This is a genomic window from Streptomyces sp. Rer75 (assembly GCF_013414305.1).
GTDB lineage: Bacteria > Actinomycetota > Actinomycetes > Streptomycetales > Streptomycetaceae > Streptomyces > Streptomyces himastatinicus.
In genome coordinates, this window is sequence record NZ_CP058693.1 from 5,291,815 (window position 1) to 5,402,160 (window position 110,346).

Below are 110,346 nucleotides of genomic sequence, written 5' to 3' on the forward strand. Positions count from 1 at the left end.
ATCCGCCCCGTCGCGCGCAGATACCCACCGAAGGCGGCGGCCGCGGCGCCGGTGGCCGCGTCCTCCACGACCCCGCCGACCGGGAACGGATCACGGGCGTCGAAGTCGAGCCGGTCCGGGTCCGGGCGGTGCACCAGATGGACGGTGGTCCAGCCGTGCCGCCGCATCAGCTCCTCCAGCGCGCCGACGTCGTACGCGAGGTCGGCGAGGCGGGCGCGGGTGGCGGCGGCGAGGACGAGGTGGTCGTTGCCCGCGAACGCGACGTGCGGGGCGAGGGCCGGATCGAGGTCGTCCGGGGACCAGCGCAGCGCCGCCAGCGCGGGTGCGACCTCCGTGTCCGCGTCGGCGGGCCGCGACCGGGTGGGCACGGAGGTGAGCGTGGCGCTCGGCACCCCGCCGTCCGTGCTCGTCGTCACCCGGACTTCGCCCGCCGCCGTGTCGAAGATCAGCTCGCCGGGGCCGTCCCGTTCGGCAAGGGCGACGGCGGTGGCGACGGTCGCGTGGCCGCAGAAGGCGACCTCGGCGCGCGGGCTGAAGAATCGCATCCGGTAGCGGCGCCGGGTCTCGTCGTGCGCAGTGTCGGATGCGGTGAGGAACGCGGTCTCGGAGTACCCGACCCGGGCGGCCAGCGCCGTCATGGTGGCGTCGTCGAGCGTCCCGGCGTCGAGGACCACACCGGCGGGGTTGCCGCCTTCAGGGTCGGTGGTGAAGGCGGAGTAGCGCAGCACTTCGGTCATGCCGTCCACGCTTCCACCGGGGCGGCCATCGCGTCCAACGATTCCTTTCGCTGGCCTCCATCGAAAAACCCGATAGCCTGCCGGTGATGGACACCAGACTCCTGCGGACGTTCGCGGCCCTGGCGAGGACCGGGAGCTTCACCGCCACCGCCGCCGAGCTGCACCTCGCCCAGTCCACGGTCACCGTCCAGGTCCGCACCCTGGAACGGGAGCTGGGCACCCGCCTGTTCGACCGGATGTCCACCGGCGCCGTCCCCACCAGCGCCGGGCGGCGGCTGCTCACCGAGGCCGAGGACGTCCTCGACGCCGAGGCCCGGCTGCGCGCGGCTGCCGCGGGCGTCGCCGGGACCCACGGGACCCCGGAGGGTCAGGTCGCCCTCGGCGCGGGCGAGTCCCTGTGCGCCTCCCGGCTGCCCCGCGTGATCGCCTCCCTGGCCCGCAGCCACCCTGGCATCGAACTCAACCTCCACCCGGCGGGCAGCGCCGCCGCCATCGAGGGGCTGCGCGCGGGCCGCCTCGACCTCGCGCTCCTCCTGGAGCAGCAGGTCGACCACGCCGACCTCAGCGCCCGCCTCCTCGCCCGCGAGCCCCTCGTCTACCTCTCCGCCCCGGACCATCCGTTCGCGGGCCGCACCGTGGGCTGGGCCGAGCTGGCACGGCAGAACTTTTTCGTCCACGAGGAGGGCTGCACGTACAGCGACCACCTGGTGCGCACCCTCCGCACCGTCCCCGGCCCACCGCCCCGGCTCACCCGCTTCGGCAGCATCGAGGCCGCCCGCTCCTGCGTCGCCGCCGGTCTCGGCCTCACCCTGCTCCCGCGGGCCACGGTCGAACGCCAGCTGGCCGAGGGCGCCCTGGCCGAGGTCCACGGCCCCGAGATCCCCCCGGTCCCGGTCCAGCTGACCCGGGCCCGCCGCCGCTGGACCAGCCCGGCCGCCCAGGCGGTCGCCACCGAACTGGCCCGCCTCATCCCGCCGGGCGACTGACGCCGCTCAGAGCAGCCGCACGCCGTCGTGGGCGCGGACGGCGGGCGGGGCGGCGGTGTCGAGCGCGTCCAGGATGCGCGCCGCGTACGCCTCGGACGCCAGGTCGGGCACCTCCGCGCGGGTCGCCCAGCGCCAGGCCCGGGTGCGGGGGCCGGTGGCGGGCGTACCGTCGAGGGACCGGCAGCGGAAGACGAGGGACACGGCTAGGCCGTTCATGTCCTTGTAGACGCCGGTGAGGGCCGCCGGAAGCGCGATCTTGACGCCGGTCTCCTCCAGCAGCTCGCTCCGCAGGGCGTCGGGGATCGTCTCGTCCGGGTCCAGCGGCCCGCCCGGCGGCTCCCACGTGCTGCTGTCCCGGCGCTTGATCAGCAGCGCCCGGTCCCGCTCGTCGACGATGACACCGGCGACGTTCACTGTGTGCGGGCGGTCCACGGTCACGTTCCTCGGCCCTCTCGACTGGCTGCGCGGCCCTCACGGTAGCCCAAGTCCCTTGGGGACAGCCCGGGGCCCCGAAGGACGGTCGGTGGGGTCTTCTACTCTGTCGGCAGCCCGTCAAGGACGGTACGGCGGGCCATCACCACACATAGCGAACAACGGGGGACACATGCGGACACGCATGAGGGTGGCAGGTGCGATCGCCGGAGCGCTGCTCGTCACCGGGTGCGGCGGCGGCAGCGACACCGAGGGCGGCGGAACGGCGGACGCGGCGAAGAAGCCGGACGAGAAGCCGAGCGCGTCCGCGCCGTCGGTGCCGATCGAGACGGGCGCGAAGAAGGCCGCCTGGACGGACCGGGATCAGACGCGGCAGCTGAAGGTGGCGCCCAAGCGGCTGGTCCAGGGCAAGCAGACGGACCTCAAGCGGGTCCGGCTCGACAGCGACGTCGACGGGATGGTGCCCTTCTACCTCACCGTCTCCTACACCAACACCGGCAAGGAGACGCTGACCCGGCCCGACCCGGAGAACAACTTCACGATCACCCTCGCCGACGGAACCCCCGGCCGTCCGATCACCCTGATGAACCTGAACCCGCTGGCCACCGAGTCGGGCGTGCCCAAGGAGTGCGACAAGGCGGGCCCCGCGAGCCTGCCCCCGGGGCGTACGGGCGAGGCGTGCCAGATCGTCATGCTGCCCAAGGACCGCACGCCCGCGATCGTCTCCTACACCGACGAGGCGAGCGGTGCCCTGATGTGGAAGATCGGCGACGGCGAGGGCTACGCGGGCACCAACGGCCTGATGACGGTCGGTCAGTCCGCCGACGCCATGTGGCAGGACGACAACCGCGACGTTCCCATGACCGTCACCCTGACCGGCATGCGCAAGGGCGACATCGGCGACCTCAGCCGCTTCCAACTGAGCGCCGCCCAGAAGAAGATGACCCCGTACTACGTCACCCTCCGCTACCGGAACACCGGCACCCACGTACTGCTGCCCACCATGCAGGACGGCGTGGGTGTCAGCACCGCGGGCGGACAGCAGATCCAGCCGATGACGTTCATGGACTTCTCCACCCCGGGCAACGGCGTCGGAACCTGCCGCAGCGCCGTGGCGCACACCCGGCTGAAGCCGAAGTCCTCGCTCACCATGTGCTCCGTCCACATGATGCCCGAGGGCGACCAGCCGGTGGCGGTCACCTTCAAGGGCGAGGGCAGGGGCGCCCACCAGTTCGGCTGGCGCGTGCCCTAAGCGTGCCGCCAGCGTGCCGCAAGAGCGCCGTGAGGGTGCCGTGAGGCGACGTGCCCCGCTACTTTCCCGCGGTGTCCTCGAAGTAGGCGTCCAGGACCTCGTCCAGCTGCGCCGTCCACTCCTTGAGGGCTCCGCGGGCCGGGGCGTCCACGTCGGCGGCGTACCAGCGGTGGGCGGTGGTGTAGACGGTGACGCTGAAGCGGCGGCCGAAGCGGGGGGTGTCGATCTCCACCGCGCCGATCTCGTCCCAGGAGAACTCGGCGTTCTCGCCGTCCAGCTGGAAGGCGACACCGGAGTGCCCGGCGGTGATCGATCCGCGGCGGTCGGAGACCTCGAAGACCGGCCCGTCCTCGGGCTCGGCGTCGTCCTCGGCCGCGTCCTCGGTCTTGTCGGCGTCCTCGGCCTGCTCGTCCGGCTCTTCGGCCTCGGCTTCCGCCTCCTCCGCGTCCGCGTCCGCTTCCGGGGCGTCGTCCACCGGCTGGTCGGCGGCCTCCTCCGGGGCCTCTTCCGGGGCTTCCGTGGCCGTCTTCGCCTCCGCGGTCACCTCCTCGGTTTCGTCCGGGCGCGGGGGCGTCAGGCCGGGGATGTGCCCCGGATCGGTCCCGGCGGCGGGTACGGGCGGGATGATCGGACCTATGCGCTGCTCCACGCCCGGCAGTATGTCGGATGAAGCTGTGCCCGCGACACCCACTCCCCGAGTGTTCCGCCGCGCGTCACGATCAGGCGACGTCGATGCCGTACTCCCGCACCAGCGCCTCCAGCCCGCCCGGGTAGCCCTTGCCGCCGATCACGAAGTCCCAGTCGCCGCCTGCGCGGCGCCGGAAGGAGCCGAGGACCAGGGCGGTTTCGCCGCGGCGGCCGTCGGAGACCTCCAGCTCGCCGAGTTCGGTGCCCGTGGCGTCCAGGAGCCGTATCCGGGCGTCGGTGAAACCGGACAGGTCCGCCCCGGGGTCGACCTCGGGGTCGACGGCCGCGGCGAGGACGAGACGGTCGGCCTCGGGCGGCAGGGCGTCGAACGCGACGCGGACCGCCGCCCGGTCGGGGGCGGTGGCGGGCAGGGCGCGGACCGTGCCGTCGGGGGTGCGGGGGTTGTTGAAGAAGACGAAGTGGTCGTCGCTCAGCACCCGGTCGCCGTCGCAGACGAGGGCGCAGACGTCGAGGGCGACCTCGCCCGTCCAGGACATGCCCAGCACGTTGTGCCCGTCCGGCGGCCCATCGGCAGAGGCGGAACCGGAGCCGGGACCGGCAGTGGCGGCGCCGTCGCCCAGCCGCCCCCGCAGCCCGTGCCGGTGCAGCAGGTCGACCAGCTCCGTCCCGGACACCAGCTCCAGCGGCTTCCCGTGGGCGAACGTGTGCGAGCCGGGCCCGAACCGCGAGGTGGTGACCAGGACGCCCTTGTTCGCGCCGCTGTCCTGGACCGTGCCGTACAGATCGCGCACGGCCGTCGGCGGCACCGTGCCGCGGTAGCGCTTGACCTGCACCACGATCCTGCCGCCCCGGATCGGGGTGGGGTCCATCGCCTCCACGTCCACCCCGCCGTCGTTCGAGCGCCGGGTCGTCACCGCCCGCATCCCCATGGCCCGGAAGAGGTCCGCGACCAGCGACTCGAAGGCGATCGGATCCATCGCGTGCAGATCCGGCTCGTCGCCCCCGCCCTGGGTGAGGACGCCGGAGCCGACGTCGTCCGGCGTCCGCCCGGGCGTCACGGCGGCGCGCTGGTCGGGGCGCGTGGAGAGCCGGCCGCGTACGCCGTCGACCAGGCAGTCCACCGCGCTCACCTGCTCCAGCCGCAGTTCGGCGAAGGCGGTACGCGTCACCGTGACGGTCGCCAGGACGATCCGGGCCCGGTGGCCGGTCGCCGGATCGAGGTCGTCCACGAACCCGTTCAGCGCGACCGATTCGAGCGCTCCGGACCCGTCCGCCGCGAACAGGTCGCGCAGCGCCAGCAGTACGCACTGCGCGAGCACGTCCCGGTACAGCGCCCGGCGCTGCGTGGCGGGGCGCGCCGTCTCCCGGTCCTCGTCGGAACCGGCCACGTACCGCACCGACTTGACCTCCGGGACGATGTCGTAGCGCGGCAGCTCCAAGTCCAGGACGAGCTGGCGCGCGGCCGGGTCGTACGCGGCGGACACCTCGCGGGGGAGGCCGTCCGGCCACACCGGGGAGGAGTACGTGGAGTGGTAGAGCGCCGCCGTGAAGTACTCCACGACCGCGTCGGGTTCACCGGCCCGCACCTCGGCGACCAGGTCCGCCACGCCCTCGTTGTGCCGCCGTATCTCCGCGAGCTGTTGCGCGGCCCACCGCTCGTACTGCCGGTGGTAGGCGTCCAGCCGCCGCACCCGCTCGGCCTCGGCGGCCTGCGCGGCCCGCCAGTCCCGCTCGTACCGCTCCCGCGCCTCCTCCCGCTCCCGCCGCCCGGACCCGAAGCCCCAGCCGCCCTGCGGCTGGTAGTGCCGCTGGTCCGGCATCGGTACGGGGTGGGCGAGCGCGCCCGGGTCGAACGGCTCGACCTGCTCGGGCCGGGCGAGCCCGGCCGGGCCGAACGCCGCCGCCCTGCACCCGTCCACCAGCAGCGACCCCAGCGCCTCGACCCGCGCCTCCAGCTCCTCCGTACGCCGCCGCGCGTCCGCCTCGCGCTGCCGCCGGTACGCCGCCTGCCGCTCCCGCTGATCGCGCGCCCGCGCCCGCTCGGCGGCCCGCGCCCGCCGCTCCTCGTCCCGCTCCCGCTGCGCCCGCGCCCGTTCCTGCGCCTCGCGCTGCCGCTGCGCCTCGGCCCACAGGTTGATCAGGCCGCTGGAACGACCGGAGCGACGGCTCATGCGGTACCCACTCCCCCCGGACCCCTCGGCCCCACACCTCGCACACCGGTCCCCAACCAGCGGTGACGCCCCGATTCTAGTGGCCGCCCCTGTCTCCGCCCCCGTCGCGGTTGCCGACAGACAGGTACACAACCGCTGGGCATGCTGTTGCCAGTCTGGAAAGTGTGTCCCAGCCGCCTCCGAGCCCCGTCGGCCGAAAGCTGGAAGCCCCGGGCGGACAGCCCGGGGCTTCCGGCGTACGCCGGTCAGGCGGTCAGCAGGTCGGCGGCCTTCTCACCGATCATGATCGACGGGGCGTTGGTGTTGCCCGACGAGATCGACGGCATGATCGAGGCGTCCGCGACCCGCAGCCCCGCCACGCCGTACACCCGCAGCTCCGGGTCGACGACGGCGAGGGAGTCCTGCCCCATCTTGCAGGTGCCCACCTGGTGGTGGTACGTGCCGACCGCGCGCCGCACGAACTCCCGAAGGTCCTCCCGGGTACGGGCCTCCGGGCCCGGGGCGGCCTCGGCCTTGCGCCAGTCGTCGAAGGCGGCGTGGGCGCCGATCTCGCGGCAGATCTCGACCGCGTCGACCATGGCCTCCATGTCGTACCGCTCGGCCAGGATGTTCGGGTCCAGCAGCGGCGCCGCCTCGGGGTCGGCCGAGGCCAGCCGCAGGGTGCCGCGCGACAGCGGGCGGACGATCCCGGCGGCCAGGGTGTAGCCGTGCTCCGGCATCTCGTACGACTCGGCCGGATAGACCAGGTGCAGGAAGAGCGGCTGGAGGTCGGGCCCCGGGCGGCGCGGGTCGGTGCTCGCGAACAGCTGGCTCTCCAGCAGGTTCGCCGTACCGGGCGGCAGCGGGCGCGTCGCCTCGTACACATTGCTGACCAGCGGGTGGTCGTGCAGGTTCTCGCCGACCCCGGGCAGGTCCACGGCCACCTCGACGCCCACCTCGCGCAGATGCGCGGCCGGGCCGATCCCGGAGAGCAGCAGCAGCGCGGCCGAGCCGATCACCCCGCCGCTCAGCACCACCTCGGAGGCGGCACGGGCCTGGTGGAGGGCGCCGTCCGCCGCGTACTCCACCCCGGTCGCGCGGCCGTCCTCCAGCAGCACCCGGTGCACCCGGGCCCCGGTGGTGACGGTCAGTCGCGGATGGTCCAGGACGGGCGCCATGAAGCTCTGCCAGGCGCTCATGCGCCGCCCGTCGAGGGTGGTGGTGTGGTTGAACCCGACCCCGGTCATCCGCTCACCGTTGAAGTCCTCGGTCAGCGGATGCCCCAGCGCCACCGCGGCGTCGACGAACGCGGCCGCCGTGGGGTGCGGTTCGGCGATCCGGCTGACCGGCAGCGGCCCGTCGCCGCCGTGCCACTCGCTCGCCCCGTCCATGTGGTTCTCGGACCGCTTGAACAGCGGGAGCACACTGTCCCAGTCCCACCCGGTACAGCCCTGGTAGGCCCACGCGTCATAGTCGCTGCGGTGCCCGCGTACGTAGATCATCCCGTTCAGCGAGCTGCTGCCGCCCAGCACCTTGCCCCGCGGCCAGTACAGCCGCCGGTCGTTGGCGTGCCGCTGCGGCTCCGTCATGGCCGCCCAGTCCAGCTCGGACTGGAGCAGCATCGGCCACCCCTGCGGGCTGTGCACCCGCTCGTCATCATCGGCCGGTCCCGCCTCGATGACATGGACCGAATGCCCCCGGTCCAGCAACCGCCGGGCGACCACGCTCCCGGAAGACCCCGCCCCGACGATCACGTAGTCGTGCTCGGCACCTGGCGTCAACGCCATGGTGGCATGCCCCCTCAGGTTTCTGTCGTTTCATCAAAACCCTAGGTGACCAGGGAGTTTGATGGGAAACTCCGTGCGGAAGGTGATCCCACCCCATGACGAACGATGACAGCACCCGATACGCCGCGGACACCGTGGCAGCCCAGTGGCGGCTCTTCCTCGACGGGGCCGAGGGCATGGTCGACCCGGCCATGGCCCGCGCGGCCCACGCGCAACCGCGGCTGCGGGAGCTGTTCCCGGGAGTCAGCCACGGCACCATGTTCTTCAGCCGCTGCACCGGCCTCCCGGCCGTCCACGTCGGGGGTCAGGTCTCTCCCACGGGAGATGGCCGCTTCCGGGTCAGGGGACCCCTCGGTGGGGCAACCCTCGGCGTGGCCGACACCCCCGAGGAGGCGTTCGAGCTGATCGCCGCGAACCTCCCCGAGGGCTGCGGTCCGGCGATCATCGGGACGGCCGACGACCTGTGAGACGCAGAGGCCCGGCAGGATGGGGGCAGCCATCCTGCCGGGCCGGTCCGTCGGCGCGGGCGTGCGTCAGCCGCACTTACGGCCGCTGTTGATGCACTTCACGGCCTGCTTCATCAGCGAGTTGGACATCACGTTGATGAAGTCCCCGTGGTCCGTGACCGGCTTGTGCAGCTGCTCGGGGAAGCTGTCCACCGCGAAGACCGACTTCGGCGCGATCTTGTAGGTGATGCGCTGGGTCAGGGCCGGGATGGCCTTGAAGCCCTTGCCGCACGCGCCGTTGGCACCGGCGAAGGCCACGTGGGTGCGGTGGTTGGCGCTGTCGGTGTTGCGGCCGTCCCAGCAGCTCTGGAACTTGAACGTGCGCACCACGTTGCTGCCCTTGGGGCACAGCGGGTACTTGTCCTTGAGCTGGCGGTTCTCGAATCCGGTGCAGCTCCAGGAGGCGTTGGCGTTGGCCGTGCCGTTGGTGAAGGCCTTGGCGTCACCGGTGATGATGCGCAGGAACTTCGGCATCGCCGTGACCTTGCCGACCGCGCTGCCGCGGAAGGTGAGCTGGACGGAGGTGGGCTGGAGGATGGTGCCGATGTTGCCTTCGGTGCCGCCGCCCGGGGCGCCCGCGTCCTTCTCGTTCTTGCCGTCGCGCAGGCGCAGCACGGGCCAGTAGTGGGTGGAGCGGTCGCCGTTGGTGCAGGAGGTGGTCGCGGTGGCGAGGATCTGGTCGGTGGCGAAGGCGTCGTTCTTCTGGTTGCCCACGTAGTCGTGCATGTGGTGGGCGCCGTTGCTCACGCCGGGGGCGACGATGACGTTGTCGGAGTTGAACTTCTTGTTCTCGTTGCGTCCGCAGCGCGAGGAGAAGGTGCCCTTGGAGGCGCCTGCCTGCTTGCGGGGGTTCTTGACGTTGGGCTGCACCTTCCGGATGTCGACGAAGTCGGCCTTCTGGGGGCCCGCGGCCTGGGCTCCGCCGGCCGCCGCCGGAGCGGCCGCCGGCGCGGCGTTCACCTCGTCCTGCTTGACCGTGCAGGACGCCATCGAGCCCAGCCCGGACGCCTGCTGCGAGCCCTGCCCCATGCGGGTGGCGATGCGGTTCAGCGCGCTGCGGCGCTGGGACGACAGCGGCTCCAGGACGCGCGTGCGCACCCACTCCTGGTCGGCGGCCTTGGTGCCCTGCGCGGAGAGCTGCTTGTAGGCGTCGGCGACCTGGGTGTCCAGCTTCGCCAGTTCCTTGTCCACGGAGGGCCGCGCCTTCTGCGGCACGTTCGACAGCCGGGTGGCGACGTCGGGGCACTGGATGGTCATCGAGGATTGTCGGGCGGCCTCGGTCCGGTTGGGGGACTGCCGGGCGGCCGAGGCGTTGTTGTCGGTCATCAGCAGCGCGCCGCCGCCGACCGCCAGGGCCGCGACGCCGACGACGGACACGACGAGCACGCGTGACCGCTTGTGTCTCTTCTTGTATCTCACCACTACGCCCCTCATTGGTAGTTGTCATACCGCGATACGAAAACCGGGGCGGTTCCGCTCATCGGCGGCCGTAGCGGATGAAGGTATGGCGGGAAGCGACCCCTCGGTGATCCCCTCGGCGATCCCCCGGCGGCCCCGCGGCGCCCCTCGAAACCGTAGATGAAAATGAAAACCAATAGCGTGTACGCTGTGGGCCATGGCCCGGAACGAACTACGCCCGATCATCAAGCTCAGGTCCACCGCCGGCACCGGCTACACCTACGTGACCCGCAAGAACCGCCGAAACGACCCCAACCGGATGGTCCTGCGCAAGTACGACCCGGTCGTGGGCCGCCACGTCGACTTCCGAGAGGAGCGCTGACCGCCATGAAGCCCGGCATCCACCCCGCGTACGAGCCGGTCGTCTTCCGCGACCGCGCCGCCGGTTTCGCCTTCCTGACCCGTTCCACGGCCACCAGCGACAACACCGTCGAGTGGGAGGACGGCCGCACCTACCCGGTCATCGACGTCGAGGTCTCCTCGGCGAGCCACCCCTTCTACACCGGCACCCAGCGGATCATGGACACCGCGGGCCGCGTGGAGCGCTTCGAGCGGCGCTACGGACCGGGGCGGGGCGCCCGGTGAGCGGGGAGGACGAGCCCCGGCTGGCCGTCGCGGTCGTGGCCGGACTGCACGCCGATGCCCGCCGCGCCGCCGTCGAGGAGATCCTGCGCACGGTGCCCGGCGCCGTCGCATTGCACCACGACCTGTCGGCCGCGACCGACCGCGCCGTGCACCGCACCGTACGGGACGCCACCGGCCTGCTCGACAGCGGCGACGCGACCCTGGTGAACGACTGCGCGTGCTGCGCCCTGCGCGAGGACCTGGTCCCCGAGCTGCTGCGGCTGGCCGCGGGCGGCGGCCACCGGCTGGCCGTGGTCGAGCTGTGGGATTCCGTCGAACCGCAGGCCATGGCCGCGGTCATCGCCGCCGAGGGCGCGCCCCTGGCGCTGACCGGGGTGGCCACCGCGGTCGACCCGGCGCTGATCGTGCCGTACCTCGCCAACGGCGACGACCTGGCCGACGCCGGGCTCGCCGCCGCCCCGACCGACCAGCGCACCGTGGCGGACACCTTCGCCCGGCAGCTGGAGTACCCCACGGTCGTCGCCGTCGCCGAGAACGCCCTGCACGAGAACGCCCCGCACGAGGAGCCCGCCGACGACGCCGACTACGCCCTGCTCACCCAGCTCACCCCCGGCGCCCGGCAGGTGCGGCTCGGCGACGGCGGCGTCGTCGGGGCCGCCCTGCTGCGCGGCTTCGACATCGAGGCGGCGGCCGCCCGTCAGCACCCGGCATGCGCCCTGCTGCCCCAGGACGCCGACGAACACGGCGTGTCCACCCTCGTCTGGCGGCGCGAACGCCCCTTCCACCCCGGCCGTCTCTACGCCGCGCTGGAGGATCTGACGTGCGCCGCGGCCCGCAGCCGGGGCCGCTTCTGGCTGGCCGACCGGCCCGACTCCCTCCTCTCGTGGGACGCCGCGGGCGGCGCGCTCTGCGTGGAGTCCGCCGGGCCCTGGCTGGCCGCCCTCCCGGACGCCGCCTGGGAGATGGTCCCCGCCGAACGCCGCGTCGCGGCCTCCCTGGACTGGCACCCGGAACACGGCGACCGCTGCCAGCACCTCACCTTCACGTCCCCGGGTCTCGACCGCGACGGCCTGCTGGCCCTGCTCGACTCCTGCCTGCTCACCGACGACGAGTACGCGGCGGGCCCGGACGGCTGGAAGAACCTGCCGCACGCCTTCGACGACCTCCTTGACCCGGTCGCCTGAAGCCCCTGAATCCGTACGGAAAGGACCGACTCCCCATGCCCTCCCGCCGCACCTCCGGGCGCCCCGACCCCCGGCGCCGCCGCGCCAACCCGCTGGACGCCGCGGGCATCACCTACGTCGACTACAAGGACACCGACCTGCTGCGGAAGTTCATCTCCGACCGCGGCAAGATCCGCAGCCGCCGGGTGACCCATGTGACGCGACAGCAGCAACGGCAGATCGCCCGCGCCATCAAAAACGCCCGCGAAATGGCCCTCATCCCCTACGGCTCCCGCTGAGCGGACCCCCCGTCGGGGACCTTCGGCCGGTCCGGGCGTACGGAGAACACCGTGTCCCCGGCCATCGCCACGATCGCGTCCTTGACGAGCAGCACGGACGGTGGCCGCCCCTGCGCCGTGTCCCCGGGGTCGCTCAGCGCGGAGGTGCGCCACTCTTCCGCCCCGGTCCTGCTGTCCAGCGCCAGCAGACGGCCGAAGCGGTTGGCGAAGTAGAGCCTGCCGTGCCGCTTCGACTCCACGGGCGCGGAGAGGCTCTCCGTCTCCGTCTCCCGCTGCCACAGCTGCTTGCCGCTGCGCGCCGACACCGCGGTGACGGTCCCGTTGGTCCGGACGGCGTAGACGACCCCGTTCAGGAGGGTGGCCGAGCCGCGCAGGGGGTGCCGCAGCGGGATCCGCCGGGTGTCGCCGGTGCGCGGATCCACCCGGATCAGGGCGTTGTACGGGCGCTCGTACCCGGCCTCGTACACCTCCTTCGCGGTCTGCGGCGCGAGGAAGAGGGGCGCGCCGTCGACGGAGCCGAGGTGCAGCGCCTTCCGGGGGAGGGTCGCGAGGGTGCGCTGCGCGCCGTCGGAGGGGTCCAGCCGCAGCAGGGTGTACGGGCCCTCGGCGCTCAGTCCGGACGACGTGAGGGGTGAGCACAGGACGTACGGGGCGCCGGACGGGACCGGCGTCGCCGGTTCGCAGAACTGCCCCTCCTTCGCGGGCGACTGCCACAGCTGCCGCCCCGACGTCCCGTAGGCGACGAGCTGACGGCTGTCGGCCGACAGCGTCAGCAGCCCGCCGCGGAACAGGCGCGCCGACGCCGACCCGCTGATCGTGCGTGACCACCGCGGCTTCCTGGTGCCGGTGTCCAGGGCCACCACCCGGCGGTCCTCGTTCTCGGGCTCGGAGTAGGTGTAGACGGTTTCGTCCCGCACCCCTATGGGGCGCGCGTCCTGCGGCCTGGTGCCGCTGCGCCACCGGACCTTGCCGGTGGCGGCGTCGACCTTGGCGACGGTGAAGCCCTTGCCGCCGCAGTACAGGTCGGCGGCGCGGTCCGGTACGCACGCGGCGTCCTGGTACACGAGCGGGGGCAGCGGGCCTTCGTACCGCAGCGTCGTCCGCCACGGGCGCCAGCCCTCGGGCAGGGACACCTGGCCCGCGTCGGCGGTGGCGGACGCGGCGGGGCGGTACGGCGGCGGCTCGTCGCCCAGGCTGTAGGCCACGCTCGCGACCAGCCCGCCGACGGCCAGGGCACCGACGCCGATGAGGATCAGCCGCCTCCGGCGCCTCCGACCGGCCCCTTCCGCCCGCGGAGGCGGGAACTCCGCACGCGTGGGGGCATCCTCCGGGGGAGCCGCGGCGGCGAAGTCCGGCAGCGCGTCGAGCATCCGGTGCACCTCGTCCAGGCCCGGCCGCGCGGCCGCGTCCTTGTCCAGGCACCGCTTGGCGAGCTTGCGGAGGGGGTCCGGCACGCCGTCCAGCGTCGGCGGCTCGTACATCACCTGGTACCCCGACAGATACGGGCTCTCCGCGTCGAACGGCCCGATGCCGATGGCCGCGTACACCACCAGCGCCCCCAGCGAGAACACGTCCGAGGCCGCGGTGACCTCCCGCGGATTGCGCAGCTGCTCCGGCGACATGAAGCGCGGCGTGCCGAGCACCCGCCCGGCGGTGAGGGTGAGCGTCTGGTTGTCGGCGGCCCGCGAGATGCCGAAGTCGATGACGCGCGGCCCGTCCTCGGCCATCAGGATGTTGGCCGGTTTCAGATCCCGGTGCACCACCCCGGCCCGGTGGATGTCCCGCAGCGCCTCGACGAGCCCCAGCCCCAGCGTCCGCAACTCCCGCCCGCCCAGCGGCCCGTCGTCCCGCACCACATCGGCGAGGGTGCGCCCCGGCACGTACTGCGTGGCCATCCACGGACGCTCGGCCTCCGGATCGGCGTCCACCACCGGAGCGGTGAACGCCCCGCTGACCTTGCGCGCCGCCGTGATCTCCTGCCGGAACCGGGTCCGGAACTCCTCGTCCTGCGCGTACTGCGCGTGCACGAGCTTGACCGCGACCTGCCGCCCCGAGGCCGACCGTCCCAGGTAGACGACTCCCATACCGCCCGATCCGAGCCGGTCGAGCAGGGCGTAGCCGCCTATGGACGTCGGATCATCGGTGCTGAGCGGCATCGCCGATCCCCTTTCCCTACCCCAACCGCCGTACCAGCCCCCTAGGTTAGGCCGCCCGCCCCCCCAACCCCGGCGCACACGTCCCCGCGCGCGCCACCGCGCCGCACGCTGTACGGCGACTATCAGGGCTCGATCGCCGCCGCGCAGGAAGCGGACCAGGACACGCCTTAAGATGATCATGCTCAGGACGCGTGTAGCGGCCATGCATCGGCGGGCCGTTGAACGGAACGCCCGTGTCAGCGCCTCCGCCGACCAGAGGTCCGACACCGGCACGGGCGCCCCCGTCGGCAGCGGTAAGTAGGCGCACCTGCGCAACGAGCGAGCCCCGGGCCTCTGGCCTGGGGCTTGTCGCTCGGCGTGCGCCCGCGCCCCGGGCGTCCGACCCTGGACGAAGGGGGGCGCGGACCGCCGGACTGGAAGGGGCGCATCGCCATGAGGACACCCCCGATCGTTTCACCGCAGGAGTGGGAGGACGCGCGCCAGGAGCTGCTGGTGGAGGAGAAGCAGCTGACCCACGCCCATGACGCCCTGGCCGCCAAGCGCCGCCGCATGCCGTGGGTGGCGGTGGAGAAGGAGTACGCGTTCGAAGGCCCCGAGGGCAAGGTCGGTCTGCTCGACCTGTTCAAGGGCCGCCGTCAGCTGATCGTCTACCGCGCCTTCTACGAACCCGGCGTCTTCGGCTGGCCCGACCACGCCTGCCGCGGCTGCTCCATGGTGGCCGACCACGTCGGCGACCTCACCCATCTGAACGTCCGCGACACCACCCTGGTCTTCGCCTCGCGCGCGCCGCAGCAGAACATCGGGGCCCTGAAGGCGCACATGGGCTGGACGATGCCCTGGTACACGATCACCGACGACTTCGACGCCGACTTCGACGTGGACGAGTGGCACGGCACGAACGCCTTCATCCGCGACGGCGACCGCGTGTTCCGCACCTACCTCATCAATGCCCGCGGCGACGAGGCGCTCGGCAGCACCTGGAGCTACCTCGACATGACCGCCCTCGGACGGCAGGAAACCTGGGAGGACTCCCCCGAGGGCTACCCCCAGACCCCGCCGTACGAATGGTGGAACTGGCACGACTCCTACGGCGAGACCGAAACGGCCCCGGAATGGCTCGCCCAAACCCGCCGCGGCCCCCGCCACCAGCCCGGCTGACGGCTCAGCCGCGCTGGTCGGGAAGGGAGAGAAGGTCGTCCACCATGTGCGGAGCGGCGATATCGTGTCCCCGCCCAAAACTCTTGAACGTCGCGGTCCTGTTGCCCTTGCCGGCCTTGTAGGCGTAGGAAACCTCCATCTGCCGGCACTGCGGGCAGAAGAGGTCGGCCACAAAAGGTGAGAGCGGGACGGGCCCTTCCGGGCCATGGACGTAGAACATGTCGATGCCGACGGGGTGCTCCCACGTGAACGTCCGGCGCTCGAAGTCCGGGTGGTCGCCCGTCGCGTCTTTCGCGACGACCTCGAAATTCCGTGACCTCGGGTGGTAGACGCACGAGACCGTGAACAGCCATGGAGTGGCCTTCAGGAACTGCGCCTTGGCCAGGGCGCGTTCGAGGTGACGCATGCCCTCGGCCACGCGCAGGGCGGACTCGGGCTGGCTCTTGGGCTTGTTGCCGTGGGCGGACCGATTGCGTTCTTCCCGCAAGGCGTTGAGGTGGGTGACGATTCCCGGGTCGTCGGGCCCGTCCCCGAGGGCGTGGTGGAGCCCGGCGACCAGATCGGGTTGGGCGGCCGCGAGGGGCTGGAGTCCCTTGAGCCATGTCGTCCACGTGCCGAACATGGCGCCCTTTCCGAAATAGGCCCTGCGGAGCACGGACAGGTTGTGCTGCCCCGCCTCCGGCAGGTGTTCCTGGCCGCCGGACCGGTTTTCCAGCCGCCCCTGGAGCAGCGCTGCCGCGGTGACGCTGATGGTGATGGCGAGGATCTCGGCGGCATCGAGTAACGCCTCGTACCTGTCCTTGTCCGTGGGGGCCTGGTGCAGCGCGCGGAGGGCGCGGGCAATGGGGTGGGGGAAGGTGTTCCGCGCGTCGGTCGGCACCTCGGAGGGAAGCGTGGAGTGGTCGACGCGGTGCGTGGCCGAGGGGGACGGTGGCGGCGTGGTGGTCGCTCGTAACGCCGGTCCCACGGGCACCGCATGGAGCGGGGGCGCCGGGGGAGCCTCCTGCCGGGGCGGCTGGGGGCGCTTGCGCCACCGCCAGCGTCTGACGAGCAGGCGGATCCAGGCGGGCACGACGCCGCAGAGGATGACCATGGCGATGATGGCGAGCAGCGTGTCCAACCACAGGGGCAGCTTGCTCGGTTCGGCAGGCGGCGAGGCCGGGATGGAGAACCCGGCGATCAGGCCCCAGGCCACGGTGTTCCAGAACGCCCCATCACGGTAGAGGGGTGCGTCGTACAGCCTGAGAACAGCGTTCCGTCGCTTGGGGAGAGGCGGCGGAGGGGCCAACGAGGACGCTGCGTTACCGTGCATGAGCACATGGTGCCTCGCTGCGTCGCCTGATGACTACGGTTGCATGGGATTCTTCTGTGAATCGCCCTCTTCGTCCTGACGTCGAAGTCGGCGGCGATGCCCGCCAGGCCCGGGGCGTCTCCCTGGCCGACCGCCATCGATGACCCTGTACCGTCACCGGACGGCTGGTTGTGAGCGGCGTGCTGGAGGGAGATGGCGTGAGGGACCAGGGCGAGGACGACCCGCATCCGCGCTTCCGTCGGCGGGGACAAGGCGAGCTGGAGGCGCAGGTGCTGGCCGTGCTCCAGCAGGCGAACGGCCCGGTGACGGCCGCCTGGGTGCAGGAGCGGCTCGACGGCGATCTCGCCTACACCACGGTGATGACGATCCTTTCCCGGCTCCAGGCGAAGCAGGCCGTGACCCGGGAGCGGGTGGGCCGGTCGTTCGTATGGCAGGCCGAGTCGGACGGGGCGGGCCTCGCGGCGCTGCGGATGCGCCGGGTCCTGGACGGTCAGGACGACCGGGAGGGGGTTCTGGCCAGCTTCGTGACGGGGCTGACGGCCGACGACGAGCGGCTGCTCCGTGACCTGTTGAGCGAAGCGGAGGGAGACTGAGCGCGTTGGGTGTGTTCGTCTTTCTGCCCCTCGTCCTGCCGTTGACGGCGCTGCCGATCACGCGCCTGGCCGAGCACTACCTCCATCCGCACAGCGCCACCCGGCTGTTGTCGCTGGTGGGAGGCGTGCTCGCGGTGTCCTCCACGCTGTGCCTGGCGTTGCTGGTGGTCGTCGGCACGGCCCAACTGCCGGGCAATCCGCTGCCGGACGGCTGGTCGGACCCCGAGGTGCGGGCGGCGGTGCCGTGCGACGAGGTGGCCGGGAAGGCGGCCATCGTCGCGCTCGTGCCCGTGGCCCTCGGGTGCGCCGGTACGGTCCGGCGGCACCGCCGGGCGCGGCGGCGCGCCCAGGAGGCGGTTGCCGGGCTGGCCGACGAGCCGGTCACGACGCTCCCCGACGACGCGGCGTACGCGTACGCCCTGCCCGCCGCGTCCGGCAAGCCGGGCCGGATCGTCGTCTCCACCGCGATGCTCGCCTGCCTGAACGCCGCCGAACGGCGCGCCTTGATCGCCCATGAGCACGCCCATCTCGCCGGACGGCACCACCGCTATCTGCTGGCCGCCCAGTTGGCGGCGCGGGCGAACCCCCTGCTGCGCCCGCTGCGCGGAGCCGTCGCCTACTGCGCCGAGCGGTGGGCGGACGAGGAGGCGGCCGGTGCGGTCGCGGACCGGAAGGTGGTGGCCAGGGCGGTCGGCAAGGCCGCGTTGGTCTCCCGTGGCACCCCCGCCCCGACGCTGGCCGGGTTCGCCGCGCCCGGACCCGTCCCGCGGCGCGTGGCCGCGCTGCTGGCCCCGGGGCCGTCCGCCCGGCACTGGCCGCCCGCCTCCACGGCCGCGGGCGTCGCCGTCTGGGTCGCCGCCGGGGGAACCACCGCGTCCGCGCTGTCCTCGGCGAACGCGGCGATCGCCCTCTTCCGGGTCCTCCAGGCCGCGACCCCGCTGTGACGGGTCCCGGGGGCGCGGCGCGCCCCCGGGACGGGCAGCACGCCGCCGACGGACCGGCCGCCTACAGATCGAATTCGGCCGGGTCCAGCTCCAGGGCGAAGCACGCTTCGCGGACCACGGCCCGCTCGGTCGCGTCGAAGTCGCCGTCGGCGCCGCCGATGACGATGCCGATCTGGATGACGGCGCGCGCCTCTGCGGGCTTCTTCTTCGCCTTGGCCACCTCCTGGAGGACGCTGACCTTGCCGAAGTCGAAGTCCATGGTCAGCTTGTCGAGGGAGGCGTCGAAACGCGACCGCAGGTCGCCCGCGGGGAAGTTCTGGAGCACCTCGTTGGTGGCGATCAGCTGGGCGACGCGCTGCCGCTCGGACGGGTCGATCGAGCCGTCCGCCGCCGCCACCAGGGCGCACATCGCCATGGAGGCGTCGCGGAACGCGCCGCTCTTGAGGTCGTTCTTCTTGGCGAGCAGCTGGCTCTGCATCGTCTGAGCGGAATCCTTGATGCGGTCCCACAGGGCCATGACCAACTCCGTACGTCGTCACTTACTTCTACAGCACTGTAGAAGTTAGCAGAGTGGTCGAGGCCCGGTGGGCCGATGGGGCTCAGTCCTCCTCGTCCTCGAAGGCGTCGCCGATCTCGTCCACGACCTCCGCCGCGACCATGCCGCCGACGACGCCGACCGCCACGCCCGCCGCGACACCGCCGACGATGGCCCCGGTGCCGGGCCCGGAGCGGTGGTGGCCGCCCTCGTGTCCGTGTCCGTCCCCGTATGGGTGAGCGCCGCGACGGTCGACGAGCTGCCGCACCCAGCCGTCGACCTCCGCGTTCCAGTCGCGGTGTTCGGCGCCCTCGTGGCCGACGGTGAAGAGGGCGAGGGCATCATGCCCGTGGGACAGGAACCCGCCGCGCTTGTCGGCCTCCAGGACGACGTCCAGGCCGCCGGGGTTCGCGAGGAAGGTCACCTCCAACTCGTGGAGGGCGTGGGCGTACTGCGGCGCGGGAGTCAGCTCGATCTCCTGGTAGAACGGCAGCCGCTGCCCCGTTCCGCCGATGTGACCCAGTTCCAGATCCGCGGACGTGAAGCCGAAGCCGAGCTGTCCCAGTGCCTCCAGAACGGCCTCCTGGGCGGGCAGCGGACCCACCGTCAGCTGGTCCAGATCGCCCTTGTCCTTCGCGCCCGCCACCTCCAGCCCGGTGCGGACCCCGAGGACGACGCCCAACGGCTGCCCGTGCAGCTCGGTGACGGGCGTCTCCCACGGAAGGTGGATGGTGAACGGCAGACTGCGGTGCTCGCCCTCGGTGAGCCGGAACCCACCGCCGACCGTGAAGTGGTCGAAGACGACGACCCCTTCGCGCTCCTCGTCGCCGTGCTCGGCCTCGACCCGCGCGACGAGGTCCAGGGTGAGGGACTCGATCTCGAAGTCCGCCTTGCCGCCCTGGAGATGAACCTGCCCGCTCAGCGGCCCGCCGGGGCGTACGGGACCGGCGTCCAGCACGGTGTCCACGGTGGGGCCGCCGACGCCGAGTGAGCCGAGTAGTCGTTTGAACACCATGGTGGCGTCCACTCCTTATGCTTGTATCTACATGCGTGTAGAAGCATAGGGGGTGGCCGCGCCCCGCCGTCCGCGCACCGCGTCACCCCGCCGGAGGAAGTCCGAAAAGACCTCCCCCGCGGGTCACCGGGAGCGTTCGGTCAGGGCTGGGTGCGCTGTTGCTCCGTGCCCCTCGTGTCCGCGTGCCCGGCGGTCGGGGGCGCGGTCAGGTCGAGCAGGAGCATCGCGTCGTGGTCGGGGGTGCCGGGTTCGGCGGTGTAGACGCCGAGGCGCTGGCCGGGGGTGCCTTCGAGCTGCATGCTCTGGCCGCTGAGGGTGAGCATGCCGACCTGGGGGTGGTGGAAGGTCTTCTGGATGCGCTTGCGGCCGACGACGTCGTAGCGCTCCCACAGTTGGGCGAAGTCGGGGCTCTTGAGCAGGAGTTCGCCCACGAGCTGGGTGAGGTCCGGGGCGTCGGGGGCGGTACCGGCCAGGGCGCGCAACCGGGCGACGCAGCCGCGGACCTGCTCCGCCCAGTCGGGGAAGAGGGTGCGGGCGGTGGGGTGGAGGAAGAGGTAGCGGGCGAGGTTGCGCTGTTTGACGGGCCAGTCGGCGATGCCCGCGTACAGGGCGAGGCCGCCGGGGTTCCAGGCGAGCAGGTCCATGCTGCGGCTGATGACGTACGCGGGGCTCGGCCGCAGCGTCTCCAGGACGCGCTTCAGGTGCGGGCGCACGGTCCGGCTGGGCGGGGGCGGCGGCTCGGGGGCGTACCGGGCCGCCCGGGCGGCGAGGTCGCGCAGGTGCTGGTGCTCGGCGTCGTCGAGGCGCAGGGCGCGGGCGAGGGCGTCGAGCACGGAGGGGCTGGGGCGGGTCTCCTTGCCGCGCTCCAGGCGGACGTAGTAGTCGATGCTCATCCCGGCGAGCGTGGCCAGCTCCTCGCGGCGCAGGCCGGGCGTGCGGCGCAGGCCGGTGCCCACCGTGAGGCCGACCTGGTCGGGGCGGGTCTGGGTGCGGCGGGCGCGCAGGAACTGGCCCAGCTCCATGCCACCGCCGCCACCGCCGCTGCCGCCGCTGGTGCTCTGCTCGGATGCCATGACGTCAGTGTCACACCGCGCCGACCTGCGTGGCGGGCGCGTGGGGGGCCCTGTCGTTACCCCCGAGCACCGCTCCCCGGTACGGCCCGGCCTGCCACCGGAGCCGGATCGGCGGGAGGCTCGATCTCCGTCAGCACCATGTCAGCCCCCGGCTTGCCCGCGTACCCGCGTACCCGCGCACCCGTTCCCCCGTGCAGGAGATCGTTCCGTGCCCACGCCCGTCCCGTCCACCCCACCGCAGGCCATCGCCGCCGTCCCTGCCGGCCCGCCGCCGCGGAGCCGGTCCGGCGGGCGCCCGGCCATGGCCGCCGTCCTGCTCGGCTTCTTCACGATCATGGTCGACGCCATGATCGTGAACGTCGCCCTGCCCTCGATCGGGCGCGGATTCGGCAGCGCGATGACCGGGCTGCAATGGGTGGTCGACGGGTACACCCTCACCTTCGCCGCGTTCCTGCTGTCCGCGGGCGCGATCAGCGACCGGGTCGGGGCCCGGCAGGCGTTCGCGGGCGGTCTCGCCCTGTTCGTCGCGGCGTCCCTGGTGTGCGGGCTGGCGCCGGGGCTGGGCGTTCTGGTGGCGGCACGGCTGGTGCAGGGCGTCGGGGCCGCGATGGTCCTGCCGTCGTCGCTCGCCCTGCTGAGGGAGACCTTTCCGGACCCGGCCGAGCGGGCGCGGGCCATCGGCCTGTGGGGCGTGAGCGGCGCGGTCGGCGCGGCCGCCGGTCCCGTGGCCGGTGGGCTGCTCACGGTGCTCGACTGGCGGATGGTCTTCTTCGTCAACCTGCCCGTCGGCGCGGCGGCCCTGCTGCTCCTCCGGTACGCCCACCCCTCCCCGCGGCAGGCGGTGCCGTTCGACCTGGCCGGTCAGGTCGCCGCGATCGCCGCCATGGGCGGGCTGACGTACGCGGCCATCGAGGCCGGGGCCGTCGGGTTCGGCGCCCCGCGGGTCCTGGCCGCCCTCGCCGTGGCGGTCGTGTCGTCCGTCGTCTACGTCGTCGCGCAGGCCCGCGGGCGGCACCCGATGACGCCGCTGCCCCTGCTGCGCTCCCGCGTCATGTCCCTCGCGGTCGCCATCGGGTTCGCGCTGAACGTCGGCTTCTACGGCATGATCTTCCTGCTCGGGCTGTATCTCCAGCAGGTGCACGGGCTGAGCGCGCTCGCCACCGGTGTCGCGTTCCTGCCGATGAGCGTGCTCACGTCCTTCGTGGGCCCCGTCGCCGCCCGGCTGGCGACGCGCTTCGGCGCACGCATGCCGGTGATCACCGGCCAGCTGCTGATCGCCACGGGCCTGGCCGCGATGGTGACCCTGCCCGCCGCGGCGCCGGTCTGGCTGACGGTGCTGCTGATGGTGCCCGTCGGCGCCGGTGGCGCGATGGCGATCACCCCGCTGACGGCCCTGCTGCTGGAGACCGTGCCCGCCGAACGCGCCGGGGTCGCCAGCGGTGTACTGAACGCCGCCCGGCAGCTCGGCGGCGCCCTGGCCGTCGCCGCCTTCGGCGCGCTGGTGGCCGACCGGGCCCGGTTCGTCACCGGGCTGCACACCGGTCTCCTGATCGCCGCCGCGGTCGTGGCCGTGAGCATCGTGGCCACCTGGCTGCTCGAACCCGCCCGGCGCGACGCCCGCTGACGAGGGCCCGGACAGCCGCGGCGCTCGCCTCAGCAGGCGTCGTCGAGAACGCCCGCGATCTGGTCGAGTACGTCACGCGGGGGAGTGAACGGCACCCGCAGACAGCGGCTGAGCGTGCCGTCGGCCGCGAAGCGCGGGCCCGCTATGAGCGCGACCCCGTTCCTGCCCGCTCGTTCGACCACGGTGTCGGCGAGGGCGGTACGCAGGCGCAGCCACAGGACGAGTCCCCCGGGCGGGAGCGTGAACTGCCAACGGCCGTCACCGGCCAGCAGGTTGCCCAGGTGGTCGCGCTGCTGCCGCAGCTCGCGCCGACGCCGTCCGAGTACCGGTTCCAGGTCGGCGAGCAATTCGACGGCGACGAGCTGCTGCACCGGGGGCGCGGACAGCGGCCCGGCCAGGGGGTGGTTCTGGAGTTCCCGGATGAGCGAGGCACGGGCCCGGATCCAGCCGATGCGCAGCCCGCCCCAGACGGACTTGCTGGTCGAGCCGATCAGAATCGCGCCGGGAATGCGGGGCATCGGGTCCGGCTCGTCGCGCAGATCGAGGTCGCGCAGGGTCTCGTCCACCACGAGGGTCACCTGGTGCCGGGCGGCGAGCTGGGCCACGCTGGGCACGGCGCGGCGAGGTGGCCGCGCGCGGTGGCGAAGGCGTCCCGCAGCTGGTCCAGGTCCCAGCCGCCGGTGGTGACGCGGCAGCCCACCAGCCTCGCTCCGGCATGGCGCAGCACCTGAAGCGCGTCGACGTACGTGGGGGCCTCCACCACCGCCGTACGCGGCCCGAAATGCGCCGCGAGCAGGGTCAGCGCGGCGCGCGCCCCGCTGGTGACGAGGATCTGCTCGGGCAGGGTCGCGACGCCTTCGCGGCTGTACCGCGCGGCGATCGCCGCGCGCAGTTCCGGGATGCCCGGGCCGGGTTCGCCGTGCTCGGCCAGCAGGGGACCCGCCCGCTCGGTGGCCCGCCGGGTCGCCTCCAGGTACAGCTCCTGCGGCGCGGCGGGGACGGCCCGGCGCAGGTCGACCAGGGACCCGGCCTCGCCGGTCGCCGAGAGGGGAGCGATCCGTTCCGCGGCGGCCGGGGGAAGGTGCACCGTACTGGCGCTGCCGTGCCGGGTGCGGACCCATCCGGCGGCGCGCAGCCGGTCCAGGGCGGCGGTCACCGTGCCACGGCTCACTCCGAGGGCGGCGGCGAGGCGGCGTTCGGCGGGCAGCTCGCTCCCGGCGCGTATCCGGCCGTCGAGCAGCGCTTCCCGTAAGGCACTGGCCAGCGCCGTGCTGAGGGGCGCCTGGGTGTTCCGCCAGGGGCCCAGGGCCCGCGCCAGGTGGTCGTCGCTCATGCGCACTGGTCCAGTTTTCCATGATTGGACCAGGCGGCCGGACCGGCGTGCTGCCTACGGTCGTGGCCACCGACACGAACGGAGACCTGCCATGCACCCACGACTCGCCGCCGACCGCGACGGGCTGCCGCTCCTGCTGGAGTCCGTCCGGCAGCACGCCGCCGAGGTGCTCGGGCAGGTCGCCGAGCGGGACGTCGTCCCCGCGGCGCCGGTTCCGGAGCCGGATCCCCTGTCCGAGGAGGGGGTGGGGGCGCGGGCGGCGCTGGAGGAGTTCATCGCCTGCTGGGAGCCGGTGCTGTCGGCGAGCGCCGGGCCCCGCTATCTCGGATTCGTCACCGGCGGGACGACACCGGCCGCGCTGGCGGGCGACTGGATGACCGCGACCTGGGACCTGAACGCCTTCTCGTCCCTGGACGGCGCGGGACAGAGCCTGGAGCGCGAGACGATCGCCTGGCTGCGGAGCCTGTTCGGCCTGTCCGACCAGCACCACGGAACCTTCGTCAGCGGCGCCACCATGTCCAACACCGTCGGCCTCGCCATCGCTCGCGAATGGCTCGGCGAGCAGCTGGGCATCTCACCCGCGGAGCACGGGGCGGCCGAACTCGGCGCGGTACAGGTGCTGTCGGGATCAGCGCATTCGAGCGTGCCCAAGGCGCTGTCGATGCTCGGCCTGGGACGCCGGGCCCTCCTCCCCGTGCCGACCCTGCCGGGACGAGAGGCCGTCGACGTGTCCGCCCTGGAACAGGCGCTGCATGAGGCCGAGCCCGACGGTCCGTGCGTCGTGGTCGCGAACGCCGGCACCGTCAACACCGCCGACTTCGACGACCTGCGCGCCCTCGCCGCGCTGCGCGAGCACTACGCCTTCTGGCTGCACGTGGACGCCGCCTTCGGCGCCTTCGCCGCGCTCTCACCCGACCACGCGCACCTGGTCGACGGCCTCGACCTGGCCGACTCGATCTGCGTCGACCTGCACAAGTGGCTGAACGTCCCCTACGACAGCGCCGTGCAGTTCACCCGGCGGCCCGACCTGCAAACGGCCGTCTTCCAGAACGCGGCCGCCTACCTGGGCCCGTTCGGCGACACCCCCGACCTGGCCCACCTCACCCCGGAGAACTCCCACCGCCTGCGGGCCCTCGCCGCCTGGTTCACCCTGCGGGCCTACGGGCGGGACGGCCACCGCGAGATCACCGAGCGGTGCGTCCGCTGCGCACGCGCCCTGGGCACCGCCATCGACAGCACGCCCGGCCTGCGGCTGCTGGCACCGGTCCGGCTGAACGTCGTCTGCTTCACCCTCGCCGACAACCCCACCGCCGACCGGCTCACCGCCCTCACGGAGCAACTCGCCGACGAGGTCTTCCTCACCCCCACCGTCCTCGACGGCGTCCCGGCCCTGCGCGCCGCCTTCAGCAACTGGCGGACCACCGAAGCCGATACGCGCCGCGTCGCCGCGTCGCTGCACGCGGCGATGGCCACGCTGTCGGCACGAAATTGACCCAGCTTTTCGGTGCCGGAATGACCCGGGTGCCAGGTCATTCCGGACCGTAGAGTCCTCGTCATGACGAAGGAGAAGCCCACCGGCTCCACGACCACCACGCCTCTCCAAGCGGTGCTCACCCGCCGCGCGGACGCCGAGACCTGTGCCGACCCGAGCAGTGTGATGACGCTGCTGGGCGAGTCGAACGGCACCCCCGGCGGCTTCACGAGCTACCGGTCCACCTTCGCCGAGGGAGCCGCGGGCGCACCGGCCCACTTCCACACCAAGGCGTCGGAGCTGTTCTTCGTGATCAGCGGGTCCCTGCGCGTGCTGGTGGGCGAGGAGGTCACCACCCTCGACGAGGGCGACTTCCTGGCGGTGCCGCCCCGCACGCCGCACGCCTTCGCCGCGGCGCCCGGCGCCGAGGCGGACGTCCTGTTCGTGTTCACCCCGGGCATGGGACGGTTCGACTACCTGCGTCTGCTCGGCCGGGTCATGCGGGGGGAGGCCGACCCGAAGGAGATCGCCGAGTCCGCGGACCGTTTCGACAACCACTATGTCGACAGCCCCGTCTGGCGTGCCGCCCTCGAAGGCTCCGCCTAGTCCGCTTACCTCACCGTGTTACTCCACCGAGTTACTCCACCGTGTTGACGGGCCCGACGAAGGTCCCCGGGCGGGTGGCGCCCGACTGGTCCAGCAGCGCGCCGCCGTACGGCCACTCCAGCGAGATGTTCCGCTCCTCGTTCGGCGGGGTGATCACGACCTGGTCGGGCGCGAACTTCTGGTCGTCGTCACGGGTCGAGGCCAGGAACGTGATGTCGAAGCCCACCTTCCCGCCCGCGCCGAGCCGGACGGTCTTCGGCTTGTCGTTGTTGCGCCGCAGGTCCCACGCGTCACCATTGGCGGTCTGGAGCTGGACCCCGGGGAAGCCTGTCATGGTGCAGTCGGACGAGCCGGTGTTCGTCAGCACCACCCGGGCGGTCTGCTGCCCCTCGTAGTCCATGTCCGGCCCGCCCTCGAAGTTCGACCACGCGGCCTCCAGTTGGCCGGCCGTGCAGCGGCTCTTCGACGAGGAGCCGCCGGAGGCGCTGCCCGCCTTGGCGTCGACGTCCTCGCCGGAGCCGCCGCCCGTTGCGCCCTTCTTGGCTGCCGAGGACGAGCTTCCCTTGGCGTCGTTGCCGGACTCACCGCCTCCGCAGGCGGTGAGCGAGAACGCGGCAGCGGCGACCAGCGAGGCCGCGACGACGGTACGGGTGCGGCGAAGAGCGGTCGGGCGTGACATGGAATCCCCCAAGGGTGGTCGCAGTACGGTGCGCTGTGCGTGGCGCGTTCCGCGTGGTGCGTTCCGCGTCCTGGGAACGACTCTGTTCGCCACCGCTGTTGATCGGCTAACTCACGGCTAACAAGCCGCTGACGCGTGGGGCGGGGGTTACGGGTGGTACTTCTCCCCGACACCGCCCTGGCCCTGCGAGGCGGCTGCCTCGCGCAGACGGGCGAAGTGGCGGTGCACGCCCTCCACCGCGGTAGCGGCGTTCACGCCCCACGCCGTCATCCCGGCGCGGAGTCCGGAGCGCGCAGCGGGCGCTGTTTGACCTTGACACGGTGACAAGGGCTTCACTGCTCGCCAAGGAGGTGGTCTCGATGACGACCACGAGGCAGGACACGGACGCGCTACGAGCGGTCCAGGGGCTGGAGGACGCCCGTTCGTCCGTGCGGCTGCGGGCCGCTCTGGCGGTCGGCACGACTCCTGACCCGCGCTTCGTCGACAAGCTCATCGAGCGATGCGCGATCGAGCCCGAGTTCTTCGTCCGCGACATGCTGACCTGGGCGCTCACCCGCCACCCGGTGTCCATGACGCTTCCCGGGCTGGTACGCGAACTCCGCTCGGAACGTGCCCAGGCACGGAGCCAGGCGCTGCACACGCTGTCCAAGATCGGGGACCGGCAGGCATGGGCGGCGATCACAGGGGCGCTGTTGTCCGACGCCGACGACGAGGTGGCGCGGAGCGCCTGGCGGGCCGCGGTCGTGCTCGTACCGGAAGACGAGGAGCCCGCGTTGGCCGCGGCGTTGGCGAGGCAGCTCGGGCGCGGTGGGCGCGAGACGCAGCTGAGTCTCAGCCGGGCACTGGTCGCGCTGGGGGAAGTGATCGTGCCTGCTCTGCACGCTGCGACGACGGCCCCCGACCCACGCGTGCGCACGCACGCACTCGCCACCCAACGGCTGCTGCGCGAGCCGGACACCGGATTCGAGTTCGCGATCGAGGAGGTGAAACGCGTCGTGGCCCTCGGCGGGTCCGGCCAGGAGGGATGATGGGACGTGTTGATCGGCGAGGTGGCGCGACGGTCCGGGGTCAGCGCCCGCATGCTCCGGCACTACGAGTCGCTCGGTCTGGTGCGGCCGTCGGGCCGTACGGGCTCCGGCTACCGGGAGTACTCCGGCGAGGACATCCGGCGGATCTTCCACATCGAGAGCCTGCGGTCGCTGGGCCTGTCGCTGCGCGAGATCGGGCGCGCGCTCGACGATCCCCACTTCACGCCCTCGGAGCTCGTCGGCGACCTCATCCGTCAGACACGCGAACGCATCGCGGCCGAGACCGAGCTGCTCACGCGGCTGCGCCGGATCGACGCCGCGGACCCCACCGGCTGGAATGACGTCCTCCAGGTCGTCGCGCTCCTCCAGGCACTGGGGTCCAAGAGCGCCGACGCGCGCCAGCGCGCGGCCCTCTCCTCGGCCGACGAGGTTCCGGTACCGGTGGAGGCCCTGGTCGAGGCGGTACTGAGCGAGACGGAGCCCAACGTCGCCGGAGCCCTCCGATGGGCGCTGGCCCGATCGGGCGACGGCGGCCCGGCACTGCTGGCAGAGGGCCTGGGCTCACCGCTCGCCGCGGTGCGGGAACGTGCCGTGCAATCCCTCGCCGAGCTGCCCGGCGGCGAGGCCACCACGCACCTGCGGCACGCTCTCGCGCACCCCGACGCCGTGGTCCGCGGGCATGTGGCCCTGGCGCTCGGGACCCGCGGAGTGGTCGACGCAATCCCGACCCTCATCGACATGATCGTGGACGGAAGGAACGACACCGACGCAGCCGATGCCCTGAGCGTGCTGGCGACCGACACCGCGACGGCGGATCAGATCGCGGCCAAGCTCGTCGACCGCCTCGCCCACGACACCACCGAAGCGCCCGCCCGCGGACGACTGACCCAGTCGCTGGCCGCCCTCCCAGGCACGACGGCGTCACGTGCCCTCGTGGAGCTGTCACACGACGAGGACCGCGCCGTCGCGCTGACGGCGGCGTACCTCCTTCGGCTACGCGATGCCCGGTGACGAACCCTTGACGGCCTCCGCGATCCGCAGGGCGGCCTGGGCGGGCGTGAGGTGCGTGGTGTCGACGACCTCGGCCTCGGCGTGTAGCCACGTGCGGGCCGCCTCGGCGTAGGGCTCAAGGTATTTCAGACGGAATGGGGAGGGGCCGAGAACAGTGTCCCCCTCGATGCGCCCGCGGAGGGTGTCCTGGTCAGCGTGGAGGACGAAGTGCCTCATCGGAATGGCATGGTGGGCGAGCCCGGCGCTGATCTCGCGCCAGTACTGCTCGACCAGGACAGTCATGGGCATCACCAGAGTGCCGCCGGTGTAGTCGAGTACGTGGCGGGCGGTCTCGACCACGAGCGGCCGCCACGGCGGCCAGTGCTGGAAGTTGTCCGTCCCCGGCAGCCCCGGCGTGATGTCCATGAGTGTCTCGCCGACCTTCTCGGCGTCGAACACCCGTGAATCCGGGATCAGCTGCTGCACGAGTGCACTGGTCGTCGTCTTACCTGCACCGTGGGTGCCGTTCAGCCATACGATCACGGGCCCAACGCTAGCGCTGTACGGGCCGCCGCTGGGCTGAGAACGGCCCCTCCGCGCTCATGCATCAGGCCGCCGACCCGCCGGTGTCCGGCGGGTCGGCGGCGCCCGGCTGTGGTCAGGAGCAGGGCTTGTAGAACTGGGTCCAGCCGTCGCTGGGCATGGCCGGAGGCTCGGCCGTGGTCCCGAACTCGCCGTACTTCTCCTTGAGCGCGTAGTCGAAGTCCCCCGGGCCGCTGTCCGGCTGCGACAGGCGCACATCCCGATCCAGTTGCCCGTCACCGGAGTTGTTGAGGATCGCGAGGTACGGAGCTCAGGTTCGGCGACAGTCAGGGTCAAGGCGACAGCCGCGATCGGCGCGGCGATCAGACGCGTCATCAGTGGAGTAGTACCCCCGGCGACGTTTCGCTCGGTGTGGTTTTCACCTTGCCCGTGGTGGCTGCCGTTCCATTAACGCGCCACTAACGAAGCGCTGGCGCGATCACAACCGGCCTACCGGCCTGGTCACGACACGTCAGCATCGGCCACCTGGACGTGCTGGCGCGTCACGCGGTAGCGGAGGTAGACGACTTTCGAGGTGAAGGTGCGGGTCTCGACGAGTTCGAGATCCACCCGGCGCTCGTGCTGGGGGAAGAACGGAATGCCACCGCCGACCAGCACCGGGTAGACCATGACCTGATACTCGTCGATCAGACCCAACGCGGCCGCCTCGGCGGCGAGCGTCGCGCCGCCGATCGCGATGTCGCCCTCCCCCGGCTCGGCTCGCAACCGCTCGATCTCCTCCGCCAGGCCGCCGGAGGCCAGGCGGGCATTGCCCTGCACCGCCGACAGCGTGGTGGAGAACACCACCTTGGGGAGCGGCTTCCAGAGCGCCGTCCACTCACGATCTGAGTCGTCGAGTGCTGGATCCTGGTCGGCGGTCTCCCAGTACAGCATCGTCTCGTAGAGCCGTCGTCCCAACAGGTGGACGCCGACCTGTTGAATCTCGTCGATCCAGAAGCGAAAGACCTCCTCGTCGGGCGCCGTCCAGTTGAAGTCGCCATCCGGCCCGACGATGTAGCCGTCGAGTGAGGTGCTCATCGAATAGGTCACGTTGCGCATCGGACGTCCTCCTCGGTACCGGGTTCGACAGTACGACCGCCGGACGCCGCAGAACTCATCGCGAGTCGCGGGATCCCCTGGGCCGAGGCGGTTCCTTCCGGGCCAGGCCGCCACGGGCGAACATCCTGCTCATACCTCTACCGTGACGAGCCGGTCGGCGGTGCCCCCGCACCACTCGACCAGGAAGAGGGTCGCGTCGTCGGTGGTGACCCCGCCCCGTTCTCGCATCAGGGCGTGGGACAGGCCGCGCACCATCTCTTGTACGCCTTCGCCCTCGCACCCCGCGCGGTCCACGAAATCGAGCAGGCGCTCCTCGCCGAACTGCTCTTCGCCGGCGCGGTGCTCCTCGACGAGACCGTCGGTGAAGAAGAGGATCCGGTCGCCGCGGGACAGCGCCTGCTCGCTGACCTGAGGGATGGCGCCGCCGAAGCCGACGGGCAGGGTGCCCGGGCTCTCCAGCGGCTGGATGACGCGGTGGTCGCGGATCAGCAGCGGCGCCGGGTGACCGGCGTTGACCCATTGCAGGTGGCCGGTTCCGATATCCAGGCGCATCATCTGTGCCGTGACGAAGTGGTCGGGCCCGAACTGCTCGTCGATGGCCTTGTCCATGAACATGTACAGCTCAGCGAGCCCGACATCGGCGCGTCTGGCGTGCCGGTAGGCGCCGACGGCAACGGTCGCCAGCACGGCGGCGTCCAGCCCGTGGCCCATGGCATCGATGACGGCCATGTGCAGGATGTTGTCGTTCAGGGCGTAGTCGAAGCTGTCACCTGCGACGTCGTAGGCAGGCTCGAGGATTCCGGCCACCGCGACCTGCGGTGTGATCATGGTCAGCGGAGGCAGCAGTGACCATTGGATCTCCGCGGCCAGGCTCATCGGCTCACGGCGCCGGGCCTGGAAGAACTGATCGGTATAGCTGTTCTTGGTGACCAGCATGTCGGCGACCAGGCCGGCGAGGCGCCGCAGCAACCGACGGTCGTCGTCATCGATGCTGCTCAAGGTGACGGCCAGCACCCCCACCTCGTCGCTGCCGTCCAGCAGCGGCAGGAACACCCGTACGCCATCGGCCTGCGGCTGTTCCACCGTCTCCGCGCTCAGAAAAGCCCGGCCGGCCTGGGAATCGTCGATCCGCTCGGCTTCCCCGACCACGAGTCTCATGCCCGGCAGGGGAGCCAGTATCAGCTGGTCGTAGTCCTGAAGGAGGATCGAGACGTCACGCCCGCCGATCCTGCCCACTTCCTCCGCGACCAGCGGGGCGATCAGCTGGGGCGGCATCTCGTGCGCCCGGTCCAGCAGCACACCCAGCAGCCGCTCACCGAACCCCTCTGACCGATCCACCGTGACTTTACGGAAGCCCTCTTCACCTTCTGTCATGGCGACCTCGTTTTCGCCACAACGGCTCCGGCGCAGAAACACCGGAGCCGCCCTTTCGGGTCGGTTGCACGTGAGAGTGAACCGGCCCATTCACCATCCTATGCCGGGCGCACCTTTCCGGCATGAGGAACATTTCGGTCCCATTGACGGGCATCCTTCAGACTTCGTCCGTCTGCGTGGCCTCCTGCCTGGAGGACCGACTTGCTACCAGCCAGGACCGCGCCGGCTCTGCCGTGTGCGTGGTGTCCACGGTGAGATGGAGGCGGGTTCCGCCGTCCGCACCGGCGGGGTAGCTCCGCTGTTCGGCGCCGGCGAAGCAACGACGGAGTACCTCCGCGACCTGACGGGCGACCTCGGGGGACGCGGCGACGATACGCACCTCGGCGCGCCCTGCCGGGGGTGATTCCGGTGGCTGCATGGTGACCCCGTTCATCAGGAAGACGTGCCGCTGGGCGGGGGGACTCGCTTCGCGCCCACCGGCCCCGGTCAGGAGAAGGCCATCCGTCGTCCGCGGCCCGTCGCGGTGTTCGGGGTGAGGAGGGGGCGACGGGTGATCAGCCGGGCTTGCCGGCTGTCGGCTCTTCCGGCTCCGTCGGCCGACTCCCGGCAGGGCATCGCTGTAGTGGAATGCTGCGATCCGCTCGTTGTGCTGGCCGTTGAGCAGGTGGATCAGCAGCACTCCGAGCATGATCATGGCGGCGATCACGGACACGGTGATGACGGTCTCCACTTCCTCACCTCCCTTGGAGCTCAGGAGTCCGGTGGAGCTCAGGAGGCCGGTCGGGTGCGGCCTCCGGCCGCCACTGAGGCAGCCCGCCATCGGTCTCCCACTCCGCCTCCCGGCTGAGATCCTCCCGGGCGTTACGGGTGGCGGTCTCGCTCGCCATCAGACTGCTGGCGGTGAGGAGGCTGCCGACGGTGGCTGCGGCGGCCATCAGCCGGGCGGCGGCCGCCGCACCCGTCTCCGGCGGGATCACCAGAAGGTCCCAGCGGCCTGCGGTGTAGGACAGCAGAATCAACTTGTGCGGGTCCTGCTCATCGGTGAACCAGCCCACCTTCACCATGTGCCCGGTCGCCGGCACCTTGCGCGGGATCACGGGCCAGTGGGCCGGGTTCACGGACACGCGAGTGATCCGGCCCCAGCGTGCGTCCAGCACGTCCGTCAGGGTCGGCAGCTCACGGAGGAGATCGCGGGAGCGGGGCCACCACGCACCGTCCAGCGCACCTGGAACCGGGCTGGCCGGCGTCAGAGACAAGCGGGTCGGCGGCGAGGGTACGCGCTCATTGGTGGTCGTACGGTCGATGGTCACGGTCATGACGCGGACCCGTCCCCGGGCGCGTCTTTCAACGTCCCGGTGCTATTGCTCGCCGAGAACGACACCCGCGTGGAAGCCGGTGTGCGAAATGCTCCCGGTGTTTTCACTGTACTCCGGAGCGTGGCCCCGCCGAGCCCAGGTGTGATCAGTCTCCGCAGGGCGCGGCTGAGCCGGTGAGTGGGCTCCCGGAGTACGGTGAAACCGGCGGTCCACCGAACCCCGTAGGGGGTGAGCAGACCATGTCCGACGCCGACACCCCGGGTGAAGCGAATCTTCTGCCGGACGCGATCCACCATGCTGTGAAACCTGGAACAGCCCTGCTGCGGTTGGCGACGACGCATACCCGTGAGGGCATCCTCGACGGTGCGTGGTGGCCGCGTTCCCGCGACATCGGTGCCGAGCTTCCCGCCCTGGTCACCGCGCTGACCGAGCACCTCGGGCCCGTCACGCGCGTCGGCCTGGACGCCGACGCCTGGGAAGAACTGCCGACACGGCTGGTCATCGACGACCGCATCGTGCACATCGACTCGTTCCCTGTGGGCGACGACACCATCCTCATCACCCGGAACGATCAAGATCTCTTCTCCCTGCTGGTGATCCCGCCACACGCGACGCCCGACGCGGCACGCGCGGCGATGGCCCGGGCCGTTCGCGCCGACAACATCACGCAGGCCAAGCAGATCCTCTTCGACACCGGCACCGGCCGATCCCGTCCGATCGCCGAGGAAGACCCGCACCCAGGCCCGGAACGCCGCGGCACGTCCTGATGCCTCATCCGACGGACCCGGCGTCAGTTGGACGGACCGATGGATAGAATCGACTTTCATGTCGAACGCTGATGAACTGCTCGTGGACATCGCCGCCATGGTGGAGTCCGAGCAGAGCACTCAGATGTCCCTGACCGTGGTCACCGGCGGCGCTGTCATCACCGGACGGTTGGCTCCGGAAGCCGTGTGGAGGCGGCGTGTGTCGGAGATCCTGAGGGACTCGGACCACCTCGGTCCGTTCTCGGGCGTCTTCACCACGGACGAGACGCACGACGGGCCTGACCGCGGTGAGCCGCCCACACATCTGCACTTTCACGTCGCCCGCATCCTTCAGGGCAGCATGGGGATCCCCGAGACCGGCGGGATGTACCGCGTCGCGATCAAGGACGTCAGCGGCTGGACCGTTGGCGACTTCAGCTATTCCGACCAATGAGTCATCGTTGCCGCACCCAGGGCCCGCCCGGGAGGTGCGGTCCGCCGACCGGACGCTGAACGCGATGAGGGCTCGGCCGGCGCGCGCCGGCCGAGCCCTCACAGCTGTCCTGGTCCTGGCTTTCGCCCGTCCCGTCGGACACCTCCTAGGGGGAGCCGAGCTGGGTCCACGCTTGCTGCAACGGCGTGGGGGCGTCCGCGGGTGAGGTCGTGGGGACGGCACGGCAGGTGAAGCCGAGACGGGTCATGGCCCGGGTGACTTCGCCGGCGCTGAAGTCGCGACGGTCCTGCCCGGTGATGACTTCGCCCACCTGCTTCACGGGGTACGTACGGCGGCCGATGAGCACGGACTCGCCCGTGACGGGCTCGGGCGTGACGTCCTTCATCGACGCCAACACCCCGCTCTTGGTCAGGTCGAACGGGTAACGGGCGATGACGCAGCGCATGATGCCTCGCAGGGAGCTCGCAGGGAGAGGGAGAAGGATCCGCCCTGGGGCGGGCGGTGGATCAGCGTGCGAGGGTGAGAACCCCCATGGCGTGGTTGTCGCGGGCCCGGCGGGACTTTGCGGACACCCCCTAGGCCGCCGCGTCGAGGGCGGACCGGCGCTGAGCCGCGCGGCGCGCCGCCTGGCCGGGCCGACGGCCCTTGGCGTTACGGCTGCGCCGACCGCGAGGGGCGGCGGCGCCGTGCTTGGAGCGCTCGACCACCGGTGCCGTGATGACGACCGGCACGCCCGACGGAGCTTGCGCGCCGGTGATGCGACTCAGTTCGGCCTCACCCGAGCGGACCTGGGTGGTCCGAGGGCGAATCCTGGCGTCCGACACGAGACGGACCATGTCGCGGCGCTGGCCGGGCGTCACCAGGGTGACGACGAGACCGGACTCGCCGGCGCGGGCCGTGCGGCCTCCCCGATGCAGGTAGTCCTTGTGGTCACCGGGCGGGTCCACGTTGACCACCAGGTCGAGGTTGTCGACATGGATCCCGCGGGCCGCGACATTGGTCGCCACCAGGACCGTCACATGCCCCGTCTTGAACTGGGCCAGGGTCCGGGTGCGCTGCGGCTGCGACTTTCCGCCGTGCAGTGCGGCGGCCCGCACCCCGCTGTTCAGCAGGTGGCTGGTGAGCTGGTCGACGGCATGCTTGGTGTCCAGGAACATGATCACCCGGCCCTCACGCGCCGCGATCTCGGTGGTCACCCGATGCTTGTCCGCGCCGTGCACGTGGAGCACGTGGTGCTCCATCCCGGTGACCGCGGCCGCGGACGGATCAACGGAGTGGACCACCGGGTCCGTCAGGTACCGGCGGACCAGAAGGTCGACATTGCGGTCCAGGGTCGCCGAGAACAGCATCCGCTGCCCCTCGGGAAGCACCTGCTCCAGCAGCCCTGTGACCTGCGGCATGAAGCCCATGTCGGTCATCTGGTCAGCCTCGTCCAGGACGGTGATGCCGACCTGGTCCAGGCGGCAGTCCCCCCGCTCGATGAGGTCCTTCAGCCGGCCCGGCGTCGCGACGACGACCTCCGCCCCACCACGCAGCGCACCGGCCTGCTTGCCAATCGCCATCCCGCCAACCACCGTGGCCAGCCGCACATGCACGGAGCGGGCGTACGGAGTGAGCGCATCGGTGACCTGTTGCGCCAGCTCCCGGGTGGGCACCAGCACCAGGGCCAGCGGCTGCCGGGGCTCGGCTCGCCGACCGGCCGTACGGGCCAGCAGCGCCAGGCCGAAGGCGAGGGTCTTGCCGGATCCGGTGCGCCCACGGCCGAGTACGTCACGACCCGCGAGGGAGTTCGGCAGGGTCGCCGCCTGGATCGGGAACGGCACGGTCACGCCTTCGGCCGCGAGCGCCCCCAGCAGAGGGCGAGGCATGTCGAGATCGGCGAACGCCTCGACGGCGGGCAGCGCGGGGCTGACCGTCACCGGCAGGGCGAACTCCCCCTGCGGCGCGGCAGGGCGCCGCCCGTCACCACGCGAAGCGTTCGGTTTGCCGGAGCGCTTGGAAACGCCGGACCCCGAGCGGCTGCCGCTCTTCCCGGAGCCGCGACCGCCGGTACGGGTAGGGGCGAAACGGGCGTTCGGACGTGTGCGGTTCATGCAGAACCTTCCTCGAAGCGGCACGCATCAAGGAATTCCCGCGGCGCTGAGCAGCGCAGAGAATCGCAAGAACGGGCCAAACAAAAGTGAAACAGAATCCAACCGGCCGTAAAACGGCTGTCCGATCCAGGTCGGAGCGGCTGGGGTGCGGAGTGTGGGAACCGCTGACGGATCTTCGTCCAGAGCCTTTAACGGAGCGTCCCCAGAACGGTGGAGGCGCGAACTGCCCCCTGCAACGCCACGAGTTGGGGCCCGCACCCAAGGTGCGGGCCCCCATCTGTGAAGTGCACGCGTCAGCGTCAGGCGGGAACGATGTTCTCGGCCATCGGGCCCTTCTGGCCCTGCGCGACGTCGAAGCTCACCTTCTGGCCTTCCTGTAGTTCGCGGAAACCTTGGGCGGCGATGTTCGAGTAGTGGGCGAAGACGTCAGCGCCGCCACCGTCCTGCTCGATGAAGCCGAAACCCTTTTCCGCGTTGAACCACTTCACGGTGCCAGTAGCCATGTGCCAGTCTCCTTCGGGGCAGTGCCAGGCATCCGCAGTGTGCGGACGCCGCGTCGCCGCGATGATGGCTCCGCCCGGAAATGACCGGAAATGCAAACGAACGTGGGAACCACAATTGCAACCGGTGTCACCGTAGCACGGTGCGGTCGACTGCGCATGATAAATTACCTTGCTTCGCCTCTTGCCAGGCAAATCTTCACCGCTCGTTGGGTCGATTTCTCACGTGGCGGCCACAGATATTGACCTTTCCCGAACGACGTGGGCGAAGCAGCGGCAGGCTCCGGCCTGTTCAGGACGTGCTGACCGGGGAGGACGAGGGGGCGCCGGTTCCGGACTCGCCGACGCGGGTGGTGCGGCCGCCGCGGTGCAGGTAGTCCTTGTGGTCGGTTGGTCGGTCGGCCGGGTCGACGTTGACGACGAGGTCGAGGTCGTCGACGTGGATGCCCCGGGCCGCGACGTTGGTGGCCGCCAGTGGTCGTCGCGTGCTTGTCGGCCCCGTGAACGTGAGAGAACGCGGCCGATATGCGGGTGCGGGGGCCTCTGCCCCGGCGTGAATAACGCAACGAGCTGGGGCCACACGCAGGTGCGTGCCCCAGCTCGTTGTGTGCGTCAGCGTCAGGCGGGAACGATGTTCTCCGCCTGCGGGCCCTTCTGGCCCTGCGTGACGTCGAAGCTCACCTTCTGGCCTTCGAGCAGCTCGCGGAAGCCGGCGGCGTTGATGTTCGAGTAGTGGGCGAAGACGTCAGCGCCGCCACCGTCCTGCTCGATGAAGCCGAAACCCTTTTCCGCGTTGAACCACTTCACGGTGCCAGTAGCCAAAATACATCTCCTTCGGGGCGGTACCCGGAACCCACACTGCGCAGGAACCGGAGCTGCCGCGATGATCACCCGTCCGGAAACACCGAATGCACAAGACTCCCCCAGGGGTGTCCTGGAAGGAGCAGGTGAAGTTTTGGGGAACCACAACTGCAACTGACGCAACCGTAACACGGGCAATCCGGAGAGTGCGACACTTTTCCGCTTCGGATCCGCCGAGGCAAAACTTCTCATCGCGCATTGCCCATGTTTCTGTAGCGGCGAAACGACATTTTTATGTGCGGGCGGCTGCCGAAATTCCCCAGCGGCGCCACCGCCGGGGCGCTGACCAGCCAAGGGCCGTCCCTGGGCCACGGGGACGATCGGGCCCAGGGGACACGACTGCCGGGTCAGAGCGGCTTCGGTCGCCCGAAGAGCAGGTCGTAGCCCGGGGGCAGTTGGAGCAGGATCTGGTTCATCAGAGCATCGTCGATGGTGTCGGCCACTACGCTGAGGACCGCGCTGACATCCCAGGTCGCGGTCTGCTCGGTGGCTCCCTCGATCCATGCCGCGGTCGCCCTGATGAATCGCTCGGGCGAGAGAGGCTCGGCAGCCTGGAGCGGGTTGAGCAGCACCAGCGCGAAGGTCTCGGGAAGGCGGGCCGCTACCTCGGCCCGCACCTGCCCGACGAGATGGGCGCCCAGCAGAGCGAGCACGACACGCGAGACCCGCTCCGATTCCCCCTGGGAGGGGTATTCGCCGCGTTCCTGGACGGCGGACAGGAACGCCTCCCACTGCATGCGCATCGTTCCTCCCGATCGAGGTCGCGCTCACGCCGACGTCGCAGGACGCCTCGATGCGTTCGGTATCCAGCGTATCGCCGAGCAAGAGCTGCCGGCTGAAAGTTCCGGACGGCGCCCGGAAACCACGACTTCGGTGTTCTCATCGCTGCTGGGTAGCCGTTCGGCCTTGACGGTCACCACGTTGCGTCACGGCCGCGGGCCACCAAAGTTGACAAGCTCCCCGCGTCGCCCTGTGCGCAACCATGGAGCGTTGCGGTGTGCGGTGACCGGGGAGCGGTGATCAACAGTCACGGGCTGCGCGCGCACAGGGATTGCGTGGCAGGAACCGTCAGGCGTCGGCTTTCGGGCCCGAGGAAGCCTCCGGATTGCGCAGCTGTTCGTTGATGCGCTTGGCCTCTTCGAGCTGGTCTTCAAGGATGATGATGCGACAGGCAGCCTCCACCGAGGTTCCCTGGTCGACCAGTTCGCGGGCCCGGGCGGCGAGCCGCAGTTGGTAGCGGGAGTAGCGGCGGTGTCCGCCCTCCGAGCGGAGCGGCACGATTAGTCCTGCCTCGCCGATGGCTCGCAGGAAGGCGGGCGTGGTGCCGAGCATTTCGGCGGCCCTGCCCATGGTGTAGGCGGGGTAATCGTCGTCGTCGAGATTGCTCGACAGGGTGGAGGGATTGTCTGCGGCCACTGGCACCTCTCGGGAAACGCGTCGAGGGGCCTTGGCACCGTACGGCACCAAGGCCCCGAGGGGATCAACACCATCTACCGGCTATGTGTGCCGGCTTCTTCTTTCCGCTCCACCGTCTGGGAGGACGGGTACGGGGATCGCAGCTGCGTGACCGGGGACCACCTTCCAATCCGGGGTCTGCGGTACCCGGGCGGATCCTTCCTGCCCGGGCGATCCTGATGGCGCTTCTCTCCTCCTTCTCTACTGATCTGTCGTGCACTGCTCGATCTTGCAGAACTACATGCGACCCCTGGGGTCGCCTGGCCCGGCAGTCAGCGGTGGAGCCCTCACTGTCCGGCCACACCACTCGACTGCCGTTCCACAAACGTGCTTGACCTGCGTACGAGGCAGTTCGTCATCTGCCTCGCCCTTCTGATCTCTGCGAGTACGAGTAGGACTCTACCCCCAGCACGCCCCCATGTCTACTTTCGCGATCACAGATTTTCTCCAGGATGGGATCCGTGGTCCTTCTTCCTGCGCATGACGGAAGTCTGCACCAACCTCACCCGCCACCTCGGCCCAGAGGACCGGGCGGAGGAAGGGGCGACGCGGCCGGAACGCGACGCCCGCGGACCCGCCGCGGCGACGGGTGCATGACCGGCCCCACCCCTTCCCCGCAGCCTGCTGAGCCCCACTCCCGCGGCACTGCTACCGAGCTTCGAGCTCCGGAGCCCACCGGCTGCGGATCGCCCCGGCAGCACCTGGCCCGCCCCTCTGGTCTCCTGCATCACATCGCGTTCAGCCCCGGGTCACTGACCATCGCACTGAGTGGTGGAGCGAATGGGTTTGGGTATGTCTACACGGCTTATTATTCGTTGTCCGTGTCGTATGTGGAATCGGCGCGAGTGGCCCGGTCTCGGATGATTTTGAGTACTTCCGCTGACTCTGCTCGAACAGTTTCGTCAAGATCGTGCTCTTGTACGTACTCAACAAGTGGTTCGATCTCTGGCCATTTAATGGTGGACGCAACCAGCATTGCGACCCGCCGCACAATTGGGTGAGGGTCATGGGCGGACCAGCGTAGGAGAGCGAATAGTTTAGCGTCGTACGGCCCCTGGCATTGAATGCTGAGCGCCCGTACGGCATTGGTCAGTGCATCGAAGTCGCGAGTGCCATCGAACAGATCAACTGTGGAATCCGTGGTGTGGAACTCCATTGAGTCGCGCAGCAGGCCCTCGGTGTTCTGTCGGGTGGGCCCTGTGATGGCGATGTAGCGCACCTGGAGTAGCTGGTCTTCGATCCAGTGGATCGCAGAGCTCTGGTCGACCGAAAGCCAAATGATCTCAAACGGTGTGCCTTCTGGTGAGTCCTTTCCGTCTTCCTCGATGGTGTGCAGGGTCCAACCCAGGCGGTCGGCAAGCTGCTTCATCTCTTCTCTGCCGAAGGGCGACTTTGGCATAAGGTGGACCGGAAGCCGCTTCGCAGTCGCACGCATCTGTGGGGCGGGGCCGGGTGGCTCCCAAGGCGGCCGAGCGGTTCGAGTGCGGTGAGGCACGCGATAAGCGCCACGGAGTTTCCGGTCAGTGTCTGGGCTCCGTATCCAGTCGTGATCGTGGAGTGGGGCGGCTGTCGTGACGCACGGCAGCCACCCCGCCTCATCCGGCCGTGACCGGGGAAGGGCCGGCGCGGCCCGTCCGGCCGCGGCCGTACTCCGCGAGTGCGTTGAAGGCGGCCTTGGGTTCCCACGGCAGGCCGGGATAGGTGGTACCTGTGCGGCCGTCGGCGAGGACCTTGACGATGCCGAAGGACGCCTTGTCGAAGTCGTGGTCGTCGCTGTCTTCGTCATGCGGCAGGTCGTAGCGGGCGAAGGTGTAGACGAAGGCCGCGTCGATCCCGGAGTGTTCGAAGAGGCCGAGGAGTTCGCGAACGTAGTCGGCCTGTTCCTGCTCGTCGCGGGCGACCGGGTGGTTGAACCGTGCGGGGCGGGCCCCCTCGTCCCAGTCGATGACCGCGTCGCCACGGCTCGCGACGGCGGCGGCTCCGCGGTAGGGGGCGCATCCGAACTCGGTGACTGCCGCCGGCTTGCCGTGCGCGGTCAGGGCCCGCAGCCCGTCGGCGAGTTTGTGGGCGTTCTGCGCGTCGCGGTAGCCGGCGTCCGTGGTGACGATGTCGAACGGCGTCCAGTCGATGCCCTCGAACGGCAGCGACGCATAGCCGATCCGGCCGGTGAACCGCGCCCGCACGGCGGCTGTCGCCTCGGCGAGAAAGGCATTTATCCGGGCCGGCACGGTGGGCAGCGCGGCACGCAGTTGCTGGGGGTCGGAGAGGACGGCGGCCCTCTCGGTGAAGGTGTCGCCGGGCAGGAAGCCCGGGGTGAAGAGGGAGATCTCCGATCCGGTGAGGAAGACCACTTCGGCGCCCTCGCGCCGCAGCTTCTCCGCGCGCCCGGCGCTGTCGGCGAGGAAGTCCAGGAGCTCGTCCTGGGTGAGGTTGTTGGTGAACGGGCAGTACCAGACCTCGAGTCCGACCTCGGCCGCGAGACGGGCGGCTGTTTCCAGCCGGTCGCGGTGGCCACCGGTGATCCGGACCGCGTCGCATCGCAGCTCGTTGTGGATGATCTCCATTTCGCGGCGGATGGTGACCGGGTCGAAGGGCTCGCGGGTAGTGGTCCCCGCGCTGGTGAAGCCGGTGTCGAAGTTGATGCCGAAGACACGCACGGCGATCCTCTCTGCCGAGAAATTTAAGGTACGGAGCGTACCTTAAATCGTGATGGGCGCGGCTCGACAGAGCGTGGGACCAGTACGTTCCGTACCGTAGAAGCCAAGGTGTGTGACGAGAGGGGACGAGCAGTGCCGGAGTCCACGGACACGGGGCGCGAGGCCGGGGCGCCGCGGCGGCGTGGCGCCGTGTTGGAGGAGGCGATCCTGCGGGCGGCGGCTGAAATGCTGCGGGAGTCCGGCGTCCCGGGTCTGACCATGGACGCGGTGGCCCGGCGGGCGGGCACGAACAAGAACGCGATCTACCGCCGCTGGCCGAACCGCGTCGCGCTCGGCGTCGCCGCGTACCGCCGACTGGCCGCCGCCGAGGCCACGGTGCCGGACACCGGCTCGTTGCGGGAGGACGCGCTGGAACTCCTGCGGCGTGCGAACAGCACCTGGTCGTCGCCGTACGGAGAGATCCTGCGCGGTCTCATCGCGGCAGCGGGCGGCACGCAGGAGCTGGTCGCCGAGTTGCGCGACCCGGTGGCCGGCGGCGACGCACACCAGGCGGCATGGCTGACGGTGCTCGGCCGGGCGGTGGCCCGCGGCGAAGCCGCACCCGAGGCACTGCATCCCCGGGTCGCGTCCGCCCCCACGGCACTGCTGCGCAACGAGTACATGACGCGGGGCGCCCCGGCCGTGCCGGACGCCACCCTCACCGAGATCGTCGACGAGGTCTTCCTCCCGCTGGTCCACGGCCGGAGCCCAGGTGGCAGCCGGGATCGATGCCCGCGTCGCAGCCGACCGCAAGACGGCCGGTGAGAAACGCGACGATGAGACATCTGGCACGGATCTGGCGCGAGACGCTTAGAGGTGTCTAGGCAACACAGAAGCCCCGGGCCGCTGGCCTGGGGCTTTGTGCTGGAGCGGGAGAGTCGAACTCGCGCTCTGAGCTTGGGAATCACGGGGCTGCCGGTGCTGCATTGCCCGCTGACCTGGGGAAACGGGTGCTGGCGGCAAGCTTTCTCACCTGCCGCAGCACCGCCATTAACCGCTGTTCCCCGTCCTATCTGGTGCGCATCTGGTGCGGTGCGCACTTCGTTCCAAGCTGCGGGCGGGCCTCTGACCTACTGCTTTAGACAGGGGTGGGGAGAACTGCACGCGCCCATGTGCCAGCTGTCGTCTTCGCTTGTGAGTGTGGCGCGGCTGGAGGGGCCGGTGATCATCGAATGAGTCCGATTACCGCAGCTAAGGCACTCACAACGGCTGCTGCGGCGCAGACGAGGGCCGCAATGACTGTCAGCCGCCGGTGTAATGCCTCCTCTGGGCTGTTTGGGTGTGGGTGGGCAGCCTGTGCGGGCTGTGCGTTTTCGACGAGTGGCCCACTCGGTTGCCTGTCGAGTGGCCCACTCGGTTGCCTATCGAGTGGCCCACTCGGTTGCCTTTCGAGTGGCCCACTCTGTACTCTGAATTCAGGGTACGGGCTGGTGCCTTGACCCGTTGCCGATGGCTCGGCGGGATGTGATGTCACGATCTTTCCCAAAAGTCAGGCCGCGGGCGCTGGTTGCGCAGCGCTACGCGGCGTTTTACTGCCCTCGCGATGGTTGAAGGGCACGCGTGCTCGCCCGTTGGTGCAGTGTTTGCACTCGTGGCACCTCTGAAGTTAACAGTCGCGGTCAGTCGTGGCGAATGGTCGAAATGATTCCGGATTTTCAGTTTTAGGTACGTACGCAACTAATTTTCAGACACGGCTGTCTAGCTGCGAAAATGCGTGTTGAGTATTGCTCGTTCCCTGGCCATATCCGCCGAAGAGCGTGAGGATTGAGCGTTCCAGGCCGTCCTTGATTTCGCCTATATCGGGTTATATCGGTCACCATTTCTTGACCTACTTGGCTGAAAATCAACCAGATGCTGATCTTTGATGCAGTTGGAGCGCGTACCCCGCGCGGTGCCAAGTCGGCGGAGCGGGTTTGGGCGGTGTCCTGCCCGGTTTGGGGTCGGGCATGGTCAGGGGGCCGTACGCTCGTTGGCAACTCGGGCAGGCTTTGGACCTGCCCGGAATTAGCACGAGTGGCCCCCTGGCCTTGCCCGACGCGGGACCCGGACCGGGGAGGTGCCTAAAGCCGTGGAGCCGACCCCCAGCCACGATGTACCTCTTCTCCTCGGCCCAAGGTGCTTGCTGCTGGCGCGCGGCCGGGCGGACCGGGCTGGAGCGGGGCGAAGACAGGAGCGGCGGCCCGCGCCGCCGGGCCGCGCGCGCCGCGCTTGCGCGGCGCCTTGAACCAGTAGAGAAGGTTGTAACTCACTGCTGGCGCTTGGCGCGTTCGTGCTCGGCGTTGGTGATGATGGCCTCGGCTCCGTCGATCTGGTGGCGGAGCTTGTTGAGTACGTCGGTGCGGGCCGAGTGGATGAGGTGGTCCGTGGTCGGCGTGGTGCCCGTGGGGATTCCGGTGGGGGTCCAGAACGACCTGTGGCTCCACTCGCGGACTATGTCCTGACAGGTGCGGATCACCCAGTTCATGGCCACGGTGATTTCGTCGCGGTGGAGTTGGTCCAGGTACCTGTCGTTGTCGGGCTGGGGTGTCATTCGGCGTGCCCTGCGGTGGGCGTCGACTTCACGGTGAACCAGACCGTTTTGCCGACCGTGTGCTCGATATCGCCCCAGGCATCCGCGAGTTCGGTTACGAGGAGCAGGCTGCGGCCACGTTTGCTGTCGAGGTGCGGGGCTTGGGAGACCGGGCGGCCGGAGCCGGAGTCGCGTACCTCGATGCGGACCTCCTCCTCGGTGGCCTCGACGCGTACCCGGAACAGCCGGCCGGGTGGCACGCCGTGGAGGAGTGCGTTGGTCGCGAGTTCCGATACGCAGAGCTCGATCTCGTCTAAGCGGTCGACGTAGCCCCACTCGGAGAGTGTTCGGGTCACGAACTGTCGGCTTGCCTGGATGGATGGCTTGCGCCGCGTGAACAATTGCTGGCCCGTCAGGTGCACGGCCGGTCACCGCCTCAGAGCGTGCTGTGAGATTGAGGTCACCTTATTGCTATTCACGAAAGGTGGCAAGGTAGTCTCGCGGGTGGTGGCCATGGGGTCGCTTACTGTGTAAAGCGGCAAGGTTGGCGAGTCCGATCAAGCTTTGAGGAGGGGTTCGGTGCCTGGCGACGCGTGGGTCAGTACCTCGATGCCTTATCTGCGGCCGACTACCGGAGGGCAGGGGGACGTGTGGGGGCAGGAGACCGCGGCGCGAGGGCGCCGGGGCACGCAGCGGATCGTGGGGGCGGGGGAGGTTCCCGCTCCGGAAGCGGTGGCCCGCCTGCTGGGGCTTGCGGAGGGGGAACGGGTCGTCGTGCGGCGGCGAATCATGTACCTGGACGACGAGCCGTGCGAGCTGACCGACTCCTACTACCCGGCCCACATCGCGGCCGGGACAGCGCTCGCGGGCACCGCGAAGATCCGTGGCGGGGCGGTGGCGTTGCTCGCCGAGCTGGGGTACCAGGGGCGGCGGGTGCAGGAGGACGTGACGGCCCTGATGCCGGATGAGGAAGAGCGGGAGCTGTTGCGGACCGGTCCTGATGAACCGGTCTTGCGGCTGGAGCGAATGGTTCTCGATGGGGACGAGCGGGCCATCCAGGTCGACCTGATCACCATGCCCGCCCACCGGCAGCGTCTGCGCTACGAACTCACGATGGGATGACCGTGCCCAAGGCCGAACAGGATGCCGTCGACCGGCGGTCGCTGCATGAGCGGATCGCCGCCGATCTACGGGACGAGATCATGTCGGGCGATCTTCGCCCTGGCACGAATCTGCCGTCGACCGCGCAGCTCAAGGAGCGGTTCTCGGCGTCGAACGCGACCGTGCAGAAGGCGCTTCAGCTGCTGAAGGACGAGGGCTTGGCGGTCGGCCGCGCCGGAGCGGCCGTAACCGTGCGCGAGCATCGGCAGCGCACCATGCGCCCCGCCTCGTACATGGCCCCGGCCGCGCCCGGTCAGCCGTATCGGTGGATCAGCGAGGCCGCCAGTCATCAGACGCGCGGGAGCAGCCGCCTCCTCGACGTGGCCGAGGTCCGGCCGCCCGCCGATGTCGCCGAGGCGCTGCGCCTCCCGGAGGACGGGACGGCGCTGCTGCGCACGCAGGTGCTGCTCATGGATGACGAACCGGTGGAACTGGTGAAGTCCTACTACCCGTTGGACCTGGCGCGCGGGACGGCGATGATGGATCGCCGCAAGATCAAGGGCGGCACCCCGGCCCTCCTCGCGGAGCTGGGCTACCCGCCCCGCCTCAGCGTGGACAAGGTCTCCGCACGCGTGCCCACTCAGGAGCAGTACACGGTGCTCGGGCTGCCGGGGAATCTGCCGGTGCTGCGGACGTTGCGCGTGGTGTACAGCGACGACGAACGTCCCATCGAGGCCACGGTGATGGCCAAGGCCGGTCACCTTTGCGAGTTGCAGTACGAGTTCACCCCCTCCTGACTGCGGCCACGAAGGACCTGCTGAGCGAAGAAGTCAACGATGTCGCCGGCTACATGACACTGGACCGCCCGGATGCCTGGGCCAACTTCAGCCCCACCAGCCTCGAGCCGCACACCACCAGCGCGGCCGTCGCCCTGGTCGCCGACATGGCCGCCCGTGACCGCCGTCGAACCCTGCCCGAGCAGCACCACGTCAGCCGAAAACTGAGGAGTCCCCGCGTGAGTGAGCGGAAGAAGCCTTTCCTGTACGTCATCGTCTGTGCGGCCGGGATCGCCGATGACGTCGGCAAGCTGATCGACGCGGCGCAGGAGCGAGGCTGGGGCGTGGGCGTGATCGCCACTCCGCAGGGCCTCGGCTTCATCGACGCCCAGGCCGTCGAGGCCCAGACCGGCTATCCGATCCGCTCCGCCTGGCGCTCCCCCGGCGACCCACGGCCCCTCCCTCCTGCTGACGCCATCGCCGTCGCCCCGGCAACGTTCAACACGATCAACAAGTGGGCCGCTGGGATCGCGGACACCCTGGCCGTGGGCGTCCTGTGCGAGGCGTACGGCATGGGAATCCCCACCGCTGCCCTGCCCTACCTCAACGCCGCCCAGGCCGCACATCCCGCCTACCGGCAGAGCCTGGACCGGCTGCGCGAGATGGGGGTGCTCATCGCCGACTACGAACCGCACCAGCCGAAGGCAGGCGGGGGCCGCGACCGGTTCCGGTGGGAACAAGCGGTGGAGCTTCTCACACCCCGGGTGCGGTGAGCGTTCCCGTGAGGAGGAGCACCGCACGTTCTGGTGCGCATCCGGTGCACGAGGCGTAGGGCAGTCTGGGCAACAAAGAAGCCCCGGGCCGCTGGCCTGGGGCTTTGTGGTGGAGCGGGTGACGAGAATCGAACTCGCGCTCTGAGCTTGGGAATCACCGGGCCATCGCGGTTGAATTTCCCGCTGACCTGCGTAAACGATACCCGTAAGGGATCTTGGGCAAGAGCTCCTGATGTCCACTGTTGACCGTGGTCTACCGCTCGTTCTGGCACGCATCTGGCACGCCTCCTCGCGCGGTGACTACCGCATCGCAGTTCGGTCACGGCTAGCTCGCCCCGAGACAGGGTGGGTCTGGCTGCCTGATGAGCGTCGGTCCAGGTACACCGGCTGCCGCCAACATCCATCCACGTCAGTTGGTGAACGGCGACTTCGGCGGTGAGATTGCCATACTTTGGAGCGGGTCGCTATCCTCTTGCGGGCGATCGAGCGACCTTTTTCTAGTGGGGGATGGAAGTTGCGAGTAATCCTTTCGCATCCATATGCTGGGGCTCTTCATTGGTGGATGCAAAGCGCGCGTGAGTCACCGGATTCAACTAGTCCATCCCACCCGTATTACAGGCACCTCTATGGGAAAGTCTTTGATCATCTGGATGTAGCCCTGGCTTGCACCGTAATTTTCGATGAGCTGATTATTGCGGCGGCGGATGCACTGTATCCGGATTCTAGTCATTCGGGCGACTATAGCAAGATCACTATTCCTGCGTTGGGTATCCTTGCGGACTGGGATCCCGTGCACGCGAGTCATGATTCTGTAGGGGATATCGCAGGAGACCTTGTGGAGGATCCTGTCTTGTCTCGTATCCTCAGGACAGTTCCCCGCCAACATCGGGAGCAAGTAGTTCGTGATGTGGTCGTCGACTTGTTGCTTATGCGTGAGTACGACGCGCCAGTAATTTCTTCCCGCGGTCGCCGGGCGATGCTTGCGCGACTCATCGAGCTTGATGCTTTGCCTGGAATAGGGGTCGCACGTAGCACGTCGGCCGTCGAGGTCGAGTCTCAGGATGCGATCGATGCAGTGGACGATTTGGCAAGTTATGTGACAGTTACAGGGTTGACATTTAAGAGCCCGGATGTTGGTGCACTTTCTGGCATCAAGGAAAATCGTCTCGTGCGGAACTATGCGGGCGAATTTCAGAAGGTCTTGGCCCTTGGAGGGGAAGGTGGTCGCTCGTCAAGTCTATTTGAGTCCATTAAGCGAGCGTGGAAGAGTCGAGAATTGCAGGGGCGTATCGCTAGTGGATTTTCCGCCACTAGTCGAGGGCTTTCTCTTCTTGGTCTCGTGCCGGTAGTGGGCACCTTTACTGAGGTTGCCTCTTTGGGGGCCGATGCTGCGGCGTTTGCCGGTGAGCGTCGTGAGCAAAAAAATGCATGGTATGAAATTGGTCCGCAAATCCTTCGCCTTGAGTCCTTGGCCGCAATGCAGCGTCATATTGATCAGAACAGTCAGTAGCGGAGCTGGTCATGCGGCTGTGCGGTCGGTGGAGCGGAATTGGGCTGGAGCTGCTTTGGGGTGAGTGATCATGGTGCCGTGAGCTTCCGGCGCGTCGGGCAGTCAGTGGGCCTGCCTTACCCCTTCCAGCGTCCGGCGCACCATGGCAGCCACAGCTGTGTACGCCTTGGTCTTGAGAGCGCTACCCGAGCACCAGAGCCGGGACAACCTCAATTTCTGCTCTGAAAAAGCCAGTTCACAACATCGCTCGAAGGTCCGCAGGACATCATGCGCGGCATGAAGACGGAGATGAAGCGGCAGTTGACCTGGGGGAGCGGCGCGTTCGGCGTGGTGTTCTTCGTCGCGGCTCTCATTTGGGGACCGTGGATCTTCGAGGGCGATCACGTCCGGGACAGCGGTCTCGCTCCTTCGGCAGGGATCATCATCACGGGGTTCCGGACCATGCTCGTCGCCACGGCGGCTGGCGGGATCGCCGGGCTCGGACTGTACTACACGCATCGTAACCACCGGCATGCCGAGAAATTGTACGAGCACAGCCAGGAGCAGTTCGCGCACCTGCGCGAGAAGGACCGTGAGCAGGCGGAGCTGGCTCGTGAGGGGCAGGTCACCGAGAGATACGTAGAGGCGATCAAGTTGTTGGGGTCGGAGGACATGACCGAGCGGCTCGGTGGCATCTACTCGCTGGAGCGGATCATGCGGGACTCCGAGAAGGACCACGATGCCGTGGTCAAAGTCCTCGCTGCCTTCGTTCGCCGTCGCGCTCCGCTACCTTCGGACGAGGATGCGGAAGAGGCCGGGGCGGCCTCGTGCCCTGCCGATGACGTTCAGGCGGTCATAACCGTTCTGGGGAATCGGCCCGTGCGTAGCGAAGAATTCAGGATCAACTTGGCGTCGACGGATCTTCGCGGCGCGAATCTCGACGGCTGTCACTTCAAGCGCGCTATTTTCAACGGTTCCAGATTGGACGGGATTCACGCGATTCGTGTGGATCTAGAAAACGTGTGGATTCAGGGGGCGAGTCTTTGTGATGCCTACCTGCTTGAAGGGAATCTGGACGATGCGTCTGGCTATCACACGCTGTTCGCAGGGGCGAACCTGCTTCAATCCACTCTGCGTGGAGCCACGCTCCTGCACTCCCAGTTCACCGACGCAGGCTTGACGTGGGCAAATATGGATGGCGCAAACTTCAGTTACTCGGAGATGTGGCGCGTCAATCTGTATCGCAGTACTTCCAGTGCTGCCGATTTCATGGGAGTCGACCTGTGGGAGGCCGATCTCAATGAGGCGGACTTGCGAGGCTCGCAGCTCTGGTTCGCTCGTAATTTGACGTCAGGGCAGCTGGAGCACGCGCTCATCGACGATTCCACCCAATTGCCTGAAGGGCTGAATGAAGCCGCTTGGGTGCAGGAGATGCTGTATGTCCAGGGCTCGCCTGAGAGGTAATGTGAGAGTGCCGAGTAGGAGGTGCATCGGAAGTTTGGAATATCACCGCTCGGCACTTGCCAGACGGTGTGACGCGTGATCTTGTGCGGTCCACGCATGCGTCGGCATGGCCGCACCCCTCATCGGCTGCCGCCGACTCACCAAGTGAAACCACGTCCTAATGGTCAACTTCACCTGACCTGGGGTGAGGATCGCGGCGCCATGGTGACCGACGTTTCCCATGATTCCTCGTTCGCTCTGGCCCACGAGTGGCAAGACGTTCGCCGATGCTGCACCACTCGCCTCAGCCCACCACTCTCCCCAGCTGCCATCCCGTCTGCCGTCGACCCACACACCGTGGAGCGGGCGTGGTTCCTGGCGTCCAGGTGGAGCGCGCCACTGTACGAACGACCTGGACGCCAGGGGCCGCGTCTGCTCGGCTCTGCCTGGGTCGACGGCAGACGGGATGGCAGCTCCCGCGCACGCCACCAACAACTGGCATTCGCGTACGGCGCCCCGTCCATCCCGGAGTCTGAGCGCCCCCGCCGGAGGCATCAATCGCTAAGGTCAAGCGGCTGATTGCTGTGTGCGCGGCGCGGACACCGGCCGGGCTGGAGCGGGCGGAGACATGAGCGCAGGCCCGGCCGGGGGTCGGGCCGCGCGCGGTGAGCGGAGCGAGCCGCCTTGAACCCGTAAAGAAGGTTGTAACTCACTGGCGGCGCTTGGCGCGTTCGTGCTCGGCGTTGCTGATGATGGCCTCGGCTCCGTCGAGTTGGCGGCGGAGCCTGTTAAGCACGTCGGTGCGGGCCGAGTTGATGAGGTGGTCCGTGGTCGGAGTCGTGCCGGTTGAGGTGCCCGTAGGGACCCAGAAGGTCTTGTGGCAGTGGTCGCGGATGATCTCCTGACAGGTGCGGATGACCCAATTCATCGTCACGGTGATCTCATCGCGGTGGAGCTGGTCCAGGTCCCAGCCGTCGTTGCGCTCCGGGCGGGATGTCATCGGTCCGCCTTCTGGTGGGCTACAAGCTGGGCGGTAACGGTGCGGCCGTGCTGGTTGCCGGTGATGTCCACACGGCAGGCCAGTGCCATGACGATGCTTAATCCGCGGCCGTGGGTGTCGTACGGGTCGGCCTCGGTGGGGTGGGGTTCGGGGCTTCCGCCCGAATCGCTGACGGCGATCGCGACGGTCTGCGGTGACAGGGTCAGCGTGAGGTGGAACGTGCCGAAGTCGGCGCCGCTGGCGGTGTGGTTGAGGGCGTTGCTCCCCAGCTCGCCCACGATCAGCTCGGCGTCGTCTACGCAGGGGTGTCCGCTGAGGATGTCGCGGGTCCAGCGGCGGGCGCGAGTGACCTCTTCTCGGAAACCTGGGCACATCAGCCCCCAGACTCGCGGACTGCTCGTATACTCGTCCATACAAGTTCCTTCGTGCTGGTAGGGGCTATGGACCGTGGGTTAGTGCTAGACGAGTCGCACGCCGTCGTGGGCGCGGACGGCCGGCGGGCTGGCGTTGTCGATGGCGTCCAGGACGCGGATCGCGTACGCCTCGTCGGCAAGCTCGGTGATCTCGTCGCGGGTGACCCAGCGCAGGGCGCGGGTTTCCGCTCCGGTGGTCGGGGTGCCGTCGATCGCCTCGCAGCGGAAGACCATGGAGACGATCAGGCCGGTCATGTTCTTGTAGACGCCGGTGAGGGTCGCGGGAAGTGCGATCTTGATGCCGGTCTCTTCGAGGACTTCCCGTTGCAGGGCGTCGGGGATGGTTTCCTCGCGTTCGAGCACGCCGCCGGGCGGTTCCCACTTACCGTTGTCCCGTCGCTTGATCAGCAACGCACGCCCAGCGTCGTCAACGATGACTCCGGCGACGCTCACGGAGTGCGGGCGCTCAGCGCTCACGTTCCACGCACCTCTCGGCTGGCTAGGCTTTCCACCGTAGCAACACCGCTTAGCCGCTCGTCTAGATACCTAAAGGAGTATGTGCATATGCCTTCCCTGACCTCTGTTCTGGGTGTATTGGACCCCACGAGCGACCGGGCGGTGTTCCGGCAGATCGCCGACGCGCTGCGGGAAGCGATCGACAAAGGACGGTTCAGGGAGGGCGACAAGCTGCCCTCGGAGACTGAGCTGGTGGAGCACTTCGCGGTGTCCCGGATGACCGTGCGCAACTCGTTGTCGCTGCTCCAGCAAGAGGGGCTGGTGGTCTCCGAGCATGGCAAGGGGGTCTTCGTCCGACCGCGACCTCCCGTGCGACGGCTGGCCTCGGACCGGTTCGCCCGGCGCCATCGGGAGCAAGGGAAGGCGGCCTTCACCGTGGAGGCCGAAGCCGCGGGAAGCCGTCCGGAGGTCGACGGCCTGGAGGTGAAGGAAGAACGGCCTTCGCCGGACATCTCGGCCCGGCTCGGTTCGCCTCGCAAGGTGCTGGCACGTCGGCGCCGGTATCTGCTGGATGGGCGACCGGTGGAGTTCGCCACCTCATACCTGCCGCTGGACCTCGCGCGGAACACCCCGATCGCCCAGCCCAACCCCGGCCCCGGCGGCATCTACGCTCGGCTGGAAGAGCTTGGGCACCGCCTGGACCACTTCGATGAGGAGATCCGTGCCCGGATGCCCTCGCCCGCCGAGGTGCGCACGCTCCAGCTCGCCTCTGGCGTCCCGGTGATCTCGCTGATCCGTACCGCCTTCGACTCCGAGGGGCGCGCGGTCGAGGTCTGCGACACCGTGATGGCCGCTGACGCCTACGTCCTCGCTTACCAGCTGCCCGCCACCTGACAGGCGGCGGCCGGATGGTGCGCTGTGCGGCCGTGGCGGGCCGCTTCTCTCAACTCGTATGCACGCAGACGCATACTCGTATAGACGAGTGGCTGAGTGGTGTGGCATGGTGGTGATCGTTCCCGGCGCGTTCGGGTTCGACCACTGGTACTCATCTAGACAACTAGGTGGGCAATGTTGCGAGAGAAGGAGAAGTAATTGCGTTCCATCCGTGTCGAGACCTCCGGTGCCACGGTGCTGCTGACTGAGGCGCCGGAGCCCAAGGTCAGGGACCGGCAGACTGGCGAGATCGCCAAGGACGCCCAGAGCGGCGAGACCCTGATGCGGCTCGGCGTCGTCTACATCGACGGCGGGGAGTCCTCCCTGCTCCAGGTCACCGTGCCGGAAAGCGGTGTGACGGAAGGGCTGGCGCTCGGGTCGCCGGTCACGCTGTTCGGGCTGATCGCCCGGCCGTGGGAGACCGTGTTCAACGGGCAGCAGCGGCACGGCATCGCCTTCCGGGCCGACGCCATCGCTCCGGCCGCCATGCCGGTTGGTGCGGAGGCCTGAGCCTGATGAACGACGCGATGACGTTGATGGAGGTGGGTGGTCCGGTCGCCGGAATGGTCGGCGGGGCCGCCTACCTCCGGGCACGGCACCCGGCCGCATACTGGTCCACGCTCGGCATGCCCGTCTCCACGGTGAAGCTGCTGGGGTCGTACGGGTCGGTGATGGATGCGTGCGGGCTGACTGTTCCGCCGTCCCGGCTGCGGACCTGGACGACACAGGCGCTCACCCATCGGGAGGTGCGGCCGGTGCCTCCTCGCCGGGGGCTCATACGGCCGACTTCGACCGGGCTGCGGGTCCGGTTGCGGCTGGCATCGGGGCAGGAACCTGCCGACGTGGCGGCCTCGGCTGAACGGCTGCGGCATGCCTGGGGCGTTCACGGCGTGTACGTGGACGTGGTCAAGCCGGGGGTGGTCGAGCTGCGGCTGATCGGCTTCGACGTGCTGCGGAAGGTACGGATGCCCCGCAGGATGGCGGGCGACTTCCTCAAGGTGCCGGTGGCGCTGCGGGAGGACGCGATGCCGTTCGTACGGGACTACCGGACCGTTCCGCATCAGCTCACCCTGGGCGCCACGCTGTCGGGAAAGTCCATGTTCCTGCGGCACCTGATATCCGGACTGGCCCGGCAACCTGTCGCGCTGGTCGGGGTCGACTGCAAGCGGGGTGTGGAGCTGGCGCCGTTCGCCCCGCGACTGTCGGCGCTGGCCACCGACCCTGTGCAAGCGGCTGAGCTGCTGCCCGTGCTGATTGAACTGATGGAGGACCGATACGACCTGATCAAGAAGCGGCAGGGCATCGCGCCCAGCACGCCGGATGAAGAGATCACCTCTGACATCTGGGGCCTGCCGGACGAGGAACGGCCCGTGCCGGTGGTGCTGCTCGTGGACGAGGTCGCCGAACTGTTCCTCGTCGCCACACGGAAGGATGAGGAGCGGCGGGACGAGATGGTTACCCAGCTCATCCGGCTCGCCCAACTCGGCCGCGCGGCAGGCATCTACCTGGAGGTGTGCGGGCAGCGGTTCGGTGCCGAGCTGGGCAAGGGCGCGACGATGCTTCGGGCTCAGCTCACCGGGCGGGTCTGCCACCGCGTGAACGATGAAGCCTCCGCCAAGATGGCGCTGGGCGACATCGCCCCCGAAGCGGTCGGCGCCGCCTGCGCCATCGCTCCCGAACGGCCCGGCCTGGCCGTGGCCGGTGACTCCTCGGGCGGCTGGTCCCGTATCCGTCCGCCGTTTCTGTCGCTGGGTGATGCTGCGGCTGTCTGCCGCGAACAGGCTCACCTGGTCCCGGTGTTGCCCACGCTTGAGCCTTTCCGGCCGGACGTGCCGGCCGTTCCGGTGAGCGCTTCGACGTCGCTCCTCAAACCGTCGCCGGTTACCGAGTAATCCGTCTCCGATCATCGGTCGGCGCGACCGCATCGCGCCATGTCCCTACCCCCGCCATGCCTGAAAGGAGGTCTGTCATGCACGACGAGATGTGGCAGGCGATTCGCCAGATCGAGACCGCCGTACGAGCTGGCGACTACGCAACCGCCCTGGCCGACGCGCACCGCCTCTACCGGGGCGCCCGTACCGAAGCTGAGCGCGCCGAACTGCTGGCCGTACTCGGCCCACGTGCCATCCCACCGAGGAACGACACCCGTGAGGGGGCGTAGACATGCGTGCCTACCTGGGCCGCGTTGACGCGGTGCTGGTGCAAGCGGTTATCGCTGCTGCGCTGTCCTTCGCCCACCTGCATGATCTGGCCTCGGCGGCCGGACAGGACGGGTGGAAGGCGTGGGCCTACCCGGTCTCGGTGGACCTGCTGCTTGTGGCGGCCTGGCGGCGGCTGCGGTCGGGCTCGTCCAAGGCGGCGGGCTGGTGCTGGTTCGTGGTCGCCCTGGCCGCGTCGCTCGGGGCGAACGTCGCCACCGCCGGGCTGCTCGACCTGACCGACGTACCGGCCTGGCTGCGCATCCTCGTCGCCGGATGGCCAGCCGTCGCCTTCCTCGGCGGAACGCTCCTCGCCCACACCGCACCAGCGGCCGAAACCGGGTCGGCTCCGGCCGAACCGGAAACCGCCGAGCCACCCGCCGAACCGGAGCCCGAGCAGCCGAAGCCTTCCGCGCAGCACGTCCCGGCCGCGCTCGTCACCCACGCGCGCAAGCTCGCGGACGAACACCACACCCGTACCGGCTCACCCATGGACACCGACACCCTGCGCGCCCGCCTCGGCGTCCCCGCGCCGCTGGCCGACGCCATCGCCACCCACCTCAAGTGATCAAGGAGACGACACCTGTGCGCCCCTCCACCCTGCACGCCCTCCAGCGCGCTGCCGAACTCAACAGTCAGGGACGGTTCATCGAAGCAGTGAGCATCGCCGAACCGGTCATCCTCGCCGCCGACTCTGAGGAATGCGCGGAGATCAGGCGTTGGCTGGCCGACCACCGCGACGACTTCACCGACCGAGAGGAGAACGGCTGATGCCCGCGCCTCGCCGCTTCCGCAGCGTCATCCGCATCGGCCCGGTCCGCGTCGGCACCGCCAACGACCACCGGGGACGTGAGAAGCACACCGCCGTGTGCACCGCTCCCCGCTGCGACTTCTCCGCCGACTACGACACCCGCGCCGCCGCCGAGCTGGCCGCCCGTACCCACCGTTGCCCCGTCCGCTGAAAGGAGATCGCCCATGACCATCAGTCTGCCCCTGGTCTTCGTCCTCGGCGTCATCGCCTGGTTCGCGATCAAGTTCCTGGGCGTCCGCATGTGGGTCGCCGTCGTCATCGCGCTGTTCGGCTTCTGGCTCGCCCACACCGGCCTCGCGCCCTTCGTGGAGTCCGGTACGCGCTCCGGCGTCGACACAGTCAACCCCGAACACGACTAGACGAGTAGGCAAGAGGAGATCGCCGTGTTCCGACCGAAGTACCCCGAAGCCCCCACCCCGACGACCGTCCACACCCCCGCTCCGGCGGTCCAGCACAGCCAGGCTCCGGCCTGCTCCTGCCAGCACGCCCCTGCGGCTGCGCCTGCTCAACAGACGTCGTGGCTCGGGCCCAGTGCCCGGACGGTCGGTGCCGTGCTCGCGGTCGGCGTCGTCGTGACCGCGCTCCTGGCCGCCGTCGTCGTCACGGCCATATCCGTCGCCGTGGCCGCCGTCGTCATGCGCTCGCTGCTCACCGGCCAGCGCCACCACTGACCCACAACGCACACGACTGCCGGGGCGGCCTCGATACCGCCAAGCATCCGCCGCCCCGGCAGCCCGACCCCTCGAAAGAGGTGACACCCATCATCACCCGCACCACCCCGCCGCCGTTGCCCCAACTCGGCAACCTGGCGGCGCTCGGCACCATGCCCGCACTGCTCCGTCAGCTCTCCGGCCTCGGCGGCTGCACCACCCCCATCCGCCTCGACGGCCACCGCACCGAACACCACGTCAACCGCGACACCGGCGAGATCGGCCGCGTCCTCCGACACCTGGACTCCAACGAACTGCCCGCCGGGCAACTCCTGGTCCGCTGCAACAACCGCCGCACCACCCGCTGTGCGGCCTGTGCCGAGACCTACCGCCGCGACACCTTCCACCTGATCACCGCCGGACTGCGAGGCGGCAAAGGCACCCCGGAGACGGTCACCGCCCACCCGCGCGTCTTCGCCACCTTCACCGCACCCAGCTTCGGCCCCGTCCACAACCGGCCTACCGGCCCCGCTGGCACGGTCCGTCGGTGCCGCTGCGGCGTCCGCCACGACCAGGAGGACGACGCCCTTGGCACGCCGCTCGCCCCGCACAGGTACGACTACGAATCCGCGGTGCTCTGGAACGCCCACGCGGGCATGCTCTGGCGGCGCTTCTCGATCTACCTGCGGCGAGAGGTCGCCAAGCGGGCCGGACTCAGCCAACGAGCACTCCGCAACCATGCTCGACTTTCCTTCGCCAAGGTCGCCGAGTACCAGAAGCGTGGCGCCGTCCACTTCCATGCCGTCATCCGCATCGATGGTCCCGGCGGTGGTGACACCCCACCTCCGGCCTGGGCCACGGTCGAGCTGCTGACCGACGCCATCCAGGCGGCTACGCCCAAGGCGCAGGTTGCCGGGCCGGTCGTTGACGGGCGAGCCCACGCGTTCGCCTTCGGTGACGAACTCGACGTGCGGCCTATCCGGGGCGCCGACTTCAACGGCCAGCAGGAGCTGACCGACCGGGCCGTGGCCGCGTACATCGCCAAGTACGCGACGAAGGGTGCTGAGACGGCGACTGGCGCCCTGGACCGGCCGATACGGCTGATCGCTGAGGTCGCCCACCTCGACATCACCGACCACGCTCGGCGGTTGATCCGCACCGCCTGGGCCCTCGGCGCGCGGAAGGACCTGGAACACCTCCGGCTCCGTCCCTGGGCTCACATGCTCGGCTTCCGGGGCCACTTCTCCACCAAGTCCCGCCGCTACTCCACCACCCTCGGCGCACTACGCGACGCCCGCGCCGCCTGGCGACGTGCCCAAGCTGCGGCCGCCGAGACGGAGCAGGACGAGACCACGCTCGTCCTCGCTCACTGGGTCTACGCCGGTACCGGCCTCACCCCCGCCGAGGAATGGCTGACCGCCACCATCACCCCCGCTCCCGGAACAGAAGGAGAACCGACCCATGCGTGACCGGTACCTCAGCGTCGCCCAGGTGGCCGAGCTGCTGGGCACCACAGATCGCTTCCCCCGGCGGCTGATCGCCGAGCGGCGCATCAAGTACGTGAAGGTGGGCCGCCACGTCCGCATCCCGGAGAGCGTCATTCAGGAGTACATCGACGCCAACACCGTGCGGCCGGTGCAGTCTCGGCGCCGTCACCTCCGGCGGGCCGCCTGATGGCCAACAACAAGGGGAAGCGGCGTCGCTTCGGAGCCGTTCGCAAGCTGCCCTCCGGGCGCTTTCAGGCTCGCTATCCCGGGCCGGACGGGGTGATGCGTCCGGCCTCGGTGACCTTCGAGACGGCGGGCGACGCAGACGACTGGTTGGCGGAGAAGCAGACCGAAGTACGCCGGGGTGACTGGCAGGACCCAGATGCGGGGGCCGTCAACTTCGAGGAGTACGCCTTGCGGTGGGTGAAGGAGCGCGGCTTGTCGCCCACAACCGACGAGCTGTACCGGCGCCTTCTGCGGCTGCACATCCTCCCCGGCTTCGGCGGGTGGGACCTGGACGAGATCACCCCTCCGCGCATACGCACCTGGCGCGCTGAGCGGCTGGAGACCGTGGGGGAAACCACCGTTGCAAAGTCGTACCGGCTGGTGAAAGCCATCCTGGAAACGGCCGTTGAGGACGAGCTGATCCGCCGGAACCCCTGCCGGATTCGTGGAGCAGGGAAGGAGTCGGCGGGTGAGCGTCCCATAGCAACGGTGGAGCAGGTGGATGCGCTCGCCGACGCCATGGGGCCTCGCTGGCGGCTGATGGTCTACATCGCCGCGTACGGTCCCGCTCGCCCGGAGGAACAAGCGGAGATGCGCCGGCCGGACGTGGACCTTGAGACGGTCGGTGTGTGGGTACGGCGTGCGGCTCCTGAGCTGACGACCGGCCGGCGGGTTGTCGGCGATACGAAGTCGGAGGCGGGCAAGCGGTTCATAGTGCTGCCCGGCTTCATGCGGAAGGACCTGGAGCGGCACGTGAAGTGGTTCGCCGAGAAGGAGCCGAACGGGCTGCTCTTTGTCGGTGAGAAGGGGGCGCCGTTTCGCCGGTCCTCCTTTGGGAGGAAGTGGCGGAAGGCTCGGGCCAAGGTCGGGCTTCCGGATGACTTCCGCTTCTACGACCTTCGTCACACCGGGCACACCCTCTCGACCCAGTCCGGGGCGACGCTCAAGGACACCATGGTGCGCGCCGGGCAGTCGTCCGAACGGGCCGCTCTCATCTACCAGCACTCGACCCTGGAGCGGCAAAAGGAGGTGGCCGCCGGGATCGATGCCCGCGTGGCTGCCGACCGGAAGGCGGCCAAGACGGCCGGTGAGAAGAGCCACGATCAAGCATCTGGCACGGATCTGGCACGAGACGCTTAGAGAGGTCTAGACAACAAACAAGGCCCGGGTCTGTGACCTGGGCCTTTGCTATGGAGCGGGTGACGAGAATCGAACTCGCGCTCTGAGCTTGGGAAGCTCATGTTCTACCATTAAACTACACCCGCGAGGAGGCCCCGATATCTCGGTGCCGCATCGTCGCTCACTGTACCCCATGGCTGACCCCCGGCGCATTCGCTGTGGGGTTTTCGTGCTTTTCGGGGGTGATGTCAGGTGGGTGGAGTGGCGGAAGGTGCTGTAGGGGTGGGGGAGTTGGGGCGTACCGTGGGGGGCGGAGTGCCGCGTGGAGCGGTGTGCGGTTGATCCCCTAATGTGGCTTTTGTCGTCCGCGTCGTCCACGTTTATGGGGAAGGGACTCAATGGAGCGCACCGTCGTCCGTTGTGCCGAAGGGCATGTGTTCAGCACCGCCTCGTTCCCGATGCGGCACCTCACGGTGGACCGCATCGGGCCCGGGCGGCTGCTGCGGTGTCCGCGTTGCGCCAGGCTCCGGCATGCGGTGCCGGTGGGGCGCGAGGAGCGGTAGGAGCCGCAGGGGCAGCGGGTAGTTGCGGTAGTCGAACGAAGATCGTGGGCGCGGGCCCGGTCCCCGGTGGGGCCGGGCCCGCGTCATGGGGTGGGGCCCTCACGCGCGGTGGGACCGGGCCCGCGCCATGGGGTGGGGGTGGTTTGCGTATCCTCGTTCCGTGCTTCTCTCAGACAAGGACATCCGGACGGAGATCGACGCCGGACGGGTGCGGATCGATCCGTATGACCCGGCGATGGTGCAGCCGTCGAGCATCGACGTCAGGTTGGACCGGTTCTTCCGGGTCTTCGAGAACCATCGCTATCCGCATATCGATCCGGCGGTGGAGCAGCCGGATCTGACGCGGCTGGTGGAGCCGGAGGGGGATGAGGCGTTCATCCTGCACCCGGGGGAGTTCGTGCTCGCCTCGACGTACGAGGTGGTCTCGCTGCCCGTGGACATCGCCTCGCGGCTCGAGGGGAAGTCGAGCCTGGGTCGGCTGGGGCTGCTGACGCACTCGACGGCCGGGTTCATCGACCCGGGGTTCTCTGGCCATGTGACGCTCGAGCTGTCGAACGTGGCGACGCTGCCGATAAAGCTGTGGCCGGGGATGAAGATCGGGCAGCTGTGCATGTTCCGGCTGACCTCGCCCGCCGAGCATCCGTACGGCTCGGTGAAGTACGGCTCCCGCTACCAGGGGCAGCGTGGGCCTACGCCTTCCCGTTCGTTCCAGAACTTCCATCGGACGAAGGTGTGACCGCCGGTGATGAGTGAGGGGCGGGAGAATCTTTCGTACGAGCGCTTCGGCACGGCCGTCCGCGAGCTGGCGCAGGCCATCGCGGACGACGGGTACGAGCCGGACATCGTGCTGTCCATAGCCCGCGGCGGGGTCTTCGTCGCCGGCGGGCTGGCGTACGCGCTGGACTGCAAGAACATCCACCTGGTGAACGTCGAGTTCTACACGGGGGTGGGCACCACCCTCGACATGCCGGTGATGCTCGCGCCGGTGCCCAACGCGATCGACTTCTCCGACAAGAAGGTGCTGATCGCGGACGATGTCGCGGACACCGGCAAGACGCTGAAGCTGGTCCGCGACTTCTGCCTCGGGACCGTTGCCGAGGTGCGCAGCGCCGTGATCTACGAGAAGTCGCAGTCGCTCGTGAAGTGCGAGTACGTGTGGAAGCGCACCGAGCAGTGGATCAACTTCCCCTGGAGTGTCGAGCCGCCCGTCGTGCGGCGTGACGAGCAGGTGCTCGACGCGTAACGCAAGAGACGCGTAACGCAAGAGGGGATAGCGAAGGGGCCCGGGTGGGCCCCTTGCTTACAGGGTTCCCAGCTTCACCAGCGACAGCAGCGCGATCAGCTGGATCGCCGACGCCCCCAGCGCCTTCTGCCAGGGCAGGTCGTGCGACTTGCTCACCATGGACGTGAACAGCGCGCCCGCCGCCAGCCAGGTCGCCCAGCCCAGCACCTGCACCAGGGGGCTGTCGCCGCCCAGGAAGATCGCGAACAGCAGCCGCGGCGCGTCGGTGATCGACATGATCAGCATGGAGAGGCCGATCGTCGGTCCCCAGGTGCCGTCGCCGCCCAGCTGGCGGGCGAGGGTGTGGGTGACCGCGCCGAGCACCAGGGCGCTGATCACGACGGCGACGCCCGCGCTGAGGATCCACGGGATGCTGTTGGCCATCGGGGCGTTCAGGATGTCCTTACGGGCGTCGTCGAAGCCGAAGACCGCCAGCAGGCCGTAGACGAAGGTCACGATGAGGGCCGGGACCCACACCGTGTAGTCGCGCATCTGCCAGAAGGTGCCCGCCGGGCGCAGCACGATGCCGCTCAGCAACTGCTTCCAGTGCAGCCGGGGGCCGGCGGGCGGGGCGGTGGAGGAGCCGGCGCGGTAGGTGCTGCCGTCGTCGTACGAACCGGGGCCCTGGCCGTACGGGTCGTACGCGTCGGGCGCCTCGCCCACGCTGAACGCCTGCGTATGGCCGGCGTTGTTGTCCGCGTACGCCCCAGGGCCGCCGGGGCCCGGTCTGTACGCGCCGCCCTGGCCACCGCCTTGACCGCCCTGACCGCCCTGGCCGCCGCCGCCCGGGCCGTAGCCCTGGTCCGGGCCCGGTCCGCCGCCGGGGCCGTAGTACGGGTCCTGGCTGCCGAAGTACTCCGGCTCTCCCTGTGTAGCGGGCTGCTGCCACTGCGGCTGCGTCCGGCCGTACGGGTCCGGCGACCCGTGCGGCGGCTGCTGCGGTCGCTGCTGCTGCCCTTGTTGCGCGGAGTGGGAGTCCCGTCCGCGTCCGATCCTGAATCCAGCCACCATTCGAACGTACCCGGTCGCGGAGGGTGGGGTGCCGGAGCTGGGGGACAGGCCCGGCATTGCTGCCGAGCTGTGACATCCCTTAGGGGGACCCTGGGGGGTTATCCCCCGTACAGACCTCCGGTCGGTGCTAACGGCCCGCCGCGAAGGGCCTGCTGGAGAAGGTGATCTTGTCGGAGGTGCCGTTCGTGATCCACCACCGCTCGGGCCGTTCGCCGTACAGGGAGAAGGCGATGCCCGGGCCCCAGGCGAGCACGATCTCGTCCTTGCCGTCGTGATCGAAGTCCGCCGCGCCGTAGAGCCGGGCGGCGCGCTCGTCCTCGCGTACGGCCTTGCCGTCCACCCGGGGCGGGACGGTGCGGGCGAGGGTGTGGCGGGCGGTGGCGAGACGCCCGGGGCGCGGGGTCAGCAGCCGGGCACCGCCGGAGCCGAGCGGGACGGCCAGCTCGTCGGCGCCGTCGCCGTCGGTGTCGGCGGCCATCATCATCCCCGACATGCCCGGCACCGGGAGGGAGGGGGAGGAGCGGACGTAGCGGCCCGTGGCGGTCCCGTAGTAGACGCTCACCGTGCGGCCGATGTCCGGCTTCTCCGTCGCGTCGCCGCCCTCGTCGGCGCGGGTGCCGCTGGCGCCGACGGCGACGTCCCGGCGGGCGTCCCCGTTGAAGTCGCCGAAGGTGATCGAGTTGCCCTTGCGCAGCGTGCGCCCGGTGTGGCGCAGCCCCTGCGGGCCCGCGGTCAGGAGGGTGGAGCCGGACTGGGCGGCGGCGCTGAGCCCGTGCACGACCAGGTCGGTGGGGCGGTCGCCGCGGATCCGGTCGGCGACGAGGTCGCCGATCTCGGCGTGCCCGCCGCGGAACGGGCTGCGGTACGGCACGGTCGTGGCGGGCCGGCCCGCGCGGCTGAACGGCCCGTAGAGGACGAGGAACGAGCGGCGGTTCGCGCGGACCACCGCCAGGTCGTGGTGGCCGTCGCCGTTGAAGTCGCCGACGGTGGGGCGCTGGGGGTCGACGGAGTCGGTGGGGCCGGTGAGCTGGACGCGGGCGGCGGAGCGGGCGTGCGGCGGGCCGCCCGCGCTGCCCCAGGCGATGTACGGGGCGGTCCGGACCGTGGCGTGGGTGCGCTTGGCCTCGGCGGCGCCCAGCCGCTCGCCGCCGGTGGTGGTCACGTCGGCGTAGCCGTCGCCGTCGAGGTCGGCGGTGGCCACCTCGGTCGCGCCCGCGACGGCGACGTCGTCGGCGGGCAGGCCCAGGTCGGCCCGCCGGAGGACGGTGCGGGCGGCGGGGTGGAGGCCGTCGTGCGAGCCGTGGACGAACGCGATCCGGCTGGGCAGGCCCCGCTTGCGGGGCGGGACCGGAAGCTGGAGGTCCGGGTAGCGGTCGCCGTTGACGTCGTCGGGCAGTTTGCTGCCCTTGCCGCGCGGGACGGGGGTGGTCGCGGTGGACCCGGCCCCTCGGGCGGCGCCTCCGCCGGACGCGGCCCCGGCGGAGGCCGCCGACGCGTGGGACCCGCGCGCGTCCCGTGGCCCGTCGCCGGAGCCACCCGCGCCGCATCCGGTGAGCAGCGCGAGCACACCGGCCCAGACCCCGAAGGTCGTGAGGGCTGCGCGGCCGAGGGGTCGTGTGGGGGTGCGGGGAGGCGCGGGCGTCATCGGTCACCCCTAACCCATGCGGCACGGTCGCGGCAACCCGCACGGCGCGGCCGCGGCACGGGGGCCCGGCGGTCCGGGAGTCCGAGGGGTTCCGGAGGTTCTGGGAGTGATCAGTCGGCTTGACTGTAAAGATGACCTTTGGAGCACAAGGGCCGTCCAGGACATTTACCTACCCATGGGTGGGGCATGATCCTGTGGGGATCCACAGGGATCCACAACCTTGTTGTGAGAAGGGATACTTCACGGCCAGGATCGGTACATGTTCGAAGCGGGCGAGCGGGGGCAGCCATGTGCGAATCGCACGATGCATCAGTGACGGGTGAGGCACCGAGACCCATGGAGGGTGCGAGCGGGGTGTAGGCGCGATGTCGGACGGGAGTGGCCGGCCGGCAGCGGCGAATGCCGCTCGCCCGCCACAGCACGAGGGTGCTAGAAATAACGACGTGGCCGGACTTTTCGGTCGATCACGGGTCCCCTTGGCCCGGACCGTGACCGACTGGCGGAATCAGCGCGGCCATCAGGGCCCCCGCCATCAGCGGAATGCCCGCGAGCGAAACGGGCACGACCCCACGGTGCACGAGACCGAGGGGCACCGGACGGATCAGGCGCAGCAGGCGCACCCCCCGCCCGAGCGGTACGAGGGGCACGGCCTCCGGGGCCGCCGGGGCGGGCGGTTACGCCGCCGCCCGCCGCGCGGTGTGCGTACGGTCGCGGGCCAGGTCTTCGTTCTCCAGGTGGGCGTCGTGCTGCTGCTCGTCGTCGCCGCCGTGGTGGCGCTCGTCCTCCAGTCCCGGTACGACAGCGAGCGCGAGGCCCGCAACCGCTCGATGGCCGTCGCCGAGAGCTTCGCGAACGCCCCGGGCATGGCCGCCGCGCTGCGCAGCGCCGACCCGACCGCCGCGCTCCAGCCGCTCGCCGAGCGGGCCCGCAAGGGCTCCGGCGTCGACTTCGTCGTGGCCATGTCGCCGCACGGGATCCGCTACACCCACCCCAATGTGAACCGGATCGGGAAGCACTTCATGGGCAGCATCGACGCCGCCGTGAAGGGCCGGACGGTCACCGAGACCTTCACCGGCACGCTCGGCCTGTCCGTGCGGTCCGTGGTGCCCGTCTTCGACGACCGGGGGAGCGGCCGGGGGGACGGCCACGGGAAGGTCGTGGGCCTGGTCTCGGCCGGGATCACGATCAAGAAGGTGAGCGGCGCGGCCAACCACCAGCTGCCGCTGCTGTTCTTCGCCGCCGCGGCCGCGCTCGCGCTGGCCACGGTGGGGACGGCGCTGGTCACCGGGCGGCTGCGGCGACAGACCCACGGCCTGGATCCGGCCGAGATGACGCGCATGTACGAGCACCATGACGCGGTGCTGCACGCCGTGCGCGAGGGCGTGCTGATCGTCAGCGGCGACGGCCGCCTGGTGCTGGCCAACGACGAGGCGCGCCGCCTCTTCGCCCTGCCCCCGGACGCGGAGGGCCGTCTCGTCGCCGAGCTGGGCTTCGACCCGCACACGGCCGAGCTGCTGGTCTCCGGGCGCCCGGCCACCGACGAGGTGCACACGGCCGGGGAGCGGCTGCTGTCGGTCAGCCACCGCCCCACTGATCGCAACGGCGGCCCGCCCGGCAGCGTCGCGACGCTGCGCGACACCACCGAGCTGCGCGCGCTGACCGGCAAGGTCGACCTGGCGCGCAACCGCCTGAAGCTGCTGTACGACGCGGGCGTGTCCATCGGCACCACGCTGGACGTGGTGCGCACCGCGCAGGAGCTGGCGGAGTACGCGGTGGCCCGCTTCGCCGACTACGTCTCCGTCGACCTCGCGGACTCGGTCCTGCGCGGCGAGGAGCCGCAGGAGGGCGCCGCCGGTACGGCGGGCGGCGGGGGGAGCGCGGACGGCCGCCCCACGCCCCTGCGGCGTACGGCGCTCAGCGGCATCCGCGACGACGTGCCGCTCTACCCGCTCGGCAAGCTGATCCGGTTCACCCCGAACGCGCCCCAGGCCCGCGGGTTCCGCACCGGCATCGTCACGGTCGTTCCGGTGCTGAGCGACCACGGGGGCTGGCAGGAGCAGGATCCCGACCAGGCCCAGAAGATCGTCGACTGTGGCATCCACTCGATGATCACGGTCCCGCTGCGGGCCCGGGGCGTGGTGCTGGGCGTGGCCAGCTTCATGCGCGCGGAGAAGCCCGAGCCGTTCGAGGAGGACGACGTCTCGCTCGCCGAGGAGCTGGTCACCCGGGCCGCCGTCAGCATCGACAACGCCCGGCGCTACACCCGCGAGCACACCATGGCGGTGACGTTGCAGCGCAGCCTGCTGCCGCGGGTGCTGCCCGAGCAGAACGCGCTGGACGTGGCGTACCGCTATCTGCCCGCCGAATCGGGCGTCGGCGGCGATTGGTTCGACGTCATCCCGCTGCCGGGCGCGCGGGTGGCCCTCGTGGTGGGCGACGTGGTCGGCCACGGGCTGCACGCGGCGGCGACGATGGGGCGGCTGCGGACCGCGGTGCACAACTTCTCCACCCTCGATCTGCCACCGGACGAGATCCTGTCCCATCTGGACGATCTGATCGCCCGCATCGACCAGGACGAGGGCCACAGCGCCGTGGCGGACGGCGACGGCGGCGGTGAGGTGATCATCGGGGCCACCTGTCTGTACGCGATCTACGACCCGGTGACGCGGCGCTGCACCATGGCCCGGGCCGGTCATCCGCCGCCCGCGGTGGTGGGCCCGGACGGCACGGTGGAGCTCCTGAACGACCTGCCCGTGGGCCCGCCGCTGGGCCTGGGCGGGCTGCCGTTCGAGACGGCCGAGCTGGAGCTGCCCGAGGGCAGCCATCTGGTGCTGTACACGGACGGGCTGATCGAGAAGCGCGACCGGGACATCGAGACGGGCATGGAGATGCTGGGCGACGCCCTGTCCCACCCCGGGCGCACCCCGGAGGAGACCTGTACGGCGGTGCTGGGCGCGCTGCTGCCCGAGCGCCCCAGCGATGACGTCGCGCTGATCGTCGCCCGTACGAGGGTGCTGGAGCCGGGGCGGATCGCCGACTGGGAGGTGCCGTCCGAACCGGCCCAGGTCTCCGAGATGCGGGCGGCGGTGGCGGGCAAGCTCGCGGAGTGGGAGCTGGGGGACGTGGCGTTCACGACCGAGCTGATCCTCAGCGAGCTGATCACCAACGCGATCCGCTACGCCACCGGCCCGATCCGGGTGCGGCTGCTGTGCGACCGCAGCCTGATCTGCGAGGTGTCCGACACCAGCAGCACGTCACCGCATCTGCGGTACGCGGCGACGACGGACGAGGGCGGCCGCGGGCTGTTCCTGGTCTCGCAGTTCGCCGACCGGTGGGGCACCCGGTACACGGCGGAGGGCAAGGTCATCTGGACGGAGCAGACGCTGCCGCTGCCGAAGAACGGCAAGCCGAGGGCGTAAGCGGTACGACGCGAGGCCCGCCTGCGCGGTGCGCGGGCGGGCCTCGTCATGGTCGACGCGAGGGCGTCACTTCACCGGCGCGGGCTCCGGGGCCTCGGCCGACTCGCCGTCGCCCTCCGGCTCGGCGGGGGTCTTCACCGAGTCGAGCAGCAGCTGCGCCACGTCCACGACCTGGAGCGACTCGTCCACCTTGCCATCGTTCTTCTTGCCGTTGACCGAGTCCGTCAGCATGACCAGGCAGAACGGGCAGGCGGTGGAGACGATGTCCGGGTTCAGCGACAGGGCCTCGTCCACGCGCTCGTTGTTGATGCGCTTGCCGATCCGCTCCTCCATCCACATGCGGGCGCCGCCCGCGCCGCAGCAGAAGCCGCGCTCCTTGTGGCGGTGCATCTCCTCGTTCCGCAGGCCCGGCACCTTGGCGATGATCTCGCGCGGCGGGGTGTAGACCTTGTTGTGGCGGCCCAGGTAGCAGGGGTCGTGATAGGTGATCAGACCCTCGACCGGGGTGACCGGGATCAGCTTGCCCTCGTCGATGAGGTGCTGGAGCAGCTGGGTGTGGTGGATGACCTCGAAGTGGCCGCCCAGCTGCGGGTATTCGTTCGCGATGGTGTTGAAGCAGTGGGGGCAGGTCGCGACGATCTTCTTCTTCGCCTTCTCGACCACGACGCCCTCGTCGGCATCTTCGCCGAAGGCCATGTTGAGCATCTCGACGTTCTGCTGACCGAGCTGCTGGAAGAGGAACTCGTTGCCCAGGCGGCGGGCCGAGTCACCGGTGCACGCCTCGTCGCCACCCATGATCGCGAACTTGACGCCCGCGATGTGCAGCAGCTCCGCGAAGGCCTTGGTGGTCTTCTTGGCACGGTCCTCCAGGGCGCCGGCGCAGCCGACCCAGTACAGGTAGTCGACCTCGGTCAGGTCCTCGATGTCCTTGCCGACGACCGGGACCTCGAACCCTGCGTCCGCTGCAAGCTCCTTCGTCCATGCCAGGCGCTGCTTCTTGGCCAGCCCCCAGGGGTTGCCCTTCTTCTCCAGGTTCTTGAGCATCGTCCCGGCCTCGCTCGGGAAGGACGACTCGATCATGACCTGGTAGCGGCGCATGTCGACGATGTGGTCGACGTGCTCGATGTCGACGGGGCACTGCTCGACGCAGGCGCCGCAGGTGGTGCAGGACCACAGGACGTCCGGGTCGATGACGCCATTCTCTTCCAGCGTGCCGATCAGCGGGCGTTCGGCCTCCGCGAGCGCGCTCGCGGGCACGTCCTTGAGCTGCTCCTCGGTGGCCTTCTCCTCGCCCTCGGCATCCTTGCCGCCGCCCGCGAGGAGGTACGGGGCCTTGGCGTGCGCGTGGTCGCGCAGCGACATGATCAGCAGCTTCGGCGAGAGCGGCTTGCCGGTGTTCCAGGCGGGGCACTGCGACTGGCAGCGGCCGCATTCGGTGCAGGTGGAGAAGTCGAGGATGCCCTTCCAGGAGAAGTGCTCGATCTGCGAGACGCCGAACTGGGCGTCCTCGTCCGGGTCCTCGAAGTCGATGGGCTCGCCTTCGGAGGTCATCGGCTGGAGCGCGCCGAGCGCCACGTCGCCGTCGGCCTCGCGCTTGAACCAGATGTTCGGGAAGGCCAGGAAGCGGTGCCAGGCCACGCCCATGTCGGTCTTGAGGGAGACCACGATCATCCAGATGAAGGACGTCGCGATCTTGATCATGGCGACGAGGTAGGTGAGGTTCTGGATGGTGCCGAGGCTCAGCCCCTTGAGGGCGGCGATCAGCGGGTACGAGGCGAAGAAGCCGATCTCGTAGTGGTCGACGCCGTGCTGGACGCCCTCCAGGGCCCGCAGCGTCATGATCGACATGCCGACGATGAGGATGACGGCCTCGACGAAGTACGCCTGGCCGGTGTTGGAGCCCGCGAAGCGGGACTTGCGGCCCGCCCCGGTGGGCCGGTTCAGCTGCCGGATGACGATCAGGGTGAGGATGCCGAGCGTCGTCAGCAGGCCCAGGGCCTCGGTGAAGATCTCCCACGGCAGCCAGTCGCCGATCACCGGCAGCAGCCAGTCGGCCTGGAAGAGCTGGCCGATGGCGTTGACGATCGTCAGCAGCAGGGAGAAGAAGCCCACGGCCACGAACCAGTGCGCCACCCCGACGATGCCCCAGCGGTTCATCCGGGTGTGGCCGAGGAACTCCTTGACCACCGTGACCGTGCGCCCTGTGGGGTCATCCGTACGGGTGCCTGCGGGGACGGGCTGGCCGAGTCGCACGAAGCGGTAGATCTGCAGGATGGCACGGCCGAACAGGGCGACGCCGACCGCGATGAGGACCAGCGACACGATGATCGCGGCGAGTTGCATAAGGGCTCCTCGAACCTGCGAGAGCGGAATTACTAAGCAGTAACTTATTTTGTCCTACCGAGATTACCCGGCCGGGCGCACACCCATGTAGTCGACCGGCCGGTGATCTGCGTCGCTCGCCGGCCCCCGCCCGCTGACCTCCTGAAATGCTCTCTTGATCATAAGACTCATATAAAAGTTGAGCGGTGAGGACTCATGTCTGTTGACAGCGAAAAGCGGATCATGCACGCTTGAGCCTGTTCCACTCAATGCTGTAGCTGGAGGATCCCGAAATGGCACGTGCGGTCGGCATCGACCTGGGTACGACGAACTCCGTCGTCAGTGTTCTCGAAGGCGGTGAGCCCACCGTCATCACCAACGCCGAGGGCGCCAGGACCACGCCTTCCGTCGTCGCCTTCGCGAAGAACGGCGAGGTCCTGGTCGGCGAGGTGGCCAAGCGCCAGGCGGTGACCAACGTCGACAGGACCATCCGGTCGGTCAAGCGCCACATGGGCACCGACTGGAAGGTCAACCTCGACGGCAAGGACTTCAACCCGCAGCAGATGAGCGCCTTCATCCTGCAGAAGCTGAAGCGGGATGCCGAGGCGTACCTGGGCGAGAAGGTGGCGGACGCGGTCATCACCGTCCCGGCGTACTTCAACGACGCCGAGCGCCAGGCGACCAAGGAAGCCGGTGAGATCGCGGGCCTCAACGTCCTGCGTATCGTCAACGAGCCTACTGCCGCCGCGCTCGCCTACGGGCTGGAGAAGGACGACCAGACCATCCTGGTCTTCGACCTCGGTGGCGGCACCTTCGACGTCTCGCTGCTGGAGATCGGCGACGGCGTGGTGGAGGTCAAGGCCACCAACGGTGACAACCACCTCGGTGGTGACGACTGGGACCAGCGCGTCGTCGACTACCTGGTGAAGCAGTTCAACAACGCCAACGGCGTGGACCTGTCCAAGGACAAGATGGCCCTCCAGCGCCTCCGCGAGGCCGCTGAGAAGGCGAAGATCGAGCTGTCCAGCTCGACCGAGACCACCATCAACCTCCCCTACATCACGGCCTCCGCCGAGGGCCCGCTGCACCTGGACGAGAAGCTCAGCCGCTCGCAGTTCCAGCAGCTGACCTCGGACCTGCTGGAGCGCTGCAAGACCCCGTTCCACAACGTCATCAAGGACGCGGGCATCTCGCTGTCCGAGATCGACCACGTGGTCCTGGTCGGCGGCTCGACCCGGATGCCCGCCGTCGCCGAGCTGGTCAAGGAGCTGACCGGCGGCAAGGACGCCAACAAGGGCGTCAACCCGGACGAGGTCGTCGCCATCGGCGCGTCCCTCCAGGCCGGTGTCCTCAAGGGTGAGGTCAAGGACGTCCTGCTGCTGGACGTCACCCCGCTGTCCCTCGGCATCGAGACCAAGGGCGGCATCATGACCAAGCTGATCGAGCGCAACACGACCATTCCGACCAAGCGCTCGGAGATCTTCACCACGGCCGAGGACAACCAGCCGTCCGTGCAGATCCAGGTCTACCAGGGCGAGCGCGAGATCGCCGCGTACAACAAGAAGCTCGGGATGTTCGAGCTGACCGGCCTGCCGCCGGCCCCGCGCGGGGTACCGCAGATCGAGGTCACCTTCGACATCGACGCGAACGGCATCATGCACGTCGCGGCGAAGGACCTGGGCACCGGCAAGGAGCAGAAGATGACCGTCACCGGCGGCTCCGCGCTGCCGAAGGACGACATCGACCGCATGATGCGCGAGGCCGAGCAGTACGCGGAGGAGGACCACAAGCGCCGCGAGGCCGCCGAGACCCGCAACCAGGCCGAGCAGCTCGTCTACCAGACCGAGAAGTTCCTCAAGGACAACGAGGACAAGGTCCCGGGCGAGGTCAAGACCGAGGTCGAGGAAGCGGTCACCGACCTCAAGGAGAAGCTCAAGGGCGAGGACACCGCCGAGATCCGCACCGCGACCGAGAAGGTCGCCGCGGTGAGCCAGAAGCTCGGCCAGGCCATGTACGCCAACACCGGCGCCGAGGGCGCGGGCGAGGCCGGTGCCGCCGGTGAGGCCGGTGCCGAGGGCGCCCAGGCCAAGGCCGACGACGACGTGGTGGACGCCGAGATCGTCGACGACGAGAAGGCCGACAAGGGCCAGGGTGGTGCCGCGTGACGGAGGAGACCCCGGGCTTCGAGGAGCAGCCCGACGTCCCCTCCGAAGCCGCGCAGACCCCCGACGACGCGGCGAAGGGCGCCGGGTCCGCCGACAAGGCGGGCCCGGGCGCCCCGGCCGGGGACCTCGAGCAGGTAGCCATTCAGGCGCAGCTGGACCAGGTGCGGACCGCTCTCAACGAGCGGACGGCCGACCTCCAGCGACTTCAGGCCGAGTACCAGAACTACCGACGCCGGGTCGAGCGGGACCGGGTGCAGGTCAAGGAGGTCGCGGTCGCGAACCTCCTGTCCGAGCTGCTGCCCGTGCTCGACGACATCGGCCGGGCGCGTGAGCACGGCGAACTCGTCGGCGGCTTCAAGTCCGTCGCCGAATCGCTGGAGACGGTGGCGGCGAAGCTGGGCCTCCAGCAGTTCGGCAAGGAGGGCGAGCCCTTCGACCCGCTGGTGCACGAGGCGCTCATGCACTCGTACGCGCCGGACGTCACCGAGACGACGTGCGTGCAGATTCTCCAGCCGGGGTATCGAATCGGCGAACGAACGATCCGCCCGGCGCGGGTCGCGGTCGCCGAGCCCCAGCCGGGTGCCTCGCCCAAGGGCCCGGGCGAAGGCGACGGCACGGCGCCGGACGAGGAGAGCGGTGGCCCGGAAGAGGGCTGACGCGACGGTGACTGCGGTAACAGCGGGAACAGCAGGAATATCAGGAGAGGAGGGACGTCGGGGATGAGCACCAAGGACTTCGTCGAGAAGGACTACTACAAGGTTCTCGGCGTCCCCAAGGACGCGACCGAGGCGGAGATCAAGAAGGCGTACCGGAAGCTCGCCCGCGAGTACCACCCGGACGCCAACAAGGGCGACGCCAAGGCCGAGGAGCGCTTCAAGGAGATCTCCGAGGCGAACGACATCCTCGGCGACCCCAAGCGGCGCAAGGAGTACGACGAGGCCCGCTCCCTGTTCGGCAACGGGGGCTTCCGCCCCGGGCCGGGCGGGGCGGGCTCCACCGGAAGCTTCAACTTCGACCTGGGCGACCTCTTCGGGGGCGCCCAGGGCGGCCCCGGTGGCGCGGGCGGCTTCGGCGGCGGGCTCGGCGACGTGTTCGGCGGTCTCTTCAACCGCGGCGGGCCCACCCGGACCCAGCCGCGGCGCGGCCAGGACGTCGAGTCCGAGGTGACGCTCAGCTTCACCGAGGCCGTCGAAGGGGCCACCGTTCCGCTGCGGATGTCCAGCCAGGCCCCGTGCAAGACGTGCTCCGGCACCGGCGACAAGAACGGCACCCCGCGGGTCTGCCCGACCTGCGTCGGCACCGGACAGGTCAGCCGCGGCGGCGGGGGCGGCTTCTCACTCACCGACCCGTGCGTGGAGTGCCGGGGCCGCGGCCTGATCGCGCAGGACCCGTGCGAGACCTGCAAGGGCAGCGGACGGGCCCGTTCCGCCCGCACCATGCAGGTCCGCATCCCCGCGGGCGTCAGCGACGGCCAGCGGATCCGGCTGCGCGGCAAGGGCGCCCCGGGCGAGACCGGCGGTCCGGCCGGTGACCTCTACGTCATCGTCCACGTGGACCCGCACCCGGTCTTCGGCCGCCGCGGCGACAACCTGACCGTCACCGTCCCCGTCACCCTTCCGGAGGCGGCACTCGGCGGCGAGATCAAGGTCCCGACGCTGGGCGGTCCGCCGGTCACCCTGAAGCTGCCGGCCGGCACGCCCAACGGCCGGACGATGCGCGCCCGCGGCAAGGGCGCGGTGCGCAAGGACGGCACCCGCGGCGACCTGCTGGTCACCGTGGAGGTCACGGTGCCGAAGGACCTCAGCGACTCGGCACGCGAGGCGCTGGAGTCCTACCGGGAGGCGACCGCGGGCGAGGACCCGCGGGCGGAGCTGTTCCAGGCCGCGAAGGGAGCATGACCCAATGGAGACGCACGGCCGAGGGGGCCTCGGAGGCAGGGGACCCGGCCGGTCCCGCAATCCGTACGAGCTGACCGACGAATCGCCGGTGTACGTCATCTCGGTCGCCGCTCAGCTCTCCGGCCTGCATCCGCAGACCTTGCGTCAGTACGACCGTCTCGGCCTGGTCTCCCCGGACCGTACGCCCGGCCGCGGCCGGCGCTACTCCGCGCGCGACATCGAGCTGCTGCGCCAGGTGCAGCAGCTGTCGCAGGACGAGGGCATCAACCTCGCCGGGATCAAGCGCATCATCGAGCTGGAGAACCAGGTCACCGCGCTCCAGGCGCGCGTCGCCGAGCTCCAGTCGGCCGTCGAGGGCGCGGCCGCCGCGATGCAGCAGCGCGAGGCCCAGGTCCATGCCTCGTACCGCCGCGACCTGGTCCGCTACCAGGACGTCCAGCAGGGCAGCGCGCTGGTCGTCTGGCGTCCCAAGCCCAAGCGCAGGGACTGACGTCCGGCGTCTCCACGCACCCGAGCGATCCGAGCGACAGGCCCGGCGACCCTTCCGGTCGCCGGGCCTCGTTCGTGTGGCGGGCGCACCATGGAGGTGTGGGAGGAGGTACACGCCATGATGGAGATCAAGACGCTGGACAAGCCGGATGAGCGGCGGGACTTCCCCGGTGGCCATCTGGAGACCCTGCACCTGACGGGGCTCGACTTCGCCGTCGGTACCTTCGAGCCCGGCTGGCGCTGGCGGGACTCGGTCCGGCCGCTGGCCGGGACCGAGAGCTGCCAGGTCCGCCACACCGGGGTCGTGGTGAAGGGGCGGATGCGGCTGCGCATGGACGACGGCGCCGAGGCCGAGGTGGGGCCCGGCGATGTGTTCGTGGTGCCGCCCGGCCACGACGCGTGGGTGGTCGGCGACGAGCAGGTGGTGGTGTACGACACCGGCGGTGAGATGGCCGAGACCTATGCGCGGACGGAGCGGGCCGAAGCCTGATCCAACGGAGCCCGAGCCCTGTCCGCGGGGTTTCGTCCGGTGGGTGCCGGTTACGCGTAGCAGCCCGGATCCGTCGGCAGGGATGAGATGAGCACCGGCTCCACACCACCGCACAAGGGCGGCCGCCCGGTCAGGGGCGGCGGCAGCGAACGCACCGACCGCATGCTGCGGACACTGCTCCGCCGCCGCAAGAAGTCACTCGCTTACGAGGACGTCACCGTCGTCGACCGGCCGCGGCTGCGGCGCGCGGTGACGGCGACCGCGGTCGGCAACACCATGGAGTGGTTCGACTTCGGCGTCTACGCGTACGTCGCGGTCACCCTCGGCAAGGTCTTCTTTCCGTCCAGTTCCCCGGCCGCGCAGGTGGTGTCGACGTTCGCCACCTTCGCGGTCGCCTTTCTGGTGCGGCCGCTCGGCGGGCTGGTCTTCGGGCCGCTGGGGGACCGCATCGGGCGGCGCCGGGTGCTGTCCACCACCATGATCATGATGGCGGTCAGCACCTTCGCGGTGGGGCTGCTGCCCGGCTACGGCTCGATCGGCTTCGCCGCGCCGCTGTTGCTGCTGGTGTGCCGGGTGGTGCAGGGCTTCTCGACCGGTGGTGAGTACGCGGGGGCGACCACGTACATCGCGGAGTTCGCGCCCGACCGGAGGCGCGGCTTCCTGGGCAGCTGGCTCGACTTCGGCACCTTCGTCGGCTATTCGCTGGGCTCCGGGCTGGTCACGGTGCTCACCGCCGTGCTCGGGGACGACGGCATGGTGGAGTGGGGCTGGCGGATTCCGTTCCTGGTCGCCGGGCCGCTCGGGGTGATCGGGCTGTACATGCGGCTGCGGCTGGAGGAGAGCCCGGCGTTCCAGCAGGAGGCCGAGCGGGCGGCCGAGGCGGCGAAGGCGGAGGCGGCGGGCGCCGGCTCGGCGCCGGTGGAGGAGGCGCGGCAGTCCGGCAAGGGGCGGCTGAAGGAGATCTTCACCCGGCACTGGCAGGCCGTGCTGATCTGCATGGGTCTGGTGCTGCTGTACAACGTCACCAACTACATGGTGACGTCCTACCTGCCGACGTACATGACCTCCACGCTCGGCGAGAACGCCACCACCGCCCAGCTGCTGGTGCTCGCCACCATGATGGTCGTGGCGCTGACGATCACCGTGGTCGGGCGGTCCTCCGACCGCTGGGGGCGGCGGCCGATGTTCATGGCCGGGAGCGGGGCCATGATCGTGCTGGCGATCCCGGCGTTCCTGCTGATCCAGGCGGGCGGCATCCTGCTGCCCGCGATCGGCTGCCTGGTGCTGGGGCTGCTGCTGGTCACGTTCGCGGGCACGAGCGCCGCGACGCTGCCGGCGCTGTTCCCGACCCGGCTGCGCTACGGCGCGCTGTCGATCTCGTTCAACCTCTCCGTGTCGCTGTTCGGCGGGACGACGCCGCTGATCGCGTCGTCGCTGGTCGAGTCGACGGGCGATCCGCTGGTGCCCGCGTACTACCTGATGGCGGCCGGTGTGGTGGGCCTGGTCTCGGCCCTGTTCCTGTACGAGACGGCCGGGAAGCCGCTGCGCGGCTCGGGCCCGATGGTGGAGACCGAGGAGGAGGCCCGTACCGCGGTGGCGGAGAGCCGTACCGAGGCCGGGCGCAGGGCGCGCGACATCTGGATCAGGGTGCGTCACCCCTGGGGGCACCACCAGCAGTGAGCCCCGGGCTCCTCGGGCGGCGGCTCCTCAGCCGCGGCCCATCGCACGGGTGATCATGATCTCGATCAGGACGCGGTGCGGGTTGGGGCGGGGCCGGCGCTCGTAGCGTTCGGCGTAGCGGCGTTCGGCGTCGGCGATCAGCTCGGGTTCGGTGCGTACCCGCGCGGTCCCCTCCAGCGTGGCCCACCGCTTGCCCGCCATCTGGCAGACGGCGACCCGCGCGCCGCCTTCGCCCGCCGCCCGGACGTGGGCGACCTTGCGGCTGTGGCCGCTCGCGATGACGCGGGCGAGCCCGGCGTCGGGGTCGTAGGTGACGCCGACGGGGACGACGTGCGGGGTGCCGTCGGGGCGGAGGGTGGTGAGGGTGCACACGTGGCGTTCGCGCCAGAAGGCGAGGTACGCGGGGTCCGGGTTGCGAGGATCGAGGGCCATGGACGGGAACCTATGGCCAGAACGCTGGCGGCGACACAGTTGAGTGGAATAGACTCAACTTTACGCATGTTGTGCAGGGCAGGATTGTGGGCCGCCGCGCGCGATGAGGAGGAGCACAGGACGTGGACGCCGAGCTGACCAACAAGAGCCGGGCGGCGCTGAGCGCAGCCAACGACCGGGCGGTGTCCGCCGGGCACGCCGATCTGACCCCGGCCCATCTGCTGCTCGCCCTGCTCCAGGGGCAGGACAACGAGAATGTGATGGATCTGCTGGTCGCCGTCGACACCGACGCGGCCTTCGTGCGGAACGGGGCCGAGCGGCTGCTCGCCGCCCTGCCCAGCGTGCAGGGCTCCACCGTGGCCCCGCCGCAGGCCAGCCGCGATCTGCAAGCCGTCCTCGTGGACGCCGCGCAGCGCGCCAAGGACCTCGGCGACGATTACATCTCCACCGAGCACCTTCTGATCGGCATCGCCGCCAAGGGCGGTCAGGCCGGGGAGCTGCTCGACCAGCAGGGGGCGAGCGCCAAGGCGCTGCTCGCCGCGTTCGAGAAGGCCAGGGGTGGACAGCGGGTGACGACTCCCGATCCGGAGGGCACGTACAAGGCGCTGGAGAAGTTCGGCACCGACTTCACCGCCGCCGCGCGCGACGGCAAGCTCGACCCGGTCATCGGCCGGGACCAGGAGATCCGGCGCGTGGTGCAGGTGCTCTCGCGGCGTACGAAGAACAACCCGGTGCTGATCGGCGACCCGGGCGTCGGCAAGACCGCCGTGGTGGAGGGGCTCGCCCAGCGCATCGTCAAGGGCGATGTGCCGGAGAGCCTGCGCGACAAGCGGCTGGTCGCGCTCGACCTCGGCGCGATGGTCGCGGGCGCGAAGTACCGGGGCGAGTTCGAGGAGCGGCTGAAGACCGTCCTCGCCGAGATCAAGTCCAGCGACGGCCAGATCATCACCTTCATCGACGAGCTGCACACCGTGGTCGGCGCGGGCGCCGGAGGCGACTCGTCCATGGACGCGGGCAACATGCTCAAGCCGATGCTGGCCCGCGGCGAGCTGCGCATGGTCGGCGCCACCACGCTGGACGAGTACCGCGAGCGGATCGAGAAGGACGCCGCGCTGGAGCGCCGCTTCCAGCAGGTGCTGGTCGCCGAGCCGACCGTCGAGGACACCGTGGCGATCCTGCGCGGGCTCAAGGGCCGGTACGAGGCGCACCACAAGGTGCAGATCGCGGACGGCGCGCTGGTGGCCGCCGCGACCCTCTCCGACCGGTACATCACCTCCCGCTTCCTCCCCGACAAGGCCATCGACCTGGTGGACGAGGCCGCCTCCCGGCTCCGCATGGAGATCGACTCCTCCCCGGTCGAGATCGATGAGCTCCAGCGCTCCGTCGACCGGATGAAGATGGAGGAGATGGCGCTCGCCAAGGAGACCGACGAGGCCAGCAAGCTGCGGCTGGAGAAGCTGCGCCGCGACCTCGCCGACAAGGAGGAGGAGCTGCGGGGCCTGACGGCCCGCTGGGAGAAGGAGAAGCAGGGCCTCAACCGGGTCGGTGAGCTGAAGGAGAAGCTGGACGAGCTGCGCGGCCAGGCCGAGCGCGCCCAGCGCGACGGCGACTTCGGCACCGCCTCCAAGCTGCTGTACGGGGAGATCCCGGCCCTGGAGCGGGAGCTGGCCGAGGCCTCGGAGGCCGAGGAGGAGGTGCAGCGGGAGGACCGCGGCACCATGGTCAAGGAGGAGGTCGGCCCGGACGACGTGGCCGATGTGGTCGCCTCCTGGACCGGCATCCCGGCCGGACGGCTGCTGGAGGGCGAGACCCAGAAGCTGCTGCGCATGGAGGACGAGCTGGGGAAGCGGCTGATCGGCCAGACCGAGGCCGTACGGGCCGTCTCCGACGCCGTGCGCAGGACCCGGGCCGGGATCGCCGACCCGGACCGGCCGACCGGATCGTTCCTCTTCCTCGGCCCCACCGGCGTCGGCAAGACCGAGCTGGCCAAGGCGCTCGCCGACTTCCTCTTCGACGACGAGCGGGCCATGGTCCGCATCGACATGAGCGAGTACGGCGAGAAGCACAGCGTCGCCCGGCTGGTCGGCGCGCCGCCCGGCTACGTCGGCTACGAGGAGGGCGGCCAGCTCACCGAGGCGGTGCGCCGCCGCCCGTACAGCGTGGTGCTGCTGGACGAGGTGGAGAAGGCCCACCCGGAGGTGTTCGACATCCTGCTCCAGGTGCTGGACGACGGACGGCTCACCGACGGCCAGGGGCGGACGGTGGACTTCCGCAACACCATCCTGGTCCTCACCTCCAACCTGGGCAGCCAGTACCTGATGGACCCGCTGCTCGGCGAGGAGGAGAAGAAGCAGAGCGTGCTGGAGACGGTGCGCAGCTCCTTCAAGCCGGAGTTCCTGAACCGGCTGGACGACCTGGTGGTCTTCTCCGCGCTCAGCCAGGACGAGCTGGCCCGCATCGCCGAGCTCCAGATCGCCGCGCTCGCCCGGCGCCTCGCCGAGCGGCGGCTGAGCCTGGAGGTCACCCCGGAGGCGCTGGCCTGGCTCGCCGAGGAGGGCAACGACCCGGCGTACGGGGCGCGCCCGCTGCGCCGCCTGGTGCAGACCGCGATCGGCGACCGGCTGGCCCGGGAGATCCTCTCCGGCGAGGTGCGGGACGGCGACACGGTCCGGGTCGACCGGGTCGGGGACGGCCTTCTGGTGGGCCCGGCGCGGTGAGCCGCCCGGCTCTGTCCTGATCGCGCAAAGGCCGGGCCGGGGTTGCACGGCGGGGGCCGATGTGAGGGAGGATGGCGGTATCCATACGAAGGGAAATCCACGGTGAGCATCGACCCGTCCTCGATTCCGAATTTCGGGGGCCAGCCCGAGCCCGAACCGGCGGGTCCGAGCGGCCCCGTGCTGCCCGACCAGGACCTGGTCAAGCAGCTGCTGGAGCAGATGGAGCTGAAGTACGTCGTCGACGAGGAGGGAGACCTCGCGGCGCCGTGGGAGCAGTTCCGCACCTACTTCATGTTCCGTGGTGAGGAGGAGCAGCAGGTCTTCTCCGTCCGGACGTTCTACGACCGGCCGCATGGCATCGAAGTGAAGCCGCAGCTGCTCGAGGTGATCGACGACTGGAACCGCCGCACCCTGTGGCCCAAGGTCTACAGCCACACCAATGACGACGGCACGGTCCGGTTGATCGGTGAAGCGCAGATGCTGATCGGCACCGGCGTCAGCCTGGAGCACTTCGTATCCAGCACGGTCAGCTGGGTACGGGCTTCGATCGAGTTCGACCGCTGGCTGGTCGAACAGCTCGGACTGGAGACCGACATCGAGTCCGGCGACGACGAGAAGCCGGGCGACGACGAGGCCTGAGCGCAAGCGGAGATCACGAGCCCGGTCGACGCGCCGCCCCCTGAAGGGCGACGGCGCGCGGCCGGGCTCTTGCCATCTGCGCTCCCGCCGCCTCCGGGAGCGTCAGGGCCGGGTCGTCAGGGCGCCAGGCTCTTCAGCCGGGCCGCCGCCTCCTCCAGGACGTCCTCGCGCTTGCAGAAGGCGAAGCGCACGAAGGGCGCGCCCTGGGCCTGGTGGTCGTAGAAGACGGCGTTCGGGACGGCCACGACGCCGCAGCGCTCGGGCAGGGAGCGGCAGAAGGCGAAGCCGTCGCTCTCGCCGAGGGGGCGGATGTCGGTGGTGATGAAGTACGTGCCCGAGGGCCGGAACACCGTGAAGCCCGCGTCGGTGAGGCCGTCGGCCAGCAGGTCGCGCTTGGTGCGCAGATCCTCGCGGAGGGTGTGGAAGTAGGCGTCCGGGAGGCGGAGGGCCTCGGCGACCGCGTACTGGAACGGGCCCGCGGAGACGTACGTGAGGTACTGCTTGGCGGAGCGGACGGCGGTGATCAGCTCCGGGGTGGCGGTGATCCACCCGACCTTCCAGCCGGTGTACGAGAACGTCTTGCCCGCGCTGCTGATCGTGACGGTGCGCTCGCGCATGCCGGGGAAGCCGGCGAGCGGGGTGTGGGCGTCGCCGAAGACGAGGTGTTCGTAGACCTCGTCCGTGATCACCAGCAGATCGCGCTCGACGGCGAGGGCGGCGACGGCGGCCAGCTCGTCGTGGGTGAGGACGGTGCCGGTGGGGTTGTGCGGGGTGTTGAGCAGGATGAGGCGGGTGCGGTCGGTGACCGCGGCGCGCAGCTCGTCCAGGTCGAGGCGGAAGGCCCCGTCGTGCGGGCGGAGGGTGACCGGGACGCGGGTGCCGCCCGCCATCGCGATGCACGCCGCGTACGAGTCGTAGTACGGCTCCAGCGCGATCACCTCGTCGCCCGGCTCCAGCAGGGCCAGCAGCGACGCGGCGATGGCCTCGGTGGCGCCCGCGGTGACCAGCACCTCGGTGTCGGGGTCGTAGGTCAGGCCGTAGAAGCGCCCCTGGTGCTCGGCGACGGCGGTGCGCAGCTCGGGGATGCCGGGGCCGGGCGGGTACTGGTTGCCGCGGCCGTCGCGCAGGGCGCGCACCGCGGCCTCGCGCACCTCTTCGGGGCCGTCGGTGTCGGGAAAGCCCTGGCCCAGGTTGATGGCGCCGGTACGCACGGCGAGGGCGGACATCTCGGCGAAGATCGTGGTGCCGAATGCGGCCAGCCGGCGGTTGAGCAGCGGTCGTCCCATGGGCCCATCCTCCGTCGAACCTCTGGACTTCCTCAACTCCGCTTTTGCGGGGGAGCAAGCCGGGCAGGAGCCGGACAGACACGACAGAGCGGTACCTCGCTACGGGGGCTCGCTACGGGGGATGGGAAGGAGTGAGGACCCATGGGTTTTGTCATCGTGTTCGTCGTCGTGGTCTTCGCGGTCGCGGCGGTCGCGGCGCTGAGCGCCGGTAAGGCCAGGAAGCGGTACGGGGGTCGTCGGGGGGCGTACGGGGCCGGGTCGTCCGGCGGAGCGGCCGGCGGTGGCTGGTGGCTCGGCAGCGGCGGTTCGAGCGGTGGCGGCTGCGGCGGTGGCGGCGGCAGCAGCTGCGGTGGCAGCAGCGGCTGCGGCGGCGGAGGGGGCTGCGGCGGCGGTGGCGGTGGCGGCGGCGGTGGCTGCGGGGGAGGTGCCTGAGCCGCCCACCGGGGAACCGGTCCGAGAATGCGCCCGGCGCGCCAACGTGCGCCGGGCGCACGTGTGTTGAACACTTGAACTGGGGACCGCCCTAGGGGGTGGAAACCCGGCGAAGGTGGGTAAAAACGATGTGGCGCCGACCATTTCATGATTCCGTATACCACCGCCCTACGGACCCCACGTGGGCACGAGCCGGCGTATCCGCATACCCCTGGACCACCGCGGGGCGAGCCGGCCCACCTTTCCCCTGCGTGCTTGCGGAGCCGACCCATGCTCACGACCCTCAAGACTGCCTACACCGACACCCGCGCCGACGATCTGGCCTGGTCCCTGGGGCGGGAACCGCTTCCGGCCCTGGCCGTGCTCGACCTCCGACTTCACGGTTTCGCAGTGCAGTTGAGGCTTCTCGGGGCCTCGCACCAGGTCCTCCTCGAAGCGGAGGACGGGCGCTGTTCGGAGACCGTGGCCTGTATATCCGGCAGCAGCACCCCGCTTCCGCTGGGGGTTTCCACCCTCGTCGACGGCCGTGAGTACGAATTCGCGGCGCGCGTCGAGGAGTTGTCGCAGGGCGCGTTCGCCGGGCGGGCCCAGGAGTTACTCGCCCTGGTCGCCGACCATCCGCACGGCCTGGCCGGGACGTTCCCCGGCAGCCCGCACGCGTTCACCGCGCTGCTCGCGCAGTGGAGCGAGGGCACGGTGGGGTGGCGCACCTGGCACGCCTACCCGCAGGAGGGGCGGCTGGTGACCACCCGTACCTGTCTGGGGGTGACGTCCATGCCGATGTCGCTCCGTCCTCCCGCCGATCCGGTGTCCTCCCGTTGAAATCTGGTGTGCGGATGATGCGGTGTACGGATGAGCGGCAGTCAGTGCACCCTTGTGGGTGACCAGGCGTGGGTGATTTGTAACGTAGCGTTCCGTTCGTGACCGAATCCCCGAAGCCCGCGCCGGAGCCCGAGAATCCGGTGCGGCTGCCCGTACGGGCCGGTTTCGGCCGCTTCCTCATCCTCGTCACCGTCTTCGTCTGCGCCGCCTGCGGACTGGTCTACGAACTCGAACTCGTCGCCCTAGCCTCCTACTTGGTGGGCGATTCGGTCACCCAGGCGTCCGTCGTCCTGTCGGTGATGGTCTTCGCCATGGGCGTCGGCTCCCTGCTCGCCAAGCGGCTGCGCTGCCGCGCCGCGGTCGGCTTCGGCGCCGTCGAGGCGGTGCTCGCGCTCCTCGGCGGCTGCTCGGCGATGGCCCTGTACGCGTGCTTCGCGTGGTGCGGGCAGTCGCGCTCCGCGCTGGTCGGCTTCTCGTTCGCGATCGGCGTGCTCATCGGCGCCGAGGTGCCGCTGCTGATGACGCTCATCCAGCGGGTGCGGCGGCAGGACCCGGGCGGCGCGGTCGCCGATCTGTTCGCCGCCGACTATGTGGGCGCGCTGGTCGGCGGGCTCGCCTTCCCGTTCCTGCTGCTGCCCGCGTTCGGCCAGCTGACCGGCGCCCTGGTGACCGGCGCGGTCAACGCGGTGGCGGGCGGGGCGCTGGTGCTGTGGCTGTTCCGCCGCGATCTGAGCGCACGGTCCCGGTGGGCGCTGATCGTCGGCAACGCCCTGGTGCTCGCCCTGCTGGCCGCGGGCGCCGTCCTCACCCCCTCCTTCGAGCGGGCCGCCCGACAGGCCGTGTACGGGCCGGAGGTGCGCGTCGCCGTGCGCACCGGGGTCCAGGAGGTGGTGCTCACCGGCGGCCGGACCCGCGGGCGCCCGCTGTCGCTGTTCCTCGACGGGCGGCTCCAGGTCAGCGGGCACGACGAGCTGCGCTACCACGAGGCGCTGATCCACCCCGCGATGGCGGCCGGACCGCACCGCCGGGTCCTGGTGCTGGGCGGCGGGGACGGGCTCGCGGCCCGCGAGGTGCTGCGGTACGGCGGGGTCCGGTCGGTGACCGTCGTCGAGCGCGACCCCGGGGTGGTGCGGCTCGCCCGCCGCGACCCCGCGCTCTCCGCCCTCAACGCGGGCGCCTACCGCGATCCGCGGGTGCGGGTGGTCACCGCGGACGCCTTCGACTGGCTGCGGCGGAGCGCGGCGTACGACGTCGTGGTGTGCGATCTGCCCGAGCCCGGTCTCACCCCGAGCACCAAGCTGTACTCCCAGGAGTTCTACGGCCTGGCGGAACGGGTGCTGGCCCCCGGCGGCCGGCTCGCCGTGCACGCGGGGGAGGCGGGCCCGCGGCCCCGCGGGTACTGGACGGTGGACGCGACGATGCGGTCGGTGGGGCTGCGGACGGTGCCGTACGTGGTGACGGTGCCCCCGGCGCCCGGCGGGCCCACGGCCGACGGGCCGACGGGCGACGGGCCGCGCGACTGGGGGTTCCTGCTCGCGGCCCGCGACCCGGTCCGGCTGGGCCTCGCCCCCCACGGCCCCCGCCCGCGCTCGCTCACCCCGGCCGGTCTGGACGCGGCGCGGCGCGCGGCGGAACGGAGCCGGGAGCCGCGTCTGCCGCCGTCGACCCTGATGCACCCGCGCTACGCGGACTGATACCTCGGGGGCGAAAGTTGCGTGGGAACGGGTCTCAGCGAACGCGCGATGGGTAGTGTCTTGAGCTATGGAGCATGAGGTGTTCGTTCCGTTTCCCGTCGACACCGTCCGGCAGGCGCTCTCGGAGCCCGACCGCATCGCCCGTTGCGTCCCCGGGCTCCAGCAGGATGCCGATGAGGACGCGGGTCCGCTCGCCGGGCGGCTGCGCCTGCGCATCGGCGGATCCACCATCACCTACCGCGGCTCGCTGCGCCTCACCGAGCGCGGCGGCGGCGTGGAGGTCGAGGGCGAGGGCACCGAGGCGCGGGGCGGCGGCTCGGTGAAGCTCGCGCTGACCCTGACGCCCCGGGCCGTGGAGGGCGGCGGTACGGGGCTGCTCTGCTCCGGCACCGTCCGCAGCGAGGGGCGGCTGGCCGAGTTCGACGCGCACGCGACCGAGACGGTGGCCCGCCGGCTGCTGGACCGCTTCGGGTCGGCGCTGGCGTCCGGCCTTGAGGCGGCCCCGATCAGCCCGCCCGCCGAGCACGACCCGCTCGCCGAGGCGGACCTGCCGCTGCGCGCCGAGGACGCCGATCGGGCCGAGGCCGCCGAGGAGGCCGAGGACGTCGACGTGGACGACATCGGCGACCTCGACGACGTCGACCAGGGGGTGGAGGAGGTCGGCGCCCTCGCCGAGCTGGGCGCGCTCGATGACGACGAGCCCCCGGCCGAGGCCGCGCACGCCCGCCGCACCATGATCGGCCGCTCGACCGAGGAGGTCGACCACGCCCCGCCCCGCGGCCGCTACGCCCCCGTACCGGCGCCCGAGGCCGGGTCCACCGGTGCCGCGCTGCGCTGGGCCGCGCCCGCCGCGGCCGTGGTGATCGCGTCGGCCGTCGTCGTCGGACGGCGCGTCCTGCGCCGCCGCCGGTGAGCGGTCGCCGCTGGTGAGCTCGTGATCGCTCGCCGCGGCTGAGCGGCTGCGCATAGGGTCGGGGCGTGACCGAAGAGACAACGGAGACCATGGGCGTCCGGCTGACCGCCGGGGACGCCGAGCTGACCGTTTCGCCCGACAACGGCTGCCGCATCGGCTCGCTGCGCATCGGTGGCACGGAGCTGCTGCGGCAGGGCCCGCGGTACGGGTCCTTCCCGATGGTGCCCTGGTGCGGCCGGGTCGAGCTGGGACGGTTCCGCAACGGCGGCCGGAGCCATCAGCTGCCCGTCAACTCCCCGCCGCACGCGATTCACGGCACCGGCCGGGACCTCGCCTGGCGCACGGTCCGCACCGGGCCGGACAGCGCGGCCTTCACCTACGACCTCGCCGACCCCTGGCCGTACGAGGGCCGGGTCACCCAGAGCTTCGAGCTGGCCGCGGACGCGCTGACCGTCACCATGAGCGTGGAGACGGAGGGCGACTCCTTCCCGGCGCAGGCCGGGTGGCACCCGTGGTTCCTGCGCAACCTGGGCGAGGGCGGCGCCGACGTCGAGCTGTCCTTCGCCGCGGAGTGGCAGGAGGAGCGCGGCGAGAACCACCTCCCCACCGGCCGCCGCGTCCCGCCGGGCCCCGGACCGTGGGACGACTGCTTCGGCATGCCGGACGGCGTGGACGTCACGCTGACCTGGCCGGAGCGGCTCGAACTCAAGGTCACCAGCCGCAGCGCATGGGTCGTGGTCTACGACGAGCAGGCGGAGGCGGTGTGCGTCGAGCCGCAGTCCGGGCCGCCGAACGGGCTGAACACCCTTCCCCGCCTGGTCACGCCCATCGACCCGCTGGAGATCTCCATGACGTGGAGCTGGCGCGACCTGACGTAGGGGCCTGTGGGGGCGGGGGCGGACACCGCCTAAGCTCGTGCGCATGAGCGAAGCGCGTGACGCCCTGCTACAGCAGATCAGGGACAAGGCCGTGGTCCACGGCAAGGTGACCCTCTCCTCCGGCAAGGAGGCCGATTACTACATCGACCTGCGCCGGATCACCCTGGACGCCGAGGCCGCGCCCCTGGTCGGGCAGGTCATGCTCGACGCCACGGCCGACCTGGACTTCGACGCGGTGGGCGGCCTGACCCTGGGCGCCGACCCGGTGGCCACGTCCATGCTGCACGCGGCGGCCGCGCGGGGCCGCAGGCTCGACGCCTTCGTCGTCCGCAAGGCGCAGAAGACCCACGGTCTCCAGCGGCGGATCGAGGGCCCGGACATCACGGGCCGACGGGTCCTGGTGGTCGAGGACACCTCCACCACCGGAGGCTCGCCGCTGACCGCCGTCGAGGCGGCGCGTGAGGCGGGTGCCGAGGTCGTCGCGGTCGCCACGATCGTCGAGCGCGGGGCCGCGCCCGCGATCGCGGACGCCGGGCTGCGTTACGTACCGGCGTACTCGCTCGCCGACCTCGGCCTGAGCTGACCCGAGCCGAAGCCGAGCCGAAGCCGAGCCGACCGGAGCCGACCAGCTGAGCTGACCTGGGGTAATCGCGTGGGTGGTTTCACGTGAAACCACCCACCCCCGTCCGTGTGGTCCCCGCGTGCGCCGTGTGGAGCAATCGGCGGAGTCTGGGAAGATGGCCACGACGATGACGTCGCCGCAGGACTCCCCCTAGGTCAGGGCCAAGAACCTCACCCGCACATCACAAGGAGCGGACAGATGCCCATCGCATCCCCTGAGATCTACAACGAGATGCTCGACCGGGCGAAGGCAGGCAAGTTCGCCTACCCGGCGATCAACGTGACCTCGACGCAGACGCTGCACGCCGCGCTGCGGGGCTTCGCCGAAGCGGAGAGCGACGGCATCGTCCAGATCTCCACCGGTGGTGCCGAGTTCCTGGGTGGCCAGTACAGCAAGGACATGGTGTCCGGCGCGGTCGCGCTCGCCGAGTTCGCGCACGTCGTCGCCAAGAAGTACCCGGTCAACATCGCGCTGCACACCGACCACTGCCCGAAGGACAAGCTGGACGGCTATGTGCGTCCGCTGCTCGCGGTCTCCCAGGAGCGCGTCGCGAGCGGCCAGAACCCGCTGTTCCAGTCCCACATGTGGGACGGCTCCGCCGAGACGCTGGACGACAACCTGCGCATCGCGCAGGAGCTGCTGGCCGAGGCGGTCAAGGCCAAGATCATCCTCGAGGTCGAGATCACCCCGACCGGCGGCGAGGAGGACGGCGTCTCGCACGAGATCAACGACGAGCTGTACACCACCGTCGCGGACGTCGAGCGCACGGCCGAGGCGCTGGGCCTGGGCGAGAAGGGCCGCTACCTGCTGGCCGCCTCCTTCGGCAACGTCCACGGCGTCTACAAGCCGGGCAACGTCGTGCTGCGCCCGGAGCTGCTGCGCCAGCTCCAGGACGGCATCGCCGCGAAGTCCGGCAAGACCGACCCGTTCGACTTCGTCTTCCACGGCGGCTCCGGCTCCACGGAGCAGGAGATCCTCACGGCGCTGGAGAACGGCGTGGTGAAGATGAACCTCGACACCGACACCCAGTACGCCTTCACCCGGCCGATCGCGGACCACATGTTCCGCAACTACGACGGCGTGCTGAAGGTCGACGGCGAGGTCGGCAACAAGAAGACCTACGACCCGCGCAGCTGGGGCAAGGTGGCCGAGAAGAGCATGGCCGAGCGGGTCACGCAGGCCTGCGCGAACCTGCGCTCCACCGGCACCAAGCTGAAGTAACCGGCACCGTTCCGTTCCGGGCCCGGGGCCCCGCCAGCGCGGCGGGTCCCGGGCCCGCGTGCGTGCGTACTGCGCCCCCTTCGTGGGCTGGCCCCTCGCGGGCGACGCGAGGATGATCCAGGTATGAGCGATAGCGCACCCGCCACCGCGGTGCGGCTCTCCAGCGCCTCCGGGCGGTGGGTCGTGCTCACCACCGTGCTGGGCTCCGCGATGGCCCTCGTCGACAGCACCGTGGTCAATGTCGCCCTGCCCCGCATCGGGCTCGACCTCGGCGCCGACCTGGCCGTCCTCCAGTGGACCGTCAACGCCTACCTGCTCACCCTCGCCGGGCTCATCCTCCTCGGCGGGGCGCTCGGCGACCGCTTCGGGCGGCGGCGGGTGTTCACCGTCGGCGTCGTGTGGTTCGCCCTCGCGTCCCTGCTGTGCGGGATGGCGCCGAACGCCGGGGTGCTCATCGCCGCCCGCGCGCTCCAGGGCATCGGCGGGGCGCTGCTCACCCCCGGCTCGCTGGCGCTGATCCAGGCGGTCATCCACCCCGACGACCGGGCCCGGGCGGTCGGGCTGTGGTCCGGGTTCGGCGGGGTGGGGGCGGCGATCGGGCCGTTCCTCGGGGGCTGGCTGGTGGACGGTCCGGGCTGGCGCTGGGTGTTCTTCCTCAATGTGCCGCTGGCGGCCGTGTGCGTACCGGTCGCGCTGCGGCACGTACCGGAGTCCCGGGATCCGCGGGCGCACGGCCGGTTCGACGTCCTGGGCGCGGTGCTCGGCGCGCTCGCGCTCGGCCTGGTGACGTACGCGCTGATCGCCGCGCCGCAGCGGGGCGCGTCGCTCTCCGTGGTGCTGCCCGCCGTGGGCGGGCTGCTGGCGGGGGTGGCCTTCGTGTACGCGGAGCGGGTCCGCCCCGAGCCGATGCTGCCGCTCTCCCTGTTCTCGTCGCGCCAGTTCACCGCCGTGAACGCGGTGACGCTGTGCGTGTACGCGGCCTTCGGCGGCTTCTTCTTCCTGGTCGTGCTGAACCTCCAGGTGGTCGTCGGCTACTCCGCGCTCGCCGCCGGGACCGCGCTGCTGCCGACGACCCTGCTGATGCTGCTGCTGTCGGCCCGCTCCGGTGAGCTGGGCAAGCGCATCGGCCCGCGCATCCCGCTCACCGTCGGCCCGCTGCTGTGCGCGGCCGGAATGCTGCTGATGACCCGGGCCGGGGTGGGGGCCGTCTACTGGCGGGACGTGCTGCCCGCGCTGGTGGTGATGGGGCTGGGCATGGTGGTGCTCGTCGCCCCGCTCACCGCGACCGTCCTGGCCTCGGTGGACGTCGGACGGGCGGGCCTGGCCAGCGGCATCAACAACGCGGCGGCGCGGGCGGCGGGCCTGGTCGCGGTGGCGGCGCTGCCGCTGCTGGCGGGCATGGGCTCGGAGGCGTACCGGTCGGCGGACCTGTTCTCGGAGTCCTTCCGGCGGGCGATGCCGATCTGCGCGGCGGTGCTGGTGGTGGGCGCGCTCATCGCCTGGCGGGCGGTACGGGCGGACGCGCTGGAGCGGGCCGGGAGCGTGGAGCCCGGGGAAGCCGGGGAGCCCGGGGAGGAGGGGGCGCGGGCGGCGGAGGAGCGCCCCTGCCGTCCCGAGTGCGCGTACCACTGCGGGGTGGGCGCCCCGCCCCTGGACCCGGGCGAGCGGCCCCGCCGCCCCGGCGGTCCCCCCGCCGGTCCCGGCCGCCCCGGCGGTCCCCCCGCCTGACCTGCCGCGGCCCCGCGGGGGCAGCCGGAGCCGGGTGTGGGGCGGCGGGCGGGGTGGGTGGTCCGGCAGACTGGAACCCATGGCCATTCACGAGAACCTGCTCGGGGGACCGCCCCCGACCCATCTGCCCGACGACCCCGAGCCCCGGGAACTGCTCGCGTCCGGTGCGGCTCCCGCCGAGGTCGCCGCGAAGTACCCGGCCTCCTCGCTCGCCTGGGCCCAGCTCGCGGACGAGGCGTTCGAGAACGGCCGGGTGGTCGAGTCGTACGCGTACGCCCGCACCGGCTACCACCGCGGGCTGGACGCGCTGCGGCGCAGCGGCTGGAAGGGCCACGGTCCCGTGCCCTTCGAGCACGAGCCCAACCGTGGCTTCCTGCGCGCCCTGCACGCGCTCGCCCGCGCCGCGCAGTCCATCGGTGAGCAGGAGGAGTACGAGCGCTGCTCGACGTTCCTGCGCGACAGCTCCCCGACCGCGGCGGACACGCTCTCCTGACCTCTGGCGAGGCGTGGGCCTGCCGGGGCGATTCGCACCGGCAGGCCCGTTTCGCGCCGTCGCGAACGTGCCGCACGCACTTGCGGGCGGCGCGCGCGGCACGCATGATGCGGGCAGGGACCACTGATGTGGCCCCTGAGGGGACCGGGGCTCCGAGACCGAAGGGATGGGGCGGACCGCTACCCGGTAGCGCGTAATCAGGAGATGCGATGTCGCAGCAGCCTGCCCCGAAAACCGCCCCCGCGCCCGAGGAAGCCGTCGCGTCCGACGGCGAGCCGGAAGCGCCCCATCTGGACTTCCAGGGCACGACCCCGTACGAGGACTACGTCCGGGCGTCCGTCCTCACCCACCTCCAGCACCCGCTCTCCGACGACCCCGGCGAGATGGTCTTCCTGGTGACCACCCAGGTCATGGAGCTGTGGTTCACCGTCATCGTCCACGAGTGGCACACCGCCGCGCAGGCGCTGCGCGAGGACGACGTGCCCACCGCGCTGGAGGCGCTGCGGCGCTCCACGTACGAGCTGGAGTCGCTGAACGCGTCCTGGAAGCCGCTCGCGCACCTCACGCCCGGCCAGTTCAACGCGTACCGCTCCGCGCTCGGCGACGGCTCCGGCTTCCAGTCCGCGATGTACCGGCGGCTGGAGTTCCTGCTCGGCGAGAAGTCGGCGTCCATGCTGGTCCCGCACCGGGGAGCGCCGCGCGAGTACGCGGAGCTGGAGAAGGCGCTGACCGAACCCAGCCTCTACGACGAGGTGCTGCGCTTCCTGGCCCGCCGCGGCCACGCCGTACCCGCCGCCGTACTGGACCGCGACCCCGCCCGCCGGTACGAACCGGACCCCGCCGTGGAGCGGGTGTGGCAGGAGATCTACTCCGGCCCGCGCGAGGGCGAGCTGATCCGGCTCGGCGAGGCGCTGACCGAGGTCGCCGAGCTGGTGTGGCGCTGGCGCAACGACCATCTGGTGGCCACCCGGCGGGCGATGGGCGCCAAGACCGGAACGGGCGGCTCCGCCGGGGTCGCCTGGCTGGAGAAGCGCGCCGCGAAGAACGTCTTCCCCGAGCTGTGGACGGCCCGTAGCCATGTCTGACGCGACGATCTCCACGGACGCCTCGGACCTGACGGACGAGGCCGCCGCGCTCGACGCGGCCGATGAACTCCGCGCCAAGCGCGACGCCTTCACCCTCGACGACACCGTCTACCTCGACGGCAATTCGCTCGGCGCCCTGCCCCGCTCCGTCCCCGCCCGGCTGGCCGATGTCGTGGCCCGCGAATGGGGACAGCTGCGCATCCGCTCCTGGGAGGAGAGCGGCTGGTGGACCGCCCCCGAGCGGATCGGCGACCGCGTGGGGCGGATCGTCGGGGCCGCCCCCGGCCAGGTGGTGGTCGGCGACTCGACCAGCGTGAACGTCTTCAAGGCGGTCGTCGCCGCGGTACGCATCGCCCAGGAGCGCGGCGCCCACCGCGACCAGATCGTGGTGGACGAGGCCACCTTCCCCACCGACGGCTACATCGCCGAGTCCGCCGCCCGCATGACCGGCTGCACCGTGCGGGCCGTGGCGGCGGGCGACGTGCCGACCGCGGTCGGGCCGCGCACCGCCGTCGCGCTCGTCAACCACGTCGACTACCGGACCGGCCGCCTCCATGACCTGCCCGGGACGACGGCCGCCGTGCACGCGGCCGGGGCCCTCGCCGTGTGGGACCTGTGCCACAGCGCGGGCGCGCTGCCGGTGGGGCTCGACGCGCACGGGGTCGACCTCGCCGTCGGCTGTACGTACAAGTACCTCAACGGCGGGCCCGGTGCGCCCGCCTATCTGTACGTGGCGCGGGAGCACCAGCCGCGCTTCGACTCCCCGCTGCCCGGCTGGAACTCCCATGCCGACCCCTTCGGCATGGACACCTCGTACACCCCCGCCGACGGCGCGGTACGCGGCCGCGTCGGCACCCCCGACATCCTCTGCTGGCCTGCCGGCTGGAAGCGACGTCGGTCGAGGCCGTACGGTGGCCCTGACGTACGGTACGTACCGGCCGGGCGCGTCCGGTCCGTCACCCCGGCCGCCCACGCGGAACGCGGCAGCCAGGTCGCGCTGCGCTGCGCGGACGCGGGCCCGGCGATGGCCGAACTGGTCCGGCGCGGCGTCGTCGGCGACTTCCGCCGCCCCGACGTGCTGCGCTTCGGCTTCACCCCGCTGTACACCGGCTTCGCCGAGGTGGAGCGGGCGGCGCGGGTGCTGGCCGACGTGCTGGACGAGGTGGGCTGACCGATGCCACGCGACGCGGCCGCCGAGGAGGCGTCCCTGTTCGGCCACGCCCCGGTGGCGCCGGACGCGACGGCCGCGTACGGCGAACACCCGGACCAGGTGGTGGACTTCCACCTCCCCCGCGACCCGGCCGGGCCCGCCCCGCTGGTGATCCTCTTCCACGGCGGCGCCTGGCGCGCCCCCTACGACCGCCACCACCTCTCGCCGTTCGCCGCCTACCTGGCGGAACGCGGCCTCGCGGTGGCACTGCCGGAATACCGCCGCGGCGCCGAGGCCGCGCCCGTCGGGCGGCACGACACCGAACGCCTCGGCCAGGGCCCGCAGGGCACGGACGACGGTGCTGCGGCAGGCAGTGAGCCTCACCGTGAACACCCGCCAGGGGCGCAGCACCTGGCGGGCCGGTGGCCGGAGACCTTCGATGACATCGCCGCCGTCGTCGACCGGGTGCCGCGGCTGGTGGGGGAGTTGGGGCTCGGCGGGGTGGACGCCGAGCGCGTCGTGCTCGCCGGGCACTCCGCGGGCGGGCACGCCGCGCTGTGGGCGGCGGCCCGGCACCGCCTGCCGCCGCAGGCCCGGTGGCATCTGCCCGCGCCTCCCCCGCTCCGCGGCGTCGTCGCGCTCGCGCCGATCGCGGATCTCACCGCCGCCCGCGCGCTGCGGGTGTGTTCCGACGCCGTCGACCAACTGCTCGGTGACCGGCTCGCGGCGCGGCTTCCGCTCGCCGATCCCGCCGCGCTGCTGCCCACCGGCGTGCCCACGGTCCTCGTGCAGGGCGGCACGGACGTCGACGTTCCGCCGCAGGTCGCGGATTCCTTCGCCGCGGCCGGGGCGGTTGCCGGGGAGCCGCCGCGGGTGGTGCGCATCGCCGCCGTCGGGCACTTTCCGCTGATCGACCCGGCCACCGCCGCCGCCCGCACGGTCGCCGACGAGATCGCCCGGGCCGCCGCGCGGCCATCACCCTCGTAGTACTTGAGAGGGACGCCGGACAATCACCATTGCTGGGGACGACGCGGGCCCGCCCGCTGCCTACGGTATGAGGCGTGACCCAGACCCTTCCGCGGACCGAACTCCGCATCGCCCGCAGTGCGCTGTCCGGCCTGCGGCAGGACTTGATCGACGACGCGTTCGCCATCCACCCGTTGCCGCCGCTGAGTTCCGGGAATCCGCTGATGCGCCGGGCCCCGGAGCGGGCCCGGCGATATGTGGGCTGGCTGCCGCACGCCGCGCTGTCGGCCTGCGCGTTCTACGTCATGGCGCAGTCGGTCGTCCTGGTGGACGACGACATGAGCCTGGTCCTGGCCCTGCTGTGCGGGGTGCCGCTGCTACTGACGCTGTTCCGGCCGGTCGGCGCCTGGTGGCTGTCGTTCGGGGCGAGCGCTGTGGCGGGGCTGGAGCTGCTGCCTCTGGAACCGATCGTGGGCTGGCCGTGGCCCATTCCGCTGGCCACCTCCCACGTCCTGGTGATGGTGATGGTCGCGGCCCGGTCGCGTCCCCGGGCGGCCGCCGAGATATGGCTGTTCACGGCCCTTCTCGCGGGTGTCCTCGAGTACGTCAACGACGCCCCGTACGTCTCGGACACCTTCCCGATGCTGTTCGTCTCCGGGCTGCTGCTCTGTGCCGTCGTCACCGCGCGCAGCCTGCGCGAGAGCAAGCGGCGGATCGCGGTGCAGGAGTCGGTGACCGTCGAGGAGCGGTCCCGCCGCACCACCCTGGAGGAGCGCGCGACCATCGCGCGGGAGCTGCACGACGTGGTCGCGCACCACATGTCCGTCATCGCCATCCAGGCGGAGGCCGCCCCGTACCGGGTGGAGAACCCGCCCGAGGAGCTGACCAGGAGCTTCGCGACCATCCGGGAGAACGCGGTGATCGCCCTCACCGAACTGCGCCGGGTGCTCGGGGTGGTGCGGGCCGATGACATCGACACGGACGCCGACCCCGAGGCGCCCCAGCCCACGCTGGCCGCGCTCGACGGCCTCTTCGCGGGGGTGCGGGCGGCGGGCCTGGCGGTCGACCACGTCACGACGGGCGCGGTGCGCCCGCTGCCGCAGGGCGTGGAGCTGTCCGCGTACCGCATCGTGCAGGAGGCGCTGAGCAACGCGCTGCGCCATGCCCCGGGTTCCGCGGCGCGCGTCGAGGTGTCGTATGTGCTGGGCGGTCTCGGGTTGCGCGTCGTCAACGGGCCGCCCACCAAGGCGGTGCCGCCCTCGCCGGGCATGGGCCACGGGCTGCTCGGCATGCGGGAGCGGGTCACGATGCTGGACGGGGAGATACGGGCCGGGGCGCGGGAGGAGGACGGCGGCTATGAGGTCACCGTCTTCATCCCGGCCCCGGAGATGGCGGCCCCGGAGATCGCGGTGCCGGAGACGGTGGCGGAGCCGGAGGCATGACGACCATCCGCGTGCTGATCGTGGACGACCAGATGATGGTCCGCGAGGGCTTCTCCGTGCTGCTGGGCGCCCAGCCGGACATCGAGGTCGTCGGTGAGGCGGTCGACGGCCGCGAGGCGATCGCCCAGGTCGCGGCGCTGCGCCCGGATGTGGTCCTGATGGACATCCGGATGCCCGTGCTGAACGGGCTGGAGGCGACGCGGGAGATCGTGGCGGCGGACGCCGACGCCAAGGTCCTGGTGCTGACCACCTTCGACCTGGACGAGTACGTCTACCAGGCGCTGCGCGCCGGGGCGAGCGGCTTTCTGCTCAAGGACGCCTCGGCCCGTCAGCTCGGCGAGGCGGTGCGGGTGGTGGCGGCGGGGGAGGCGCTGCTGGCGCCCACGGTCACCAAGCGACTCATCGCGACGTTCTCGCAGGCCGGAGGGCCCGCGCTGGCCGGGGCGGCGCGGCCGGGCCCGCAGGCGCGGCTGGACGAGCTGACCGAGCGGGAGAACGAGGTGCTGGTGCTGGTTGCGCAGGGCCGGTCCAACGCGGAGATCGCGCAGCATCTGGTGGTGGCGGAGTCGACGGTGAAGACCCATGTGAGCCGGATCCTGGTGAAGCTCGGCCTGCGGGACCGCACCCAGGCCGCGGTCTTCGCGTACGAGGCGCGGCTCGTGACCCCAGGAGGCTGATCGCCGGTCCGGCCACGAGAGCCGACCGCGCGAGCCGACCGCCGAGCCGATCGCCGACGACACCCGAAGCGCTCTGGAGGACGGGCCGGTCCGGCGATACGGTCCGGTAATGAGCAGCGCAGCCCCTGCCTTCGACCCGTGGCAGCCGTCGTTCGTCGCCGACCCCTACCCGGCCTACGCGAGCCTCCGTGAGCGGGGCAGGGCGCACTGGTTCGCGCCCTCCCGTCAGTGGCTGATCCCGCACTTCGAGGATGTGCGCGCCCTGCTGACCGACCGGCGGCTGGGCCGTACGTATCTGCATCGCTTCACCCATGAGGAGTTCGGCCGCACGGCCCCGCCGCCCGAGCACGAGCCGTTCCACACCCTCAACGGCAACGGCATGCTGGACCTGGAGGCGCCGGACCACACCCGGCTGCGGCGGCTGGTCTCCAAGGCGTTCACCCCGCGCACGGTCCAGGGCCTGGTGCCGACGATCCGGCGGCTGGCGGCCGGGCTGGCGGACTCGTTCGCCGCCTCCGGCGGCGGCGACCTCATCGCGGCGGTCGCCGAACCGCTGCCGGTCGAGGTCATCGCCGAGATGCTGGGCATTCCGCATGCCGACCGCCCCGCGCTGCGCCCCTGGTCGGCGGACATCTGCGGGATGTTCGAGCTGAACCCGGGCGAGGAGACGGCGCGCCGCGCGGTGCGGGCGTCGGAGGAGTTCTCGGCGTATCTGCGGGGGCTGATCGCCGCCCGCCGCAAGGACCCGGGCGAGGATCTGATCAGCGCGCTGATCGCCGCGCACGACGAGGGGGACCGGCTCTCCGAGCAGGAGATGGTGTCCACGTGTGTGCTGCTGCTGAACGCGGGCCACGAGGCCACCGTCAACACCACCGGCAACGGCTGGTGGACGCTCTTCCGCCATCCCGACCAGCTGGCCCGGCTGCGGGACGCCCCGGACGCGCTGTTGTCCACCGCTGTGGATGAGCTGCTGCGCTACGACACTCCGCTCCAGCTGTTCGAGCGCTGGGTCCTGGAGGACATCCGGGTCGGCGACACCCTCATCCCGCGCGGCAGCGAGGTCGCCCTGCTCTTCGGCTCGGCCAACCGCGACCCGGCCCGCTTCGAGCGGCCCGACACGCTCGACCTCGCCCGCGCCGACAACCCCCACCTCAGCTTCGGCGCCGGTATCCACTACTGCCTGGGTGCCCCGCTGGCCCGTATCGAACTCGCCGCGTCCTTCGGCGCGCTGCTGCGCGCCGCGCCGGGGCTGCGGCTGGTCCGGGAGCCGGAGTGGCGGCCTGGCTATGTGATCCGCGGGCTGACGGAGCTGCTGGTGGAGGTCTGAGGTCTGAGGACCGGGTCGGTGGCCGCAACGCACCCGCACCCGCATCCGCACCCGCGGACGCATACGCCCCGCACATGACTCGGCGCCGGGCCCGCCACAGGGGGAGTGCGGGCCCGGCGCCGAGAGGCATGCCGGGGAGGGGGCTGACGGAAGGGTCAGCCGATGTCGCGGCGGCGCAGGGCCACCAGCCCTCCGGCGGTCAGGACGGCCGACAGCAGCACCATCCACACGAACGGCGCCGCGGTGACGTGCTCACCGGGCAGCTTCGGCAGATGGCTGAACGGCGAGGTGTTCATGATGGATTGCGACACCTTGAGCGCCGGGCCCATCCAGCCGAGGGCGACGACCCAGCCGACCAGGCCCCAGGCGGCGGACGAGTACTTCGGGAGCGCCCCGATGAGCAGCACCGTCAGGCTGGTGATCAGCCACACCGCGGGCGCCTGGGAGAGCGCGGCGCCCAGGACGCGCGGCAGCGAGCCGCCCACGTCGCCCGACGCCAGCCCGTAGCCGAGGCCGAGCGCCAGCCCGCCGACGGCGAGCACGGCGACCGGGCCGAGGTAGGAGATGACCAGGTGGCTGGCGGCCCAGCGCAGTCGGCTGACGGCGTTGGACAGCAGTGGTTCGGCCCGCTGGTCGGTCTCCTCGCTGCGCAGCCGCAGCACGGAGCTCGCGGAGTAGACGGTGAGGATGGTGCCGAGGATGCCGACCATGGAGGCCAGGAAGGCGTCGTTGAGCCCTTGGGCGCCGCCCATGCGCTCGATGATCTCCCGGGTCTGGTCGCTGTCGCCGAGGAAGTCGTCGGCGCCGTCCGAGATGGCGCCGAAGATGGCGCCCGCGAAGACGAACCCGGCGACCCACCCGGCCAGGGCACCGCGCTGGAGGCGCCAGCCCAGGCCGAAGACGCCCTTCAGGAACGGACCCGCGGCGCGTGGGCCGGGGCGGGTCGCGTAGAAGCTGGCGCCGACGTCGCGACGCCCGGCCAGGGAGTACGCGACGGAGATCGACGCGGCGGCCAGCACCGCGATCAGCAGCAGCGGCCACCAGCGCTCGGCCGCGAACGGCCGGGCGTACTCGGCCCAGCCCAGCGGCGAGAGCCAGGTCAGCACATGACCGGAGCCCTTGGTGCCGTCCTCGGCGGCGTCGCCCGCCATGCGCAGCACGAACGCCACGCCGACGGCGGCCGCGGACAGCCCCCGGGCGAGCCGCGCGCTCTCGGTGAGCTGGGCGGCGACGGCGGCGAGACCGCCGAAGGCCATCCCGGACAGCCCGACGGCCAGCCCCAGCGCGACCGCTCCGCTGCCGCCCTGGGCCGCGAGACCGCCCGCGACGAGCAGGGCGACGGCGCCGTTGGCGATGGCCACGGTGAGCAGGGCCGCGGTGAGGCCCGCGCGGCGGCCGACGACACAGGAGGACAGCGCCTCCTGGCGGCCGGTCTCCTCCTCCTCACGGGTGTGCCGGATGACGATGAGCAGGCTCATGATCGCGGCGAATACGGTGAGGAAGGCGCCCACCCGCCAGACGGTGAGCGCGCCGAGCGAGTCACCGAAGGCGGTCCCGAACAGCGCGCGGGTCGCCCCGTTGCCGTTCATGTCCTGGACGAGCTGGGTGCGCTGGCCGGGTGTCTCGTAGGCGCTGTCGAGGCGGCCGACGGTGCTGGAGGCGGTCAGCCCGAGGCACAGCACCCACACCGGCATCATGATCCGGTCGCGGCGCAGCGCGAGCCGCAGCAGGGTGCCGGTGCCGGTCAGGTCGCGGGACGATCCGCGGGCCCGGCCGGTGACCCGGGTGTCGGCTACGGCGGTCATCGGGCGACCGCCTCTTCGGTGCCGGTGCCGGTGCCGGTGCCTGCGCCCGTCTCGGCGTCGGTGCGGGTGATGTCGTCCTGGTAGTGGCGCAGGAACAGCTCTTCCAGGGTGGGCGGGGTGGAGGTGAGGCTGCGCACGCCCGCCTCGGTGAGCCGGCGCAGCACGGCGTCCAGCTTGTCGCTGTCGACCTGGAGCTTGACGTGCCGGTCCTGGACGTCGAGGCCGTGGACCCCGGGCAGCCCGGACAGCCCGGTGGGCGCGGCGGCCAGCTCGGCGGTCACCGACGTACGGGTCAGATGGCGGAGCTCGGCGAGCGAGCCGGACTCGACCCGCCTGCCCTTGCGGATGATGCTGACCCGGCCGCACAGCGCCTCGACCTCGCTGAGGATGTGGCTGGAGAGCAGCACGGTGCGCCCGCGGTCGCGCTCCTCGGCCACGCACTCGCGGAAGATCTCCTCCATCAGCGGGTCGAGCCCGGAGGTCGGCTCGTCCAGGATCAGCAGTTCGACCTCGGAGGCGAAGGCGGCGACCAGCGCGACCTTCTGGCGGTTGCCCTTGGAGTAGGTGTGGCCCTTCTTGGTCGGGTCCAGCTCGAACCGCTCCAGCAGCTGGGCGCGCCGGGTCTGGTCGAGACCGCCGCGGAGCCGCCCGTACAGGTCGATGACCTCGCCACCGCTCAGGCTGCGCCACAGGGTGACGTCTCCGGGGACGTACGCGATGTGCTGGTGGAGGTCGACCGCATCGTGCCAGGGGTCCTTGCCGAGGAGCTGGACCGCACCGGAGTCGGCGCGCAGCAGTCCGAGCAGGACCCGGATGCTGGTGGACTTCCCGGCGCCGTTGGGGCCGAGGAAGCCGTGGACCTCGCCTGCCTCGACTTCGAGGTCGAGGCCGTCCAACGCGTGGGTCCGGCCGAAGGACTTGTGCAGGCCGGACGCGGAGATTGCCGTCTTCATGATTTCGAAGCTACGCTACTTTCACAAATTTGTGAAGTTGGGGAACCGTATAAACTTATGATGATGTGACGAAGAGGGGAGATGATGAGCCGGTGAGGGAGATGATCGAAGAACACGACGTACGAGATGACGAGGCGGTATCCCGGTTCGTCGAGCGGTTCGCCGCCGACCTCGTCGAGGCCGGGATGCAGCGGATGGGCGCCCGCGTCCTCGCCGCGCTCCTCGTCTCCGACTCCGGCGCGCTCACCTCCGCCGAACTCGCCGAGCGGCTCCAGATCAGCCCGGCCGCCGTCTCCGGCGCGATCCGCTACCTCGCCCAGGTCGACCTGGTCGCGCGGGAACGCGAACCGGGCTCCCGGCGCGAGCGTTACCGGCTCTACAACGAGGTCTGGTACGAGACGATGACCCGCCGCGACCAGGTGCTCACGCGCTGGGAGTCCACCATGCGGGACGGCGCGAAGGTCCTCGGCCCCGGGACCCCAGCCGGACAGCGGGCCTCCGAGACCGCCGAGTTCTTCGAGTTCATGCAAGCCGAGCTGCGCACCATGCTGGAGCGCTGGCGCGCCCACCAGGCGGCGACCCGCGCCGCCACCGGGGCCGAGGAGCCGTACGAGGAGCCGTAAGCCGTACGGGCCGTCAGCGGCACGAGCGGCACGGGCCGTCAGCGGCACGAGCGGCACGAGCCGTCAGCGGCGGTACGGCAGGGTGAGGCTCCACGCACCCGCCAGCACCGTCCAGGTCCGGCTGCGCACCGGGCCGCGGACCAGCGCGTCCGAGTGGTAGCGGAAGTCCTGGCCGGAGACGGTCACGGCCCGGGCCCGCGCCCGGACCGGCCCCTCGGCGCCCTCGTCCGCGTGCGGATGGACCACCACCTCGGCCAGCCCGCCGCCCGGCGCGGCCGTCGACACCGAGACGCCCTCGACCTGCCGGTCCAGATCGGTCAGCAGCACCCCGTCCGCCTCGACCCGCAGCCGCTGCGGCGGCGGCTGTGCCCGGCGCCCCCGGCCGCCCCCGCCGAGCCCCATGACCGGCAGCGACAGCAGCGTCAGCGCCGTCCGCGCGGTGCGCGCCGCCGGGGTCCACCAGGAGTGGTGGCCGCCGCCGGCGCAGCCGCCCGGGCGCGGCGGCCCCGCCGCGCCGCCGGGCCCGGCCCCGGTCCCCGGCCCGGCCGCGCCGGGGTCCTCGGCGTACGGATCGCAGCCGCAGTCGCAGCCGCCCGCCGCACCGCCGCCCGCGGCGCCGGTCATGCCGCCGTCCGCGGTGCCAGGACCGGTGCGGGAGGGCCCGGCCGGGCCCGGTGGCGCCGTACCGCCCGCGCCGTCCCCGCCGGGGATGCGCAGGCCCCCGAGGACCACCCCGCCGCTCTCGTCCACCAGCAGGTCACGCGGGCGGGCGGCCCCGTCGAGCACGGTGCGCGCCGCCGCGACCGCGTCCGTCGGCACGCCGAGCGCATGGGCGAGGGCGACCGTGGCCGCCCCGCCCACGGGCACGACGGACAGCGCCGCGTCCGCCAGCTCGCGCTGCCGGTGCAGCAGCTCCACGACCCGCAGCAGGGCCCGGTCGTCGCCCACCACGACCGGCCGTCGGCCGCCGCGCCGGGCCAGCGCCCGCTCGACTTCCTCCGGGCCGTCCGGCAGGCAGATTTTCGTTTGCGCGCCCGCACACAGCACATCTTTCGCGATGCGCACCGACTCCCCGTCCGTTCGCCGGGCGTTGGGGTCGATGACCATGAGCAGGCGGCGCCCCCGGACGGTGTCCGGCGGAGAGTGCCAGGGATCTGGAGCCGACACCTCGGTCCTTCCTCAGGTAATCTCTCGGTGCAAGAGCCCCTGTCGCTGTTGCGCCAGGGGCTTCGTCTATCCGGGGCACCGGTTCGACGGCTCTTGTGGTGACGCACGCCACCACGCACGTTGGACATGCCCCGCCCGGAAGGGGTGTACGCCTGTGCCCGCACTTGTGCTGCTCGGTGCTCAGTGGGGTGACGAGGGCAAGGGAAAGGCCACCGACCTGCTCGGTGGCTCGGTTGACTACGTGGTCCGCTACCAGGGCGGCAACAACGCGGGCCACACGGTGGTGGTCGGCGACCAGAAGTACGCCCTGCACCTGCTCCCGTCCGGCATCCTCTCGCCCGGATGTACCCCCGTCATCGGGAACGGCGTCGTCGTCGACCCCGCGGTCCTGCTCTCCGAGCTGAGCGGGCTGAACGAGCGCGGCGTCGACACGTCCAAGCTGCTGATCAGCGGTAACGCCCACCTGATCACGCCGTATCACACCACGATCGACAAGGTGACGGAACGCTTCCTCGGGAAGCGGAAGATCGGCACCACCGGCCGTGGCATCGGCCCGTCCTACGCCGACAAGATCAACCGCGTCGGCATCCGGGTCCAGGACATCTTCGACGAGTCCATCCTGCGGCAGAAGGTCGAGGCCGCGCTCGACTTCAAGAACCAGGTGCTCGCCAAGCTCTACAACCGCCGCGCCATCGCCGTGGACCAGGTGGTCGAGGAGCTGCTCGGCTACGCGGACCAGCTCCGCGGCTACGTCGCCGACACCACCCTGATCCTCAACGACGCCGTCGACCGGGGCCAGGTCGTGCTCTTCGAGGGCGGCCAGGGCACCCTGCTCGACGTCGACCACGGCACGTACCCCTTCGTCACCTCCTCCAACCCGACCGCGGGCGGCGCCTGCACCGGTGCGGGCGTCGGACCGACGAAGATCAACCGGGTGATCGGGATCCTGAAGGCCTACACCACGCGTGTCGGCGCGGGCCCCTTCCCGACCGAGCTGATGGACGAGGACGGCGAGAAGCTGCGCACCATCGGCGGCGAGCGCGGCGTGACCACCGGCCGCGACCGGCGCTGCGGCTGGTTCGACGCGGTCATCGCGCGCTACGCGACCCGGGTCAACGGGCTCACCGACTTCTTCCTCACCAAGCTCGACGTGCTCACCGGCTGGGAGCGCATCCCGGTGTGCGTGGCGTACGAGATCGACGGGAAGCGCGTCGAGGAACTGCCGTACAGCCAGACCGACTTCCACCACGCCAAGCCGATCTACGAGACGCTGCCGGGCTGGTCGGAGGACATCACCCAGGCCAAGACCTTCGACGACCTGCCGAAGAACGCACAGCGGTACGTGCAGGCGCTGGAGGACATGTCCGGCGCGCCCATCTCGGCGATCGGCGTCGGCCCGGGCCGCGACGAGACGATCCAGATCAACTCGTTCCTCTGAGGCCCCGGGCCCTTGGCCCACTGCGTACGGCCCGCACGAACGGCGTCATCGCGCCGCGTGCGGGCCGTCGTGCGTCAGGCGCGTTGGGCTGTTCAGACCGCGGGCGGGCCGAAGACCCCGGCGGGCACGGGCGGTTGTTGCTGCTGCTGCCGCTGCGCCGCCCGGCGCCGCTCCTGCATCCCGGTCAGCTTCACCACCACGGTGATCGCCAGCACCGAGGCCAGCAGCGAGATGCCGTCGTCAGCGATATGACCGGCGACCCCGATCCGCTCGTCCAGGCTCCTGCTGCCCTCGACGGCCACTTCCAGGAGCCCGGCGGACGGGGCGGAGAAGCACATCAGCACGAACGCCGCCCACCACCAGTGCAGCGCCGCGCGGGGCACCCGTCCGGGGCCCGGGCGAGCGCTGGCGGTCCAGATGTCGTTCGCGATCTGCTTGGGGATCCACAGCAGGGCGACCGGGATGAACCACGCCCCGACGGCGTAGCCGCTGCCGAACCGCAACCGGCCGGGGGACAGGGCCGTGGCGTTGACGTACGTACGCCGGAACCACACCAGCCACAGGATGACCAGCGCCACCACGCACATGCCCAGGGCGCCGTCCAGCGAGGCGACCGCCTCCGCCCTGCGGTCGACCGCGGCGGCGCTCCCCTCGTCTTCGGCCAGGTCGCGGAGCGCGCCGAACTGCGACATCCGCAGATACAGATCGCTGATCGTCAACAGCATCCACACGACGAACACGGCCACCAGGGAGTTCCCCAGCGCGCGCACCGAGCGCACCTTCCGCCCCTGGTCCGGCGGGCCCGCCGGAGTCTGGTACCCGCCGCCCTGCTGCGGCCAGGCCCCGCCCGGCTGCTGCGCCAGGGGCCCCGCGGCCCCGCCCATCGGGTAGGCGGACGCCGCCGGGCCGCTCGGAGTGGCGTACGCGGAGGGGGTGGGGGGACCGGCATACGCCGAGGGGGCCGACGGCGAGCCGCCCGGGCCCGGACTGGGGTTCGCGTACGCGCTCTGCGGCGGGGTGGGCGCCGGAGCCGTCGCCTGCTGATGCGGGTTCTCGGCCTCCAGCAGCTGGAGCGCGTCCCGGCCGAGCCGGGCCAGCAGCCCGCCCGGCAGCCAGGGCTCGGCGGGGTCGGGCGCGGCCGCCTCGGTGTACGCGATCAGGTCCGGCACGGACGGACGCTGCGCCGGGTCCTTGCTCAGACAGGCGGTGACCAGGCCCAGCAGCCCCTCGGGCAGCCCCTCAAGATCGGGCTCCTCCTGGGCTATTCGGTACATCAGCGCGTGTATGCCGCTGTCCACCCGGCCGAACGGCTGCCGCCCGGTGGCCGCGAACGCGAGCACCGACCCCAGGCAGAACACATCGCTCGCCGTGGTCACGGTCTCGCCGCGCACCTGCTCCGGCGACATGAACCCAGGCGAGCCGACGACCGCACCCGTCACGGTCAGGTTGCTGCTGCCGCCGCCCACCGCGTCCAGGGCGCGGGCGATGCCGAAGTCGATGACCCGCGGCCCGTCGATCGTGATCAGGATGTTGGACGGCTTGAAGTCGCGGTGGATCAGCCCCGCACCGTGGATGTCGCGCAGCGCCAGCGACAGACCGTGCGCCAGCACCCGCACCGACTGCTCGGGCAGCGCCCCGAAGTCCTCGGCCACCACCTCGTGCAGGGACGGCCCGCCGATGTACCCCGTGGCCACCCAGGGCACGGCGGCCTCGGTGTCGGCGTCGAGCACGGGCGCGGTCCACTGGCCGCCCACCCGCCTCGCCGCCTCCACCTCACGCTTGAAGCGGCCCCGGAAATCCTGTTGCCGAGCGAGTTCGGCCTGCACCAGCTTCACGGCGACGGTGCGGCCACGGGAGGAACGGGCGAGGTACACCTTGCCCATTCCGCCCTCGCCGAGCCTGCCGAGCAGTTGGTACTCGCCGATCCACCGCGGGTCCTGGGCCCCGAGGTTTTCCATCGCGGTGTGGCTCCTGTCCGTGTGCCGATGGTCCCCGTACGCCGATCGGCCGATCAGTTGAGACGGGTGAAGGTCTGGGTCATGGTCTCATCGCTGAAGCTGTCCGGGTCTTCATACACGACGCGGAGCTCGTCCTTTCCAGACGCGGTGAAAGTGAGCGAGGTTCCCGCCTCGCACAGATCCTCCGGTGTGGCCTTCGTGACCTTGACGGGGCTCAGCACGAGGCCCTTCTCGACCGAGGCCAGCGTCCGCTTGCCCTCGCAGTGGTACTTCTTGCTGTCGCCGATCTCCTCGGCCACCGCGGTGCCGATCGCGCCCTGACCGATCGTCAGCTTCCGGGTGGCGCCCGTCTCCCCGAACGCGTCCTTGGCCAGCCAGGTGCCCTCGTAGGCGGCCGGTACGGGTGTGTCGCCGGTCTTCGACGGGCGCAGCGTCGCCTCCGCGGAGCCGTCCGTGGTGCTCCACGCCAGCGAGCCGTCGTCCCCCAGCCGCAGCGTCTGCTCCCCGACGGCGCTGCACGCCTCGTCCGGGACGCTCGCCGCCACGTCCTCGTCCTCGATCACCAGCAGGCTGTCCGCCGACGTGAGGTTCGCCGAACTCCGGCAGAACGAATCCGGCTCGGACATCATCGTGTCCGCCACCGACGCGCCGACCGTGCCCTGTGAGAGGACGATCCGGCGGATCTTGCCGGTGGGGTCGCCCTCGTCGTCCTTGATCTCGCCCTCCCACGCGCCCAGATAGCTCCGCGGCACATCGCCCGCCGAGGCCGGATGGGTGGCCGACGGCCCCGCCGACCCCGAACCCCCGCCGGGCGCCTTCGACTTACCGGGGCCCGTGCCGGGCGGGGTGTGGGTCATCTTGTCGTAGTCGGTGGCCTGCTCGGTCTTGCCGCCCTTGTCGCTGTTGTACTTGACGATGGCGACGGCCGCCGCCCCGGCGATGAGCAGCGTGGCGACGGCGGCCGAGGTGACGACGAGCGTCTTACGGCGCCCCCGTTTGCCCGGCATCTGCGCCCCGGGGCCGCCGGGCGCGTTGGGGCTGCCGGGGCTGCCGGGCCTGCCGGGTCCGCCGGGCGCCGCCGCCGCGAACGACGTGACCTCGGGCGGCCCGAACCCCTGCGGTGCGGCCTGCGGCGGCGCGGCGGGCGGGGCCGGGGCCGGGTCGTGGCCGGGGCGTGATTCCGGGGCGGCAGGCGGCGGCGTCTCGGCGGCGGGCGTCTCCTCCCGCTGGTCCGCCGTCTTCGGCGGGTCGGCCGGGGGCCGTGGGGGCGTGGCGCCCGGCGCCGGGGTGCTGGGCGGCGGGGTGCTGGGCGGCGGCGGGGCCAGCGGGTACGACGTGGCCGACGGCGGGGCAGCCGGTGGCGGCGGCGGGACAGTGCCCGCCGTCGGCGGGAGCGGCGGCGGGGCGGGCACGCCGGGGCGTACCGGCGACGCGGCGGGCGTCTCCACGTCGAGCAGCTGCACCGCGTGGCGGCCGAGTTGGGCGACGAGGCCGCCCGGCAGCCAGGGTTCGGCGTCCGCGCCCGCCTCGTCCTCCGGACCGGCGGTGCGTTCCAGCAGCCGGTCCAGGGCGGGGCGTTCCTCCGGCGCCTTCCGCAGGCAGTCGGTGACCAGCTCGCGCAGCCCGTCCGGCAGCCCGGTCAGGTCGGGCTCCTCCTGGGCGATGCGGTACATCACCGCGTGCACACCGCTGTCGGCGGTCCCGAAGGGCTGGCGGCCGGTGGCGGCGAAGGCGAGCACCGAGCCGAGGCAGAAGACGTCGCTGGCGGGGGTGACGCGCTCGCCGCGCACCTGCTCGGGCGACATGAAGCCCGGGGAGCCGACGACGGCGCCGCTGCGCGTGAGGAGACCGTCGGTGACGGTTTCCAGGGCGCGGGCGATGCCGAAGTCGATGACGCGCGGGCCGTCGATGGTGACGAGGACGTTGGAGGGCTTGAGGTCGCGGTGGACGAGACCGGCGCCGTGGATGGACTGGAGGGCGTGGGTGAGGCCGTTGCCGAGGATGCGCACGGTCCGTTCGGGCAGGGGACCGGACTCGGCGACGACGGAGTGCAGCGAGGGTCCGGCGATGTAGCCGGTGGCGACCCACGGGGTGGCGGCCTCGGTGTCGGCGTCGAGGACCGGGGCCGTCCATTCGCCGCCCACCCGCTGGGCGGCCCGCACTTCCTGGGTGAAGCGCCGCCGGAATTCGCTTTGCTGCGCGAGTTCGGTCTGGACGAGTTTCACGGCGACCGTACGGCCCCGCGCCGAGTACGCCAGGAACACCCGGCCCATGCCGCCCGCCCCCAGCCGCTTGAGCAGCCGGTACTCGCCGATCCAGCGCGGGTCTTCCGCCCCCAGGTCTTCCATGCTGACGAACGTCCCTTCCCTGATCCCCCTGATCAGCCCCCTGGAGAGAATAAGGGCGGCCGAGAGCGAAGTGGACGACGCGGACCATCTGTTGTCGGTTCCGTATCCGCTCCGTATCCCCGGCGGGCGCCGTCGACACGTTAACCCTCGCGGGGGGCGGGTTTAACCGCGTTGTCCCTAACGTCCACAGGGCGTTCCGGAAACACCGGACGTCCTGTTCGGGAAAGGGAATCCGATGAAGTCCACGGAGTCGTGGGGCGCGCTCGGCCTGCATCTGGCCCTCGACCTGGTCGCGGTGGGCGTGCTCACCTTCGCCGTCTACTACCCCAGACACCGGCGCCGCGACCTGATACCGGCCTATCTCGCCCTGAACGTCGCCTTGTTCGCGGTGGTCGCGGCGCTCGCCCGGGTCGGCGGCGACGGCGGAATGGCCCTCGGCTTCGGCCTGTTCGGCGTGCTGTCCATGATCAGGCTGCGGTCCGACGCCATTCAGCACGAGGAGGTCGCGTACTACTTCACGACGCTGGTCCTCGGCCTGCTCAGCGGATTGCCGCACCTGGGCGCAGGGCCCGCCGCCGCGCTGTGCGGACTGCTGCTGCTCGTCCTGTACGTCGCCGACCATCCGCGGCTGCTGGCGGGCGCGCGGCGCAGCGTCGTCACCCTCGACACCGTGCACCGCGACCCCGCCGCGCTCCGCGCCGACCTCGCCGCCCGGCTCGGGGAGCCGCTGGACTGGCGGGTCGTCGAGGTCGACTACGTCCGCGATCTGACGGTCGTCGACGTGCGGTACCGCGAGCCCGCGCCCGACCGCCCGGCCGCGCCGGTGCGCGGGCCCCTGCCCGTGCCCGCCGAGCGGCACGCGCCGCTCTCCCGGGAGGCCGTGTGACCTCCCCCGCGCTGCGGGCCGTGGCGGACGCGGCCCGTGCCGCCGCCCCCGTCTCGCTGCCCGAGGTGCGGGCGGACGCCGAGCTGCTGGCCCGCTTCGACCGCGGCTATCTGCTGCCCGCGGAGGTCTTCACGGAGTTCGCCGCCCGGCTGACCGCCTCCGGCTTCCGGGCGCTGACCATCGGCGGCCGCCGCTCCTTCCGGTACCACTCCGTCTATCTCGACACCCCCGGCCTGCGCTGCTTCCACGACCACCGGCAGGGGCGGCGGCTGCGGTTCAAGGTCCGCGAGCGGGTGTACGAGGACTCCGGGGAGCGGCAGTTCGAGGTCAAGCTCAAGGGCCGCCGCGGCGAGACGGTCAAGCACCGGCGTGAGCTGGGCGCGGGGGAGAGCGCCGAGGGGCCCGCCGCCCGGGCCTTCCTGGCCGACGTGCTGCGCGACGCCTACGGCATCGAGGCTCCGGACGGGCTCCGTCCGTCCGCGATCACCGACTACCGGCGGGCGACCTTCGTCGCCGCGGGGCAGCGGGTCACCTGCGATACGGGGCTGGTCTGCCGCGACCCGCGATCGGGAGCGGCGCTGGCGGTCGACCGACGGCTGGTCGTCGTCGAGACCAAGTCGGCCGGTCATCTGACGGAGACCGACCGGCTGCTGCACCGGCTGGGCGTACGGGCGGCCGAGTTCACCAAGTACTGCGGCGCGCTGGCCGTGCTGCGGCCGGACCTGCCCGCCAACCAGTGGCGCCGAGCGGTCCGCACCGCCTTCGGCGCAAGCCCGGACCTGCCGCGGTCCGCGTGACACTCCCTGGGCCCTGTCCGGCGGCTCTTCGCGGGGCCGCGCCGCCGCTGTGACATCAGCCGCCGCCGCGGCGGGCCGCGATGCCGTCCGCCGGGGCGGGTGGCGCGCCGAAACGGACGGTGATCCGCGCCCCGGAGGCGCCGTTGCCGGCGGCGCCGTTCCCGGCGGGTGCGGCGGCCGGTGCCACGACCACCTCGCCGCCCGACTCCCGGGCCGTACGGCGCGCGATGTCGAGGCCGAGGCCGGTGGAGCCCGCGCCGCTGGTGCCGCGCCCGGTCATGTCGCCCGAGGGGAAGCCGGGCCCGTCGTCCTCCACGACCAGCACGCCGCCGCTCCCGCCGTCGTCGGGCCGGACGGCGACCCGGAAGGCGGTGCCGTGCGGGGTGTGGTCGAAGACGTTGCCCAACAGCACGTCGAGCACCGCCGTCAGGTCCGTCTCACCGACCCGGACCGGAACCGGCTGTTCGGGGATGTCCACCGCGACCGTACGGTCCTGGTCCTCCGCGAGCGGCAGCCAGAAGGCCGACCGTTCGCGGGCCAGCGCCGCCAGGTCCGCGGTCCGGCCCGCCTCCGCCGCCGCGGTGCCCCCGCCCTCCGCGCCCTCCGTGCCCCCGCCGAGGGGGTGGCGTGCGGACTGGATGACCTCGTCGACGCTGCGCTCCAGGGCCGCCACGTCGGCGGCGATCCGCTCCGCCTCCGCGGAGTCCCGCAGCCCCTCCGCGTCCAGCCGCAGCACGGCGACGGGGGTGCGCAGCCGGTGGGCGAGGTCGGCCGCGTTCTCGCGCTCGGCGGCGAGGAGTTCGTCGATGCGGGACGCCAGGTGGTTCAGCTGCGCGGCCACCAGACGCAGTTCCGGCGGGCCCTCCGGCTCGGCCCGCGCGGTGAGGTCCCCGGCCGCCAGGCGGTCGGCGACCGATGCCAGACGCCGCGTCGCCCCCACGAGCCGGGCGCCGAGCCGGTCCGCGACCAGCAGGCCCAGCAGGATGAGCCCCGCGCCGATGCCGGCGATGGCCAGCCAGGAGGCCAGGACGCCGTCGTACAGCTGCCGCTGGTCCACCGCGACCTGGACGACGGCCGTGCCGCCCGAGCGCACCCCGGCCCCGGGGTCCGCGGTGATGCCCTGCACGGGCACCAGCGCGACCCGGCCGCCGCCCTCCGGCGCGTACAGGAACGCGCGCCCGTGCCGGGCCAGCCGTACGGCGTCCGTCACCGGTGCCCGGGCGCCGAGCGAGCGCCCGTCCGGCAGGATCACCGAGGACCGCGGCAGACCGGGCCCGTTCACCCCGTCGAGCGCCGTGCGCACCTGCTCCATCCCGTCCCGGGGGTCCGGGTGCGCGAGCGATCTGCCCACGACGGCGGCGAGCGACTGCGCCCGCTGGGTGGCGTCGGCGGTCGCCCGGTCCGCGGCATGACCGCGGGTCAGCAGCACCAGCGGCACCAGCAGGGCGGCCAGGACGAGGGCGGTGGTGGCGGCGGTGAGCCACAGCAACTGGCGGCGCACGGCGGCTACTCCGCCGACGCGTCGCCGGGAGCGGCCAGCTTCACGCCCACCGTGCGCACCGTGTGCAGATAGCGCGGCTGCTGGGCCGTCTCCCCCAGCTTCCGGCGCAGCCAGGACAGATGGACGTCGACGGTCTTGTCCGCACCGCCCAGCGGCTGCTGCCACACCTCCGCCAGCAGTTCGCGGCGGCTCACCACCTGTCCGGCCCGCCGCGCCAGATGGCACAGCAGGTCGAACTCGCGCGGCGTCAGCTCCACGGCCTCGCCCTCCAGCGTCACCTCCCGCGCCGCGGGCGAGATGACCAGCCCGCCGACCCGGATCGACGGCTCGGGCTCCGGTGCGC

General features: G+C 71.0%; 111 protein-coding genes, 1 tRNA gene and 1 pseudogene (2 of these 113 cut by a window edge). 66 read left to right on the forward strand and 47 right to left on the reverse strand.

Annotated elements, in window-relative coordinates; genetic code table 11:
• Positions 1 to 737 carry the 5' portion of a PhzF family phenazine biosynthesis protein gene (locus HYQ63_RS22480; RefSeq protein WP_179935582.1) on the reverse strand. It extends 130 nt beyond the left edge of the window, so only the first 737 of its 867 coding nucleotides appear in the window; the start codon lies at positions 735 to 737; its stop codon lies off the left edge, out of view.
• 86 nt (positions 738 to 823) lie between these two features.
• On the opposite strand from HYQ63_RS22480, the gene HYQ63_RS22485 reads away from it, so the two are divergent.
• A complete protein-coding gene (locus HYQ63_RS22485; protein ID WP_179935583.1) occupies positions 824 to 1,723 on the forward strand; it encodes a LysR family transcriptional regulator in 900 nt (299 codons plus the stop codon).
• A 6-nt stretch (positions 1,724 to 1,729) separates the two neighbouring features.
• Here the strand turns inward: HYQ63_RS22485 and HYQ63_RS22490 are convergent, their stop codons facing one another.
• Positions 1,730 to 2,161: an NUDIX hydrolase gene (locus HYQ63_RS22490; RefSeq protein WP_179935584.1), complete on the reverse strand. Its 432-nt coding sequence runs from the start codon at positions 2,159 to 2,161 to the stop codon at positions 1,730 to 1,732.
• Between the two features lie 178 nt (positions 2,162 to 2,339).
• Here HYQ63_RS22490 and HYQ63_RS22495 point away from each other — a divergent pair, with 178 nt between their 5' ends.
• Positions 2,340 to 3,407 carry a hypothetical protein gene (locus HYQ63_RS22495; RefSeq protein ID WP_179935585.1) on the forward strand — a complete coding sequence of 356 codons (1,068 nt, stop codon included), beginning with the start codon at positions 2,340 to 2,342 and terminating at the stop codon, positions 3,405 to 3,407.
• A gap of 58 nt (positions 3,408 to 3,465) precedes the next feature.
• Here the strand turns inward: HYQ63_RS22495 and HYQ63_RS22500 are convergent, their stop codons facing one another.
• The 3 genes from HYQ63_RS22500 to HYQ63_RS22510 form a co-directional block, all read right to left on the reverse strand.
• Positions 3,466 to 4,056: a hypothetical protein gene (locus HYQ63_RS22500; protein WP_179935586.1), complete on the reverse strand. Its 591-nt coding sequence runs from the start codon at positions 4,054 to 4,056 to the stop codon at positions 3,466 to 3,468.
• A gap of 70 nt (positions 4,057 to 4,126) precedes the next feature.
• A complete protein-coding gene (locus tag HYQ63_RS22505; protein ID WP_179935587.1) occupies positions 4,127 to 6,226 on the reverse strand; it encodes a restriction endonuclease in 2,100 nt (699 codons plus the stop codon).
• 245 nt (positions 6,227 to 6,471) lie between these two features.
• The gene (locus tag HYQ63_RS22510; protein WP_179935588.1) at positions 6,472 to 7,992 is read right to left on the reverse strand and encodes a GMC family oxidoreductase; all 1,521 of its coding nucleotides are present in this window, start codon (positions 7,990 to 7,992) and stop codon (positions 6,472 to 6,474) included.
• Positions 7,993 to 8,087: 95 nt separating this feature from the next.
• Between HYQ63_RS22510 and HYQ63_RS22515 the strand changes: the two genes are divergently transcribed.
• A complete protein-coding gene (locus HYQ63_RS22515; RefSeq protein ID WP_179935589.1) occupies positions 8,088 to 8,459 on the forward strand; it encodes a DUF6193 family natural product biosynthesis protein in 372 nt (123 codons plus the stop codon).
• Between the two features lie 66 nt (positions 8,460 to 8,525).
• Here HYQ63_RS22515 and HYQ63_RS22520 read toward each other — a convergent pair whose 3' ends face one another.
• Complete coding sequence (locus tag HYQ63_RS22520) at positions 8,526 to 9,932, reverse strand: DUF1996 domain-containing protein (protein WP_179935590.1); 1,407 nt, start codon at positions 9,930 to 9,932, stop codon at positions 8,526 to 8,528.
• 181 nt (positions 9,933 to 10,113) lie between these two features.
• Between HYQ63_RS22520 and rpmG the strand changes: the two genes are divergently transcribed.
• Genes rpmG through rpsR form a run of 4 tightly spaced genes read left to right on the forward strand, consistent with a single transcriptional unit; the run spans position 10,114 to position 12,003 of the window.
• The gene (rpmG, locus tag HYQ63_RS22525; RefSeq protein WP_179935591.1) at positions 10,114 to 10,278 is read left to right on the forward strand and encodes a 50S ribosomal protein L33; all 165 of its coding nucleotides are present in this window, start codon (positions 10,114 to 10,116) and stop codon (positions 10,276 to 10,278) included.
• Between the two features lie 5 nt (positions 10,279 to 10,283).
• On the forward strand, positions 10,284 to 10,541 hold the full coding sequence (locus tag HYQ63_RS22530; protein WP_179935592.1) for a type B 50S ribosomal protein L31: 258 nt from the start codon (positions 10,284 to 10,286) through the stop codon (positions 10,539 to 10,541).
• Positions 10,538 to 11,725 carry a GTP-binding protein gene (locus HYQ63_RS22535; protein ID WP_257232017.1) on the forward strand — a complete coding sequence of 396 codons (1,188 nt, stop codon included), beginning with the start codon at positions 10,538 to 10,540 and terminating at the stop codon, positions 11,723 to 11,725. The genes HYQ63_RS22530 and HYQ63_RS22535 overlap by 4 nt, the downstream gene beginning before the upstream one ends.
• A gap of 35 nt (positions 11,726 to 11,760) precedes the next feature.
• Positions 11,761 to 12,003, forward strand: coding sequence for a 30S ribosomal protein S18 (gene rpsR / locus HYQ63_RS22540; RefSeq protein WP_179935593.1), 243 nt, complete (start codon positions 11,761 to 11,763; stop codon positions 12,001 to 12,003).
• Here rpsR and HYQ63_RS22545 read toward each other — a convergent pair.
• On the reverse strand, positions 11,988 to 14,159 hold the full coding sequence (locus tag HYQ63_RS22545) for a PQQ-binding-like beta-propeller repeat protein (protein WP_179935594.1): 2,172 nt from the start codon (positions 14,157 to 14,159) through the stop codon (positions 11,988 to 11,990). The genes rpsR and HYQ63_RS22545 overlap by 16 nt on opposite strands.
• A 432-nt stretch (positions 14,160 to 14,591) precedes the next feature.
• On the opposite strand from HYQ63_RS22545, the gene HYQ63_RS22550 reads away from it, so the two are divergent.
• A complete protein-coding gene (locus HYQ63_RS22550; RefSeq protein ID WP_179935595.1) occupies positions 14,592 to 15,317 on the forward strand; it encodes a DUF899 domain-containing protein in 726 nt (241 codons plus the stop codon).
• Positions 15,318 to 15,321: 4 nt separating this feature from the next.
• On the opposite strand, the gene HYQ63_RS22555 is transcribed toward HYQ63_RS22550, so the two are convergent.
• A complete protein-coding gene (locus HYQ63_RS22555; RefSeq protein ID WP_179935596.1) occupies positions 15,322 to 16,629 on the reverse strand; it encodes a hypothetical protein in 1,308 nt (435 codons plus the stop codon).
• Positions 16,630 to 16,826: 197 nt separating this feature from the next.
• On the opposite strand from HYQ63_RS22555, the gene HYQ63_RS22560 reads away from it, so the two are divergent.
• Both HYQ63_RS22560 and HYQ63_RS22565 read left to right on the forward strand, forming a co-directional pair.
• Positions 16,827 to 17,222 (forward strand): BlaI/MecI/CopY family transcriptional regulator, encoded by a 396-nt coding sequence (locus tag HYQ63_RS22560; protein WP_257232018.1) that lies wholly within the window; start codon positions 16,827 to 16,829, stop codon positions 17,220 to 17,222.
• A 5-nt stretch (positions 17,223 to 17,227) separates the two neighbouring features.
• Positions 17,228 to 18,166 (forward strand): M56 family metallopeptidase, encoded by a 939-nt coding sequence (locus tag HYQ63_RS22565; RefSeq protein ID WP_179935598.1) that lies wholly within the window; start codon positions 17,228 to 17,230, stop codon positions 18,164 to 18,166.
• Between the two features lie 61 nt (positions 18,167 to 18,227).
• Here the strand turns inward: HYQ63_RS22565 and HYQ63_RS22570 are convergent, their stop codons facing one another.
• The 3 genes from HYQ63_RS22570 to HYQ63_RS22580 form a co-directional block, all read right to left on the reverse strand.
• Positions 18,228 to 18,683: a tellurite resistance TerB family protein gene (locus tag HYQ63_RS22570; RefSeq protein WP_179935599.1), complete on the reverse strand. Its 456-nt coding sequence runs from the start codon at positions 18,681 to 18,683 to the stop codon at positions 18,228 to 18,230.
• Between the two features lie 82 nt (positions 18,684 to 18,765).
• Positions 18,766 to 19,716 carry a sporulation protein gene (locus HYQ63_RS22575; RefSeq protein WP_179935600.1) on the reverse strand — a complete coding sequence of 317 codons (951 nt, stop codon included), beginning with the start codon at positions 19,714 to 19,716 and terminating at the stop codon, positions 18,766 to 18,768.
• A 140-nt stretch (positions 19,717 to 19,856) separates the two neighbouring features.
• A complete protein-coding gene (locus tag HYQ63_RS22580) occupies positions 19,857 to 20,789 on the reverse strand; it encodes a helix-turn-helix transcriptional regulator (RefSeq protein WP_179935601.1) in 933 nt (310 codons plus the stop codon).
• Between the two features lie 208 nt (positions 20,790 to 20,997).
• Here HYQ63_RS22580 and HYQ63_RS22585 point away from each other — a divergent pair, with 208 nt between their 5' ends.
• The gene (locus HYQ63_RS22585) at positions 20,998 to 22,413 is read left to right on the forward strand and encodes an MFS transporter (RefSeq protein WP_257232019.1); all 1,416 of its coding nucleotides are present in this window, start codon (positions 20,998 to 21,000) and stop codon (positions 22,411 to 22,413) included.
• Positions 22,414 to 22,442: 29 nt separating this feature from the next.
• On the opposite strand, the gene HYQ63_RS22590 is transcribed toward HYQ63_RS22585, so the two are convergent.
• Together HYQ63_RS22590 and HYQ63_RS22595 are read right to left on the reverse strand one after the other, a co-directional pair.
• On the reverse strand, positions 22,443 to 23,018 hold the full coding sequence (locus HYQ63_RS22590) for an aminotransferase class I/II-fold pyridoxal phosphate-dependent enzyme (protein ID WP_179935602.1): 576 nt from the start codon (positions 23,016 to 23,018) through the stop codon (positions 22,443 to 22,445).
• Positions 22,988 to 23,746 carry an aminotransferase class I/II-fold pyridoxal phosphate-dependent enzyme gene (locus tag HYQ63_RS22595; RefSeq protein WP_179935603.1) on the reverse strand — a complete coding sequence of 253 codons (759 nt, stop codon included), beginning with the start codon at positions 23,744 to 23,746 and terminating at the stop codon, positions 22,988 to 22,990. Before HYQ63_RS22595 ends, HYQ63_RS22590 begins: the two co-directional genes overlap by 31 nt.
• A gap of 91 nt (positions 23,747 to 23,837) precedes the next feature.
• On the opposite strand from HYQ63_RS22595, the gene HYQ63_RS22600 reads away from it, so the two are divergent.
• Positions 23,838 to 25,238 (forward strand): pyridoxal-dependent decarboxylase, encoded by a 1,401-nt coding sequence (locus tag HYQ63_RS22600; protein WP_179935604.1) that lies wholly within the window; start codon positions 23,838 to 23,840, stop codon positions 25,236 to 25,238.
• A 63-nt stretch (positions 25,239 to 25,301) separates the two neighbouring features.
• Positions 25,302 to 25,823 (forward strand): cupin domain-containing protein, encoded by a 522-nt coding sequence (locus HYQ63_RS22605; RefSeq protein ID WP_179935605.1) that lies wholly within the window; start codon positions 25,302 to 25,304, stop codon positions 25,821 to 25,823.
• Positions 25,824 to 25,854: 31 nt separating this feature from the next.
• Here HYQ63_RS22605 and HYQ63_RS22610 read toward each other — a convergent pair whose 3' ends face one another.
• Entirely contained in the window at positions 25,855 to 26,502 is a 648-nt protein-coding gene (locus HYQ63_RS22610) for a DUF4232 domain-containing protein (RefSeq protein ID WP_179935606.1), read from the reverse strand.
• Between the two features lie 359 nt (positions 26,503 to 26,861).
• Between HYQ63_RS22610 and HYQ63_RS22620 the strand changes: the two genes are divergently transcribed.
• Positions 26,862 to 27,530, forward strand: a complete 669-nt coding sequence (locus HYQ63_RS22620) for a HEAT repeat domain-containing protein (protein ID WP_179935607.1) — start codon at positions 26,862 to 26,864, stop codon at positions 27,528 to 27,530.
• A gap of 6 nt (positions 27,531 to 27,536) precedes the next feature.
• The gene (locus tag HYQ63_RS22625; RefSeq protein ID WP_179935608.1) at positions 27,537 to 28,541 is read left to right on the forward strand and encodes a MerR family transcriptional regulator; all 1,005 of its coding nucleotides are present in this window, start codon (positions 27,537 to 27,539) and stop codon (positions 28,539 to 28,541) included.
• Here HYQ63_RS22625 and HYQ63_RS22630 read toward each other — a convergent pair.
• The 6 genes from HYQ63_RS22630 to HYQ63_RS22660 all read right to left on the reverse strand — a co-directional run bounded on the left by HYQ63_RS22630 (position 28,524) and on the right by HYQ63_RS22660 (position 32,851).
• Complete coding sequence (locus HYQ63_RS22630; protein WP_179935609.1) at positions 28,524 to 29,063, reverse strand: ATP-binding protein; 540 nt, start codon at positions 29,061 to 29,063, stop codon at positions 28,524 to 28,526. The genes HYQ63_RS22625 and HYQ63_RS22630 overlap by 18 nt on opposite strands.
• Positions 29,064 to 29,178: 115 nt before the next feature.
• The gene (locus HYQ63_RS22635; protein ID WP_257232020.1) at positions 29,179 to 29,319 is read right to left on the reverse strand and encodes a hypothetical protein; all 141 of its coding nucleotides are present in this window, start codon (positions 29,317 to 29,319) and stop codon (positions 29,179 to 29,181) included.
• A gap of 245 nt (positions 29,320 to 29,564) precedes the next feature.
• Entirely contained in the window at positions 29,565 to 30,161 is a 597-nt protein-coding gene (locus HYQ63_RS22640) for a dihydrofolate reductase family protein (protein ID WP_179935610.1), read from the reverse strand.
• A gap of 129 nt (positions 30,162 to 30,290) precedes the next feature.
• Positions 30,291 to 31,535 (reverse strand): PP2C family protein-serine/threonine phosphatase, encoded by a 1,245-nt coding sequence (locus tag HYQ63_RS22645; RefSeq protein WP_179935611.1) that lies wholly within the window; start codon positions 31,533 to 31,535, stop codon positions 30,291 to 30,293.
• Positions 31,536 to 31,692: 157 nt separating this feature from the next.
• Positions 31,693 to 31,953: a hypothetical protein gene (locus HYQ63_RS22650; RefSeq protein ID WP_179940382.1), complete on the reverse strand. Its 261-nt coding sequence runs from the start codon at positions 31,951 to 31,953 to the stop codon at positions 31,693 to 31,695.
• A gap of 316 nt (positions 31,954 to 32,269) precedes the next feature.
• Positions 32,270 to 32,851, reverse strand: a complete 582-nt coding sequence (locus tag HYQ63_RS22660; RefSeq protein ID WP_179935612.1) for a DUF5994 family protein — start codon at positions 32,849 to 32,851, stop codon at positions 32,270 to 32,272.
• Positions 32,852 to 33,090: 239 nt separating this feature from the next.
• Between HYQ63_RS22660 and HYQ63_RS22665 the strand changes: the two genes are divergently transcribed.
• Positions 33,091 to 33,618: a DUF5994 family protein gene (locus HYQ63_RS22665; protein WP_179935613.1), complete on the forward strand. Its 528-nt coding sequence runs from the start codon at positions 33,091 to 33,093 to the stop codon at positions 33,616 to 33,618.
• Positions 33,619 to 33,676: 58 nt separating this feature from the next.
• A complete protein-coding gene (locus HYQ63_RS22670) occupies positions 33,677 to 34,051 on the forward strand; it encodes a hypothetical protein (protein ID WP_179935614.1) in 375 nt (124 codons plus the stop codon).
• 145 nt (positions 34,052 to 34,196) lie between these two features.
• Here the strand turns inward: HYQ63_RS22670 and HYQ63_RS22675 are convergent, their stop codons facing one another.
• The 9 genes and pseudogenes from HYQ63_RS22675 to HYQ63_RS22715 all read right to left on the reverse strand — a co-directional run bounded on the left by HYQ63_RS22675 (position 34,197) and on the right by HYQ63_RS22715 (position 41,617).
• Positions 34,197 to 34,496 carry an SCO5918 family protein gene (locus HYQ63_RS22675; protein ID WP_179935615.1) on the reverse strand — a complete coding sequence of 100 codons (300 nt, stop codon included), beginning with the start codon at positions 34,494 to 34,496 and terminating at the stop codon, positions 34,197 to 34,199.
• A 130-nt stretch (positions 34,497 to 34,626) separates the two neighbouring features.
• Entirely contained in the window at positions 34,627 to 36,144 is a 1,518-nt protein-coding gene (locus HYQ63_RS22680) for a DEAD/DEAH box helicase (RefSeq protein WP_179935616.1), read from the reverse strand.
• A gap of 299 nt (positions 36,145 to 36,443) precedes the next feature.
• Positions 36,444 to 36,647 (reverse strand): cold-shock protein, encoded by a 204-nt coding sequence (locus tag HYQ63_RS22685; protein WP_179935617.1) that lies wholly within the window; start codon positions 36,645 to 36,647, stop codon positions 36,444 to 36,446.
• Between the two features lie 325 nt (positions 36,648 to 36,972).
• Positions 36,973 to 37,119: pseudogene (locus tag HYQ63_RS22690) on the reverse strand (helicase-related protein); the annotation flags it as partial.
• A gap of 143 nt (positions 37,120 to 37,262) precedes the next feature.
• Positions 37,263 to 37,466, reverse strand: coding sequence for a cold-shock protein (locus tag HYQ63_RS22695; protein ID WP_179935618.1), 204 nt, complete (start codon positions 37,464 to 37,466; stop codon positions 37,263 to 37,265).
• 386 nt (positions 37,467 to 37,852) lie between these two features.
• Positions 37,853 to 38,248, reverse strand: coding sequence for a DUF2267 domain-containing protein (locus HYQ63_RS22700; RefSeq protein WP_179935619.1), 396 nt, complete (start codon positions 38,246 to 38,248; stop codon positions 37,853 to 37,855).
• 325 nt (positions 38,249 to 38,573) lie between these two features.
• Positions 38,574 to 38,921 (reverse strand): MerR family transcriptional regulator, encoded by a 348-nt coding sequence (locus HYQ63_RS22705; protein WP_179935620.1) that lies wholly within the window; start codon positions 38,919 to 38,921, stop codon positions 38,574 to 38,576.
• Positions 38,922 to 39,768: 847 nt separating this feature from the next.
• Positions 39,769 to 40,329, reverse strand: a complete 561-nt coding sequence (locus HYQ63_RS22710; protein ID WP_179935621.1) for a HEAT repeat domain-containing protein — start codon at positions 40,327 to 40,329, stop codon at positions 39,769 to 39,771.
• A 226-nt stretch (positions 40,330 to 40,555) separates the two neighbouring features.
• Positions 40,556 to 41,617, reverse strand: coding sequence for a hypothetical protein (locus tag HYQ63_RS22715; protein ID WP_179935622.1), 1,062 nt, complete (start codon positions 41,615 to 41,617; stop codon positions 40,556 to 40,558).
• A gap of 132 nt (positions 41,618 to 41,749) precedes the next feature.
• On the opposite strand from HYQ63_RS22715, the gene HYQ63_RS22720 reads away from it, so the two are divergent.
• On the forward strand, positions 41,750 to 42,421 hold the full coding sequence (locus HYQ63_RS22720; RefSeq protein WP_257232021.1) for a TetR/AcrR family transcriptional regulator: 672 nt from the start codon (positions 41,750 to 41,752) through the stop codon (positions 42,419 to 42,421).
• 1,480 nt (positions 42,422 to 43,901) lie between these two features.
• Here HYQ63_RS22720 and HYQ63_RS22725 read toward each other — a convergent pair.
• Positions 43,902 to 44,186 (reverse strand): hypothetical protein, encoded by a 285-nt coding sequence (locus HYQ63_RS22725; protein WP_179935623.1) that lies wholly within the window; start codon positions 44,184 to 44,186, stop codon positions 43,902 to 43,904.
• On the reverse strand, positions 44,183 to 44,581 hold the full coding sequence (locus HYQ63_RS22730) for an ATP-binding protein (RefSeq protein WP_373689216.1): 399 nt from the start codon (positions 44,579 to 44,581) through the stop codon (positions 44,183 to 44,185). Before HYQ63_RS22730 ends, HYQ63_RS22725 begins: the two co-directional genes overlap by 4 nt.
• A gap of 163 nt (positions 44,582 to 44,744) precedes the next feature.
• On the opposite strand from HYQ63_RS22730, the gene HYQ63_RS22735 reads away from it, so the two are divergent.
• The 5 genes from HYQ63_RS22735 to HYQ63_RS22755 all read left to right on the forward strand — a co-directional run bounded on the left by HYQ63_RS22735 (position 44,745) and on the right by HYQ63_RS22755 (position 49,768).
• Positions 44,745 to 45,287, forward strand: a complete 543-nt coding sequence (locus tag HYQ63_RS22735) for a GntR family transcriptional regulator (protein ID WP_179935625.1) — start codon at positions 44,745 to 44,747, stop codon at positions 45,285 to 45,287.
• Entirely contained in the window at positions 45,284 to 46,063 is a 780-nt protein-coding gene (locus tag HYQ63_RS22740) for a GntR family transcriptional regulator (protein WP_179935626.1), read from the forward strand. Before HYQ63_RS22735 ends, HYQ63_RS22740 begins: the two co-directional genes overlap by 4 nt.
• Positions 46,064 to 46,281: 218 nt before the next feature.
• Positions 46,282 to 46,815, forward strand: a complete 534-nt coding sequence (locus HYQ63_RS22745; protein WP_179940385.1) for a flavoprotein — start codon at positions 46,282 to 46,284, stop codon at positions 46,813 to 46,815.
• Between the two features lie 562 nt (positions 46,816 to 47,377).
• Positions 47,378 to 48,325: a hypothetical protein gene (locus tag HYQ63_RS22750; protein ID WP_179935627.1), complete on the forward strand. Its 948-nt coding sequence runs from the start codon at positions 47,378 to 47,380 to the stop codon at positions 48,323 to 48,325.
• A 276-nt stretch (positions 48,326 to 48,601) separates the two neighbouring features.
• The gene (locus HYQ63_RS22755; protein WP_257232022.1) at positions 48,602 to 49,768 is read left to right on the forward strand and encodes a pentapeptide repeat-containing protein; all 1,167 of its coding nucleotides are present in this window, start codon (positions 48,602 to 48,604) and stop codon (positions 49,766 to 49,768) included.
• A gap of 688 nt (positions 49,769 to 50,456) precedes the next feature.
• On the opposite strand, the gene HYQ63_RS22760 is transcribed toward HYQ63_RS22755, so the two are convergent.
• Genes HYQ63_RS22760 through HYQ63_RS22770 form a run of 3 tightly spaced genes read right to left on the reverse strand, consistent with a single transcriptional unit; the run spans position 50,457 to position 51,613 of the window.
• The gene (locus HYQ63_RS22760; protein WP_179935629.1) at positions 50,457 to 50,747 is read right to left on the reverse strand and encodes a hypothetical protein; all 291 of its coding nucleotides are present in this window, start codon (positions 50,745 to 50,747) and stop codon (positions 50,457 to 50,459) included.
• Positions 50,744 to 51,160 carry an ATP-binding protein gene (locus tag HYQ63_RS22765; protein WP_179935630.1) on the reverse strand — a complete coding sequence of 139 codons (417 nt, stop codon included), beginning with the start codon at positions 51,158 to 51,160 and terminating at the stop codon, positions 50,744 to 50,746. Before HYQ63_RS22765 ends, HYQ63_RS22760 begins: the two co-directional genes overlap by 4 nt.
• A 45-nt stretch (positions 51,161 to 51,205) precedes the next feature.
• Complete coding sequence (locus HYQ63_RS22770) at positions 51,206 to 51,613, reverse strand: NUDIX hydrolase (RefSeq protein ID WP_179940387.1); 408 nt, start codon at positions 51,611 to 51,613, stop codon at positions 51,206 to 51,208.
• A gap of 111 nt (positions 51,614 to 51,724) precedes the next feature.
• On the opposite strand from HYQ63_RS22770, the gene HYQ63_RS22775 reads away from it, so the two are divergent.
• The 12 genes from HYQ63_RS22775 to HYQ63_RS22830 all read left to right on the forward strand — a co-directional run bounded on the left by HYQ63_RS22775 (position 51,725) and on the right by HYQ63_RS22830 (position 59,060).
• Entirely contained in the window at positions 51,725 to 52,510 is a 786-nt protein-coding gene (locus tag HYQ63_RS22775; RefSeq protein ID WP_179935631.1) for a GntR family transcriptional regulator, read from the forward strand.
• A 198-nt stretch (positions 52,511 to 52,708) separates the two neighbouring features.
• The gene (locus tag HYQ63_RS22780) at positions 52,709 to 53,059 is read left to right on the forward strand and encodes a hypothetical protein (RefSeq protein ID WP_179935632.1); all 351 of its coding nucleotides are present in this window, start codon (positions 52,709 to 52,711) and stop codon (positions 53,057 to 53,059) included.
• 5 nt (positions 53,060 to 53,064) lie between these two features.
• Positions 53,065 to 54,441, forward strand: a complete 1,377-nt coding sequence (locus tag HYQ63_RS22785; protein ID WP_179935633.1) for an FtsK/SpoIIIE domain-containing protein — start codon at positions 53,065 to 53,067, stop codon at positions 54,439 to 54,441.
• Positions 54,442 to 54,518: 77 nt separating this feature from the next.
• On the forward strand, positions 54,519 to 54,710 hold the full coding sequence (locus tag HYQ63_RS22790) for a hypothetical protein (protein ID WP_179935634.1): 192 nt from the start codon (positions 54,519 to 54,521) through the stop codon (positions 54,708 to 54,710).
• A 2-nt stretch (positions 54,711 to 54,712) separates the two neighbouring features.
• On the forward strand, positions 54,713 to 55,315 hold the full coding sequence (locus HYQ63_RS22795; RefSeq protein WP_179935635.1) for a DUF2637 domain-containing protein: 603 nt from the start codon (positions 54,713 to 54,715) through the stop codon (positions 55,313 to 55,315).
• A gap of 17 nt (positions 55,316 to 55,332) precedes the next feature.
• Positions 55,333 to 55,518, forward strand: a complete 186-nt coding sequence (locus HYQ63_RS22800) for a hypothetical protein (protein WP_179935636.1) — start codon at positions 55,333 to 55,335, stop codon at positions 55,516 to 55,518.
• The gene (locus HYQ63_RS22805; protein WP_179935637.1) at positions 55,518 to 55,709 is read left to right on the forward strand and encodes a mobile element transfer protein; all 192 of its coding nucleotides are present in this window, start codon (positions 55,518 to 55,520) and stop codon (positions 55,707 to 55,709) included. Before HYQ63_RS22800 ends, HYQ63_RS22805 begins: the two co-directional genes overlap by 1 nt.
• A 13-nt stretch (positions 55,710 to 55,722) precedes the next feature.
• A complete protein-coding gene (locus HYQ63_RS22810; protein WP_123098263.1) occupies positions 55,723 to 55,917 on the forward strand; it encodes a hypothetical protein in 195 nt (64 codons plus the stop codon).
• Positions 55,918 to 55,941: 24 nt separating this feature from the next.
• Entirely contained in the window at positions 55,942 to 56,229 is a 288-nt protein-coding gene (locus HYQ63_RS22815; protein ID WP_179935638.1) for a hypothetical protein, read from the forward strand.
• 152 nt (positions 56,230 to 56,381) lie between these two features.
• On the forward strand, positions 56,382 to 57,677 hold the full coding sequence (locus tag HYQ63_RS22820) for a replication initiator (protein ID WP_179940389.1): 1,296 nt from the start codon (positions 56,382 to 56,384) through the stop codon (positions 57,675 to 57,677).
• Positions 57,670 to 57,882, forward strand: coding sequence for an excisionase family DNA-binding protein (locus HYQ63_RS22825; RefSeq protein WP_179935639.1), 213 nt, complete (start codon positions 57,670 to 57,672; stop codon positions 57,880 to 57,882). Before HYQ63_RS22820 ends, HYQ63_RS22825 begins: the two co-directional genes overlap by 8 nt.
• Positions 57,882 to 59,060, forward strand: coding sequence for a site-specific integrase (locus tag HYQ63_RS22830; RefSeq protein WP_179935640.1), 1,179 nt, complete (start codon positions 57,882 to 57,884; stop codon positions 59,058 to 59,060). The genes HYQ63_RS22825 and HYQ63_RS22830 overlap by 1 nt, the downstream gene beginning before the upstream one ends.
• A 51-nt stretch (positions 59,061 to 59,111) precedes the next feature.
• Here HYQ63_RS22830 and HYQ63_RS22835 read toward each other — a convergent pair.
• A tRNA-Gly gene (locus HYQ63_RS22835) sits at positions 59,112 to 59,185 on the reverse strand.
• Positions 59,186 to 59,437: 252 nt separating this feature from the next.
• Here HYQ63_RS22835 and HYQ63_RS22840 point away from each other — a divergent pair.
• From HYQ63_RS22840 to HYQ63_RS22850, 3 genes are all read left to right on the forward strand, one after another.
• Entirely contained in the window at positions 59,438 to 59,602 is a 165-nt protein-coding gene (locus HYQ63_RS22840) for a hypothetical protein (RefSeq protein ID WP_179935641.1), read from the forward strand.
• A 160-nt stretch (positions 59,603 to 59,762) separates the two neighbouring features.
• Positions 59,763 to 60,338 carry a dCTP deaminase gene (dcd, locus tag HYQ63_RS22845; RefSeq protein ID WP_009716281.1) on the forward strand — a complete coding sequence of 192 codons (576 nt, stop codon included), beginning with the start codon at positions 59,763 to 59,765 and terminating at the stop codon, positions 60,336 to 60,338.
• Positions 60,339 to 60,347: 9 nt separating this feature from the next.
• Positions 60,348 to 60,845, forward strand: coding sequence for a phosphoribosyltransferase (locus tag HYQ63_RS22850; protein WP_179935642.1), 498 nt, complete (start codon positions 60,348 to 60,350; stop codon positions 60,843 to 60,845).
• 57 nt (positions 60,846 to 60,902) lie between these two features.
• Here the strand turns inward: HYQ63_RS22850 and HYQ63_RS22855 are convergent, their stop codons facing one another.
• Both HYQ63_RS22855 and HYQ63_RS22860 read right to left on the reverse strand, forming a co-directional pair.
• Positions 60,903 to 61,895, reverse strand: a complete 993-nt coding sequence (locus tag HYQ63_RS22855; protein WP_179935643.1) for a Yip1 family protein — start codon at positions 61,893 to 61,895, stop codon at positions 60,903 to 60,905.
• 127 nt (positions 61,896 to 62,022) lie between these two features.
• On the reverse strand, positions 62,023 to 63,540 hold the full coding sequence (locus tag HYQ63_RS22860) for a VCBS repeat-containing protein (protein ID WP_179935644.1): 1,518 nt from the start codon (positions 63,538 to 63,540) through the stop codon (positions 62,023 to 62,025).
• 572 nt (positions 63,541 to 64,112) lie between these two features.
• Here HYQ63_RS22860 and HYQ63_RS22865 point away from each other — a divergent pair.
• Complete coding sequence (locus HYQ63_RS22865) at positions 64,113 to 66,959, forward strand: SpoIIE family protein phosphatase (protein ID WP_373689134.1); 2,847 nt, start codon at positions 64,113 to 64,115, stop codon at positions 66,957 to 66,959.
• Positions 66,960 to 67,025: 66 nt separating this feature from the next.
• On the opposite strand, the gene HYQ63_RS22870 is transcribed toward HYQ63_RS22865, so the two are convergent.
• Positions 67,026 to 69,302 (reverse strand): (Fe-S)-binding protein, encoded by a 2,277-nt coding sequence (locus HYQ63_RS22870; protein WP_179935645.1) that lies wholly within the window; start codon positions 69,300 to 69,302, stop codon positions 67,026 to 67,028.
• A 272-nt stretch (positions 69,303 to 69,574) separates the two neighbouring features.
• Between HYQ63_RS22870 and dnaK the strand changes: the two genes are divergently transcribed.
• From dnaK to proP, 6 genes are all read left to right on the forward strand, one after another.
• Positions 69,575 to 71,446 (forward strand): molecular chaperone DnaK, encoded by a 1,872-nt coding sequence (dnaK, locus tag HYQ63_RS22875; protein WP_179935646.1) that lies wholly within the window; start codon positions 69,575 to 69,577, stop codon positions 71,444 to 71,446.
• Positions 71,443 to 72,102, forward strand: a complete 660-nt coding sequence (grpE, locus tag HYQ63_RS22880; protein ID WP_063735538.1) for a nucleotide exchange factor GrpE — start codon at positions 71,443 to 71,445, stop codon at positions 72,100 to 72,102. The genes dnaK and grpE overlap by 4 nt, the downstream gene beginning before the upstream one ends.
• Before the next feature lie 63 nt (positions 72,103 to 72,165).
• Positions 72,166 to 73,344, forward strand: coding sequence for a molecular chaperone DnaJ (dnaJ, locus tag HYQ63_RS22885; protein WP_179935647.1), 1,179 nt, complete (start codon positions 72,166 to 72,168; stop codon positions 73,342 to 73,344).
• Positions 73,345 to 73,348: 4 nt separating this feature from the next.
• Positions 73,349 to 73,834 (forward strand): heat shock protein transcriptional repressor HspR, encoded by a 486-nt coding sequence (locus HYQ63_RS22890; RefSeq protein WP_179935648.1) that lies wholly within the window; start codon positions 73,349 to 73,351, stop codon positions 73,832 to 73,834.
• Positions 73,835 to 73,951: 117 nt separating this feature from the next.
• A complete protein-coding gene (locus tag HYQ63_RS22895; protein ID WP_179935649.1) occupies positions 73,952 to 74,323 on the forward strand; it encodes a cupin domain-containing protein in 372 nt (123 codons plus the stop codon).
• Positions 74,324 to 74,485: 162 nt separating this feature from the next.
• Positions 74,486 to 76,003, forward strand: a complete 1,518-nt coding sequence (proP, locus tag HYQ63_RS22900) for a glycine betaine/L-proline transporter ProP (RefSeq protein WP_218929660.1) — start codon at positions 74,486 to 74,488, stop codon at positions 76,001 to 76,003.
• Between the two features lie 27 nt (positions 76,004 to 76,030).
• On the opposite strand, the gene HYQ63_RS22905 is transcribed toward proP, so the two are convergent.
• Positions 76,031 to 76,435 (reverse strand): pyridoxamine 5'-phosphate oxidase family protein, encoded by a 405-nt coding sequence (locus HYQ63_RS22905; protein WP_179935651.1) that lies wholly within the window; start codon positions 76,433 to 76,435, stop codon positions 76,031 to 76,033.
• Positions 76,436 to 76,557: 122 nt separating this feature from the next.
• Between HYQ63_RS22905 and clpB the strand changes: the two genes are divergently transcribed.
• Together clpB and HYQ63_RS22915 are read left to right on the forward strand one after the other, a co-directional pair.
• Complete coding sequence (gene clpB / locus HYQ63_RS22910) at positions 76,558 to 79,152, forward strand: ATP-dependent chaperone ClpB (RefSeq protein WP_179935652.1); 2,595 nt, start codon at positions 76,558 to 76,560, stop codon at positions 79,150 to 79,152.
• Between the two features lie 102 nt (positions 79,153 to 79,254).
• On the forward strand, positions 79,255 to 79,791 hold the full coding sequence (locus tag HYQ63_RS22915; protein ID WP_123101779.1) for a YbjN domain-containing protein: 537 nt from the start codon (positions 79,255 to 79,257) through the stop codon (positions 79,789 to 79,791).
• Between the two features lie 116 nt (positions 79,792 to 79,907).
• Here the strand turns inward: HYQ63_RS22915 and HYQ63_RS22920 are convergent, their stop codons facing one another.
• Positions 79,908 to 81,077: a pyridoxal phosphate-dependent aminotransferase gene (locus tag HYQ63_RS22920; RefSeq protein ID WP_179935653.1), complete on the reverse strand. Its 1,170-nt coding sequence runs from the start codon at positions 81,075 to 81,077 to the stop codon at positions 79,908 to 79,910.
• A gap of 141 nt (positions 81,078 to 81,218) precedes the next feature.
• On the opposite strand from HYQ63_RS22920, the gene HYQ63_RS22925 reads away from it, so the two are divergent.
• The 15 genes from HYQ63_RS22925 (at position 81,219) to HYQ63_RS22995 (ending at position 96,527) form a co-directional block, all read left to right on the forward strand.
• Complete coding sequence (locus tag HYQ63_RS22925; protein WP_179935654.1) at positions 81,219 to 81,509, forward strand: hypothetical protein; 291 nt, start codon at positions 81,219 to 81,221, stop codon at positions 81,507 to 81,509.
• Between the two features lie 270 nt (positions 81,510 to 81,779).
• Entirely contained in the window at positions 81,780 to 82,331 is a 552-nt protein-coding gene (locus HYQ63_RS22930; RefSeq protein WP_179935655.1) for a DUF2617 family protein, read from the forward strand.
• A 98-nt stretch (positions 82,332 to 82,429) separates the two neighbouring features.
• Entirely contained in the window at positions 82,430 to 84,025 is a 1,596-nt protein-coding gene (locus tag HYQ63_RS22935) for a polyamine aminopropyltransferase (RefSeq protein WP_257232023.1), read from the forward strand.
• Positions 84,026 to 84,092: 67 nt separating this feature from the next.
• A complete protein-coding gene (locus tag HYQ63_RS22940) occupies positions 84,093 to 84,938 on the forward strand; it encodes an SRPBCC domain-containing protein (protein ID WP_179935656.1) in 846 nt (281 codons plus the stop codon).
• An 89-nt stretch (positions 84,939 to 85,027) separates the two neighbouring features.
• Complete coding sequence (locus HYQ63_RS22945) at positions 85,028 to 85,816, forward strand: aldose 1-epimerase (RefSeq protein ID WP_179940394.1); 789 nt, start codon at positions 85,028 to 85,030, stop codon at positions 85,814 to 85,816.
• Positions 85,817 to 85,859: 43 nt separating this feature from the next.
• A complete protein-coding gene (pyrE, locus tag HYQ63_RS22950) occupies positions 85,860 to 86,399 on the forward strand; it encodes an orotate phosphoribosyltransferase (protein ID WP_179935657.1) in 540 nt (179 codons plus the stop codon).
• Between the two features lie 237 nt (positions 86,400 to 86,636).
• Positions 86,637 to 87,659 carry a class II fructose-bisphosphate aldolase gene (fbaA, locus tag HYQ63_RS22955; RefSeq protein WP_123101767.1) on the forward strand — a complete coding sequence of 341 codons (1,023 nt, stop codon included), beginning with the start codon at positions 86,637 to 86,639 and terminating at the stop codon, positions 87,657 to 87,659.
• 123 nt (positions 87,660 to 87,782) lie between these two features.
• Complete coding sequence (locus HYQ63_RS22960) at positions 87,783 to 89,387, forward strand: DHA2 family efflux MFS transporter permease subunit (RefSeq protein ID WP_179935658.1); 1,605 nt, start codon at positions 87,783 to 87,785, stop codon at positions 89,385 to 89,387.
• Positions 89,388 to 89,466: 79 nt separating this feature from the next.
• Positions 89,467 to 89,880, forward strand: a complete 414-nt coding sequence (locus HYQ63_RS22965; RefSeq protein ID WP_179935659.1) for a DUF3151 domain-containing protein — start codon at positions 89,467 to 89,469, stop codon at positions 89,878 to 89,880.
• Positions 89,881 to 90,089: 209 nt separating this feature from the next.
• Positions 90,090 to 90,965 (forward strand): tryptophan 2,3-dioxygenase family protein, encoded by an 876-nt coding sequence (locus HYQ63_RS22970; protein WP_257232024.1) that lies wholly within the window; start codon positions 90,090 to 90,092, stop codon positions 90,963 to 90,965.
• Positions 90,958 to 92,136: an aminotransferase class V-fold PLP-dependent enzyme gene (locus tag HYQ63_RS22975; protein ID WP_179935660.1), complete on the forward strand. Its 1,179-nt coding sequence runs from the start codon at positions 90,958 to 90,960 to the stop codon at positions 92,134 to 92,136. The genes HYQ63_RS22970 and HYQ63_RS22975 overlap by 8 nt, the downstream gene beginning before the upstream one ends.
• 3 nt (positions 92,137 to 92,139) lie before the next feature.
• Positions 92,140 to 93,102: an alpha/beta hydrolase gene (locus HYQ63_RS22980; protein WP_179935661.1), complete on the forward strand. Its 963-nt coding sequence runs from the start codon at positions 92,140 to 92,142 to the stop codon at positions 93,100 to 93,102.
• Positions 93,103 to 93,176: 74 nt separating this feature from the next.
• Positions 93,177 to 94,523, forward strand: a complete 1,347-nt coding sequence (locus HYQ63_RS22985; RefSeq protein WP_179935662.1) for a sensor histidine kinase — start codon at positions 93,177 to 93,179, stop codon at positions 94,521 to 94,523.
• Positions 94,520 to 95,200 carry a response regulator transcription factor gene (locus tag HYQ63_RS22990; protein WP_179935663.1) on the forward strand — a complete coding sequence of 227 codons (681 nt, stop codon included), beginning with the start codon at positions 94,520 to 94,522 and terminating at the stop codon, positions 95,198 to 95,200. Before HYQ63_RS22985 ends, HYQ63_RS22990 begins: the two co-directional genes overlap by 4 nt.
• A gap of 109 nt (positions 95,201 to 95,309) precedes the next feature.
• A complete protein-coding gene (locus tag HYQ63_RS22995) occupies positions 95,310 to 96,527 on the forward strand; it encodes a cytochrome P450 (protein ID WP_179935664.1) in 1,218 nt (405 codons plus the stop codon).
• A gap of 155 nt (positions 96,528 to 96,682) precedes the next feature.
• On the opposite strand, the gene HYQ63_RS23000 is transcribed toward HYQ63_RS22995, so the two are convergent.
• Both HYQ63_RS23000 and HYQ63_RS23005 read right to left on the reverse strand, forming a co-directional pair.
• On the reverse strand, positions 96,683 to 98,332 hold the full coding sequence (locus HYQ63_RS23000; protein WP_179935665.1) for an ABC transporter permease: 1,650 nt from the start codon (positions 98,330 to 98,332) through the stop codon (positions 96,683 to 96,685).
• Entirely contained in the window at positions 98,329 to 99,285 is a 957-nt protein-coding gene (locus HYQ63_RS23005; protein ID WP_179935666.1) for an ABC transporter ATP-binding protein, read from the reverse strand. Before HYQ63_RS23005 ends, HYQ63_RS23000 begins: the two co-directional genes overlap by 4 nt.
• Before the next feature lie 101 nt (positions 99,286 to 99,386).
• Between HYQ63_RS23005 and HYQ63_RS23010 the strand changes: the two genes are divergently transcribed.
• Positions 99,387 to 99,908, forward strand: coding sequence for a GbsR/MarR family transcriptional regulator (locus tag HYQ63_RS23010; protein WP_179940398.1), 522 nt, complete (start codon positions 99,387 to 99,389; stop codon positions 99,906 to 99,908).
• 63 nt (positions 99,909 to 99,971) lie between these two features.
• Here the strand turns inward: HYQ63_RS23010 and HYQ63_RS23015 are convergent, their stop codons facing one another.
• Complete coding sequence (locus HYQ63_RS23015; RefSeq protein WP_179940400.1) at positions 99,972 to 101,015, reverse strand: hypothetical protein; 1,044 nt, start codon at positions 101,013 to 101,015, stop codon at positions 99,972 to 99,974.
• A 214-nt stretch (positions 101,016 to 101,229) separates the two neighbouring features.
• On the opposite strand from HYQ63_RS23015, the gene HYQ63_RS23020 reads away from it, so the two are divergent.
• Positions 101,230 to 102,513 (forward strand): adenylosuccinate synthase, encoded by a 1,284-nt coding sequence (locus tag HYQ63_RS23020; RefSeq protein ID WP_179935667.1) that lies wholly within the window; start codon positions 101,230 to 101,232, stop codon positions 102,511 to 102,513.
• A 92-nt stretch (positions 102,514 to 102,605) separates the two neighbouring features.
• On the opposite strand, the gene HYQ63_RS23025 is transcribed toward HYQ63_RS23020, so the two are convergent.
• Both HYQ63_RS23025 and HYQ63_RS23030 read right to left on the reverse strand, forming a co-directional pair.
• On the reverse strand, positions 102,606 to 104,471 hold the full coding sequence (locus HYQ63_RS23025; protein ID WP_179935668.1) for a DUF4328 domain-containing protein: 1,866 nt from the start codon (positions 104,469 to 104,471) through the stop codon (positions 102,606 to 102,608).
• Positions 104,472 to 104,524: 53 nt separating this feature from the next.
• The gene (locus HYQ63_RS23030) at positions 104,525 to 106,819 is read right to left on the reverse strand and encodes a serine/threonine-protein kinase (RefSeq protein WP_179935669.1); all 2,295 of its coding nucleotides are present in this window, start codon (positions 106,817 to 106,819) and stop codon (positions 104,525 to 104,527) included.
• Between the two features lie 235 nt (positions 106,820 to 107,054).
• Between HYQ63_RS23030 and HYQ63_RS23035 the strand changes: the two genes are divergently transcribed.
• Together HYQ63_RS23035 and HYQ63_RS23040 are read left to right on the forward strand one after the other, a co-directional pair.
• Positions 107,055 to 107,705 (forward strand): DUF4956 domain-containing protein, encoded by a 651-nt coding sequence (locus HYQ63_RS23035; RefSeq protein WP_179935670.1) that lies wholly within the window; start codon positions 107,055 to 107,057, stop codon positions 107,703 to 107,705.
• On the forward strand, positions 107,702 to 108,502 hold the full coding sequence (locus HYQ63_RS23040; RefSeq protein WP_179935671.1) for a polyphosphate polymerase domain-containing protein: 801 nt from the start codon (positions 107,702 to 107,704) through the stop codon (positions 108,500 to 108,502). Before HYQ63_RS23035 ends, HYQ63_RS23040 begins: the two co-directional genes overlap by 4 nt.
• A gap of 55 nt (positions 108,503 to 108,557) precedes the next feature.
• Here HYQ63_RS23040 and HYQ63_RS23045 read toward each other — a convergent pair whose 3' ends face one another.
• Together HYQ63_RS23045 and HYQ63_RS23050 are read right to left on the reverse strand one after the other, a co-directional pair.
• Positions 108,558 to 110,003 (reverse strand): HAMP domain-containing sensor histidine kinase, encoded by a 1,446-nt coding sequence (locus HYQ63_RS23045; RefSeq protein ID WP_179935672.1) that lies wholly within the window; start codon positions 110,001 to 110,003, stop codon positions 108,558 to 108,560.
• A 5-nt stretch (positions 110,004 to 110,008) separates the two neighbouring features.
• Positions 110,009 to 110,346: the end of a response regulator transcription factor gene (locus tag HYQ63_RS23050; RefSeq protein ID WP_179935673.1), read on the reverse strand. It continues 358 nt past the right edge of the window; 338 of the gene's 696 nt are visible here — the last part of the coding sequence; the start codon falls outside the window, past its right edge; the stop codon is at positions 110,009 to 110,011.

What these genes read in the sequence shown, in the direction of transcription:
- HYQ63_RS22925 (WP_179935654.1), top strand. Translation starts at nt 81,219, where the DNA reads ATGGGTTTTGTCATCGTGTTCGTCGTCGTGGTCTTCGCGGTCGCGGCG.
- rpsR (WP_179935593.1), top strand. Translation starts at nt 11,761, where the DNA reads ATGCCCTCCCGCCGCACCTCCGGGCGCCCCGACCCCCGGCGCCGCCGC.
- HYQ63_RS22765 (WP_179935630.1), bottom strand. Translation starts at nt 51,160, where the DNA reads ATGGACGAGTATACGAGCAGTCCGCGAGTCTGGGGGCTGATGTGCCCA.
- HYQ63_RS22580 (WP_179935601.1), bottom strand. Translation starts at nt 20,789, where the DNA reads ATGGCATCCGAGCAGAGCACCAGCGGCGGCAGCGGCGGTGGCGGCGGT.
- HYQ63_RS22980 (WP_179935661.1), top strand. Translation starts at nt 92,140, where the DNA reads ATGCCACGCGACGCGGCCGCCGAGGAGGCGTCCCTGTTCGGCCACGCC.
- HYQ63_RS22810 (WP_123098263.1), top strand. Translation starts at nt 55,723, where the DNA reads ATGACCATCAGTCTGCCCCTGGTCTTCGTCCTCGGCGTCATCGCCTGG.
- HYQ63_RS22640 (WP_179935610.1), bottom strand. Translation starts at nt 30,161, where the DNA reads ATGCGCAACGTGACCTATTCGATGAGCACCTCACTCGACGGCTACATC.
- HYQ63_RS23010 (WP_179940398.1), top strand. Translation starts at nt 99,387, where the DNA reads ATGATCGAAGAACACGACGTACGAGATGACGAGGCGGTATCCCGGTTC.
- HYQ63_RS22485 (WP_179935583.1), top strand. Translation starts at nt 824, where the DNA reads ATGGACACCAGACTCCTGCGGACGTTCGCGGCCCTGGCGAGGACCGGG.
- HYQ63_RS22610 (WP_179935606.1), bottom strand. Translation starts at nt 26,502, where the DNA reads ATGTCACGCCCGACCGCTCTTCGCCGCACCCGTACCGTCGTCGCGGCC.
- dnaJ (WP_179935647.1), top strand. Translation starts at nt 72,166, where the DNA reads ATGAGCACCAAGGACTTCGTCGAGAAGGACTACTACAAGGTTCTCGGC.
- HYQ63_RS22805 (WP_179935637.1), top strand. Translation starts at nt 55,518, where the DNA reads ATGCCCGCGCCTCGCCGCTTCCGCAGCGTCATCCGCATCGGCCCGGTC.
- HYQ63_RS23000 (WP_179935665.1), bottom strand. Translation starts at nt 98,332, where the DNA reads ATGACCGCCGTAGCCGACACCCGGGTCACCGGCCGGGCCCGCGGATCG.
- HYQ63_RS22930 (WP_179935655.1), top strand. Translation starts at nt 81,780, where the DNA reads ATGCTCACGACCCTCAAGACTGCCTACACCGACACCCGCGCCGACGAT.
- dnaK (WP_179935646.1), top strand. Translation starts at nt 69,575, where the DNA reads ATGGCACGTGCGGTCGGCATCGACCTGGGTACGACGAACTCCGTCGTC.
- HYQ63_RS22990 (WP_179935663.1), top strand. Translation starts at nt 94,520, where the DNA reads ATGACGACCATCCGCGTGCTGATCGTGGACGACCAGATGATGGTCCGC.
- HYQ63_RS22595 (WP_179935603.1), bottom strand. Translation starts at nt 23,746, where the DNA reads ATGAGCGACGACCACCTGGCGCGGGCCCTGGGCCCCTGGCGGAACACC.
- HYQ63_RS22665 (WP_179935613.1), top strand. Translation starts at nt 33,091, where the DNA reads ATGTCCGACGCCGACACCCCGGGTGAAGCGAATCTTCTGCCGGACGCG.
- HYQ63_RS22975 (WP_179935660.1), top strand. Translation starts at nt 90,958, where the DNA reads ATGTCTGACGCGACGATCTCCACGGACGCCTCGGACCTGACGGACGAG.
- HYQ63_RS22825 (WP_179935639.1), top strand. Translation starts at nt 57,670, where the DNA reads ATGCGTGACCGGTACCTCAGCGTCGCCCAGGTGGCCGAGCTGCTGGGC.
- HYQ63_RS23030 (WP_179935669.1), bottom strand. Translation starts at nt 106,819, where the DNA reads ATGGAAGACCTGGGGGCGGAAGACCCGCGCTGGATCGGCGAGTACCGG.
- HYQ63_RS23015 (WP_179940400.1), bottom strand. Translation starts at nt 101,015, where the DNA reads ATGGTCATCGACCCCAACGCCCGGCGAACGGACGGGGAGTCGGTGCGC.
- HYQ63_RS22555 (WP_179935596.1), bottom strand. Translation starts at nt 16,629, where the DNA reads ATGCACGGTAACGCAGCGTCCTCGTTGGCCCCTCCGCCGCCTCTCCCC.
- rpmG (WP_179935591.1), top strand. Translation starts at nt 10,114, where the DNA reads ATGGCCCGGAACGAACTACGCCCGATCATCAAGCTCAGGTCCACCGCC.
- HYQ63_RS22860 (WP_179935644.1), bottom strand. Translation starts at nt 63,540, where the DNA reads ATGACGCCCGCGCCTCCCCGCACCCCCACACGACCCCTCGGCCGCGCA.
- HYQ63_RS22965 (WP_179935659.1), top strand. Translation starts at nt 89,467, where the DNA reads ATGGCCATTCACGAGAACCTGCTCGGGGGACCGCCCCCGACCCATCTG.
- HYQ63_RS22620 (WP_179935607.1), top strand. Translation starts at nt 26,862, where the DNA reads ATGACGACCACGAGGCAGGACACGGACGCGCTACGAGCGGTCCAGGGG.
- HYQ63_RS22840 (WP_179935641.1), top strand. Translation starts at nt 59,438, where the DNA reads ATGGAGCGCACCGTCGTCCGTTGTGCCGAAGGGCATGTGTTCAGCACC.
- HYQ63_RS22510 (WP_179935588.1), bottom strand. Translation starts at nt 7,992, where the DNA reads ATGGCGTTGACGCCAGGTGCCGAGCACGACTACGTGATCGTCGGGGCG.
- HYQ63_RS22710 (WP_179935621.1), bottom strand. Translation starts at nt 40,329, where the DNA reads ATGAAGCAGCTTGCCGACCGCCTGGGTTGGACCCTGCACACCATCGAG.
- HYQ63_RS22515 (WP_179935589.1), top strand. Translation starts at nt 8,088, where the DNA reads ATGACGAACGATGACAGCACCCGATACGCCGCGGACACCGTGGCAGCC.
- HYQ63_RS23025 (WP_179935668.1), bottom strand. Translation starts at nt 104,471, where the DNA reads ATGGAAAACCTCGGGGCCCAGGACCCGCGGTGGATCGGCGAGTACCAA.
- proP (WP_218929660.1), top strand. Translation starts at nt 74,486, where the DNA reads ATGCTGCGGACACTGCTCCGCCGCCGCAAGAAGTCACTCGCTTACGAG.
- HYQ63_RS22855 (WP_179935643.1), bottom strand. Translation starts at nt 61,895, where the DNA reads ATGGTGGCTGGATTCAGGATCGGACGCGGACGGGACTCCCACTCCGCG.
- HYQ63_RS22755 (WP_257232022.1), top strand. Translation starts at nt 48,602, where the DNA reads ATGAAGACGGAGATGAAGCGGCAGTTGACCTGGGGGAGCGGCGCGTTC.
- HYQ63_RS22680 (WP_179935616.1), bottom strand. Translation starts at nt 36,144, where the DNA reads ATGAACCGCACACGTCCGAACGCCCGTTTCGCCCCTACCCGTACCGGC.
- HYQ63_RS22570 (WP_179935599.1), bottom strand. Translation starts at nt 18,683, where the DNA reads ATGGCCCTGTGGGACCGCATCAAGGATTCCGCTCAGACGATGCAGAGC.
- HYQ63_RS22645 (WP_179935611.1), bottom strand. Translation starts at nt 31,535, where the DNA reads ATGACAGAAGGTGAAGAGGGCTTCCGTAAAGTCACGGTGGATCGGTCA.
- HYQ63_RS22575 (WP_179935600.1), bottom strand. Translation starts at nt 19,716, where the DNA reads ATGGTGTTCAAACGACTACTCGGCTCACTCGGCGTCGGCGGCCCCACC.
- HYQ63_RS22495 (WP_179935585.1), top strand. Translation starts at nt 2,340, where the DNA reads ATGAGGGTGGCAGGTGCGATCGCCGGAGCGCTGCTCGTCACCGGGTGC.
- HYQ63_RS22895 (WP_179935649.1), top strand. Translation starts at nt 73,952, where the DNA reads ATGATGGAGATCAAGACGCTGGACAAGCCGGATGAGCGGCGGGACTTC.
- HYQ63_RS22670 (WP_179935614.1), top strand. Translation starts at nt 33,677, where the DNA reads ATGTCGAACGCTGATGAACTGCTCGTGGACATCGCCGCCATGGTGGAG.
- HYQ63_RS22940 (WP_179935656.1), top strand. Translation starts at nt 84,093, where the DNA reads ATGGAGCATGAGGTGTTCGTTCCGTTTCCCGTCGACACCGTCCGGCAG.
- HYQ63_RS22995 (WP_179935664.1), top strand. Translation starts at nt 95,310, where the DNA reads ATGAGCAGCGCAGCCCCTGCCTTCGACCCGTGGCAGCCGTCGTTCGTC.
- HYQ63_RS22785 (WP_179935633.1), top strand. Translation starts at nt 53,065, where the DNA reads ATGAACGACGCGATGACGTTGATGGAGGTGGGTGGTCCGGTCGCCGGA.
- pyrE (WP_179935657.1), top strand. Translation starts at nt 85,860, where the DNA reads ATGAGCGAAGCGCGTGACGCCCTGCTACAGCAGATCAGGGACAAGGCC.
- HYQ63_RS22550 (WP_179935595.1), top strand. Translation starts at nt 14,592, where the DNA reads ATGAGGACACCCCCGATCGTTTCACCGCAGGAGTGGGAGGACGCGCGC.
- HYQ63_RS22605 (WP_179935605.1), top strand. Translation starts at nt 25,302, where the DNA reads ATGACGAAGGAGAAGCCCACCGGCTCCACGACCACCACGCCTCTCCAA.
- HYQ63_RS22740 (WP_179935626.1), top strand. Translation starts at nt 45,284, where the DNA reads ATGACCGTGCCCAAGGCCGAACAGGATGCCGTCGACCGGCGGTCGCTG.
- fbaA (WP_123101767.1), top strand. Translation starts at nt 86,637, where the DNA reads ATGCCCATCGCATCCCCTGAGATCTACAACGAGATGCTCGACCGGGCG.
- HYQ63_RS22890 (WP_179935648.1), top strand. Translation starts at nt 73,349, where the DNA reads ATGGAGACGCACGGCCGAGGGGGCCTCGGAGGCAGGGGACCCGGCCGG.
- HYQ63_RS22970 (WP_257232024.1), top strand. Translation starts at nt 90,090, where the DNA reads ATGTCGCAGCAGCCTGCCCCGAAAACCGCCCCCGCGCCCGAGGAAGCC.
- HYQ63_RS22905 (WP_179935651.1), bottom strand. Translation starts at nt 76,435, where the DNA reads ATGGCCCTCGATCCTCGCAACCCGGACCCCGCGTACCTCGCCTTCTGG.
- HYQ63_RS22520 (WP_179935590.1), bottom strand. Translation starts at nt 9,932, where the DNA reads ATGAGGGGCGTAGTGGTGAGATACAAGAAGAGACACAAGCGGTCACGC.
- HYQ63_RS22760 (WP_179935629.1), bottom strand. Translation starts at nt 50,747, where the DNA reads ATGACATCCCGCCCGGAGCGCAACGACGGCTGGGACCTGGACCAGCTC.
- HYQ63_RS22820 (WP_179940389.1), top strand. Translation starts at nt 56,382, where the DNA reads ATGCCCGCACTGCTCCGTCAGCTCTCCGGCCTCGGCGGCTGCACCACC.
- HYQ63_RS22960 (WP_179935658.1), top strand. Translation starts at nt 87,783, where the DNA reads ATGAGCGATAGCGCACCCGCCACCGCGGTGCGGCTCTCCAGCGCCTCC.
- HYQ63_RS22830 (WP_179935640.1), top strand. Translation starts at nt 57,882, where the DNA reads ATGGCCAACAACAAGGGGAAGCGGCGTCGCTTCGGAGCCGTTCGCAAG.
- HYQ63_RS22920 (WP_179935653.1), bottom strand. Translation starts at nt 81,077, where the DNA reads ATGGGACGACCGCTGCTCAACCGCCGGCTGGCCGCATTCGGCACCACG.
- HYQ63_RS22685 (WP_179935617.1), bottom strand. Translation starts at nt 36,647, where the DNA reads ATGGCTACTGGCACCGTGAAGTGGTTCAACGCGGAAAAGGGTTTCGGC.
- HYQ63_RS23035 (WP_179935670.1), top strand. Translation starts at nt 107,055, where the DNA reads ATGAAGTCCACGGAGTCGTGGGGCGCGCTCGGCCTGCATCTGGCCCTC.
- HYQ63_RS22530 (WP_179935592.1), top strand. Translation starts at nt 10,284, where the DNA reads ATGAAGCCCGGCATCCACCCCGCGTACGAGCCGGTCGTCTTCCGCGAC.
- HYQ63_RS22790 (WP_179935634.1), top strand. Translation starts at nt 54,519, where the DNA reads ATGCACGACGAGATGTGGCAGGCGATTCGCCAGATCGAGACCGCCGTA.
- HYQ63_RS22660 (WP_179935612.1), bottom strand. Translation starts at nt 32,851, where the DNA reads ATGACCGTGACCATCGACCGTACGACCACCAATGAGCGCGTACCCTCG.
- HYQ63_RS22600 (WP_179935604.1), top strand. Translation starts at nt 23,838, where the DNA reads ATGCACCCACGACTCGCCGCCGACCGCGACGGGCTGCCGCTCCTGCTG.
- HYQ63_RS22505 (WP_179935587.1), bottom strand. Translation starts at nt 6,226, where the DNA reads ATGAGCCGTCGCTCCGGTCGTTCCAGCGGCCTGATCAACCTGTGGGCC.
- HYQ63_RS22945 (WP_179940394.1), top strand. Translation starts at nt 85,028, where the DNA reads ATGGGCGTCCGGCTGACCGCCGGGGACGCCGAGCTGACCGTTTCGCCC.
- HYQ63_RS22700 (WP_179935619.1), bottom strand. Translation starts at nt 38,248, where the DNA reads ATGCGCATGCAGTGGGAGGCGTTCCTGTCCGCCGTCCAGGAACGCGGC.
- HYQ63_RS22650 (WP_179940382.1), bottom strand. Translation starts at nt 31,953, where the DNA reads ATGCAGCCACCGGAATCACCCCCGGCAGGGCGCGCCGAGGTGCGTATC.
- HYQ63_RS22850 (WP_179935642.1), top strand. Translation starts at nt 60,348, where the DNA reads ATGAGTGAGGGGCGGGAGAATCTTTCGTACGAGCGCTTCGGCACGGCC.
- HYQ63_RS22725 (WP_179935623.1), bottom strand. Translation starts at nt 44,186, where the DNA reads ATGACACCCCAGCCCGACAACGACAGGTACCTGGACCAACTCCACCGC.
- HYQ63_RS22675 (WP_179935615.1), bottom strand. Translation starts at nt 34,496, where the DNA reads ATGCGCTGCGTCATCGCCCGTTACCCGTTCGACCTGACCAAGAGCGGG.
- HYQ63_RS23005 (WP_179935666.1), bottom strand. Translation starts at nt 99,285, where the DNA reads ATGAAGACGGCAATCTCCGCGTCCGGCCTGCACAAGTCCTTCGGCCGG.
- HYQ63_RS22775 (WP_179935631.1), top strand. Translation starts at nt 51,725, where the DNA reads ATGCCTTCCCTGACCTCTGTTCTGGGTGTATTGGACCCCACGAGCGAC.
- HYQ63_RS22750 (WP_179935627.1), top strand. Translation starts at nt 47,378, where the DNA reads ATGCAAAGCGCGCGTGAGTCACCGGATTCAACTAGTCCATCCCACCCG.
- HYQ63_RS22545 (WP_179935594.1), bottom strand. Translation starts at nt 14,159, where the DNA reads ATGCCGCTCAGCACCGATGATCCGACGTCCATAGGCGGCTACGCCCTG.
- HYQ63_RS22870 (WP_179935645.1), bottom strand. Translation starts at nt 69,302, where the DNA reads ATGCAACTCGCCGCGATCATCGTGTCGCTGGTCCTCATCGCGGTCGGC.
- HYQ63_RS22795 (WP_179935635.1), top strand. Translation starts at nt 54,713, where the DNA reads ATGCGTGCCTACCTGGGCCGCGTTGACGCGGTGCTGGTGCAAGCGGTT.